This is a genomic window from Bacteroides sp. 3_1_23 (assembly GCF_000162555.1).
Lineage (GTDB): Bacteria > Bacteroidota > Bacteroidia > Bacteroidales > Bacteroidaceae > Bacteroides > Bacteroides ovatus.
This window is the reverse complement of record NZ_GG774956.1, coordinates 1-104780: the sequence shown is the minus strand read 5'-3', so window position 1 is coordinate 104780 and position 104780 is coordinate 1. Positions and strand designations below refer to the sequence as shown.

Genomic DNA, 104780 nt, shown 5'->3' with positions numbered 1-104780 from the left:
TTTTACTATTCCGAACGGGTCCAATATCTTTCAATCTCTTCCAGCGACTTCCCGGTAGTCTCCGGCACGAGTTTCCAGACAATCAGCATATACGGCACGCACATGAGGGCGAACAGGAAGAATGTTCCGGCGGGGGTAAGGTTCTGGAGCATCCAGGGGGTTAACTGTCCGATCAGGTACGTTCCGATCCACAGAGCGAATCCTGCTATCGACATGGCCAGTCCGCGAACCTTGGTGGGATACATCTCCGAGAGGAGCACGAACACCACGGCACAGATAGACACGGCACAGCAGAATACATAGAACAGGAAGAAAACGAGCAGGAAGAGGCTGGATACTCCCAGGGAATCTCCGAAGAGGAAGTACAGGCCGATGAGAATCAGAGAAACAACCATTCCCGAAACTCCGTAATAAACAAGTTTCTTGCGGCCTACCTTATCAATGATGACAAGAGCCAGAACGGTGGTCAAAGTATTGACTAGTCCTACCAGAACTTGGTAAAAAAGAGAATCGCCACCTGAAAGTCCTGCATTTTCAAAAATAGAAGGGCCGTAATAAAGCACTGCATTCACTCCCATAAATTGCCCTAAAATGGCAATACAAACACCGATAATAACAGCTTTGAAGATTCCAGGCTTCATTAATAACGACCATTCCGATCTCGTTTCAGAGGTCAGTACAGATTTCGTTTCTTTTAATTGACTTTTCGCTTCTGTAATTGAATTATATATTTTTTCTAATATATTTACAGCCTTCAATTCTTTTCCACGCACGATTAACCAGCGAGGACTTTCCGGAATAAAGAATATGATTATGAAGAATAAGATTGCTGGCAATGTTTCCATACCCAACATACCTCTCCATACTTCAGTTATAAATACTTTATTCAACCAATCCACACTCAATTGCGTACCACTCTCCGCCCATGCCAATAATTGATAGTTAACTAAATAAGCTCCTAAGAAACCGACTGTTACAGCCAACTGATACAATGACACTAGGCGTCCTCTATACTGTGCTACGGCTACTTCAGATATATAAAGAGGAGAAACAATGGAAACAACCCCTATCCCTACTCCACCTATTATCCGATAGATCACCAATTGAGTAAAATCGGCAGATAGTGCACAACCCAAAGCTGATGTAGAGAACAATACGGCTGAAATAACCATCGTAAGTTTTCTTCCTAACTTATCACTTAGGATTCCTGCAAAAAGAACACCTACAATAGAGCCTACTAAAGCACATCCTACATACCATCCCTGTTGCAACGTATCTAACTGAAATAGTTGAGTCACCTGGGCAATTGTTCCCGATATAACCGCGGTATCATATCCGAACAAAAAGCCTCCCAATGCTGCCACAACAGAAAGGAATATAAGATAACCAAAGTTGATTGTAGACTTCATAACATTTATTTTATTTCAAAATATTCTTTATATCTGTCATATAAATGACCAGCTTGCAAATAGGCTGACTGTGGACTCATAAAATGAGAAAATTCAAAAGTAATAGCCTTATCATATCCGGCACGTTTGGCAGCTTCCAGTTTCAGCCGAAGTTTATCAAACTTAATGGGTAGAAAACGAATAGGCATATCACGGTCAAAAGATTCAGCATTTGTCCAACATTGCATACCATACTTATCTGCTAATTTTTTATTGACAGAAAAGAATGCATCCAATTCATCATAATCAATATGACCATCTTGAAATGCACATGCATCTACCACATCATGAATTCCATCAAAAATTTCATCCCATTCTTTTTCGTGTTGTTGTACAGAAACGGCATCTTCTTTAGTCATTTTCGTCGTTCCCATTATTGCTTTCTTTCCATCAATCCAAGGCGATATAAAAGTCGGCAATCCATTAGATATATCCTTACATTGTTTTCCTAATGTATGGAAAGCACCAATCACACCTTTCGTTGCCCGACTTATTTCACCACTGATATACCATCCTCCGAAACTTTTATACTTGGAACCATAATTTTCCCAGACCTCATCAATCACATATTTGTTATCTTCCACCTCCCAAGTCATATCTCCTGTGTCCCAGTATTTGCCCGAATCGTATAGTCCAAAATAGAATTTCATTCCGTACTTTTCAGCCAAACGCAAAAACATATCTACCAAATCAACAGAAGGCATATAACACCCCTTCTTCAGCAGATAAGGAGAAGGAAAAGTTACAAATTTACGATAACCCGAACGGATCATTATTACCGTATCAATTCCTATATTTTTCATATGCTGAAAATCCATGTCCCATTCTTTCTCACCCCAGTTTTGATGTGGAATATCATGTGAAATCTCATCCAAAAAAGTTCCGGTGATTTTTAATCCATTGTTTTTAGGAACAATGAGTTTACTTTCCAAACCATCAGCTACCACTACTGTACTGGCACTAGCCTTTGAAGTACAAGATTCAAACAAAGTTGGTACAGCCAAAGCTGATGCACCAGCTAATGTCGCTTTTTTTAGAAAATCTCTTCGATCTAATGTTTTCATATTAGTTTAATTAAAACAGCAGTTAACACTTATATTTTCATTACCTATTGAATATACTGTCCTGTAATATCTACTTTTTTATTATTGAAAGGATCTAATATCTGATCAATCAAAATTGCCATTTCACTCCGTAGAATATTTCGGTTCATATTTAAATCTTTCAAGCCAAATTCATTCCAGATTTCTTCGACCCTACCCTTCTTCAACTCAATACTTTCTTTTTCAGCAATCCCTTCCATCATCTCTACTGCTTTCTGAATTGATATGGTATTATTACCTTCAAAAACTTGCTTATCAACAAAAGGATACACATCTCTTAGCCCTTCCAACTCATTCGCCAACAACAAAGTATCTGCTCTAAACCACGTTTGATTTGCCCAGTCGACACTTTTACCTATACCCTTCAAAATTCCTGTAGAGCCTACACGTTGCAACGATTTAAACATCGGATGATCTATTGCAACATCTAAATAAGGCAATAAATATCCTTTCGCGTCCAATATTGCATTTTGCACTTCACGAACAGACACCTCGCTAATACTCTTATTTTCTTTCACTGCAAGGGCTGCCAATGCTCCCGCTGCTTGTCCGATCTGCATAACCATCGGTTGCAAACGAGTGGTACCATTAATTATATTAGAAACAGATATTGATTTTTCAGCAACGATCAATCCTTCAACATCTTTTGGAATCAAAGTTCCTAAAGGCAAACCGTATGAAGGTACCGGATGAAAATAAAGATTAGGCAATTCTTCATATCCATGATAACGGGTATGATGATGATCCACAGGATAATTTCCTACAGCAATACAAGTACGATAAAGAGGTTGGGACTGTTTGAACGGTTCACAAACATGATTTAGATTAAAGCGCACTAATCCATGGATTCTCCTAGACTCTCTATGATAAGGAATAAAGGGTAATTTGTCAGCAGTAGGATATTCATCGTCAGCTAAGCCCAATGTATTAAAACCTAATTCATGTTGCAGAAAATAGACGAAACACATCGTATAATGTTTTGCATATTTCAGAGCTTCTTCACGTTCCTCACGGGTCATTTCGACCAAGTTTACATAATAATCATTGCCTTCTATCGGCCAATTAATCATGTATTTATTATTAGGAAGTTTTCCATAAGTTATCATCATTTCCTTAGACCATACACGATCCGGCTCTTTAGGCGTGATACAAACAGGACTGGCACAAGCACAAGCAAATTCATCCTTATTATATCCTTCAGGACAAGGAATAGTCACATCTTTGCCATAATCTTTTAAAATTGCTACATATGTAATATCCTGAACTATATTATTTTTCTCTTCCGGAGCAATATCTTCCTTTGTATCATGACGGCTTTCCATACCGATATCATACTTCACACCGCACATTTTTGCTATATCCCCTAACTCGGTACCATCAATCAATATTTTAGCACTTACTTTTTTAATCGTATGATCTTGCATCTGAATTTGAGCAATCCAAGAATCATTTTCTCTCTCCAATTTGACCAAAGTAGCATTATGCCATACTTTTAGATTTTTCTCTGCATTAACCATTTCATGGAAAATTTTATTTCCAACTGAAGGTTCAAATAACACTGAACTCACCCAACCGGTTTTTAGAGAATCAAGTCCACCATAATAATCTGCCAAATGTCCGCGAAACTCTCCAAATAGGCCTGCCGGTAAATCATAGTTTCCGTCAACAGCACTTACACCTGCAGAAGTGAGCATTCCACCCAGCCATTCTGTTTCTTCCACTATCAATGTCACAGCCCCCATTCGAGCAGACTGAATACCAGCAGTTACCCCACTGGCACCACCACCAATAATTAGCACATCAACAGAATCATCTGAATGAGAGCATGCCGTGAAACACAAAGCAAATAATAAACACAGACCTAAAAAATAGTTTCTCATACTAAATTCATTTAAGGATATAGAGTTTTATTAATAATATCACGGCACAAATATAGCTATATTTATTAAATAAACAATAGATAATAAAATATTTTATTAATAAAATCGTTATTCCTCGCATTATTAATTAATAGAAGGGGGAATTACCTCACAAATCGTCTTCTTTCATTTATTATATCCACAATCGTCCATAGCTACATTATCCTATATATAAATCCATTACATAGTATATAGGGAATATAACATTCAAGATATTCTAATTTTCAAGGCCTAAAAACCACGTGTTAATAAAAAAATTAATTATCTTTGTGTGAATTACCAAATATACATAGTTATGAACCAACAATTCTTGAAAGAAATAGAAAAAGGCTCTAAAAGTGCTCTTGTCAAAAAGAGGATTATTACACATTATATATATAATGGAAGTTCTACAATTCCCGATCTTTCAAAAGAGCTGGATTTAAGTGTACCGACTGTCACCAAATTTATCGGTGAAATGTGTGATGACGGATATATTAATGATTATGGCAAATTGGAAACTAGTGGCGGACGCCATCCCAACCTCTATGGGCTTAATCCGGAATCCGGTTACTTTTTGGGTGTAGACATCAAAAGATTCGCCGTCAATATCGGACTGATAAATTTCAAAGGCGATATGGTAGAATTGAAAATGAATATACCTTATAAGTTTGAGAACTCAATCGAAGGGATGAATGAGTTATGCAAGCATATTCTCAATTTTATAAAGAAACTCACTATTAATAAAGAGAAGATCTTAAATATTAATGTAAATGTGTCGGGGCGTGTAAATCCTGAATCAGGGTATAGCTTCAGCCAATTCAATTTTGAGGAAAGGCCGTTGGCGGATGTATTATCCGAAAAATTGGGATATAAAGTAACCATTGATAATGACACGCGTGCCATGACTTATGGCGAATATATGCAAGGCTGCGTAAAAGGAGAAAAGGATATCATTTTTGTAAATGTAAGCTGGGGAGTAGGTATCGGAATTATTATTGACGGTAAGATTTATACCGGAAAATCCGGATTCTCCGGTGAATTTGGACACATGAGTGCTTATGATAATGAAATAATCTGCCATTGCGGAAAAAAAGGTTGCTTGGAGACGGAAGCTTCCGGATCGGCACTTCATCGTATCTTATTAGAGCGTATTCAAAGTGGGGAAAGCTCCATTCTATCTACACGAATCGCCACAGAGGAAAACCCGATCACTCTTGATGAAATCATTGCCGCTGTGAATAAAGAAGACCTGCTTTGCATTGAAATTGTAGAAGAAATCGGGCAGAAACTAGGCAAACAAATTGCCGGGCTAATCAACATCTTCAACCCAGAACTGGTCATTATAGGTGGAACTTTATCTTTAACCGGTGATTATATCACCCAGCCCATAAAAACAGCCGTACGCAAGTACTCTCTAAATCTGGTTAATAAAGATTCAGCCATCATCACATCTAAGCTGAAAGACAAAGCCGGCATCGTTGGCGCTTGTATGCTCGCACGCAGCAGAATGTTTGAAAGCTAGTCTTATCTTCTACGCTGGGAGAAAAAGTTATCTATAAAGCGAACGATATAGACTACAGCTACTCCGGCGACAACTAAAACAATAATACGACTCAACATAGATTACATTTTTATATTTCACATCTATTACATACACAGGATTTTCCTTTTTAAGAACAGGAAATCCTGTAAAAATTAGAACGCTGATTATTAAATAATAATCAGCGTTCTAATTTGAGAGCCGCTAGCCAGACTTGAACTGGCGACCTACGCGTTACGAATGCGTTGCTCTACCAACTGAGCTATAGCGGCGTTTGTCTCTCGTTTACGGCGTGCAAAATTACAGCTTTATTTGAGAAAACAAAAAGAATCCGGTTATTTTTTGAGCTTAATTTTTAAATCAACTTTTGTTGACGTTATCTAAAACTTTTCTTTGCGTTCAAATTTTCCGTCCTCGGTATAGTACTTCCATGTACCCTTCGGTTTATTATTTGCATACTTTCCACGAAGTTTCAATGTCCCATCTTCATAATATTCGCGGTAACGACCATGGCGTTTCCCTTCTTTTACTTCCGCTTCACTCTTCAATGCTCCCTCCGGATAAAACTCCCGTAAAACGTTTCCTTCAAACTTTTCGATATAGAAACGTTTCAGTTCGCTCATCTGCTCTTTTTCGGTTTCAGCATCTTCGTTCATTTCCTTATCATCTTCATCGGTAGCAATAGCAACGTCAACCTCTTCCAGTTGATATGGGCTATAATCCATCACATACTGCAAAGAAGCCGACTGATCCTCTCCTATAATCTGCATAGTCCAGTAAGGAAATGAATACAAAACGTCTTTGTTTGATTGTATTTCATTCCATGTAGCAGGATTCATCATCGGTTTCAACTGGGAATAAAACTTGCGCACATCTGTATATAAGAAAATAGTAGAACTTGATTTTAAATATGACAGTGCATTTTCAAAACCCGGATTATTTTTTAATAAATTCTTCTGCTCGTAATCTTCTACAAAGGAAAGTAAAGAAGCAGCTTTATTACTAAAAACTACATAATCGTCAACATAAGTATAGTATGGCTTCTCAAATTTATCAAATAGCTTTCCAAAGAACAAGCGGAAAAAGCCTTTCATTTCGACATAATTAATCTCGAAATCCTTATAATTAGCAGTCTTAATCTTAACCGGAGTACGTCGCTTAATCTTCTTTTCAATGAATTCCATGTTCTTACGGGCATCTTTAATACTTTTAGCCCTGATAGCCAGAATCAGTTCGGGATCATGTCCTAACAAACCTGGTTCGGATTGGGTAATAGCAAACTCTCCTGACATCCAACTCAAAAAGTTTTTTTCCAAAGATATACCGAATAACCCTTCTATCTTTTTCCGGGAACTTTGATAAGAATCATACAACTGTTTATTGTGAACCGACAGTGCATTCTCCAGTTCCTTTACAAAGGTCACCGGACTATTGAAACCTATATTCGTATAAAGAGCTGTCCGCCCGGACAGAATCTCATGTGCTTTCATTTTATGTTTTCCCGAATTCAACAAAGCAGTGACATAAGGATCGGCAGAATCTTTTTTCAACGTATATCCTTTCACTTCCATCCGCTCCTTATTCGTATTTAAATAAAGTCCGGCAAAATTCATGGAATTGCTAAACAGATCAATGTACTCATTTCTTGTACCTAAATAAATAGACATAAATTGAGGTACACGCGCATAATTGACAAAGACTCTGACAAGTCCCTTACCGGAAACCAACTTCTCTGTTTCAATAAAAGACTGATCAAGCCCGATTTTAGGTTTATTACGAGAATCAATAGCCGACTCGACAAGTCCAGATGTATAAGAACCTACCAAATGATTATCGACAAAAGCAATATAGAAAATATCCCTCGTCTCGGGATCGCGCATTTCAAGGATATTAATGCTATTATGCATCCGATTAGTCACAGTAAAACCACTCATAACCAATACGGTTTCAACCTGGTCTTTCAATAAGTCCATCTTTGATGTCTTCTGCATATCCAGGATAAGTAGAAAATCCCAATTAGTGGGACGAGTCTTATGGAGCGAAATAAGCATATCCCGCTCACCAACAAGCGACAATAATACCTTATTGCTTTTAACAACGGAATCCAGCTTCTCCACACTTTTCGTCACCTCCTCAAAAGATTTCGCTTTCTTCAGGCATTGCCACGTCTTGCTTCCACTAAACTTCTCCCAATCTTCAATCGGAGCCGATGACTGAATAATAAATGCCGCATCTTCCGGAACCAGATAGATCTGCTGAATATTACGATCAGGTGAGACAAATAAATAAACTACGGAATATACAACATATACCGCCAAAGCCAATGCAGCCACAACTAAAGTTCTCTTCACTATTTTCGAGGTACTTTTTTTCTTCTCCGGGCCTGCATTTTGCTCTCCTTGCCCGCAATTTAATTCATTCATTATTGAGTTGTTATAAACTTGAATGGACAAAAATAGTAAAAAAGATGAGATTAATTAGTTAATTCATACTCATTTAGTGAATTAGTTCAATAAACAAGATTTTATAAAAAACAGTATAAAGGAGATATCCTCCCTCCTATTTTTATAAAAAACTATTCTGAATAAAGCATAAACCATTGACTCGTATCGTAAATATGTATTAACTTTACAGCATGAAAAAGAAATTCCAACTCGAAGTTCCGGGAGGAGCCGATAAAGTCTTACTTCATACCTGTTGTGCTCCTTGTTCATCAGCCATTATTGAATGTATGATGCAACATCACATCACCCCTGTTATCTATTATTGCAATCCTAACATCTATCCGCTGGAAGAGTATATGATAAGAAAAGACGAATGTACACGCTATGCCCAATCATTGGGATTGGAGATAATAGATGCTGATTACGATCATGAAAACTGGCGATGCCATATAGCAGGAATGGAGCAGGAACCCGAAAGAGGAGGACGCTGCCTACGTTGCTTTAAACTACGCTTATTGGAGACCGCCCGTTATGCACATGAACATGGCCTTTCCATAATAACCACAACGCTTGCTTCCAGTCGTTGGAAAAGTCTGGAGCAGATTAATGAAGCCGGACAATATGCCACCGCTTCATACCCGGATGTCACATACTGGGAACAGAATTGGCGGAAAGGCGGACTTAGCGAACGACGTATCGCCATCATTAAAGAGTATAACTTCTACAACCAACAATATTGCGGTTGTGAATTCAGCATGAGAAAAGAAGAATAAAACAAACCCGCCATTACTAGCTAACCAATGAATCGAAGTAAAAAAGGTAAAAACAGAAAGCTATTCAAAAAGAAATCACATTCCAATAACAGATTAGGATGTATCATCGCCATCATTGTGCTCATTCCTATTCTTTTTGGCGTCTATTTATATTGCCAACAGATTAATACCCAGAATAATAATGAACCGCAAACCGATATCTCCCTTCAAATTCCACTTGGCAAAGATCTGGAGACACCCATACCATTAGTTCCCCGGCAAGAACAAATAATCCGGCATAGCGGATATACCGTATCATATAACAAAGATTTAAAAATACCCAACTGGGTCTCTTACGAATTAACCCGGGAAGAAACCAAAGGAAAAGAAAAAAGAGGCAATCGTTTTATTGCCGACCCATTAGTGACAGGCCCGATTGCAACCAATGCTGACTACACCCGTTCAGGATACGACAAAGGACACATGGCGCCTGCTGCAGATATGAAATGGAGTCCTGAAGCCATGAAAGAATCATTCTATTTCAGCAATATGTGTCCCCAACATCCCCAGTTAAATAGAAGAGGATGGAAAAATCTGGAAGAAAAAATCCGGAATTGGGCTATAGCAGATAGTGCCATTATTATTATATGTGGACCTATTATTGAAAAACAGCCTAAAACGATTGGGAAAAATAAGGTCGTAGTACCTCAACGGTTTTTCAAAGTAGTCCTATCTCCTTTTGCCAAACCGATACGGGCTATCGGCTTCTTATTCAACAATGAGCAGGCAGTAGAACCTCTATCTTCATATGTAGTCACAGTGGATAGCATCGAGAGCCTGACTAATATGGATTTCTTCGCACCTTTACCCGATGAGATAGAAAACAAAATAGAAGCAAATGCAAATTATTCCCTCTGGCCGAACTAATTAACAACTCGCTTCACTAAGACTAACTTATCTACATACAAATTCTGATTCGTTCCACAATTGTAGAACGAATTAATAATCGCAATACAACCTAATACAATCAGCACATTCAATCTTTAAATATTAGAAAAGTCCGGAGTAATTCATCCTCTTTTCAACGATTCATTATAGAAAGGGATTACACCTATCCAAATTCTTTTTATCTTTGACGAACTTTTTAAATATACCTCAAAAGATGAAGAGAAAAAAGAGAAATATTCTACTATCAATTCTAATCGGAGCATTCCTCCTTTGTGCAATTGCCGGAGGCACCTTTTATTACTATCTGTTTGCTCCTCAATTTCATCCATCTAAAACCGTATATATTTATGTAGACCGGGATGATACAGCCGACTCTATCTATCATAAAATACAAAAAATCGGGCATGTCAATAAGTTCACCGGTTTCCAGTGGATGGCAAAATACAAAGATTTCGATCAGAATATCCATACCGGACGTTATGCCATTCGCCCCAATGACAATGTCTATCACGTATATAGTCGCTTTTCCAGAGGCTATCAGGAAGCGATCAACCTTACCATAGGAAGTGTCCGGACATTAGACCGGTTAGCACGAAGCATTGGAAAACAACTCATGATAGACTCTGCCGAAATCGCCAGCCAGTTATTCGACTCTACTTTCCAGGCTCAAATGGGATACACAACCATAACACTCCCCAGCCTTTTCATACCTGAAACCTATCAGGTATATTGGGACATGAGCGTAGACGACTTCTTTAAACGGATGAAGAATGAGCACGAACGCTTCTGGAACAAAGAACGTCTGGCACAAGCCACCGCCATCGGCATGACACCGGAAGAAGTCAGCACTCTTGCTTCCATCGTTGAAGAAGAAACCAACAACAATGAAGAAAAGCCAATGGTAGCCGGATTGTATATCAATCGTTTACATCAAGATATGCCTTTGCAGGCAGATCCTACCATCAAATTTGCACTACAGGATTTCGGTCTGCGCCGAATCACCAACGAAAATTTAAAAGTCAATTCCCCCTATAACACCTATATAAATACCGGTCTGCCTCCAGGCCCCATCCGTATCCCTTCTAAAAAGGGAATAGACAGCGTATTGAACTATACCAAACATAACTATATCTACATGTGTGCTAAAGAAGATTTTTCCGGAACTCACAACTTTGCATCCAATTATGCCGACCACATGGCAAATGCAAGAAAATACTGGAAAGCCCTGAATGAAAGAAAGATTTTCAAGTAAATTTGTGATAAAACGAACGGAAAAGCCTATCTTTGCCCGATAGATTAACAAACTGTGATCAACACTAAATAAAAGAAATATATATGAGCAAGCAACTCTTACTTGGCGATGAAGCCATTGCACAAGCTGCACTGGATGCCGGACTTTCAGGTGTTTATGCCTATCCTGGTACTCCTTCAACTGAAATTACGGAATATATTCAAATGGCCCCAATAACGACCGAACAGAATATACACAACCGTTGGTGTGCCAATGAAAAAACAGCGATGGAAGCTGCGTTGGGTATGTCATTCGTTGGTAAACGGGCATTAGTTTGTATGAAGCACGTAGGTATGAATGTAGCTGCCGACTGTTTTGTCAACTCTGCCATCACAGGCGTGAAAGGCGGATTGATCGTGATAGCAGCAGACGACCCCAGTATGCACTCTTCGCAGAACGAACAAGACAGCCGTTTCTACGGAGATTTCTCACTGATTCCCATGTACGAACCCAGCAATCAGCAGGAAGCGTATGATATGGTATACAGTGGTTTCGAATTCTCTGAAAAATTGGGCGAACCTATCTTGATGCGTATGGTAACCCGCCTTGCACACTCCCGCTCTGGAGTAGAACGCAAAGCACAAAAACCACAGAATGGCATCTCTTTCAGCGAAGATCCTCGTCAGTTCATCTTGTTACCTGGAAATGCCCGTAAACGCTACAAAGTATTACTTGCGCGCCAAGACGAGTTTATCAAAGCTTCGGAAGAATCACCTTATAATAAATATACAGATGGTCCTAACAAAAAGTTAGGAATTATCGCTTGTGGCATCGGCTACAACTATCTGATGGAAAACTATCCTGAAGGTTGCGAATATCCGGTACTTAAAATCGGCCAGTATCCATTGCCTAAAAAGCAATTACATCAATTGATTGACTCCTGTGACGAAATCCTCGTTCTGGAAGACGGACAACCATTTGTAGAAAAACAATTGAAAGGTTATCTGGGCATCGGCGTTAAAGTAAAAGGACGCTTGGACGGCACTCTGTCACAGGATGGAGAATTAAATCCGGACTCTGTAGCCCGCGCCGTAGGCAAAGAGAATAAATCGGAATTCGGCATTCCTTCTGTCGTAGAAATGCGTCCGCCTGCACTTTGCGAAGGTTGCGGACATCGCGATATGTATATCACACTAACCGAAGTTCTGAAAGAAGAATACCCATCTCATAAAGTATTCAGCGACATCGGCTGTTACACGCTAGGCGCGAATGCTCCTTTCAATGCAATCAACTCATGCGTAGACATGGGCGCCTCCATCACGATGGCGAAAGGTGCGGCTGACGGAGGTCTTTTCCCGGCTGTAGCTGTCATCGGAGACTCCACATTCACCCATTCCGGAATGACCGGACTATTAGATTGTGTGAACGAGAATGCCAGTGTAACCATCGTCATCTCCGACAATGAAACTACCGCCATGACAGGCGGACAGGACTCTGCCGGAACCGGACGTATCGAAGCGATCTGTGCAGGTATCGGAGTAGATCCGGCTCATATCCGCGTCGTTACTCCGTTGAAGAAAAACTATGAGGAGATGAAGCAAATCATTCGCGAAGAGATCGAATACCGTGGTGTATCTGTCATTATTCCACGTAGAGAGTGTATCCAGACATTAGCACGCAAAAAAAGAAGTAAGTAAGCCATGAAGAAAGACATTATATTATCAGGAGTCGGTGGACAGGGAATTCTGTCTATTGCTACAGTGATCGGCAAAGCTGCCTTGAAAGAAGGATTATATATGAAACAAGCAGAAGTGCACGGAATGAGCCAACGCGGAGGAGATGTTCAATCCAACCTCCGTATCAGCGACCAGCCGATTGCTTCAGACTTGATCCCATCAGGTAAATGCGACCTTATCATTTCATTGGAACCCATGGAAGGATTGCGCTACCTCCCTTATCTTAGCCCTAACGGTTGGTTAGTGACTAACGAAACTCCGTTTGTCAATATCCCCAATTATCCGGAAGCAGACAAAGTAATGGCAGAAATCAATAAGCTGCCTCACAAAATTGTGTTGAACGTAGACAAAGTAGCCAAAGAAGTAGGCTCCGCCCGCGTTGCCAACATAGTCTTACTGGGAGCAACCATTCCATTCCTTGACATCGACTACGAAAAAGTACAAGACAGCATCCGTGAAATCTTCCTGCGCAAGGGAGAAGCAATTGTAGAAATGAATCTTAAAGCATTGGCCGCCGGCAAGGAAATTGCAGAAAAGCTAATGTAATAACAGACATTATCATGAATACACAATATTGGGAAGAAGAACTAGAAACCATGAGCCGGGAGAAGTTGCAGGAATTACAACTTCGACGGCTTAAGAAAACAATCAATATAGCTGCAAACTCCCCATATTACAAAGAAGTTTTCAGCAAACATGGCATCACTGCAGATAGCATACAATCATTAGACGATATCCGCAAATTGCCCTTTACTACCAAAGCCGATATGCGTGCCCACTATCCTTTCGGGCTGGTAGCAGGTGATATGAGCAATGATGGTGTACGTATTCACTCTTCTAGTGGTACTACCGGAAACCCGACAGTTATTGTTCATTCACAGCACGATCTCGACTCCTGGGCCAACCTGGTAGCCCGCTGCCTGTACGCAGTAGGAATACGCAAGACCGACGTCTTCCAAAACAGCTCCGGATACGGTATGTTTACAGGAGGGTTAGGCTTCCAATACGGTGCAGAACGCCTGGGCTGTCTGACAGTCCCTGCCGCAGCCGGAAACAGTAAACGACAGATTAAATTCATCAACGACTTCAAGACTACCGCTTTACATGCTATCCCCAGCTATGCCATCCGCCTTGCCGAAGTCTTTCAGGAAGAAGGCCTTGATCCCAAAGGAACCACACTGAAAACGCTGGTTATCGGTGCTGAACCTCACACCGACGAACAACGCCGGAAAATAGAAAAGATGCTGGGCGTAAAAGCATACAACAGCTTCGGTATGACAGAAATGAACGGTCCCGGTGTTGCTTTCGAATGTCAGGAACAAAACGGAATGCACTTCTGGGAAGACTGTTATCTGGTAGAAATTATCGATCCGGAAACAGGAGAACCCGTTCAGGAAGGAGAAATCGGAGAATTAGTACTTACGACTCTCGACCGGGAGATGATGCCGTTAATCCGCTATCGCACCCGTGACTTAACCCGTATTCTTCCGGGAAAATGCCCCTGCGGCCGCACGCACATCCGTATTGATCGTATCAAGGGACGCAGTGATGATATGTTCATTATCAAGGGAGTAAATATCTTCCCGATGCAAGTAGAAAAGATACTCGTACAATTTCCCGAATTAGGCAGCAATTACCTGATTACACTGGAAACAGTCAACAACCAAGACGAGATGATCGTCGAAGTAGAATTAAGCGACCTTTCCACTGACAATTATATTGAACTGGAGAAGATCCGCAAGGATATAACCCGCCAATTAAAGGATGAAATATTGGTGACTCCCAAAGTTAAACTGGTAAAAAAAGGCTCTCTCCCGCAAAGCGAAGGAAAAGCCGTCCGAGTAAAAGACTTAAGAGACAACAAGTAACAATTCAAATTTCCATGTGCTAATATACCAACCGCTGTTCACCATGCGGAATGGAATATTAGCACATTATTTAATTAATATCATACAGCATGCAATTACTTAAAAAAAGAATTCTGCAAGACGGAAAGTGCTACGAAGGAGGTATCCTGAAAGTAGACGGTTTTATTAATCATCAAATGGACCCTGTCCTGATGAAATCAATCGGAGTTGAGTTTGTCCGCCGTTTTGCAGCCACAAACGTAAATAAGATTATGACAATCGAAGCCAGCGGCATCGCCCCTGCTATCATGACAGGCTACCTGATGGATTTACCAGTTGTATTTGCAAAGAAGAAGTCTCCTAAAACCATCCAGAATGCACTAAGCACCACTGTGCACTCATTCACTAAAGATCGTGATTATGAAGTCGTTATCAGTGCCGATTTCCTCACTCCAAATGACAATATTCTTTTCGTGGATGACTTCCTCGCGTATGGCAATGCCGCATTAGGCATTATCGACCTCATCAAGCAATCCGGAGCAAACTTGGTAGGAATGGGATTCATTATTGAAAAAGCCTTCCAAAATGGGCGTAAAAAACTTGAGGAGCAAAGCGTCAGAGTAGAAAGCCTGGCTATCATTGAAGACTTATCCAATTGCTGCATTAAAATCAAAGACGAGTAGATTAATTGGCGAGTAGATTAATTAGGATTGAAATACTGCCCTTTATCTTTCGTTCTTTTCCCATATTGCACCGCATGCTGCGGACAAACATGATAACATGCCAGGCATGAGGTGCAATCCATCCCCCAAACAGGCTTTCTGCCCATCATCATAATATTCCCTACCGGACAACTCTTCTCACAACGCTTACATCCAATACAAGCATCCGTAGTATAAAAATTCCCGGGAGACATCTGAAAGCGATTAAATAAAGGATTGATAATCCTCGTCTTAATAAAAGGAATACTCCCTTCATGACAAAGAAACAACTCCTCTCTCCTACTTATTGAAGCATTTATTTGATTGAGAGTCGGAATAGCATCTGCCAGTTTTTTCTCCTCCAATTCTTTCTTATCTACGTCAAAACCGGGAAGCAATACATAATTATTGGGCATAGTCACAGAAAAGCCTGCATGACACTTCCAGCCTTTATGACTCAAAGCCTTCTCCAGCACCTGCTGCGTAAGCCCGGTATCATCCCCACAGGAACAAACAAAAAACAAATATTGTCTTTTATACCCCTTTAAAGAGAGTTGCCGAATAAAATTAAGTACGATTTCAGGAGGAGCCCACGAATAGATAGGAAATACAAAACCGATCTTTTCACCTGCCTGCAAACTAAACTCCAATGCTTCATTCTTTAGCGCATCGGGAATAAAAACCAACTCTTCTTTTTGCTCTTTGGAAAGCTGATTTGCAATCCACTTAGAATTACCTGTACCGGAGAAATAAAATATCATAGAAAAGTATATAAAAAAAGCCGCATCGACGATGTGATGAAACTCTGATAGAACAAGATTTGAGCGCTCGCCCTCTTTGTAATCCACCGGCTTAAAGCTGTCCCGAAGGATGTGGCCCGCCATTGAAGAACGAAGCTTTCTCGGTGCATCAGATTAATTTGAAGAGTTTCCCGATCCAGTCGATACGGCTAATATTTTTGTATCACAAATGTAATAAGAATCTATGAGACTAACAAGAAAAAAAAGGAATTTGTTTACCTACTAACATTTTTTTCACTCCCTTTTATCCGCCTAACAAAAGAAAAGTGTCAGTTACTAGCTTAGTAACTGACACTTTGTAACTCGTAAACTATTGATGCTTAAGCAGCTTTAGCTTTAGCAACTACAGCTTTGAAAGCTTCCGGGTGATTCATAGCTAAATCAGCCAAAACCTTACGGTTTATTTCAATACCGGCTTTGTGCAGACCGCCCATCAATTTAGAATAAGACATTCCTTCAAGACGTGCAGCAGCGTTGATACGTTGTATCCAAAGAGCGCGGAAGTTTCTTTTCTTATTTCTACGGTCACGGAACGCGTAAGTCAAACCCTTTTCCCAAGTGTTTTTAGCTACGGTCCATACATTCTTTCTTGCACCAAAGTAACCTCTGGTCAATTTCAAAATTTTCTTTCTTCTTGCTTTTGAAGCAACATGATTTACTGATCTTGGCATAGTTTTACTTTTTTTGAATGTTAGCGCCGCTACTTCACGCAGCGAACTTCAGGCTAATGCATTCGGTTAATACTTTAATAATACTTTTACGCTTTTGATTACTTCATTGCTAAGAGTTCCTTAACCTGGCTTACATTTGTTGTATCAACAGTTGTAGAGTAGCACAGATTTCTTTTTCTCTTCTTGGATTTCTTAGTCAAAATGTGACTGTGAAAAGCGTGCTTTCTTTTGATTTTACCTGTTCCGGTAAGGGTAAACCTTTTTTTAGAACCGGAGTTAGTCTTCATCTTTGGCATCTTACTTGTTTTTAAATTATTAAATATATAATGGCAACGCACTATACCTGCGCGTTACGCATCCTTTTCTTATTCTTCGCTCGTTTCCGGCTTCTCTGCTTTTTGTGCAGGAGCAGCAGGTTTCGGTGCTCCGGCCGTTGCAGGCTTTTTAGGAGCTTCTTTCTTCTTCGGAGAAAGCTGGATAGTCATACGCTTACCTTCCAATATCGGCATCTGATCCACTTTTGCATAGTCTTCCAAATCATTCGCAAAACGAAGCAACAATACTTCACCTTGTTCCTTAAAAAGGATAGAACGACCTTTAAAGAATACATAAGCCTTCACCTTATCACCGTCTTCCAAGAATCCTTTAGCATGTTTCAACTTAAAGTTGTAATCATGGTCATCTGTCTGGGGACCAAAACGAATCTCCTTCACATTAACCTTCACCTGCTTCGCTTTCTGTTCCTTCTGACGTTTCTTTAATTGATAAAGAAATTTAGAATAATCAATAATACGACAAACAGGGGGTTGAGCATTAGGAGAAATTTCCACTAAATCCAATTCTTTTTCTTCAGCCATTTTCAGAGCCTGAAAGATTGGATATACTTTCGGTTCAATATCATCGCTTACTATGCGAACTTCCTTGGCACGAATCTGTTCATTGATTCTGTATTGCCCTTTTAGAGTGTCATTCTTCATTAAAAACGTTTACTTCCTAGTTTGATCTTTTTATTGTTATACTAAATATTTTATTTTGAAACGGCTGCAAAGTTACCATTTATTTATCATATTCTGAACTTCTTCGTTCAAAATTTTAGCAAATTCTTCAAATTTCATGGTTCCTTTGTCACCTTCGCCTTGTCTACGAACAGAAACTTCACCATTTTCAGCCTCTTTTTCACCGACAATCAGCATATAAGGAATGCGCTTCATTTCATTATCACGAATCTTGCGGCCGATCTTCTCGTTACGATCATCTACAATCGCACGGATTTCGTGTATTTTCAGATACATCTTCACCTGTTCTGCATATTCATTGAACTTCTCACTGATCGGCAGAATAACTACCTGTTCCGGTGTCAGCCACAATGGGAACTTACCGGCAGTGTGCTCAATCAATACAGCAACAAAACGTTCCATTGATCCGAACGGAGCACGGTGAATCATCACCGGACGATGCTTCTGATTATCAGAGCCCATATATTCAAGTTCAAAGCGTTCCGGCAAGTTGTAGTCAACCTGAATAGTACCCAGCTGCCAACGACGACCGATAGCGTCTTTCACCATAAAGTCAAGCTTAGGACCATAAAAAGCAGCTTCTCCATACTCAATCTTAGCAGGCAAGCCCTTCTCCGCACAAGCCTCGATAATAGCCTGTTCCGCTTTTTCCCAGTTATCATCGCTACCAATATACTTTTCACGGTTCACTTTATCACGCAAAGATATCTGTGCTTCAAAATTCTGGAAATCCATAGAACGGAACACAATAGATATAATATCCATCACACGAAGGAACTCATCTTTCACCTGCTCCGGACGACAGAAGATATGCGCATCATCCTGCGTAAAGCTACGAACACGAGTTAAACCATGTAACTCTCCACTTTGTTCATAACGACAAACCGTACCAAATTCAGCTATACGCAACGGAAGGTCTTTATAAGAACGTGGGAAGTTTTTGTAAATCTCACAGTGGTGAGGACAGTTCATTGGTTTCAAGAAATACTCTTCCCCCTCTTCCGGAGTATGGATAGGTTGGAAAGCATCCTTGCCATATTTTGCATAGTGACCCGAAGTCACATACAGCAACTTATTACCGATTGGCGGAGTAATCACCTCCTGATAATCGTAACGTGTCTGGATACGACGTAAGAACTCCTGCAGACGCAGACGCAATGCAGTACCTTTCGGCAACCACATAGGAAGTCCCTTACCTACAGTTTCGGAGAACATAAACAACTGCATCTCCTTACCAATCTTACGATGGTCACGCTTCTTCGCTTCTTCCAATAACACCAGATATTCATCCAGCATTTTCTTCTTCGGGAACGTGATACCATAAATACGAGTCAGCATCTTACGATCTTCATGACCACGCCAATAAGCACCAGCCACTGAAGTCAACTTAATAGCCTTGATCGGAGCAGTCGTCATCAAGTGAGGACCACGACAAAGGTCAGTAAATGCACCCTGGGTATAAGTCGTAATGTGTCCGTCTTCCAGTTCAGAAATCAATTCACATTTATATGTTTCGCCACGATCACCAAACATTTTCAGAGCATCCGTTTTTGCGATGCTTTTTCTGACTACGTCTTCTTTCTTTGCAGCCAGTTCCAACATTTTAGCTTCAATGGCAGGAAGGTCGCTTTCTTTAATTACCGCTTCACCCGGATCCACATCATAGTAGAATCCGTTTTCAATAGCCGGTCCGATACCAAACTGGATACCCGGATAAAGTTCCTGCAAAGCTTCCGCCAACAAGTGTGCACTTGTATGCCAGAATGCATGCTTACCTTCTTCATCATCCCATTTATAAAGAACGAAATTAGCATCTTCATTAATAGGACGTCCTAAATCATAAGTCTCGCCGTTCACGCCACATGCCAGCACTTCCTGTGCCAGACGCGAGCTGATACTTTCAGCAATCTGTAAACCGTTCACTCCTTCGTTATACTCACGAACGGAGCCATCGGGAAATGTTATCTTTATCATAATATGATGATGTTATATTTTCATAATTTGAACGCAAAAGTAACTAAATCTTTTGAGTTTTCTATTTTTTATCAAAAAAATGTTATTCCGATTGATCTGTAAAACGTTTGATAACATTATAAGCAGAAACAATCCCCAACTCACCGGCTTTACTCAAATCTGAAATGCCCAGCTTATTATTTCCTAAGAAAATGTGAGTCAGTCCACGATTGAAATAAGCATCCGCAAAATCAGGATTTAGCTCGATCGCCTTATCGTAGTCAATAATTGCGGCACGGTAATCTTTCAACATGGCAGAAACATTAGCACGATTATAATATGCGTACACAAAGTCCGGAGCCAGATTAATCACCTTATCCAAATCTTTTCTCACCACCTCATAATCTACCGCGGTAATCTCTTTACGCTTATTATCGCCAGGAACAACATCTGTTTCGACAGCTTGTTCAGCCTTCTGATATTCCAACTGTTTACAACGAATCAATGCACGCATAAAATATGCCGGGAAGAAATCACCATCCAGCAAGATCGTCTGGGTCAAATCAGAAACCGCACTCGAGAAGTCCTGCACCAGATAAAAATCAATCGCACGGGCAAAACGTTTCGAAGCATTCTTGTCATCTTCCACAATCGCCGATGTGTGTGTATCAATCAAGGCAAAATGCACCTTCACCTGTTCTTCCGTCAATGGAGCTTCCATATTTGTGATACGAAGACGTTTCGGAAGTATACCCGTACGGTTCAAGTCTTCAATATATTTGTGGAAGTTCACCGAACGTTTCACGTCACTCATCTTCTCATAATAAGTCAAAGCGAACATCGGTTCCAGCGTTATATTTACATTCTTATCCTGCACACGACCACGATAATCACTTGTATAGCGTTGTTCGGCTTCAGAATCATCCGCAATCACTATCTTACGATAGTTATTCATATTCTTATCGGATTTCTTACGGGTCTTCTCTCCGCCTTCCTCATCATTTTCCTTATCCTTGTTCTGTGCTACATCTTTGTTCGTCACACCGTTCTGCTTGTCGATCTGCGCCTTCATGACTTTAAATTCATCCTGCTCCGCACCCTTCTTATCTCCAATCTTTCTGCGAGCTTCCGAACGCTGATAGTATCCGGCCAGGAAGTTCGGATACTGATTGATAACAGTTGTGTAATCTTGTATAGCCCCGCGATAATCACCCGTTTGCGCACGCAGCAAACCACGGTTAAAGACAGCCATCATATTATCCGGCTCCATCTTGATAACAAAGTCGAAGTCTTCGATAGCCCGGTTATCATCTCCTACCTGTGCACGTAACAAACCGCGGTTATAATGACCGATAAAGTTATTCGGATCAATATCCAATGCCAGATCATAATCGCTCATGGCACCTCTTAAATTATTCTGATGAAAACGAGCCAATGCACGGTTTATATAATTTCCAGCATTCTTAGCACTCAACGGAATAGCACGGTTGAAATCCGCTTCCGCTTCCGCATACTTAGCCTGTTGTAATTTAACAATCGCTCTTGCAGCCCAAGCATCCGGATCATATTTATCCAGTTCAAGCGCCTTATTGAAGTCATTCAAGGCAGCAATCGTATCTTTCTGTTGTAAAGACACTTCCCCCCTCATCAAATAAGCACGGGTATAGCGTGGAGACACCTTCAACAAGCTTTCCAAATCCTCTTTCGCAGCATTATAATCCTTCTTCTGGATATGAGATAATGTCAGGTTATGCCATAAAGTAATATTCTCCGGATCATAATGCAATGCTTTCTTATAATCCTCAATCGCTCCATCAAATTTACTCTGACGAATCCTTGCCAAACCACGAATCTGATAAGCACCCACCACAAATGGATTGCGTTGGATAGCTGCATCACAGTCTGCTTCAGCACCCTGAAAATCCTCCAGATTCAGTTTAGCCAATGCCCTGAAGAAATAAGGTTCATACAGATAAGGCTTAGCGTTAATAACCTGGTTAAAATACTGAATAGAAAGTACATAGTCCTCAAAATAAAGAGCGTTTCGGGCAATAGTCATCACCCGATCCGTATTTATTTGAGCACACACCAGCGTTGGGAACAGTAATAAAACTGTTAAGATTCTTTTTACCATTGATATTTTATGCTTGTAAACGAAGCAAAAATAATGCTTTTCGCTTACTTAACAGGGATATAAACGTTTTTTATCTTTATTTCACCTGTTTCATCTTATATGAACTGCGCGCTTTTCCCTTCAACATCGTATTCAGCTTTCCTTTAATCATCTGCTTACGAAGCGGTGAGATATGGTCAATGAACATCTTACCATCCAAATGATCGAACTCATGTTGCATCACCCGAGCCAGATAACCTTCCACCTCTTCTTCATGCTCCACAAAATTCTCGTCCATATATTTCACGCGAATTTTATCACCCCTTTTCACTGTTTCGTGAATACCGGGAAGGCTTAAGCATCCCTCTTCCATACTCACTTCTTCACCCCCTACTTCCAGAATGTGGGGATTGATATACGCCTTATTAAAGTCTTTAAATTCAGGATATTCCTCCGAAAGCGGATCCAATGTAATCGTAACCACGCGAATAGGCAAACCAATCTGTGGAGCAGCCAATCCTACACCGTCCGCATGTACCATTGTTTCGAACATGTTCTCAATCAACTCTTTCAGATTCGGATAATCCGGTGTTATGTCCTCTGCAACCTTTCTCAATACAGGTTGACCATATACATAAATAGGTAAAATCATACTTTTATACTCTACTAAAAAATTAAGTTATTCTTATGTCCTATACTAAAAACGTTTACTCTCCAAATATGTTTGCAAAATAATAGTAGCACTTATTTCGTCCACCAATGCCTTGTTTTGGCGGTCTTTTTTCTTCAAACCTGCCTCCAGCATGGTACGGTGTGCAAGAACAGAAGTGAAACGTTCGTCCACATATTCGACCGGAAGGTCCGGATAACGCTTTTTCAGCGAACGAACAAAAGGCTCTATATTCTTCATATTCTCCGAAACCTCATTATTCATTTGCTTGGGCAATCCAATAATAATCCGCTCCACCGGTTCTTTAGCTATATATTCACCGATAAAGTTCAGAAGTTCATGCGTGGGCACCGTCGTCAATCCGTTTGCGATCAGCTGCATTGTATCGCTCACAGCTATTCCGGTACGCTTTCTTCCATAATCTATTGCTACTATTCTGCTCATGGGGTACAAAAATACAAAAAAGACGCTTCCCGTGAAAGGAAACGTCTCTTTTATTCTATTATTTCAAATGTATATTATTCTTCAACAATAGCTACACGGCTTAACTTAGCATCATCATAGAACATGTTGCCTACACCACCCTTGTAATCAACCTTCAATTGAGAAGCAGGAACACCAAATTCATTAACCATCAGGTCACGAACAGCTTCAGCTCTCTTCTTACTCAACTTCATGTTGTATTCAGCAGAACCAGTACCCTTATCAGCATATCCTGTTATAGTAAACACTTTATCAGTTGCTTTGATACCCTTAGCCATAGCTTCAATATTCATGTATTCTCTCTTGCTGATGTTACTCTTTCCGATATTGAATACAACAACCAGACGTGGAACGAATCCAGCTTCTTTCTTAACGATCACTTCAGGTTTCTTGTTACGAGCTTCAACCAAGTCACGTTTCAAAGATTCGTTTTCACCCTTCAAAGCGTTCACTCTGTCTCTCATGTCGTTCAACTGGCTTTCCGGAACCATTGGTACAGTAGGAACAGCATCCCAACCACGTTTCTTAAACTTGTAAGTAACACCTACAGTCAGACCAGCCAATCCTTCAGGACCTGAATTGCCGAATGCGCCTTTCATCAAAAGTCCACGCAATTCAACGTTAAGATCCAAAGCAGAAGACAAACGGAAACGGTTGATCAAACCGGCATTGATACCCAGTTCGTCATAACCTGCACCTTTTCCTGAATGTACAAATCCAGCTCCTGCATAAGGAATGAATGAATACAGACGATCTTCTCTATAACCACAAATCATATTGGAAAGATTCAGCATTACATCTCCATGGAAGTTCATCACATTCCACTTTTCTTTGTAGTAGCCATTAGAATACTGTCCTCCGTCTACAAGCGGACCATTAGCATTAGGAGTAGCACCTTTAGCCTGAAGCCCGTTGTAAGCTACACGTAATCCGATACCCGGAGTAAACCACTTACCTACAGCAATGTCAAGTGCCGGAGCAAGACGTTTTCCGAAGTCAGCTTTACCATCATTGTCACCAAAATACATTTGTGCGCCAACGCCACCACTAATAAACCAGTTAGCACCAAAGCGATTTGTTTCCACTCTATAACTCTTTGCTGCATTTTCTTTTTCTTGTGCAGGCAGACATACTGAGACTGCTGCCAATAAAATAAACAATAAACCCTTTTTCATCTCAATTTATTTTAGTAAATAATATATTTCAATTGTCTTACAGGCTAGATACACAACCCAAATGTTCTACACCTGACTAAGAGACAATAAACGTCATCCTTTCTTCTAAAATTAGTGCAAATATAGATATTTAATATAACACAAACAAAAAAACACGTAAATTTTCATTCATTCATAGAATTTTATAGAGCGATAAAAGTGTAATATAACTTCAGAAGGCATCTGAAGGGGTTTGTTGTGGAAGAATTAAAACAAAAAAAAATAGTCAGTGATGAAATTAGATCACTGACTATTTCTATTCTTTGTCTATATACTTTAGTTAATATACCAGTTTTACATTGTCAATCCACAGTGTATTTCCCGGAGAACCGATATAGGCTCCTCCATGACTGGACGTGAACTGAAGACACATATGAGTCGGAACATCATTTTCATCTCCCCAGGCCACTTCATGAATAGGCACGCTTTCACCCTTACTGTTCACCGTATAACTTTCAGTCGCCTGCAAACGCATCATGTGCGACTTATATTCCGGACGATTCGTGATGTCACCGTACATAATTTCATAAGTCGCATTATTTTTCCAGTCTGTAGAATGATAGTAATAAGTCACCATAGTCCCTATCCGTTTTGCATACACATTTCCATTGGCATCTTCCCAACGTTTTTGCAGAAGCAGGATAGCTGCCGGATAATCTTTTCCGGGAACATCCGTAATCTTGCTGAAACCGGTAGCGCGAATACGGTTCTCCCGGTCGGACATCTTCACTTTATAGTCAAACTGAAGAGCCACCGGCTTTTTGGTAAACGGAATACCGGTCTGCAACATTTTCTGTGGGTTTTTAGTACCCTTAATCGGCTCATGCACCGAACCGGTAAAGACAGAGCCAGCCGCCAACACCGTAATATTAACCAGTCCCAACACTTTCACACTCTCCATGCGCGTATCCAAACGGGCGCAATATCCATCTCCCCGCTTCTCCGGGAATACCGAAGTATTAGTTTTCGTAATACCGGCAACTTTCGCCATCACATTTGAAGTAGCCCAAGGCGATCCGCCCATATTCTTATAAACCTGATCTCCCTTAATTACCGTCGTCGGCCCTATCGCATATACATTCTTTGTATTCCCACCGATAATGCTCGATTCCTTTATCTGACGGTCCACCCATTGATCCATGTCCCCAAAAGGAAGCATTTCAACTTTATGTTGCGCCATCAAAGACAAGGAAGAAATAAATGCAACGAAACCTGTCATCAACAGGCGATGAACGCTTTTCTGAATCATCAATACTTTTCCTTTCTTTTTCTTCTTATAAATTATAATCCCATTGTTTCAAAGCAAAATCCCAATTCTCTTCTACCAAACGAATCGTACGGTCGTCATATTTATATTTATTCTTCTTATATCCCTTCTTTCCGCCCACATATTTTTCTATATCACTACGTGCTTCGGCAAATCCGGGGATAGAAAGAGACTGATAAATATTCTCCGTCATTCCCATCGCATCCGCTTCAAAATCTTCAAACTTCACTTCCATCAAGTTACCTTCCGGAATAAATTTCTTATCCGATTCATACTTATGATAAAGTTTTGCATAGATAGAAAGGATATTTTCCTCTAATTGTTCATTGCTGACATCCTGCAATTTCAGCGGCTGAATCGTATTGGTAAAGAAACTGCGTGTAGATTCGAATACAGTATACGGATTACGCATCAGGTAGATAAACTTAGCATTCGGGAACATTTTCACCAGCTCCTTCACCCTGCCGGTATGCGGAGGATTCTTGCTAAGGAATTGAGTACCACGGGTATTCCACAAAGAGATCTTAATCAACTTCGTGAACACCTCTTCAAACACCTTCAACTCGGCATCCGTTATATCATCAAACAAAAGATACTTATCGGCATACTCCTGCTGATATTTCGGCAGGAACCAGAAATTATAATATGTATAAGGCATCATGTTCGACAAAGCAAACTCCTCTTCCTGGGGAAGATCCACTGCCAATTCCATATTATCCGTCGGACGTTTATCCGGCATCAGCCAACTCATATTCTTTTTGAAGAAAGGCTGTCCCCACATCATCAGATGAGGAAATACAGTCTGATAAGTAGTGTTATACCCAAAATGCTTGTCACAAGAGAACACATTATGTACAAATGTAGTTCCACTCCGCCAGTGTCCCAAAATGAACACCGGATCATGCTCCAATGGCTGATTAGCCAGCAACTTCTCGTAACGCCTGTCTTGTAATGACGCCAGTGGAGAAAGCAATCGGCACACAGCCTTCGTCAATCGGTATTTACCTTTGTAGGCTGCGTCAATTTCACGCCCGGCGGTGATAGCCTTGAATGTCTTCCAGTCGGCACCTACCAATGTATTAATCGGAAGTTTATTAAATTCGAGTAATCCCACTTTATTAATTAGAAATTAAGAATTAAAAATTAAAGACGACAGAATGCTGTCATTTTCAGTTTTCAATTTATTGTTGAACAATCTATTTTATTAGTCGCACTGCAAGGCCCTGACGTTCCAGTTCCTTCACAGCTTTCTCTACCGCTTCATAATGTTCCGGAGCAATTCCCAGTTTTGCCATATCCAATACCGGAATATCCTCCGTGTCACTCATATCTTTCATTTCCACGCGGTCGATAATCATACCTACTGCCGAAGTATTATTAGTGATCGGGTCAATCAGGATAAATGAGCCACAAGATTTATTCTTCTTATAAGGATCAAAGAACAATTCCTTAGCCGTAGTCAGCACCACACGGGCAATCTGATTCAACTGCAAAGGCAACGTCTCTTTAGTCAGCTGACCATTCTCCAGAGACAGATGCTCCATCGTATTCACGTCCACCTTATACTTTATCGTATCAATACGCGTACGACTCAAATTGGTAGTCTGCTTAATAAAGAACGACTTATTTACATCCATCGGTTCTTCATCCATCCAGACCATCATAGCATCAAAGTTACGATCCACCGTTGGCAGATTGTCAGGATGCACCAACATTTCGCCGCGCGACACATCGATCTCATCCTCCAATGTCAAGGTCACAGACTGCGGTGGGAAAGCATAATCCAATTCCCCGTCATAAGTCACGATACTCTTCACCTTAGATGTTTTTCCGGAAGGAAGCGCCATCACCGTATCCCCTTTGCGAACGATACCGGATGCAACTTTACCACAGAATCCTCTGAAATCCAGATTCGGACGAAGCACATACTGAACCGGGAAACGGAAATCCGTAAAATTATGGTCATTATCAATATGAACCGTTTCAAGGAAATCGAGCAAAGAAATCCCCTTGTACCACGGAGTACGTTCAGACTTATCCACCACATTATCCCCATCCAATGCAGAAAGTGGAATACAGTTGACGTCAGGAATACCTAATGGAGCAACAAACTTCTTATAGTCAGCCACAATCTCGTTAAAACGCTCTTCCGAGAAACCCACCAGGTCCATCTTGTTGACAGCCAACACCACATGCTTGATTCCTAGCAAAGACACCAGGAAAGTATGGCGACGAGTCTGGGTAATCACTCCGGTACGAGCATCCACCAAGATAATAGCCAAGTTAGCCGTAGATCCCCCGGTAATCATATTACGGGTATACTGTTCGTGTCCCGGAGTATCCGCGATGATAAACTTACGACCATTCGTTGAGAAATAGCGATAAGCCACGTCAATCGTAATACCCTGTTCACGTTCAGCCTTCAATCCATCGAGCAATAACGCATAGTCAATATGCTCGCCCGCATTCCCCACACGTTTACTATCACGCTCCAGTGCATCCAACTGATCCTCATACAGTTTCTTACTGTCAAACAACAAGCGTCCGATCAACGTTGATTTTCCATCATCTACCGAACCCGCAGTCAACAGTCTCAACAAGTCTTTCTGTTCATCCTTGTCCAGAAAAGCTTTTATATCTAATTTATTATCTGCCATAACTAGTTACAATTAAAAGTATCCCTCACGCTTCTTTTGTTCCATACTACCCTCCTGGTCAAAGTCAATCACACGGGTAGTACGTTCACTCTTCGTCGTAGTCATCATTTCCTCCACAATCTCTTCAATCGTAGCAGCTCCACTTTCCACTGCCCCTGTCAGAGGCCAGCAGCCCAACGTACGAAAACGAACCATCTTCATTTCAATCTGGTCACGGTACTTTTCAGGCAAACGGTCATCATCCGCCATAATAATATTGCCATCCAAATTAATTACCGGACGCTCCTTAGCATAATATAACGGAACGATCGGAATATTCTCCAAGCGAATATACTGCCAAATATCCAATTCAGTCCAGTTGCTAATCGGGAATACACGAATACTTTCCCCCTTATGCACGCGGGCATTATAAATATCCCACAATTCAGGACGCTGATTCTTCGGGTCCCATTGGTGAAACTTATCCCGGAAAGAGAAAATACGTTCCTTCGCACGTGACTTCTCCTCGTCACGACGGGCACCACCAAATGCAGCATCAAACTTATACTTATCCAACGCATGAAGCAAAGCCTGCGTCTTCATCAAGTCCGTATGCACCTTGCTTCCATGCGTAAAAGGTCCTACCCCTGCATGAAAAGCCTCCATATTACTTTCAACAATCAGATTCCATCCGTACTTCTTCGCATATTCATCACGAAACTGAATCATCTCCTTGAACTTCCATTTCGAATCGATATGCATCAACGGGAATGGCACTTTACCCGGATAAAACGCTTTTTCAGCCAAGCGTACCATCACCGAGGAATCCTTTCCGATACTGTAAAGCATCACCGGATTCTCAAATTCCGCCGCCACCTCGCGGATGATATGAATAGACTCGGCTTCGAGCTCCTTCAAGTGGCTTAATTTATATTCTTCCATATTTATTTCATTTTATACACTTCACTTTTGGCAAAACAAGCTCCAACAAACGGTTCACCGACTCCTCCAAAGTCAATTTGGAAGTATCCAGTGACAAAGCCGGATGTTCGGGAACCTCGAAAGGTGCGGAAATTCCTGTAAAATTCTGAATTTCCCCTTTCCGTGCCTTCGCATACAATCCTTTCACATCACGTTTCTCACATTCCTCCAGCGGAGTACTAACGAAAACCTCCAGAAAATCATCCTTACCAATAATGTTTGCAGCCATTTCGCGAATATCATTATTAGGGCTGATAAATGCAGCAATCGTAATGATACCACTATCCAGAAACAACTTCGACACTTCCGCTATGCGACGGATATTTTCCACCCGGTCCGTTTCGGAGAATCCCAGGTTATTATTAATTCCACTACGGATATTATCCCCATCCAGGATACGGCAAAGCAATCCACGCTTATGAAGTTCACGTTCCAATGCGATGGCAATCGTGCTCTTTCCGGAACCACTCAATCCGGTAAACCAGATCATCACACTGTGTTGCCCCAAAAGCTCTTCTTTGTCCTGCCGCGTCATCATGCGGTCAAATATCGGATATATATGGTTCTTTTCTTCCATTTACAATTTTATTTAAAAGTTCCAGATCAACGGGATCAGAATAATAGAGATTAAGAAAGTGATAATATTAAGCGGCAACCCGATACGTACAAAATCCGTAAACTTATAGTTACCGATACCTTGCACAATCAAATTTGTCTGATAACCGATCGGTGTCGAGAAGCTGGCAGATGCAGCCATACAGATCACCACAAAGAAAGGCGTAGGGCTCACTCCTAATTGGGCAGAGATTGACAGTGCCAAAGGAAACGCCAAAGCCGCTGCTGCATTATTAGTTATCAATTCCGTAAACAAGTTCGTGATAATAAATACCATTGCAAGCAACACATGCGGGCCGTAATCATCACTCAACCCGATAATAAACTTCGCAACACTATCCGCCACACCAGAGTTCACCATTGCCTTACTGATAGCAAAAGCACAGGCAATCGTAATCAGAATATCCCACGAAATATATTTAGTATATTTACGGGCAGGGAACAGATTCGTCCATGCCATAATAATAGTAGTAATAGACACAAAGAAAAACATATCCAGTTTGATATCCGGAAACATCTCCTTCGTTATCGGAAGCTCACCCACCGTTGCGCCGACAATCATCAGAACCAGCAACAGCAAAGCAAACCAACGCTTCTTCTTCCCGGTAGTATCCGGCTCATTCCCATTCGTCAACAAGACAAACACAGAAGATTCCCCCCATGTCGGAATAAACGTATCATCCGCCATCACCACCAATGTATCCCCTTCGTGAAGTACCACTTCCTCCAGATTCGACACAAAACGTTGTCCGTTACGTGTTTTAATCTCTTTTACCTCCGCACCGTAATGACGCTGGAAATTAAAATCCTTCAGTTTTTTATTGATACCGGGAAAACGGGCACCCAAAACAGCCTCTACCCGATGCAACTTCTCCCCTTCTTCTACTTCTTCATCCGGCACAGCCGTATCCGGACGTGCATCCGGCAAAAGACGTTTGGAGAAAAGAAATATATAAATGATTCCGGCAATAGCTATAAAAATACCCACCTTTCCGAGCTCGAACATAGAAAAGCCTTCAAATCCGGCCTCCAATATCATACCGTGCACCACCAGATTGGTAGAAGTACCGATCAAGGTACAGATACCTCCTAAAATAGTCACATAAGAAAGAGGAATCAGAAACTTCGTAGCCGGGAGATTCACCGACTTAGCCCAATGCTTGATAATCGGGGCAAAAATAACCACAACAGGCGTATTATTCAGAAAGGCAGAAATAAATGCCACCGAAGGTAAGATACGCAACTGTGCCTTAAATACTGTCGTCTTTCCTTGCGGAAGCAACTTCTTAATCACTTGTCCCAATGTGCCCGACTGACGAATACCCTCACTCACCAGAAACAGCAGAGCAACGGTAATCATCCCTTTATTACTAAACCCTTCCAGCATCTCCTTAGGAGTCAGAATGCCGGCACACAGAAACAAAACCACTACCGAAAAAAGTATCATGCCCGGACGCATCTTATCTGCTATCAAAGCCGCTACCATTCCTAATAGGGATAATAGTACAAATACAATTTCAAATGTCATATAAACATTATTTAGTGTTCTCTTTTTGGCTCAACGATAAACCACGGATTCAATAAATCCTCCTTATTATATCGTAGAGGTTCTTCCTTTCCAGCCTGATATACTTCCATCCCTGCAGCACGGGCTATCGCATGCCCGGCAGCCGTATCCCACTCCATCGTCGGAGCGAAACGCGGATATACATCAGCCTTACCTTCAGCAACCAGACAGATTTTAATTGAACTTCCGCTCGAAATCAACTCCACACTGCCGTGTTTCTTCTTCAAATCTGCAATATATGATTCCGTTTCAGGCGACAGGTGCGAACGGGAAGCAACCACGATCAGATGATCGTGCACCTCCTTCAAAGGTATCTGTTCCGACTTCCCAATCAGTTGTTCCAATGCCACGCCGTCATCTTCCAAACTGACAATACCGGAACATTTATAAGCCCCTACACCTTCGATCCCGAAATAAAGTTCTTTTTTAACAGGCACATAAATAATACCGAATACAGGTACAGAGTTCTGCACCAAAGCGATATTTACCGTAAATTCTCCATTGCGCTTAATAAACTCCTTCGTTCCATCCAGCGGATCTACAATCCATAAAGTATCCCATCCTCGACGGATCTCATACCCTAAATGCTTCCCTTCTTCACTAAGAACAGGAAAAGGAGTATCGTTCAGAATAGCCACAATCGCTTCATGCGCTTTTCTGTCTGCTATAGTTAGCGGAGAGTTGTCAGCTTTCCTCTCTATTTCAAAGTCCGATGCCGGATCATTATAAATAGAAAGAATCTTTTCACCTGCTTTTAGAGCCGCGTCGATAGCAGCCATTACATATTTTTGTTCCATTCAATCTCTAAATTAATGCCCTATTCACATTCAGGCAAAACATCCTCCAAATTAAGAGTTGACAAAAGTAAAAACTTTCTTTGCTATAAAAGTTTCCCCACTATCATTTATAACTTCTTTTAGTAGAAAGATAAAAATATCTAAACGAAAAAGCCACTCATTTTCAATAAAAAAGCAGTAACTTCCCAGTTACCGCCTTCTTATTCGGAAAAAAACGTTCGTTCTTTCCAATATATATTACCAAAAAGAAATCAATATACACGATACAGCAACCAAGCACCCTGGAAATCCGAACGGTTCGGGTATTTAGCCTTGAATGCATCGCGAGCTTCAGCAGCAGCAGTCTTGTCAGCAAAAGAGTTCACAATCACACGATACATTGCCTTATCAGCATTAAATGCAATCGTAGAGTGATATCCCTGTCCGTCCAACCAATCTTTCAGGCCTTCAGCATTCGCTTTCACACCAAAGCTACCTGCTACAACGCTATAATCTTTCAATCCTTCGTTACCGGAAACCACTGTAACCTTTTCCTGACGAACGCCGGATGTATCTGCCACTTTAGTAGTTGTCACAGGAGCTGCAACCACCGGAGTAACCTCTACCGGAGCTTCCACCTGCGGTTCTGCCAATTCTTGCTGTTTTGCTTTTTCGTAAGCTTTCTTATAGGCACTTTCGCTGGATTTACAAGATGCAAATGCTAGCACCAAGCATACTCCCATTCCTAATACGACTAATTTTTTCATAATCCTATACTCTGTTTTAATTAATAATTCAATATTCTCGTCTATTATATTTAGTTTCGGGCAACAAAATAATAGAAATTTTATCATCCGGCAAAGAAATCCGTCAAAAAAACGTCTATTCCGGCTTCTTCTTATACGAAATAGTGCCTGTTGCCTGATAAGTAGGCATCAAAAGTACCTCCGCAATCTGAATATGTGCAGGAGCCGACGCGGCAAAATAAACCGTTTCTGCAATGTCATCTCCCGTCAACGGACGAATCCCTTTATAAAAATTATCGGCAGCTTCCTTATCTCCCCGATAACGCACCACTGTAAAGTTTGTCTCCACCATTCCCGGTTTGACATTCGTCACTCTCAATGGAGTATCCACCAGATCAATCCGGAGTCCGTCCGAAAGAGCCTTCACGGCAGCTTTCGTTGCGCAATACACACTTCCGCCCGGATAAGCGGCATCCCCCGCAATAGATCCTATATTAATAATATGTCCGCGTCCGCGTTCCACCATACCGGGCACCACCAAACGCGTCATAGCCAACAGTCCCCTTATATTCGTATCGATCATGATATCCCATTCATCCAGGCTACCCTCGAATTCCTTATCCACACCGATCACCAGTCCGGCGTTGTTCACCAACACATCAATCGCCTTCCATTCTTCGGGTAATGATTCCAAAGAGGCGGCAGCCAATTTCCGGTCGCGCACATCAAAAGGCAATATATAAACCCGGACACCATACGCCCCTTCCAGTTCAGCTTTCAGTTCTTCCAGTTTCGATACGGTACGGGCATTCAGAATCAGATTCCATCCCTCCCTCGCAAATTTACGGGCACAACCCTCACCAATTCCGCTACTGGCGCCAGTTATAAAAACAATCTTAGCTTCCATTATGTTTTGATTTACAATATTCGAAAACAAAAGTACGCCTTAACCTTCAAAGGTTAGCTACGAAAGTCAGTTAAATAAGATTAAACCATAAAAGAAAAAAAGAATTATAAAACGTAGCAAAAAATTTCAGTTTTCACGAACAACCTTTCCATAAAAATGTTATATTTGTTGTATCATAATCATTTTAAACATTATACATTATGAAAGGATTGAATGTTTTAGCAGCTTTTCTGGGTGGTGCAGCCGTAGGTGCAGCCCTTGGTATTTTATTTGCTCCTGAAAAGGGAGAAGATACCCGTCATAAAATCGCAGAGATTCTTCGTAAAAAAGGAATCAAGCTTAATCGCAGTGAAATGGAAACTCTCGTTGACGAGATCGCTGCCGAGATGAAGGGAGAAATAGCAGAATAAGTGAGTAACCAAAGACTAAAAACAGAGCGACCATGTTTGCAGACGATAAAAGTATTGAGAATTTTCAGCAGTTGTTTTTCGAGTTCAAGAAATATCTGGAGCTTCAAAAAGAATATACCAAATTAGAATTGACGGAGAAGTTAACCATACTTTTTTCCACGTTAATTATGATATTAGTACTTATTATCCTTGGCATGGTTGCCCTGTTTTATCTGCTTTTTGCTCTTGCTTATATATTGGAGCCTTTAGTGGGCGGTCTGATGTCGAGTTTCGCCATCATAGCAGGCATCAATGTTGTTCTCATCGCCCTGGTTATTATTTTCCGCAAGCAGCTCATCATTTCTCCGATGGTGAACTTCCTCGCTAATTTATTTTTAACTGATTCAAATAAATAAATTATGAATGCGCAGACCCCGCAGAAATTTACATTAGAAGAGATTGCCGAACGTAAAAAGAAGCTTTTAAATGAGATCCATGCCCAAAAAAAAGCCATGACAGCTACTACACGCGAAATATTTGCCCCACTTGCTCCGGCAACCAACAAGGCGGATGCACTCATGCGTTCGTTCAATACCGGTATGGCTGTATTTGATGGCGTAGTGATGGGAATCAAGATTATGCGGAAGATACGGGCGTATTTTAGAAATTTGAGATAAAAACCATTTAGTCAATCGCTTGATTGGATATTTTCAAATCGTCTATGATTTGTTGCAACACATCTTTTAACTTCGGCAAATCATGTTTTATCACGTCATAAACAATTTCAGCATCTAAATCAAAATAATGATGTGCGATTATATCCCTCATTCCCATTACACCTTTCCAATCCATCTCTGGATAGAAAGATAATAACTTTTTATCTGTTAATTTATCAACACCTTTCACTCCTTCACCGATGGCTATTAATAACATACAAGTACTCTCTAGTCTTTCCATTCCGGATGGAGTCAATAAATAAAAAGAAGGGGAAGTAATAGTTTCCGAGTTCGCTAATATCCTTTCCACCGTTTGGAAAATTTTCTTTAGCAATGATTCTATTATCTGACTTTTACACATAAATTCCATCTTTATTGATACACCCTCTCAATAATTCATCCATATTATTTCGCAACCGAACCAGATCAACAGGGCATTTCAATAGTTTTTCCAATTCTTCTTTAATATGAACTAAAGTAAAGATAGAAGGTCTATCAATTTCAACACAAATATCGACATCACTACCCTCATGTTGTTCACCACGAGCAACGGAGCCAAATATCCCCATGCGAGAAATACCATATTTAGCAGCATTCTTGCGCATATACTCACGAAGCAAAGATAAGTATTCTACAGTAGTCAACATAATAAATTGCTTTTATCTATATTACAAAGAAATGCATTTTCTTTCAAAAACACAATAGATAATCAATAAAAAATATTCTAATTCTTTCTATTATACAAAACTAGAAATCTGAATATTATCTTTAATCAATAAGCATGGTATTAAAAAAACAATATATCAACGATCTTCACAGACAGTTGATATATTTAGAATACATATCAGCATTTTGCCAATATGAGGGGACAGATCAGGAATATACCGCTGTATTTTTCCCAACCTGCAGAATGTAGGGGATTCATGTGTGTAGCATGAAGTTAGGGACCTACATATTTCGTTATATTATAGGCTAATAATCTTCAGAAGTTTATTTTTAGAAAGTGGCTAGTTGATCAACACAAATCAACGATCAATTTCATTTAATTGCCATTATCCTTTCAATAATGCCAATACAAACTGTGGTACTTTCCATGCCATCTTCTCTAATTTAGTCAGAGTAGGCCATAGACCGTGAGAGGAATACACTCTAATGTCCTCTCCCCACATTTTCTTACGCTTAGCACTATCAGTAGAAAGCCCTCCCATACGCATACGTACAACATACTCTTTCAAATAAGTAACAGAAAGTCCGCCCGTCATCAGATAACGCACCAGCAGTTCACTATCCGCAGCAATCTTATAACTTTCGTTATAAAGACCTAGTCTCATCATTACCTCGCGGCGAATATAACAAGTAGGATGTAATGGAAGCCAGCCATGACGTACCTTCCACAAACGATAATCACCGCCAATCCAGTTACGTACTACCTTGTCAGTATTATCGGGATTCACAAAAAGTCCGTCACCATACAGAAAATCCGCTCGAGTAGTCTTCATGTGTTCCACAATGCGGCTTATGACCCCATTATCATAAAAGAAATCATCCGAATGTAGCAATCCGATTACATCACCTGTAGCCACACGAATTCCCTTATTGATGGCTTCATACATACCATGATCAGGCTCACTGATAATAGTTGATATACGATCTTCATATTCTCTAATAATCTCTAACGAACCATCTGTACTCGCCCCATCTACAACAATAAACTCTATGTTATTATAGTCCTGCGCCAAGACACTCTCTATAGCACCACGAATCGTCGCCACACGATTAAAGCATGACGTTATTATAGATACTTTCATAAGATTCTATTTTGAACTCGCTAATTATTGTCATCTCGGAAACCACTCCTGCAGTTTCTTCTCAATCAGTTTCTGTGCGTTTCCTTTCTCTATTTGCTTAAACTCAAAAGTTTTTGCCTGTTCCATTTTTGCAGCAAGCTCCCTTTCGTCAAATACCCCTAGCACACATCCCAAAGTATCCAATTTCCTAATTAATTGAAATTGGTCATGGATATGCTCTACCTTGTCATATCTTGGTATCACAACTATTCTTTTCCTCAATTCCATCGCTTCCGATATTGCTCCCCAGCCACCTTGAAGTATTAATATATCAGCTCTAGAAATATAACCCTTCATCTGCTCCTTTGTACAAAATTTAAAAGCTTTCGCATGTTTGTAGGGATAATCTGTATACCCAGTTTGTACTATCACCTCTTCCTTAGTTATAGCTGCCCATTCATCCACGGCTTTTGCCATACGATTGAAGGCTATGTTCATTGTACCTAAACTAGCAAAAATCATAAAACACCACAACAAATTGAATTAGGAAATAATTGCCGCATCTCTTCCCATTGGACCAAAAATAGATCACTATACCGTTCTATCCATACGGGAGTTTTAGAAGCATGTGTCACATCAGCAGCCGAATTAACAAATATTACTTTTGTCCCCAATAGTTTTTTTGCGAAAAAAACCGTAGGTACAGTCACACCAGCTCCTGTAGTAATGATTACATCTGGGCGTTTCACCAGCACCCAGAATATTGCTTGCAAACAGTTCACTATCAGTGTCCATTTCTTTGCTGGTTGAAAATTCACTAAAAATACATGTTCCTTGTCTGCCATAAAAGCTTTAGTTGATGTCGTTTTTAAGGTAAGCCAATAGCAATCCCATTGCTCGGGAATAGCACCGATAGCCAATTGTAGCTCACGTAAATGCCCGCCTGCCGAACAAGCTAAACAGATTTTAGGAGATTTATGCAACATAAGAGCCACCATAATAATGATTATTCACCATAAATATTTCTTTCTTTTATAAATCTTGCAGGATTACCTGCATAAATGCCAAAATCAGTAGTATTTTTGGTAAGTACTGCGCCAGCACCAACAACCGAATATCGACAAAGATGTAATCCTGGCAGAATTATGGCTCTTGCTCCAATAAACACATCATTGTCAATAACCACATCACCTACAACCAGAGGTAATTTATTATCAGATAAATCATGGGATCCATTACATATATAAGCATACTGCGCTATGGTTACTCTCTCTTTTATAATAACAGGTCCCAAATTATATATTTCGCTTCGAGTCGCTATACAAGACCTATCTCCTACGGTTAAAAGCCATGGGGCATATATACGGGCAGTAGGCGCAATAAAAGGATGACCACTAATATGTGCCCCAAACAACTTCAATAGAAATATATGCCACCGATAAAAAGGCTTTGGCAGCCACCTTACAAAAAGCGTCCAAACCACTTCCCATATACGAATCATGATTGCTTCTTTCTTTGGCCATGGGCTAGAATACGCATCACGTTGGTTTTTATTTTTATGATAAAGCTTACTCACCACCTAATACTTTTTTAAAAATACTCATATACATATCAGACACTCTACTCACACTAAAACCTGCAGACTTTTTAATTGCTTTCGCTGACATTTCTGAATACATTTTTTCATCTGATAATAAGCGCATTAAACAATTAGCTAACAATTCATCACATCGTACATCAGTATGATCAAAGACCAATCCGTTCTCATTATCCACTATAAAGTCCTTAAAACAATCTAAATTCGAAACAATAGGAACCAATCCTAAGCCCATTGCCTCAAGAGGGGCTACACCGAATGTCTCACCTAATCCAGCTATAGAAGGATAGCAAAAAATATCACCTTTACGTATTTCTTTTGCCAACAAACTAGGTGAGAAAATAGGTTCCACCCATGTTATCCTGTATCCTCTTACCAAAGATTCTAAATAATCTACATAGTCTTCACCGCTACCTCCGTCTTCTATTTTCGTTGCACCAATTATCCGTAATCCAACAGATACCCCCACCTCATGGAGTCTTGTCACTGCTTTTACTAATATATCCAGTCCCTTTTCTTTATGTACTCTGCCAGAATAAACCACTTCCGGACTATCTGAAAGAGTTTTTACCATGTGTTCATTACAGAATATATGAGTATCAATCGGATTGGGTATGACACAAGCCCTAGATTTCATACTCGGACTCTGTTCTATTAATGCATTGTAAACTGCAGTTGACACACATGCCAAACTACTCATAGCAAAATACGCCCCCATCTGTTTCTTCGGAAATCGTGCCACATTATATAAAGCCCTACGATACTTCCATTTAAATAATAGACAAAGAATAGGGCTCCATATTGAATTAAGCACAAGCATATCACATTTAGGCATTTTACTTAATGCCTTTATTGAAAAAACAAAATCCAGAACAAAGTCTTTTACCCAAGATCCAGTTCTTTCATAGCCATGCAGAAGAAGATTATCATCCATAGAACTCTCTTTTAGTGGCTTCTTAGATATAAAGATGACTTGATGTCCCTTATTTCTCATATCTGTACCGATAGAGTACCATAATTTTTCCACTGCTCCAATAGCATATGGGGGTAGACAGCCAAAAGGCCCTGTTATTATATTTACTTTCATGTCAGCTCAATTATATTATGCAGCATCAAGCTAACTGATTATATAAAATAAGAGACAAGGGTGTCCTGTTGATATTTATTAACATCCTTTTCTTTATAAACTTTGCCGGATTCCCCCCAACCACAGTCCATGATTCAACATCTTTAATCACTACTGCACGTGCTGCACATACAGCACCTTCTCCTACAGTCACTCCTTGTCCCACAAAAGCTTCGGCACACACCCAAGCCCTATCTTCAATCACTATCGAAGCATTGGTCTGATGATAACGTGAGTCGGTAATGTCATGTCCTGAAGTGCAAAGGAAAGCCCGCTGACTGACCGTAGCATTACGCCCAATCCGAATGGGTACTGTATTGTAGCAATCTACTCCCTCGGCCAAACAGGGGTAATCATCCATTGCCAGCAACCAAGATTGGAACACTTTAGCAATAGCATACACTGCAGCCGTAGATGCAATCTTTGCCCAAAAAGCACGAAGCAGCATACGTTTCCATCCCATTGCCATAGAGCGGGGAAACGGACGGGCAAGACAAGTCCAAACCATACTCCATATCAATCTGCGAAACTTATTCCTCTTCGAATATAGAGTTTTAAATCCCATCAAATCCTTTTTCATAAAATTGATTTATACATTTCCACAAACTCCTCTGCCACCTTACGTGCCGAATACTTCTCCTCTACCAGTTTACGACCATTACGTCCCATCTTCTCCAACTCATTTTCAGTAAGCGATAAAAAGTTACGAAGTGCTTGTACGGTTGCCTCTGTACCAACTTTCGTCCACCAGCCACACCGTCGACTCTCTAACTCACTCCATGGTGTACCCATTGTTGTTACCGCAGGTGTACCACTAGCTAATGCCTCTGCCACCACAATACCAAAATTCTCGCTATGTGTAGGTAATATAAAAAGATCCGCTTGACGGAATAATTCCCATTTACGATTACCATATACACCACCTTCAAAGAAGACTAGTTTTGATATACCAAGACGTTCTGTTAATTGCTTTAACTCATCAATGTAGATAGCATCTCCTTCACCAGCAATACGTATCACATACCCCTCTACCTGTTCCCTCAATTGAGCAACTGCCTCAAGAAGAAAATTAATTCCCTTCTTCACATGTACACGACTCAAGAAAAGAATCTCCTTATTCCGCTTCCATGATGACTTCATCTCTATATTCTCTACATCAATACCGTTAGCAATGATCTTAATCCTATTGTTATAGCCCAACTTCAGTAAATTCTCCTTCTCGCTTTCTGCAGTAGCGTGCAATACATCCGCCTTCATCACTGCCGCCTTTTGATAAAACCACAGTGCCGGTAATTTACGAGTCCAATAATGACGCGCCATAATCCACGGCTCTAACATACCATGAGGTGTTAGCACCACTTTATACCCCAATGCCTGTGCCCACTTTTGTATAAAGGCACAAGCAGGCATCCAACAACAGTTTACATGCACCACGTCAGGCTGTAATTGAGTTAACAATATTCTCCACTGTCGTTTCATCCCCATGAAGTTTCTAAATTCAGGAATGAAATACACCGTACAATTATCTATTACTACAGGATTCTCACTAGCATGGCTCACTACATAGAGTTCTACCAACCGTGTCAATTCTTTAGTCAATAACTGCATATAGGCAGTTGTACCACCTGAAGAACGGTCTAGACCAGGAATATAATGTATTACTTTCATAAGCGTTTATTTATAAATTTTGGACTATATAGTTCGCCACTGCTTTACCCGAGATGTAGTTTTTGCTCCATGTAATACGCTCATTTACCGTCTCCCTTATCCAATCTTTTTTTGCAATACAAACATCAGCCACGTTGCTTAAACTCTGTGCCTCTTCTAAAGTAAATATCATACCCTGTTGCTTATCTTTTAATAGATACGAAGCTCCACAATGATTACTTGTTATCACATATAGTCCAAGTATCAACGCCTCATTCACAACAGCTCCCCACCCATCATGCTTCGAAGGCAAAATCAGTACGTCATATTGTTGCATAATATCCGAGATCCTCTCCATCGGTTGCATACCATAAAGCACTACTTCTGTATTAGCCTGCATACTCATCTCCTCAATTTGTGCTCGCTTCTCACCGTCACCTACAATACCAAGCTCTAAATCAGTCTTTTGACACAACACTTGAAACATCTCCACCACATTCTTTCTATCTGACAAACTACCCACATAGAGTACCTTAAGCTTCTCTGAAGTCGGTATAGGATATATACGTTCTCTCCACTCTGTACAATATACAAAAGGTAATACTTTCCATTTTTTACTCCAAAAGCGATAATAAGGCACAAATTCATCGCCCATCACCAATAAATAGTCAAAATACTTTACGTATCGCCAATCTTTCAATGCAAATCTTAGTTTATGCAACCATAGTGGATGATTATAGAGTAATGGTGGCTCGGTTATTACTCCTCGCTTAAAAGAATAATTGAATGAGAGTTTCATCCATGGCACAATTTCAGGAAAAGCATTGATACCAGAAAAAAAACAAAACGTTTCAATACCTTTGCATTCCTCATATAGTCTTTGCACTACTTTCATAGTAGGAGTAATCAAAAACTCTATACCTTTTGTCTCAAGCAATTTTGATGTCTTCCATCCCATCAGCTTTCGATCATCGTAATCCACACGAGGAGCTATCACCACTACCCTATCAACATCTGTAAAAACTGACAGTTCTTCGATAAAAGGTATCTGATGCGGACTAATACAATTTTGGAAAAAAAATAAGTTCATTTCAAAACAAGATTTTGCAAATAAAAAAGATCATAACAAATAAGCTATTAACACATGAACATCAACTGAATGAAGACAGAATGACATCAAATATTATAAACAGATTCAAGCCCGTCACAATCAATACAAAAGAACAATACACTATAAACAAAAGTATCCAAAGAAAACATTTTCATGATTCAAAATTTAATTTGTACTTCTTCACCATATCCGGATAACATATTATATGAGAAATTAGAAGCCAAAATACAAAACCTATATAATAACCGACAGTTAATAAATACCCCTCAAAACAAGAATGCAAACACAGAAAAAGTAAAGAAATAACAAACAATTGTAACCTTCGATCATGTCTAATATATTTAAAAACTCGAGTTACTTTCTTTAGAATGAATAACATTATTATTGCACCTAAGGCACCTAATTGAAATAATATAGACAACCATCCGCTACCACTCTCCAATCGACCTTTATGAAGTACGCCTCTATACCAAGCCGTTGCAAATCCACTTCCAATAAGAGGAGATTCATTTAATTTATCAAACCCCTCTCCAAAATGGGCAGAGCGAGAACCATATTTTTCACCTTTTCCCCCTTCAAACTTATTTTGTATTTGAGTTGAATGCTCAAGATATACAGGAATCGATATTGTTGCAAGAAATCCTATAACTAACAAATACAATATTATTTTTTTTACATTTCTTGCATTGTATACAATGTATAACACCATGGTTATCACGGATGCAAAAAGAGCAGTACGAGAGGCAGCAACAACAGTGACATAAATAGACAGTAACAAAATAGACAACACAATACATCTGAAACATTTATTTTGTAACTGAAATAGACACCACAACAAAATAACATTAGCTAATCCTGCAATAGGAGCTAACCACATAGGATGATAATAAATAGCCGAAAAAGAGAGGTCAATATGTACCCCCTCCTGTGCAAAGGCATTTATGCCTTTTAGATAGCAATACATAGCTATCATTGATACAACAGGAAAAAATAATAAAATTACAGATAAAATTTTGCGTTCAAATAAGAAGACTTTTTTAGATACATAAAATGGTGCACAAATAAGCATCATCCCAGTAAACATAAGAATGCGATAATCGATATATAAATTTGAAAATACAGAAATATAGCAGGCTAAAAGAAGTAAGATATTTAGTTTTGAATATTTAATGGTAAAGGTTCCATATCTAATTTTGTAAAATGCCACATACCCAAATGCAATGAGTAATGTATATATACCAGGAAAAATAATTGAATTTGAACAAATAAGAAAAAAAGCCATTAAGGAAGGAAAACAATATTCCTTAATATCACGATTAATTATTACCAAGCTAAGACCCAACATATAATAATAAAATTTACTAGAAATTATGCACTCCTATATGGCTATAATACCCAATGTTCTACAAACACACATTTTCACCCTTCAATAGAACTGGCTGGAATTTTAGAATATTAGCACAATATTCTTTATAATCATTATCTGAAACAGCAGAAATTCTAGCAGAAATCTCTGAAAGCGATGTCACGGTAATACCAAGATTCTTCATCTCTACCAATTTCGCCATCGCCGAATCCTTCCATACTATTAATGGTAATCCAGCTAACACATATAACGAAAATTTATGAGGTGCAATAATTTTAAGATAACTCCCCCATGTACCAGAGCAGGTTTCTGTGGAATCTCCGTCCCAAACAAGTCCCCAACTCCCTTCTAAGTGACCAATCATATCAGGCTTAAAAACTCCTTTATACTCATATTTATTCTTCATAGCATTATTTGAGGAACAAGAACCATATACTATAAGATCTAAATCTTTATTCTCAAAAACAAAATCACTAAAAAACACGCTCTTATCTATATTACCTGCGAAACAAACCTGCTTACTTAACTGACGTGCTTCTTTATCTGGGACTGCAATATAAGGGAAACAACCTAAATAATGATATTTAATGCCCGGTCTCAATCGCTGCTCAAAATAAGTTTGCATTTCAGGTGTATGCACAATTATTTCATCAAAATTTGACAAAACCTTATTCTCAAAGCCCGATAGCTCCCCTTTTTCTCTTACAGAATTAATATCATGCAACAATGTTATCAGATATTTTTTTTTCAAGAAAGGAAAAATAAAATAAAGCATTTTAGGATTTAAGCTTGGATACTGAATCAACAATGTTGCACCATTAGGTAAATTGATAGCAAGACGAATCATTTTTAGGAATAAAACAACAATAAAAAGTAGCTTATTCTTATACCCTCTCAAAATGATAGGATATTCTTCATAACCATTTTGTAAAGCAATTTTATGTATATCTTGAGGAGCCTTAACACTTGCTCCACCACCTATTAAAGATTTACTAAGTTTATCATTTGCTATAGTTTTAATAATAAGTATGTATTTCTTCATTTTTATAAACCTTGTGATCTAACTACTTCAAAAGCCCTTTTCACAATAGGAGCCATATCATAATATTTATATTCAGCCAATCGACCTCCAAAGATGATATCTTTTTCATGAGCTGCCAACGCACGATATTTATCGGCTAAATCATTATTCAGAGTATCATTTACCGGATAATAGGGCTCCATACCGGGTTTCCATTCTGCAGAATACTCTTTGCTAACTACAGTTTTCGGACAATCAAAAAGTTGCTGACCGAACATCTCAAAATGTTTATGCTCAATGATACGAGTATAGGGTACTCCTCGGTCAGTATAATTCACTACAGCATTACCTTGATAGTTAGCAGTATCATAGATCTCTGTTTCAAAAGATACGGTGCGATATTGCAAACGCCCCAAACGATAACCATAGAACTCATCTATTGCACCTGTATAAACAATCTTATCGGCAAGAGCTGTCAGTTCTTCACGGTTCTCCCCAAAATCACAATTTAGACGACACTCCACACCATCCAATAGGCCTTCAATCAGCTTATTATACCCACCAATTGGAATTCCTTGATATTTGTCATTAAAATAGTTATTATCGAATACCATACGTACCGGCAATCTACGAATGATAAAAGCAGGCAATTCTGTACAAGGTCGTCCCCATTGTTTTTCAGTATATCCCTTGATGAGTGTTTCATAAATATCTTTTCCAATAAGAAGCTGCGCCTGTTCTTCCAAATTTTCAGGTTCACGACCATTAAGAGCAACTTTTGCTTCCGTCCGCTGTTCTTCCAATTTAGCTTCAGCTTCGAGAGGGGTTGTCACGCCCCACATCTGGTAGAAGGTATTCATATTAAAGGGGAGATTATAAAGTTTGCCTTTATAATTAGCCACCGGTGAATTGGTATATCGGTTAAACTCCACTATAGAGTTGACAAAATCCCACACTTCTTTGTTTGAAGTATGAAAGATATGCGCTCCATATTGGTGAACATTTATCCCTTCTATATTTTCACAATAAAGATTGCCACCCAGCTGTGGACGCTTATCAATGACCAAACATTTCTTACCTTGTCGTTTAGCCATACAGGCAAAGGTGGATCCAAAAAGTCCGGAACCCACTATCAAATAATCATATTGTTTCATAATATGTTAGTTTTTTCTATTCTGATTTTTTCACAGATATTTTTTATCTTTCTATGAATTTATATCGCTGTTTACGTTGTAGTTCTCTGATTGCACATCTCACCCTTTCCGGCAGTTTTTTTCCTAAACGCATGAAGAAAGGCACTTTTACTTTAGGTATACATTTATATGGTGATGGAAGGCTGTTCAATTCAGCTTCACGCGCTTCAACTTTCTTAATCATTTGTTGTACAGAAATGTCTATCTCACGCATTGATTCATCCTGCTTCCACAAATCATGCAATATTTTACCATATCGATTCAGAATATCCATCTTATCAAGCCCCTCTCGTTGAGGTCCAAAAGCGAAATGAGCAATCAGAGCATCGCCATTAAAACAGTTAGCCTTACCTAATTGAGTTGGTTTGATACAACTCAAAAACTCTTCATCATCTCCTGGCACTTCACCTTTAAATTCAGCCATTTCATTACCAAACCATAAAACACAGTTGATTGAAAAACGAGCCATCCCCATAGGATGCTTACCAACATACAGCTCTTGATATTTACCGGCAATAAGATATTTCTCCATGAACCAATCGTGCAAATCTGCCGCAAACCAGCCATCAAAGCAGATAGTTCTCTCCCCACAGATACTCATATAATACTTATCCAACTTGATTTTATTATGCACCTGTAAAAGATAAGTAGACAAAGCGTTATTGATTACGAGCGGTGATACTAAAAAATACTCTGGGTTATCCACACGAAACTTCACCATCTTCTCAAACAGTTCGGGTTCAAACCATACCACATCATCATCAAGTTTCATGTAAATAGTATCTTTGTCGCAGCAATCACGATAAAATGCATTAATGCTCGCAATGCCATTAACAACTCCGTCCGGTTGCCACACCAAATTAACTTTCGGATATTTCTGCGCAAGCTTTTTAAAGAACTCAATATCCACCATATTGCGAGTATTAACCCATATATCATACCGATCCACAATATCAGCATTCAAAATGGGAGGAACCAAATATTGCATATAACGGCGGCGACCTGCAGCCGTATTCACTACAACTTTATAATTTTGATACATATCATCTGAATTTTAGGATTAAATTACGTAAGAGGCACATCATAAGTACACCTACAGGACTCGAGAACTGCATCAGTATTTTTCTCCTGCCTAGATACTTCTTGAATTCAGTCTTGAAACCAAACGTCTCGATTTCCCTCAAAAGTATGCGTATATATTGTAATCTTTGCTTTATGCCACGGCTGCTATCAACCGCATGAAGCATGTTATTATAGTATTCAAGAATTGTATATTGAGTCAGTTCATCACTTTGAGGAAGTAAGTCACTTCGCCTCTTCAATTCACGAGCTACTTCAACCACCACCTCCGGTGCAGTATATTTTCCGCCTAAATGTTCCCCCGGATGATGCACATAATTATAAGGAGCCTGCTCAATCACTCCTACAGATTTTGCTTTACCCAGACAATCAAGAGCAAAGAGGCAATCCTCAAAATAGTGAATATTTGTCAAAAATCGATGTTTCCGATTTTCAATAGAATTAAAAATTTTGTTGATAACCGAAAACATCAGATAGTTTTTCTTCATATCTAAATACAATTGCGCCAATGATTCAGTATCATCACAACGACATTGTTTCAACCTATGCCCATCGCTACTATTAAGAGGATAATCCTTATAACCAAATAAATATACGTCTGAAGGAGTTTGACGATGCAACCTTAACACCTCTTTATAGAAACCGGGATCAATAAAATCATCCGAGTCTATAAAAGTAAAGTATTCACCTTGAACATGTTCAATACCATAATTACGCGCATTGCCTACTCCTCCGTTGGGAATATGAAAAGCATGAATCCAACTATACTTCGATGCATATTCATCACATATTGCCCCCGATGCATCTTTGCTGCCATCATCCACCAACAGCAATTCTATTTCATCACTCATATCTTGGGCTATGACACTATCAATACAACGATGCAAATAAGGTTCTACGTTGTATACAGGAATAATAACTGAAAGAAACATATTTAATTAAAGTGAACGATGTTTTATCCCTTTACCGGCTAGTACAGGAATGTATTTATTGATTAGTGGTATCATTATCAAACAGCAGGAAAATACAAAAATAAACTGAACTAACTTACCGATAGCAAACGACGGTATCAATGGACGCAAAAAATAATCAGCTAATGATATAAATATACCCTGAACAGACATAATTATCAATGTATTTCTACCTATATATATCAATACATTTCCTAATTTAGGCATTCTTTTGAGAGAAAAAACCGAGAATGAAGCTACACCGACAATAGCGCTGAAACAAGCAAGAACCATCCCTATCTCAAAATAGTTCAAAATTTCCTGACTATGTTTTAACGCATCAGTTCTCACATATACATAAGTCAAAACACACCCCAACAAACCCAACAAACAATATTTCCACAAAGACATCCAATTGCTATTCATCAAAAACCTTTCAACAATAGCATATTTTCTCAATGAATTTCCTATTAGATAGAACAAAAGACACATTGGAATTTGAATAAGCCTATATGTTAAAGGGAATTCCCAAAAACGAAAGCAAGCAGCTAAGACCACGCATAGCAATATGACAAATATTTTTACCACCCCCCCCTTAAAGCGAGCCACGTTATACCCTAGAACTTCTACTATAAATAATATTGGAAGAAACCAAAGTGCGCCGGGAAGCAATGTCTTCAGTTCATAATATCTCCCTTCACAAATATATTCCGGAGAAACTACAAGACTAACCACCGTATATAGAACACAAGGAACGAGAAGTGTCCAAACCCTACTTACAGCAAACGGTAACAATTGAGGATGCTTCGCTATATTGAAGCAGTATCCCGATAGCATGAAAAAAAGAGGCATGTGAAATGCATATATCCATGGACGGATATATAGTTGATTCCCAATCATGTGACCAACTACCACAAGGATAATACCTATCCCTTTTAAAATATCAAGTGAATCTATACGCATAATAAAAATACAAATTATTTCAAAGTTCCTCTAGTTTTGCCGCCTCTCAAATGTAATCTGAAAAGTATGTTTTTGATTATTTCTTTCATATACTGCACAGCATACGCCATTGATGAGGAAGGCATCCAACGCCAACTACCGGCACAGCAATGTATTGCAACGGCTTTCTCTGTTATAAGCTCCATATTACTTGCAAACAAACTTGACGAATAAATTTTTAATCCACTCTTCAAATCCTGTTCTTCATCCTTAAATTTGAAACCATAATCAATCGCAATATTTGCAAAAATAAAAGGAGAAATAATTTTATTATTCAATGAACCATCCGGCAATATAAAATGCTTATCATGATAATAGTTCATACAATCCCTCATAAAAGGATGTCCTTTTTCCGCACCAAGAATAGCCGCCTGAATCTGAATTCCGTCTATATATTGAATATCTTTTCTTTTGTTACCTTCCGCATCAACCGACCCTTCAGCATAAATTTTCTCCACTAAGTCCGGATAACACTCTACCGCACTAAATGCCCTGTTAGCAAGACAAAAGTCTAAACTATTCCTGACAAAAACATCTGAATCCATATATATTCCCCCTTCCGTATAAAGTACATATACACGAATATAATCACAAGCAAATGCCCATTTTCGCATCTTACATGCTTCTGCTACAAAAGGGATGGAATAAATATCAAAATTGTGTGTATCCCATTTCTTTATTTTATAATCAGGAAGCTTTCTCTTCCAACTTTTAATGCAACGTTTGAGCTCTGCAGGCATCGGGTCGTTACTCAACCAACAATAATGTATTATTTTAGGTATCATATTAGAATGTTAAAAAATGGCTAGTCCTCTCAAACAGTCAATGTGTTCAATTCTCGAGTTCATCATTTTCTTTTTAATAACTTTATCTTAATATTGTTTTGTATTCTCTTACGTATGCCATCATCCAAACCCAAAAACCAAACAGCCAAAGCTACGCAAACTACGCCGCTTATTGAGAGGATAAAAAAATCCAAATATGGCGTGTGAAACAATGTATTTCTAAATATATATAACAGTAATGGTATAGGCACAGAAACAACAGTTACTATGATACAAGATTTAAATAAAACAAAAATATCTGTCCACGTATATCCCATAATTTTCACCAGTAGGAAAGGCTTTATAAAAATAGCGAGTATCAGAGATGAAAATAACATGACCCAGGACAATGAAACTGGAGAATAACCTAACTTGAACAAAACATAGATGACAGGAAAGGATAAATAGCCGACACAAATGGAACATATAGTAGTTTCCTTTATCTGACCTTTTGCTGTAAACGCACTGTAAAACGATTGGTCAAACACTCCAAAAAGCGTAGTAACAATTGCGAATTGCAGAAATACAACAGAATAATCAGGTATTTGTCCCAGCCAAAGATATAATAATTGCTTTGCAACTAAAAAGACTGGAAATGCTAATATCAACATTAAAAAATATGAATATTTTGTTGATATTAGCAATAAATGCTTACTGCCATCAAAATCATTTGCCGAAAACCTCTTAACGATCTGCGGATTTGCTGCTGTTCGGAAATTGTTAACAAATGAATTAGCTGTCATAGAAACAATATTGGCCACTGAACGTCCTGTCACTATGCCCGAATTAAAAAACATATTAAGAAGAATAGTAGTACCTTGAGCATTTAATGAAATAGAAGTGTTTTCTACCAAATTCCACGATGAAAAGCCGAGTACTTTCTTTATAATAGACTTGTCAAAAGAGAAATGGTAATGAGATTCCTCATAATGACGAATACAGTAATAACGATAAAAAAAAGTAATACCACATTGAACCACAAAAAGCAATGAAGCGCAAAGCATTAATTTATCCCAATCGGAAACCATGAGTATATATACAAGCAGTAATTTCAATATAGCTTCAATAATGCTCGTATAAGCATATATATTCATTTTCTCATGTCCAATAATCACAGCGGTATATGGCACCTGCGTAATACCGACAATAGACATTAATATAGATAAATGATATGTAAATACAGCAGCGGAAAATCGTTCCGGGGGAATGACTAATTTATTATATAAAAACCATAATCCGATAGTTTCTGCCAATAAAGCAACGACCACGCCGAATAATAGATGTACAGTCAATAAAGAGGAAAAAGTATCACTTAGCTTTCCCTTATCTCTCCTCCCCATTTCAAATGTAATAAATCGCGATGAACCGGATGCCAATGAACCATTAATAATATAACTTAATAAACCTGCTACTCCACCCACAGTTTGATAAATACCATAATCATTGACACCCAATGTTTGGAGAATAATTCGTGATGTATATAATGATACGACTATTGTACACAACATTCTAAAATATAAGAATATTGTATTCTTTGCGATTCTATCGTTTCCTGACATTAAGGTAAAATTTTGTTTTTATCTATAAACGGACAGACAGACAACAATTTTTGAGCATCAAAAGTAATAGGAGAATAACTATCTTTATATTGAAGCAAATCCGATAAATCCAAACGTGATCGTATGATTAGTGGTCTATCGATCGGCCTTTTCACAGAAGCGAAATAATCCAAATATTTAAAACTTCCATCAAAGGTTTCATCAGAGAATTTAATCCAAATATTGGGAATATGATACGCATCAGACAGAATCAGACCATGCAATGAGCTAGATATAATCATTTCACATTCTACGATCTCTTTTATCACTTGCCTCCAATCCTTATAATGTTTAATATCAATCTGTCTCGCCTTGTTTCTTTCTCTTTCAATAAATTCCTTTATAATAGAATTACCTAGATCATTTTTATGTAAAATCACCCCTATTAGATATTTTTTATTTACAAATGGAAGAGGGTAAATCTTAGGTAACAATAAAGCGGGATCTCCATATATCTCCGGGCACTCCACCCCTTGTGAGATCAAGTATTTGCGTGTAAGCGGCCCCCTAACAGCCAATACCTTACGAGGAATAGCTGGCAAAGGATTATCCGGTTCCCGCACTCCGCTCCCCCAAATGATACTATCTTTATTTGTCATCCAACCTATTATCGAACCTATAACCATAAAATTAGGCTGCTCCCGTAGATTGAAAAAATCCCAATAATTCAATATACGTTTATGACTCAATTCTTTTATAAGATAATAGTTTATGTCATCACCTATATTACTATGAAACACTTTATTACACAACAAATTCATAGACACATTAAGTACAATCTCATCTGCTCTTTTATGCAAAAGCATATAACCTGTATTTACAATAAGCCTAAATAATCTTATGATTCTACCTTTTATGCGTAATTGTTTAATTCTCATATTATATAATTCATTTGTCTTCTCCAAAATCACATTCGTCTATTCTTCTGTCCTTTCTCCCTTACCACCATGGTGTGTCTCCCCATAGCCATAACCATAGCCATAACGCTTACCATAGCCATAATATTTGCCATACTTACCGTAACCGTAATAATAGCCGTACTTTTTCTTCTGAAGATCCAAACCATTGATTACAGTACAAAGATTAGGCAACTTATTACTATCAGCCAATTCATTAATCAAGGTAAACTCTGCTTTCCGAGTATAGTCTGCCCGACATACGTAAACTGACAAATCAGCCACACGACCTACGAGCAAAGTATCAGTTACCATACCAACCGGGGCAGTATCCAAAATTATATAATCAAAGTTCTTTTTCAATACCTCAATCGCTTTATCCAAACTATCACGAGCTAATAACTCTGTTGGATTAGGTGGTACAGTTCCTCCTGGAAGAATAAACAAATTCTTACTAACATCCGAAGGCTGAACGAAATCCATCAGATTCTTGTCCGGATTCGACAGATATTGAGTAATTCCCTGCTCTTTCCTCGGAATATTAAAAATTTTATTCAAACCGGGCTTGCGAATGTCAAGCCCCACAATCACTACTTTCTTTCCTAATAAAGAAAGACTTATTGCTAGATTGGAAGAAATAAAAGATTTACCTTCACCACTAACTGTCGAAGTCACTAAAATCACTTTCTGATCATTCTCAAGCATAAACTGAAGATTAGTACGGAGATTACGGAAAGTTTCACTCATTAAAGTATTCTGATTCTCAAACACAGCAATAGAACCATTTGCTTCTTCTGTCAACGGTACATCACCTACAATAGGCAGACTTGTTAACTTCTCTACATCACCACGCCCTTCTATTTTAAATTTAGTCAAACCAATTAAAAAATAATACTAACAGGCAATCCCACTCCTACCACTAAAGCAATTAAGTAGATTATCCTAGGCTTAGGAGAAACTGGAGCACCTTCAGCTGCTGGCTCATCAATAATCTTCGCATTATTCGCAGTAGCGGCTAAAGTAATAGCATTCTCTTCACGTTTCTGCAAAAGCATCAGATAAAGCCCAGCCTTGATTTCCTGCTGACGTGCAATACTTACATACTGGCGCTCCTGTCCCGGAGCATCACTGATACGACGGGAAAAACGACTGGACTCACGATCCAGATCAGCCTTCACGATAAGCAAGCCTTGTAAAGTCCCATCAATAGCAGCTTTTACATTTGCTTTCATGGCACGAATACTTGTATCCAGATTTACAATCATCGGGTTGCTTTCCGTAGAAGTACGAAGTAAACGCTTACGTTCAATAATCAATTCATTATAACGATCTATTTGAGTAGTTAAACCATTATCGGATAAACCAATATTACTAGGTAATACTTCATACTCATTCGACGGATTATTGATATATTTATTAAGATCACGAACTAAATTAATTTGAGTTCCATTTTCTACACGTTTTCTTTCATATTCAGCATTTCCCGATACTGCTAATTGGGCATCACTACTGATATCCGTCAATCCTGCATTTCTTTTAAAAGCTTCCAGCTTATCCTCTGTAGTGCCAAGTTCCTCATCAATAATCTTAATACGTTCATTGATAAACTCTCTCGTCTTTTCGGCAACCTCATTTTTATCATTATTCGTATTCCGATTATACATTTCCATTAACTTATTAATAAAGTCCTGTCCCCGCTGTATATTCGTATTCATCAATGAAACAACTGCTACAGAAGTCGTTTTTGAGGTAGGTGCTATTTCCAATGCCCACTGATATCCTTTTGCCACCCCAAAAGGCTGACTAACTACAGCGCTGATATTTCGTACTACACTTTGCCCTACTATCTTCCCATTTGATAAAGAATCTTTCAATGTAAACCCAAATGTACCTGCATCCGTAGGTAACACTGCTGGAAGTTTATCAAAATGCTTATTATATTCATTCAAGCCTATCTTTAGATTCACATCCAGACCACCCTCTGGAGATAACTTCATATCAACCAAAGCTACATTTGGCAATTTATCCGCCTCTTGTGCCGTCAAATTCACAATTACGGGAGAGGTTTTATACAGTTCCTTTTTAGGAAACTCATCCTCATCATAGTAAGTAATATAAAGTTCCAGATTATTAACGACCTCTTTCAGTATTGTTTTTGAGCGTAGCACTTCTATCTCATTATCAATACTCTGCGTAGAAGTAATCACCCCACCTAATCCCAAGCTTTCCAAATCTGCAGTATTTCCACCACCATTCTTTTTATCATTCTTTATCATGATAGATGCAGAGACCTGATACACAGGAGTTTGAAAATGCAAATACACCCAAGCGCCAATCAAACAAGCTAAAACCGAAGCAATAAACCAAGGCCAGTGAATGATATACTTAAAGAGAATTTCCTGATAATTTACTTTCTCTTCGTCTAATTCACTCATATTATTGTTATACGAATTCTCATTCTCTTTCATTACTAATTACTTATTTAATAAAATTACCAATATATTTGCAAGTGAAACCAAGATAGAAGTAGCAGAAAACCATAATCCCGTATTGGTTCCTATATCCGAATTCTTAGCCTTAGTCTTATTAGGTGTCACATAAATTATATCATTCTGCTGTAACTGATAATAAGGAGACAGTACCGTTTCAGCCTTATTCAAGTCCATAGTAATAATTTCCTGCTTGTTATCTTGCCCTGTCCTGATCAATTTCACATTATCACGCATACCATAAATAGTCAAATCACCTGCCATAGCGAGTGCTTCCAGCAAATTAATCTTCTCATTAGAGATCACAAAACTACCAGGCTTGGCAACCTCCCCCAATACCGAAATTCGGTAATTAACAATACGCACAGTTACAATCGGCGCTTCTTTCAAATAAACCTTCAGCTTATCTATAATCAGGTTTTCTATTTCCAGTTTGGTCAATCCACTCACATGAATCTCGCCCAACACTGGAAAATTGATATTCCCTTGATTATCTACTAAATATTGTTGCAGAGCAGAGGGCGTGGTTCCTTGTCCCGCCGTCTTTTCCTCCAATCCACCTGCAGTCTTCGAACGAACCAGATTGAAAGGTGCAGCCAATTCCGGAGTAGAACAAGACACGGCAATCGTCAACAAATCCTTGGGCATAACCTTCACACCTGTCTGACGAACACTCTGTTCTGTATCATTCACAAAAGCCGTATCCTGCAAATAAGGCACTTTCTTATATGATTGGCAGGATACCAGCAAAAAAGCAAGTAACACACCCAAAGTCAATCGTTTCAGTTTTCTCATAACCACCTACTCATGTAATTTTACAACTATTGATTTAATTTTTACTCAATTTCCAATTCCTCACCTAATAAGCCTCTTTATCCCCACGGATTACATTATATACAGTCTTATACATGATATATAAGTCCAGAATGAACGTCCAATGCTCGATATACCAGATGTCACGTTGCACACGTCCTTCCATCTGCCAAAGTTCCTTCGTTTCTCCACGAAAACCTGTCACCTGTGCCCAACCTGTAATACCCGGTTTAACAAAATGACGAACCATATATTTATTTATCAAATGGGAATATTCTTCTGTGTGCTTCAACATGTGCGGACGGGGACCCACTAAAGACATATCCCCTTTCAGTACATTAATAAATTGGGGAAGTTCATCCACATTCGTCTTGCGAATCAGATTACCGATACGGGTTTTACGAGGATCACATTCCGTAGCCTGAAGCGTATCACATTGAGCATTCACCCGCATCGAACGGAACTTATAGCACCAAAATTCACGACCATCTTCACCACTTCGTTTCTGTTTGAAAAAGACAGGTCCAGGAGAACTTATCTTTATAGCCAGTCCCACAATGATGTATATAATCGGGAAAAGAGTACAAAGGAATAGTAGCGAGCAAACAATATCAAAGCTACGTTTCACAATACGATTTTCCAATAACTCAAGTGGCTCACGACGGATAGAAAGTACCGGGACATTACCTAACATTTCAAAATACATTCTCCGTTTCAGATAGTTCCGGACATTGGGAACGCTGAAAAAACGAATTAGATGATTCTCGCAATAGTTGATAATCGGCACAATTTCAGCACTACGGGCGGAAGGAAGACTGCAATAAAGTTGGTCTACCTTTCCCGCATTACGGGTCAAATAATCAACAGCTTCGCACGGCTGCCCCAAATATGCAATATTCATAGGATAGCGGTCTGATGGGAAATCTTCAAAATACCCCTGTACACGATATCCTGATGTCGGATCATCCGTCATGGAATGATAAAGTTCCTGCATATTTTCATGGCTACCCACCAGTACTACCTTTCGGACATTTTCCCCACTTTTGCGATAAAGCTCCAGAATATAGCGAAACGTCAGGCGATAAGAAATAATAACGATAATGAGAACTACATAAAATGCCCCCAGCTGACGCAGGTTAACACATTCAAAATGGAATATGTACGAAAGTCCCAGTACTATCAATACAAAAGGAATCATGTTCCGTGCCACCCGAAGCATTATTTGCTCCGGACGAACCACCGGACGATGAAGAATCACTCCAGAACGAATGTTGCAAACCAGATAACATAAAGTCATCAAAGCCATGTTCTGGAAAAGAGGCATGGAAAACTCAAAAGGAGAACGGTTTCCCCAAAGAGAACCAAACACCCACAACAGTAAGTTCAGTAAGATGATGTCCCCTGAAAGGACAAAAGATTTTAGGACTTTATTAAAACGTTGGACTTCCTGCATTACTTTATTCTTGATTTAGATTTTCATCCATATCCTCATTTTTCTCCCTATACTCAATATAAAGTTCTCCCCATTCTACCATTTTGGCTCGAAACTCTTCTTTTGTGAGATTGTCATAGTAATAGGAAAAAAGACGGGTAAAATCACTTAGACGTAAATCTCCCCAGATATCATCTTGTAATAAGTGGGTTTTCCCATGTGGATTTCTTTACGCATAGCCTCTATTGACAAGTGAGCACGTTCAAACTGCTCTGCGATGAAATGGCCCAGTACGGGATGATTAAATTTTTTCATGTTTATAATTTTATTAGTTGTTAAATACATTGTATTATATGTTAATTTTATGCATATCCGTTCAGACATGTCTGAACGATATATTTAAAAGCTATTTCTACCTTCGCCTCGCGTTTTGAAAATTCAAGACGATAATCAAAAAATATAAATGTTATGACAAACGATTTCAGAATGTCTTATTTCATGCCTCCCATTGCTCCCATCAAAAATGAACTGGGGCGGATTGTTACTCCTGCAACACTTATTCCCTCCTGCGAAGTCTCCGTAGAACAAGTTTTTCAAATGATAACCTGCAACGAGAATCTCAAAATTCTGACCGAGCAAGTACGCAATTCCGGAGATATACGGACAGCAAAGGCATCACTATTGCCTTATGTGACTCCCTGTGGTACGTTCTCGCGTCGAAACAGCAAATGTTTCGTAGCTTCTTCACATCTGGTGGTGGTAGATATCGACCATCTCGATTCCTATCAGGAGGCAGTGGAAATGCGCAGTACATTGTTTAATGACCACCTTCTGCATCCTGTACTCACGTTTATCAGTCCCAGCGGACGGGGTGTGAAAGCATTCGTACCCTACGATCATTTACCCATGGCTAACGACACAAACAGTATCATCGAAAATATGAAGCTGGCAATGATGTTCACTGTGTTGCTCTATGGTACTGAAACACCTCCTCCATTCGGAGAAAAACGCAAAGGGGTAGACTTTTCCGGTAAGGACATTGTAAGGTCTTGTTTTCTTAGTCATGATCCGGGAGCGTTGTTTAGAAACAACAAATAATTAGATATTAAAAACTATAAATTAAAATTATGGACGAAATTGAATCGTTATGCCGCCTCTGTGAGGCGGTTGAAACTGCAGGAGCGGATATTGCCCCTACGTATGCTGAATATGTACAACTGGCGTTCGCCATCGCAACGGATTGCGGAGAAGCGGGACGCGAGTTTTTCCATCGGTTGTGCCGGGTATCTGCCAAGTACGAACGGGAACATGCCGAACGGATATTCTCCAACGCACTTACCACCCGGCATGGAGATGTCCATCTGGGCACTGCATTCCATCTTGCTGAAAAGGCGGGTGTAACTCTCTGCAAAGAGGGAGTGATGAACCACCGGAAAAATGCAAAAAATGCAGGAAATGCACCGTCCAAAAATCTCACACACACGCACGTGTATAATAAGGTGGACAATGAAGAACCGGACGAATCCGAAGAGCTGCAGGACGGGAGTGACCCGAACCAGCCATTGCCCTCTTTCACCGAAGCGGACTGGCCGAAAATCCTGTTGCTCATCATGAGTTATGCCACCAGCCCCACACAACGCGATGTCATGCTGCTCGGAGCATTGACCGCCATAGGTGCCAGCATGGAGCGATATGTGAGATGTCCATACGCCGGCAAACTCCAGTCTCCTTGCCTGCAAAGTTTTATTGTAGCCCCTTCCGCCTCGGGTAAGGGAATTCTTTCGTTCATCCGGCTGCTTGTAGAGCCTATTCATGACGAGATCCGCCAAAAAGTAGCGGAAGAGGTCAAGGCCTACAAAAAAGAGAAAGCCGCCTATGATACCATGGGAAAGGAGCGCTGCAAAGTGGAAGCTCCTCAAATGCCCAAGAATAAAATGTTTCTCATCTCGGGCAATAACACCGGAACAGGTATTCTGCAAAATATCATGGATGCCAACGGCACAGGACTTATCTGCGAAACCGAAGCGGATACCATCTCCGCTGCTATCGGTTCTGAATACGGACACTGGAGCGATACGCTCCGCAAAGCATTCGACCACGACCGCCTGTCGTACAACCGGCGCACCGACCAGGAATACCGGGAAGTAAAGAAAAGCTATCTTTCCGTCCTGCTTTCCGGCACACCCGCACAAGTAAAACCACTCATTCCCTCGACAGAGAACGGTCTTTTCTCGCGCCAGCTGTTTTATTATATGCACGGCATATGGACATGGATCAACCAGTTTGAAAGTGGCGAAACCGATCTGGAAGCCATCTTCACAGGCATAGGCCTGGAATGGAAAAAGCAACTGGACCTGATGAAAGCACACGGGCTTCATACGCTCCGGCTCACTGATGAGCAAAAGCAAGAGTTCAATGCCCTCTTTGCCGATCTGTTTTTCCGCTCGGGACTTGCCAACGATAACGAAATGAGCAGTTCCATAGCCCGACTGGCTGTCAATACATGCCGTATCATGGCAGAAATAGCTATGATTCGTGCATTGGAATGCGACCAGCCTTATCAGTTCAAGGATTCTTCCTCCCCTCTGCTGACCCCTGACAAGGAGATTGCCGCCGATAATATCAAAGACGGCATTATCACCCGTTGGGATGTGACAATCACCGCTGAAGATTTCCATGCGGTGCTGGAGCTTGTAACTCCGCTCTATCGTCATGCCACACATATCTTATCTTTTCTTCCTTCCACAGAGGTCAAACATAGAGCCAATGCCGACCGGGATGCACTTTTTGAAATAATGGGCAACCAGTTCACCCGCGCACAGTTGTTGGAGCAGGCTGAAAAGATGAAAATCAAACCTAACACTGCTCTTAGCTGGCTGAACCGTCTGATAAAAAAAGGATTGCTTATCAATACAGACGATAAAGGCGTTTATACGCGCACGCATGTGTGCGTGTGTTAGGGAACCCTCGGAAAAAGTGCATTTTTTGCATTTATATAACAACAGGACGTTTCATGAATCCTAAAGCGGCGCTTTAGAGGTGGTAAAGCATAGCTTTACGATTGCTAAAGCGGTGCTTTACTTTTCCGCTCTTCTAAGGTTCTCCCAAGGCATCTACAATCACTCTCACCTCCAACGGGGTGAATGAGCGGCGCTTTGATTCGTAACCTAAGTCGTACAGGCGTTGCAGAAGTCCGGGACATAAAGAGATCCATTTCTTCATCTTTCGATATGCAGCAATGTCAGTTAGTTCCGGAGAATAAAGTTGAGCCAGTTCCATGCGACCGTAGGCGCGTATTTTGAATTCGTTCATGATGAATAAGTTTCTGATTTACAATTACAAAAATAACAAAACATATTCACATATCCTACGTTTTTCCATTGAATAACCGACCGTTACTGCGCATAATTGACAACAATCGCGTGCAACTGTAGACTATTGATTTCTGCGGGTTTCAGGGTTGTATCTTTGTATCGTCGAAAGGGAAAAGAATCCCCCGGGCACAATGTTTAACCCTTTAATTTATTGTTTTATGATTCGTTACAAAATTTATCAAAACCAACAGCAAAAAGGCCTGAATGCAGGCAAGTGGTTCGCCCGTGCGGTAAGCGACGAGACGTTTGATTTGGCTAAGCTTGCCGAACACATGTCAAAACACAATTCACCGTATTCCGGTGGTGTCATCAAAGGTGTGCTTTCCGACATGGTAGACTGCATCAAGGAACTGCTGCTCGACGGCAAATGTGTGAAAATCGACGACCTTGCCATCTTTGGTGTGGGCATCCGCAGTAAGGCAGCTGATACGCTGGAAGATTTCTCATTGGAGAAAAACATCACTGGTATGCGTCTGAAAGCCCGTGCTACCGGTAATTTGTCAACCACCAACCTGAAACTCGACAGCCAGTTGAAACAGCAGGCCGAATATCAGAAACCAACAACTGCCGGAGGAGGTTCTGATTCGGGTGATACCCCTGATCCGAAACCGGATGGTGGCGGTGAAGCGCCTGATCCGGCTGCTTAATCCTAAATCCTTTATTTTTAATCTTTAAAAAAGTAACATCATGAGTAATTCATCTTCTCCCCGCTCCGTATGGAGCTTCATCATCAAAGTGATTATCACCGTTGCCACCGCTATCGGAGGTCTGATCGGAGTACAGAGCTGTATGTAGCCTTATGCGTACCATCACTCTGATTATCATTCATTGCAGTGCCACGCCGGAAGGAAAGTCCCTTTCGGCGGAGGCTTGCCGTCAAGATCATATCCTTCACCGGAGATTCCGTGACATCGGCTATCATTTCTACATCACCCGGGATGGAGAAATCTACCAAGGCCGTCCTCTGGAAAAGGTCGGGGCACACTGCCGTGACCATAACACCCATTCGATAGGTATTTGTTACGAAGGAGGGCTGGATATGGCGGGACGTCCCAAAGACACGCGTACATTGGCACAACGGGCTTCTTTGCTCGGTCTGCTCCGCGAATTGAGGAAAATATTTCCTAAGACGTTGATTGTAGGCCATCATGATTTGAATCCGATAAAGGAGTGTCCGTGTTTTAATTGTACGGAGGAGTACCGGGAATTAGATGGTATTATCTAAGTATATTGACCAGCAAACTGGCAATAGATACCAGAATGGAAAATCCCGAAACCCACATCGTCGTACTTGTTCCGATGTCTGCGCTCTGCGCTTTGGTTTTATTAGGAGTGACATACAGGATGTCATTCTGTTGCAACTGATAGTAAGGAGATAATAACAAATCCGCGTCGTTCAGATTGAGTGTAACAAACTGTTTATGCCCATTCCTGTCTTCGCGGATTAGTTTTACATTATCACGAACACCATAAATAGTCAAATCTCCTGCCATGGCAAGGGCCTCGAGCACATTGATCTGCTCATTCACTACCGGATAAACACCGGGAGAGGCCACTTCGCCCAAAACGGAAATTTTAAAACCGGACATACGGACTACTACCGTAGGTCTTTCTTTCACGTAAGATTTCAGTCTATCCGTTATCAGGTTTTCAGCTTCACGACTTGTTAAACCGTTCAAAGGAAGTTTACCTAAAACCGGATAATTGATATTTCCCTGATCGTCCAATAGAAACGTACTGCCTTGCGCATTGAAAGGCTGCGAAACAACCGGATCGGAAGTGGAAACAAGAATGGAAACTTCATCACCCGGTATCAGTCTTGCGTCCTGAACAGGCGCAACTTGCGTATTCGCCTGTTTCAAAATCTCCGCATCCTGCAAGTAAGGTACTTTCTTATAGGACTGGCAAGCCGAGAGAAAGAAGAAAAAGAATATCAGTGCAAAAGCACCGGATAATTTCGTATTCATGTAAATGGTGGATAAATGATGACGGGATTAGTTTTTCTCGCAGACAGCCTCGACATAGCCAATAGGCATATTAACGCAAGCGCATCCCAGCATATTCAGCCGGACGGCAATCTTGCTTTTGCCATCGACATTGACCAGTTCACCAACCAGCCCGGTCAGAGGTCCTTTCACAACACGGACCTTCTCACCACGTGCCAAAGGAGAGCTGTTCATACAAATAGCTTCCTCGGAATAGTCGAGCATGAAACGGAAACGAGCCATCTGCTCATCTGGAATCACCGCCGGAGAGCTCTCACCACGCATCACCATATAACGGCTCACTGTAGAAAAACCCAGAACTTCTTTGCGTTCTTTCGGATTTACGTGCACAAACACCATCATTGGAAGAAGGACAGACTCAACTACCTTGCGCCGGTCACTCCACTGATGAATTTCTTGTTGGACAGGGACGAAATTCTCGATCCCCATTTTGTCTAAACGTTCGGCTACCTTCTTCTCGTGGTGCATACGAACCAGAGCAACATACCAGCGTTTAGAGTGTGCTACGCCTTCCCCTGTCCCATCGCTAGGCCCAGCACTAAGTGATTTTGGTTTTGTTAAAATCATGTTTTTTTTACCCCATGTTATTCCGTTACTTCTTAGGTAACGGAAATTATAGAGTACTGGACACCTACCACAAAAAGAAGAAGAAATACGTACGAACAAGGGAGTTTAGATACATTTTGCCTGATATACAGAGATATTTGAAAAGTATAGGCAGTCGAATTCATAGAACATGAAATAGGAATGTTTCATGTCCCGATACATTTTTACTGTATATTTAAATAAAAAGAGAAAAAAAAGGAATTTTGCTTGTATGTTATTAACAAATTTGTCTATATTTGCACCGAATAATTTCCGTTACCTAAGAAGTAACAGCTGCGTATTTAGACTGGTTATCAAAGACTTAATATACTTTTCAAAGAATTCCCCTATAATTCCTGACGTAAGAATAATTCAGTCGATTTACTTTGGTACGCTCATTCAATTCAAAGCCTTTCAAGTAAATTTGTGTTGTCTTAATAGATTTATGCCCCAATGATTCGCTAATCATTTCGATAGGTACTCCCCTGTATTTAGCGGTAGTTGCCCAGGAATGACGAAATGTATAAGAAGTCACGGATGAATGGATACGTAATTTTTTAGCTAAACTCTTCAAATCATTATTAAAACGACGCAGTGTGGATTGATATTCTCTATATGCCGCTTCCCCATCCCGTTTATTTTTTCCACTTAATATATAAAAAAGATAATCCGGATGCTCGGGGAGAACAGCAGAATGCGTATTACGAAGTCGGGAAACAATACATGAAGCCGATTCTAAGATTTCTATACTCATTGGGGTTCCAGTCTTGATACGGTTGTACTTCAATATATTCCCCTCCAAATTCGACTTTTCCAGATGAGCAAGATCGGCGAAAGGCATTCCGCAAAATAAAAATAACAAATTAGCGATGGCTTGCGTCCGGCGAAGTTTTTCGGACTGCGGATCTTTATAAAGCAGCGTGTGTAATTCGTTTATAGGAATTGCTTTTTTCTGACGAGTATCTACTCCGGTAAAGACATCACGAAACAAGCGATGAATATAAGGAGCCTGATGAGTATCTACTCCCTTATTGTATATGCAACGTAACATTCGCATATAGGTGGAAATCGTGTTCAACTTCAAGCGGCAGGACATCAGATAACTGCTATACCGCTTCAAGTTCTCACGAGTAATCAAACTGAATGACACACACTCTGTTCCACAAAATATGGTGAAAGAGCGAAGTGCATTCTCATAAACATGTGCTGTGGCATAACGCCCTTCCTGACGCAAACAATTTATATAATTATTTGCACATACGGTAAATCCGTCTTTTCTCATAATTTACTTTCTATATTAATTGATTAAAATAAGTTTGATATTACGAGAAATAGAACGAATTTACAACAAAGAAGGTGATTTACGGTCGTTTTCTTATAAAGTTTTTAGTAACCTATACGATTTAATACTAAATTTGGCTATTTATCAGAAAGTGATAGTGCAAGAACTTCCCCATTGGATACTGGTTTTGTTTTCCGTATTCCACAAACATTCACGAGCCGTTAACAAGCATTGATCCACATCCATGGTAACTACAATAAAGGAAAGTAGACGTTCGTCAGAAGAAGAATATTCACCTTTCATAGGGGAGTCCACCCGGAAAACAGGTAAATCAATTGTTCCATTTACCCCATTCCAGGTATAAAATTCATTGTAATTCTTATCTCCATGAAAGTAAGCCTTAATCATAGAATGAGAATGGATAAACTGCTCCAGCTTTTCCCAATTCTTTGTGGCTTTCTTTTTGACATCAGTCACCAGACAGGTATCTGCTAACAAATTCTGAAACTTATCTACTGAATTGATCGTATGCTTACCGTTCGGATTCGTAAAATGCTTGGTATCGGCAATGGGAGGATCGTGGGTAAATAAAATAGCAGGAGTAATCGTATCGGTTCCTATTTCCAGATCGAACCATCGACGCATATATGCATCAGGCCACATTCCCATAAAGACAAACCGTACCCCATCCTTTACAAAAGAATAATGCACCTTATCCGTTTGATAATTAAAAGTATCCGCCGTACGTTCCACCGCAGGGCGCATCATCCGGTTGAAAATACCGGCAGCACTGGATGCATCTTTTTCAGGAGATAAAACCTTGGGATAACCTATCGCATTAGAAATGTCGTGATTACCCGGTACCAGATACAAAGGAGCACTTATCGATGAATCCCAATCACTGCAAAATTGACTCCATGATGTAGCAGCAGATTGAACTCCTTCTTCCATCCGATTGGCAATATCACCCGTACAAACAACAAAATCAGGAGAACCGAATTTTATTCCTGCGCCCACCCCACTATCTTCTGGCAGCCGAGTTTCAGAAAGCAATTTGAAGGTTGCCAACATAGCACGACTTACCTCATCACTTCCCACTTCTTTTCCCCGAAATTCACGTTCAAGACCATAATGTACGTCTGAACAATATATAAAACGAAGAATTCTTCCTTCGTCTGCTCCGGCAGCGGTGCAGCTAAAAAGAAGAAATCCCGTAAATAATAAAAGGATTAGCTTTCTCATTCCTTAAAATTATAATCTTACCATTCTATTTTTGTACTTAGTCCGGCAGTGGTGCTATTACTCTCACCTTGAGTAGCTTTCATCATATACCATTCAGCACCGTTATCCTTACGGGCATACGCCATTCCCTCTGTTTCTCCATTGTATTTAGGTGTTTCTCCCCAAACCTCTTCACCGGCATCCGTTAGATTCTTAAATACGTCTATGGCAGTTTCTTCCGGTGAAAGAAGCTCAATCTTCACAGATTTTTTAGCAGAGAGTCCACTTGTAAAGCCTGTAGAATAATCCGCTTGATCCGAAAGAAGCACTAAAAAACCATGAGACTGTATTTTAGTTCCTTCGGGAGCTATATAAACAATATCCCCATCATCTTTTTTAATCTTTACTCCGGTTATATCCAGTTCATGACCTGTACTATTATACAACTCAATATATTTGGGTTTATTACCATTCAACTCATTCAGCACCAATCCAGTATAATCAATACCGGAAGGTCCTTCAGGTTCCGTAACTTTATTAGCCGTTCCTTTAGTAGCTTTCAATACAACAGTCCATTCTCCCGTACCGTCAGGAATACGTGAATAACTTCCTCCCACTTCATGTTTACCTCCATCACCAAATTCCGCATCCTTATCAAATTTGTCTATATCTTTACCAGAGGGCATTTGCAAAGTGATAGAAACAGATTTAGTATTTGATATTCCTTGAGTAAAATCAACGCCTTTGACTTTCAGCAAATATGCTTTACCGGCAATGGTTGCACCTTCCCCAAACGTATAAATAACCTCCGAAACACCTTCCTCATCAGTTTTCACCAGCTTAACGCCATTGAGATTAATTGTTGTATTGGAAGTATTATAAATCTCAATCCAATCTTCTTCACTTGCATTCCCATCGTTTCCACAAATTTCATTCAATACCAATCCTGAATAATCAATATCAGTAGGAATTTCCGGTTCCGAGTCATCTTTACACCCAACCAAAGCCAAAGCACAAAGTGTGCTCATCAGCAAAAACTTTTTCATAATCATCTTTTTTAAATTTATATCGTTATTCGCGTTTAAAAAGAAATCATTGTACGCAACTGAAATACATTAAAATCGATTCCTGAAGGCATTACTTCACTTAAAGGTTTACCTCCTTTGGTAATTTGTCCTTTAGAGTCGGCATATTTATCATTATTCATATAAATGTAATTCAGTCCAATCACCACATTACGTACAGGATACCAGTTCAACGAAGCAGAATAGCTAGTTGCCTTACCTCCTGTTATATACGCAGCCGGATCATGGAAATCATTCATATTTATATTACTGATACGAGCCGCAACTTCCAAATTCCCCCCTTTACGACGCATTTTCATTGGACCAAATTCCGCCTCATCCGGGGAGTATTGACGGTTTTCTCCCAATATCATATAAGATGCCGTAGCATACCAACCATTAAATACTGCATTTTTCAAATCAGTCTTTTGATTATTAGCACCATAGGTATAGCGGGATATGTTGTTATAAATATACTCTCCATAAGTCAGCAACTTACGATAACGGAATCCCAGTTCGAAGCCTGTAGTATAATAATGATTGACATTCGAAATCTCGGCTTGCACAAATCGGCGACGGTCTACCCTGCTCTCCGGGAAAGTCCGGAAAAGAACCGTTTTATCCTCCAGCCCTGAACCGGAAGGTGCCTGATAGTTAAAGTATCCGCCGACATGAATCGTCATATCTTCATTGTAAATAGGCGACACTGCTACACGGGTAGCCAGAGCATAACCGTCATTCCCTCTATTACGCTCTTTCTGAATGATATCCACTTCCCTACCAAATACTCCAGCGGAAGCCCACCAATGTTTTCCCCAACCAGTTCCGGCAAGTCCCAGACGGCGCCCGTCAGCAAAAGCTTCCACTGCCATCGGACGTTCCGAAGCCATCAGATATTTAGAACTTGTTGTGCGTTCCATACTCATCGGAACTTTAAAATTTCCCGCCTTTACAAAGAAATGATTATTAAATTTATAGCCCAGATACATATCTTTTATTTCCACTTCATTGTAAGCGAAATCCAGATCCAGTTCTGCAAACCATTTTTTGTATAAAGTGGCTTTCACACCGAAACGTGCACGACGAATACTCACCCCGTTACTAAAACGGAATTGGTTGTCATCGTCCTCCAGATCCTTGTTCGTTTTGGATGTCAGATCATCCACATTCGATGTGGGCGAATAAACCGCTGCATCCAAATAAATTCGATTATCAAACCATAAATGAAAGTTTTCATTTTTAGAAGCAAAGTGAAGTTTTCCACTCTCAAAATAAGCCTTTACAGGTATCTTACCCGATTCATCTTCCCAACCGGAAGTCGTGTTTTGTCCCCATACTGAAGTAAATGCCAACAGACCGGCAACCAGAATCATGTTTCTTTTTCTCATATCGTATCTCTATCGTTTTGCAGGCGCAAAGTAAACGACATGGAAATACAAATGAATGACAGAGTTATTACATTTCTACAACAACAAAGGCCGCTCCCGAATAACAGGAACGGCCTTACCATTTTCATTTCAATGTGATGTCAGCCTCTTTTCAAAAAGATGACATTCTGCTTATTTATACTCTGCCCAGCTCTTGATAGCTATATCATCCACACTCATCGTACAGAAGGCATTGATAAATGCACTAGCCAGACGGGCATTTGTAATCAACGGTATATTCAAGTCAATGGCAGCACGACGGATTTTATACCCATTACTTAATTCTCCGGCTGTCAGATTCTTCGGGATATTGACTACCATGTCGATCTCCTTGCGATGAAGCATCTCCAATGCTTGCGGATGTCCCTCCTCACTCGGCCAATAGACATGAGTACTTTCAATTCCATTCTCTGCAAGCGTTTTGTGTGTACCACCCGTTGCAAAGAGTTTGTATCCCTTATTCACCAACATACGGGCCGCATCCATCATATCGGCTTTCTGTTTCATTGTTCCCGTAGACAGCAGGATATTCTTCTTTGGAATACGATAGCCCACGGAAAGCATCGCTTTGAGTACGGCACAGGAAGTATCCATTCCGATACAACCCACTTCACCGGTAGAAGCCATATCTACTCCCAACACCGGATCAGCCTTCTGCAAGCGGTTGAAAGAGAATTGGGAAGCCTTGATTCCCACATAATCCAGTTCGAAGAGATTTTTTTCCGGTTTCTCTACAGGCAGACCGAGCATTACTTTCGTTGCCAGCTCGATAAAGTTGATCTTCAACACTTTGCTGACAAACGGGAAAGAACGACTGGCACGCAGATTACATTCAATCACCTTGATATCGTTGTCTTTCGCCAGATACTGAATATTAAACGGACCGGAGATATTCAAAGCCTTAGCAATCTCACGGCTGATACGCTTAATACGGCGAACAGTTTCTACATACAGCTTTTGCGGCGGGAACTGAATCGTTGCATCGCCGGAATGTACTCCCGCAAATTCGATATGCTCACTTATAGCGTATGCTACAATTTCTCCATTCTGCGCCACCGCATCCATTTCCACTTCCTTGGCGTGTTCGATAAACTGGCTTACTACCACCGGATGTTTCTTCGATACATTAGCTGCCAGTTTCAAGAAACGTTCCAATTCTTCCTGGTTGGAACAAACATTCATCGCAGCTCCCGAAAGCACATAAGACGGACGAACAAGTACGGGGAAACCTACCTCTTCAACGAACTCCTGAATGTCATCCATAGAAGTTAATTCACGCCAACGGGGCTGATCCACACCGATACGGTCAAGCATGGCAGAGAATTTCTCACGATCTTCGGCATTATCAATACTCTTGGCACTCGTGCCTAGAATATTGATCTTCTGTGCATCCAGACGCAAAGCAAGGTTATTTGGAATCTGGCCGCCGGTAGATACAATTACCCCATGCGGATTCTCCAGTTCCAGAATATCCATCACACGTTCAAAAGTCAATTCATCAAAGTACAAACGGTCGCACATATCATAGTCCGTAGATACGGTTTCAGGATTATAGTTAATCATGACACTGCGCCATCCCTCTTTGCGAATGGTATTCAAAGCCTGTACGCCACACCAGTCGAATTCTACGGAAGAACCGATACGATAAGCACCGGAACCCAATACGACGATGGATTTATGGTCGCCCAGATAACGCACATCATTTGCTACACCGCTATAAGTAAGATACAGATAATTGGTTTGTGCCGGGTATTCGGCTGCCAACGTATCGATCTGTTTCACTACCGGAAGAATGCCTGCCTCTTTACGGTGTTTGCGGATATAAAGAATCCCATCTTCCATATCCCCTTCGTAACCGATGGCACGGGCAATCTGGAAATCAGAGAAACCTTGAACCTTAGCTTTACGAAGCAATTCGTTCGGCAGATCGGCAATCTGTTTGTGATTGTTTCCCCAACTATGCAGTTCTTCGGAAGTCTTCATGATATTCATCAACTTTTGCAAGAACCATTTATCAATCTTAGTCAGTTCGTGCACCTGATCGATGGTGTAGCCGGTGCGAAACGCTTTCGAGATCACGAAAATACGTTTATCGGTCGGTTCGCGCAAGGCTTTGTCGATGTCGGAAATAACCAGTTCTTTGTTCTCCACAAAACCATGCATTCCCTGTCCGATCATACGAAGACCTTTCTGGATAGCTTCTTCAAAAGTGCGTCCGATAGCCATCACTTCACCCACAGATTTCATAGAAGAACCCAACTCTCTATCTACACCGTGGAATTTACCTAAATCCCAACGAGGAATCTTACATACGACATAATCCAGTGCCGGTTCAAAGAAAGCGGAAGTAGTCTTGGTTACAGAATTCTTCAGGTCGAAGAGTCCATAACCCAATCCCAATTTGGCAGCAACGAAAGCCAGCGGATAACCGGTTGCCTTAGATGCTAAAGCCGATGAACGGGAAAGGCGGGCATTTACTTCGATCACCCGGTAATCTTCGGATTCGGGATCGAAGGCATATTGTACGTTACATTCACCCACGATACCGATATGGCGGATGATACGTATTGCCAATTCCCGAAGTTTATGATACTCTTTATTGGTAAGCGTCTGTGAAGGAGCAATAACGATAGACTCACCGGTATGAATACCCAGCGGATCGAAGTTTTCCATATTACAAACGGTGATACAGTTATCGAAGCGGTCACGTACCACTTCATATTCCACTTCTTTCCAACCGCGTAGTGATTTCTCCACCAATACCTGTGGGGAGAAAGAGAATGCTTTTTCTACCAGCACATCCAGCTGTTGTTCATTATCACAGAAACCGGACCCCAAGCCTCCTAACGCATAAGCAGCACGAACAATCACCGGATAGCCCAGTTCTTTTGCTGCGCGACGTGCATCTTCCGCATTTTCTACGGCTTCACTCTTGATGGTTTTTACATTGATCTCATTCAATTTCTGAACAAAAAGTTCACGGTCCTCGGTATCCATAATGGCCTGTACCGGAGTACCCAGCACTTTTACATTATATTTTTCAAGAATACCTTCTTTATACAATGCTACTCCACAGTTCAGAGCCGTCTGACCACCGAACGCCAGCATAATACCTTCCGGTTTTTCTTTCTGGATCACTTTCTCTACGAAGTACGGAGTCACCGGAAGAAAGTAAATTTGATCTGCCACTCCTTCGGAAGTCTGCACCGTAGCAATATTCGGATTGATAAGAATGGTTTCAATACCCTCTTCTTTCAAGGCTTTAAGTGCCTGTGAACCGGAATAGTCAAATTCACCAGCCTCACCGATTTTCAGGGCACCTGAACCTAATAGCAATACTTTCTTTATATTTTCTTTCATTGTTACAATAGTTTTACAAATTCGTCGAACAGGAATTCCGTATCCGTAGGTCCACTCGCAGCTTCCGGGTGGAATTGCGCAGAGAACCAGGGATTCTTTTTATGTTTGATTCCCTCGTTGGACCCATCGTTCATATTGATAAACAACGGTTCCCACTCTGCACTCAACGTATTATTGTCTACGGCATAACCATGATTTTGTGAAGTAATGAAACAACGTTCCGTACCTATCATACGCACCGGCTGATTGTGGCTACGATGTCCGTATTTCAATTTATAAATCTTGGCTCCGCCCGCTTTTGAAAGCAACTGGTTACCCATACAGATGCCGAAGATAGGCAGTTTCTCATTTACCATCGCCTTACGTATATTCTGTACCGCAGCATCACAAGTATCCGGGTCACCCGGTCCGTTGGAGATAAACAACCCGTCAAATTCGAGTCCGCTATAATCATAATCCCAAGGTACACGGATCACTTCTACATTACGTTTCAGCAGACAACGAATAATATTTGTCTTTACACCGCAATCTACCAGGATAACCTTCTTAAATTGAGAATTGAAAGTTGAGAATTGAGAATTAAGCTGCGCATAGGAACTATTTACGGAGAAAGTTTGTGAAGTTCCGGCAGGAAGATAGCAAATAATCTCTTTGCAAGATACACGATCTACATAATTGACGCCTGCGTATACTGCTTCAGGCACATTATCCGGTTCATCATCGAAAACGATTTTTCCCATCATTACTCCATGTTCACGAAGAACCTTAGTCAGCTCGCGCGTATCAATGCCTGTGATACCGGGAATCTGCTCGCGTTTCAACCAGTCACCGAGACTTTCCACCGCATTCCAGTGGCTGTATTCATAAGAATAGTCACTTACGATAATCGCTTCCGCATGGATTTTCTCACTTTCCATGAAAGTGGCAAGTCCATTCGGTTCGATGGTAAAAGGAGGAACACCGTAGTTGCCTACCAGAGGATAGGTAAGCGTCATCAACTGTCCGGCGTATGAAGGGTCAGTAAGGCTCTCCGGGTATCCGGTCATGGCAGTATTAAAAACTACTTCGCCTGCCACCGGCTTCTCGTAGCCAAACGACTTACCGGAAAACCGGCTCCCGTCGTCAAGGATTAATGTCACATTTCTCATTCTTATTATTGAATCGTTGTATGGTTGTTAGAATTGATACATTTGTTCTATATAGTCGATGAACGCCCGGTTCACCATTTTCACACCTCCCGGTGTAGGGTAGTTACCGCTAAAATACCAGTCGCCTTTATGATGCGGACAAGCCTCGTGCAATCCCTCCAACGGTTGATAGACAATTTCCACTTTCGCCTTTGTTCCCTTGGGAGTCAGCAGTTCCACCATCTTGGCAGAGATTTCCTCATCGGTGAACGGAGCATAGATATTCTTCACATAGTTTATCATCTGCTCTTTCGGCAGTCCCACCTGATCTTTCGATTTACGGTAGGCAGCCGCAATCACATCTTTCATATCCCGCTCCTTTAAAAGTTCGACAGCAGCTCGGAAAGCGATAAACTCACTCATCTTTGCCATATCGATACCGTAATAGTCAGGATAACGCACTTGCGGAGAAGAAGATACTATCACAATCTTCTTCGGACCGAGACGGTCGAGAATACCGATAATACTTTGTTTCAACGTAGTACCACGCACAATGCTGTCGTCAATAATCACCAGATTATCAACACCGGGTACCAGACTTCCGTATGTAATGTCATACACATGGGCTGCCAGATCATTACGACTGTTTCCTTCGGCAATAAACGTACGGAGTTTGATATCCTTGATCGCCACCTTTTCGCTACGGATACGGCGGGAAAGAATGACTTCCAGTTCCTCCATATCCGGATGATGCCCTAATGCAGCAATTTGCTGCACTTTCTCCTCATTCAAGTAATCGTCCAGTCCCTGTAACATTCCGTAGAAAGCCACCTCCGCAGTATTGGGAATAAAAGAAAAAACCGTATGATCGATGTCATTATTGATAGCTTTCAATATTCTCGGAACCAACTTTTCACCCAACCGTTTCCTTTCCTTATAAATATCGACATCACTCCCACGGGAGAAATAGATACGTTCGAAAGAACAGGCATGATTTTCGCGCGGCTTGTTAATTTGCGAAGTACGGATTTTACCTTCTTTGCTGATTAACAATGCTTGCCCCGGTTGCAATTCTTTGATTTCCTCAAACGGAACATTCAAAGCAGTCTGGATCACCGGACGTTCGGAAGCAAGAACAGCTATCTCATCATCCTGATACCAGAATGCAGGCCGGATTCCCCACGGGTCGCGGATGGCGAAGGACTCGCCGCTTCCGGTCAATCCGCAAATCACGTATCCCCCATCCCATTCGCGGCTGGAAGTACGCAACACGTTTGACAAATCAATATATTCTTCTATATAATGAGTGATTCCCATGCCCGTAAGCCCCTCGGCTTCGGCAAGATTGAATACACGCTCCACTTCACGATCAAGACGGTGTCCCACCTGCTCCAACATGATATATGTATCGGCATATTTACGCGGATGCTGACCAATGGCAGTGATACGGGCAAATATCTCGTCCACATTTGTCATATTGAAATTTCCGCAGAGGGCCAGATTCTTGGCACGCCAGTTATTTCTTCTTAAAAATGGATGCACATAAGAGATTCCGGATTTTCCCGTAGTGGAATAACGAAGATGTCCCATATATACTTCACCGGCAAAAGGCAAAGTTCGTTTGGCATACGCTGCATCGTGCAACTGTTCGGGAGTGAGATCCTTAAAATTGTTTTGAACGTTTTCAAAGATTTCCGTAATGGCTCCGGAACCTAAAGCGCGTTCACGAAACATATATTCTTCACCCGGATTTGCTTCCAGTTTCACACATGCCAGTCCCGCACCTTCCTGTCCACGATTATGCTGCTTCTCCATCAACAGGTAGAGTTTATTAAGACCATACATCCATGTCCCGTACTTTTTCTCGTAATACTCTAACGGTTTGAGCAAGCGTATCATGGCAACGCCACATTCATGTTTCAATTGTTCCATCTCTCTATATACTAGTTACTACTTAAAGTTACTCTACTGTTACCGACTTCGCCAGATTTCTCGGCTGATCCACATCCATCCCTTTGCATACCGCAATGTGGTAAGCAAGAAGTTGCAGAGGTACCGTAGTAATTAACGGATCGAGACATTCGATTGTTTCAGGAAGTTCGATACTACAGTCAGCGATTTTGCTGATAACGGTATCTCCTTTCGTCACAAATGCAATCACTTTTCCTTTCCGTGCCTTAATCTCCTGAATATTACTTAATACTTTCTCATACAACCCATTCTGGGTAGCAATCACCACTACCGGCATTTCCGCATCGATCAGGGCAATCGGTCCATGCTTCATCTCCGCAGCCGGATAACCTTCGGCGTGAATATACGATATTTCTTTCAATTTCAATGCACCTTCCAGAGCAACGGGATAACTATATCCGCGTCCCAGGTAAATAAAATTATGCGCATAAGTGAAAGTTTTCGATAACTCCGCCAAAGTATCATTCAATTCCAACACCTCTTTCATTTTTTCCGGAATATGATTTAACTCCTGTACGATTGAAAGAAAATACTGTTCGTCAATGGTTCCTTTCGCTTTGGCAAGTGTCAATGCCAACATCGCCAATACAGTAACCTGTCCGGTAAATGCTTTGGTAGAAGCCACCCCGATTTCTGGACCCACATGAATATATGAACCGGTATGAGTGGCACGGGGAATAGAAGAGCCGATCGCATTGCAAATGCCATATATAAATGCCCCGCGGCTTTTCGCCAATTCCACAGCAGCCAATGTATCTGCCGTCTCGCCACTCTGGGAGATTGCTATCACCACATCCTGCCCGTCAATCACCGGATCACGGTAGCGGAATTCGGAAGCATACTCCACTTCCACCGGTATGCGGCAAAAACTCTCAATCAGATGCTTACCGATCAGTCCGGCATGCCAGGAAGTTCCGCAAGCAACAATAATAAACCGTTTGGCATTCAGCAGCTTTTCCCGGTGATCTATCACAGCAGAAAGCACCACATTATCAGCTTCCACATTGATACGTCCGCGCATGCAATCACGAATACAATCGGGCTGTTCGAAAATCTCTTTCAACATAAAGTGCGGATATCCCCCTTTTTCCAACTGACCGAGGTTGAGTTCCACCTTCTTTATTTCAGGTATCATTTCGACATTGTTCAAGTTGACTACCTTCAACTCCTTCCCCAGATTCAAAACAGCTATTTCCCCGTCTTCCAGATAAACCACTTTATCAGTATATTCTACAATCGGAGTAGCATCTGAAGCAAGAAAGAACTCATTCTCTCCAATCCCCACTACCAATGGACTGCTCTTACGGGCAGCAATAATCTCATCGGGATGCTCCTTATCAAGAATCGCAATCGCATAAGCACCAATTACCTCCCCTAACGCCAACTGAACAGCCGTCAACAGACTGACCTGATTAGTGACTTTCATGTATTCTATTAATTGAACGAGGACTTCGGTATCTGTACTACTTTTAAAAATATAGCCTTTGGCTTGAAGTTTTTCTTTGAGAACGGCGTAGTTTTCAATAATACCGTTATGAATGAGAGCGAGCTTTTCGGAAGAAGAGTAATGAGGGTGGGCGTTAGCAGAACAAGGTTCCCCGTGAGTAGCCCAACGGGTATGGGCAATTCCGATTGTACCGGAAATATCTTTCTGTGTGACGAAATTTTCAAGATCAGAGACTTTTCCTTTCGTCTTATACACATTTAACTGTTGGTCATCACTAATGATTGCTACCCCCGCGCTGTCATATCCACGATACTCCAGTCGCTTCAGCCCTTTGATAAGGATAGGGTAGGCTTTTCGTTTACCAATATAGCCTACTATTCCACACATATTATGATATTTTTATTTCGCCTGCAAATATACACATTACAAATAACATAAAGACAACAAAAAGCATATTTATTTGACAGAAACGCATAAAAAAGTTGCAAACACATCAAAAAGTTAAATAATATATTATTTTTAGCTCAAAAAGAAACAAATTACAATCAGCTTCAAATAAGGATAAATAAGCTAACAAATTAAAAGCAAATTTCCTGTTTTTAATAACAAATTAAAAGAATAAAGATTCCTATTCTCATTTCGCGTCACACAAAAGCTAAATTTCACTATCATTTTGAAATTAAAATATTAACTTTGCCAAACAATTTGATACATCAAACAGGTATTATCATACAATAAAGCTAGTAAGAATGAAGAAACAAGAACTTTTTAACAACGTAACAGAAGGATTCCCTTACCAACGACAGCCCCAACAGATGGGCTTGTACGATGCGGCATACGAACACGATGCCTGCGGTGTCGGTATGCTGGTTAACATTCATGGAGAAAAGTCACACGACATTGTTGAGTCGGCTTTAAAGGTATTAGAAAACATGCGCCATCGCGGTGCCGAGGGTGCGGATAACAAGACCGGTGACGGTGCAGGTATCATGCTTCAAATTCCGCATGAGTTTATTTTATTACAAGGTATTCCTGTCCCCGAAAAAGGACGGTACGGCACAGGGTTATTGTTTTTACCGAAAAACGAAAAAGACCAGGCAGCTATTCTAAGTATTATTATTGAAGAAATTGAAAAAGAAGGACTCACATTGATGCATTTGCGCAATGTGCCCACCTGCCCCGAAATCCTGGGAGAATCGGCTCTGGCAAACGAACCGGACATCAAACAAGTGTTCATCACCGGATTTACGGAAACGGAAACTGCCGACCGGAAGTTATATCTGATCCGGAAAAGAATCGAAAATAAAGTCAGATTGTCATCTATTCCGGCAAAAGACGATTTTTATGTTGTGTCACTCTCTACCAAAAGTATTATATATAAAGGTATGCTTTCATCATTACAGCTGCGCAACTATTATCCGGACCTGACAAATAGCTATTTTACCAGCGGACTGGCATTGGTGCACTCTCGTTTCAGTACCAATACATTCCCTACATGGGGATTGGCACAGCCGTTCCGTCTGCTGGCACACAACGGTGAAATCAATACTATCCGTGGTAACCGAGGATGGATGGAAGCCCGTGAAAGTGTACTCTCCACTCCCACTTTAGGTGATATAAAAGAAATCCGCCCGATTATACAACCGGGTATGAGCGACAGTGCTTCTCTGGACAATGTACTGGAGTTCCTGGTGATGTCAGGATTGAGCCTGCCACATGCCATGGCTATGCTCGTGCCGGAATCTTTCAACGAGAAGAACCCGATCAGTGAGGATCTGAAATCATTCTACGAATACCACTCCATCCTGATGGAACCGTGGGACGGACCGGCCGCACTACTATTCAGCGACGGACGATTTGCCGGAGGTATGCTCGACCGCAATGGCCTGCGCCCTGCCCGTTATCTGATTACTAAAAACGATATGATGGTAGTGGCTTCGGAAGTCGGTGTTATGGATTTCGAACCGGGAGACATCAAAGAAAAAGGTCGCTTACAGCCCGGCAAAATCCTGCTGGTGGATACGGAAAAAGGCGAGATCTACTATGACGGCGAACTGAAAAAACAGTTGGCTGAAGCCAAGCCTTACCGCACCTGGCTATCTACCAACCGAATCGAACTGGATGAACTGAAAAGCGGGCGCAAAGTTCCTCATCACGTAGCAAACTACGACCGGATGCTTCGTACTTTCGGCTACTCCAAAGAGGACATCGAAAGGCTGATTATGCCGATGGCAAGCACCGGAGCAGAACCGATCAATTCAATGGGTAACGATACGCCACTCGCCGTACTTTCAGATAAACCACAGTTGCTTTACAACTATTTCCGTCAGCAATTTGCACAGGTAACCAATCCGCCCATTGATCCCCTTCGTGAAGAACTGGTGATGTCATTGACGGAATACATTGGAGCAGTCGGTATGAATATTCTGACGCCCAGTGAAAGTCATTGCAAAATGGTACGCCTGAATCATCCGATTTTAAGCAATACCCAACTGGATATTCTTTGTAATATCCGGTATAAAGGCTTCAAAACAGTCAAACTACCCATGTTGTTTGAGGTTACAAAAGGGAAAGCCGGACTGCAGGAAGCACTGACCCATCTTTGTAAAATGGCGGAAGAATCCGTGACGGAAGGTGTAAACTACATTGTCCTGACCGACCGTGAGGTGGATATTACCCATGCTGCCATTCCATCATTGCTGGCAGTAAGCGCTGTTCATCACCACCTGATTTCAGTTGGTAAACGGGTGCAAACAGCATTGATCGTAGAAAGTGGTGAAATACGTGAAGTGATGCACGCCGCGTTATTGTTGGGTTTCGGAGCAAGTGCCCTGAATCCTTACATGGCATTCGCTGTCCTCGACCGACTGGTAAAAGACAAAGATATTCAGTTAGATTATACCACTGCTGAAAAGAACTATATCAAATCCATCTGTAAAGGCTTGTTTAAAATCATGAGTAAGATGGGTATCTCTACGATCCGCTCCTATCGTGGTGCTAAGATTTTCGAAGCTGTCGGTTTGAGTGAAGAATTGAGCAAGGCTTATTTTGGAGGACTCGGTTCACCGATCGAAGGTATCCGTCTGGAAGAAATAGCCAGAGATGCCATTGCTTTCCATAAAGAAGGATTTGAAAGTATTAAAAATGAAGAGTTATTAAAAAATAACGGTTTGTATGCTTTCCGTAAAGATGGAGAAAAGCACGCATGGAATCCGGAAACAATCAGCACTCTGCAATTGGCTACACGACTGGGGAGTTATAAAAAATTTAAAGAGTACACCCATCTGGTAGACGAAAAAGAGAAGCCTATTTTCCTTCGTGACTTTCTGGGATTCCGTCGTAATCCGATTTCAATCGATCAGGTAGAACCGGTGGAAAACATTCTGCATCGTTTCGTCACGGGGGCTATGTCTTTTGGTTCTATCAGCAAAGAGGCTCATGAGGCAATGGCTATTGCCATGAATAAAATTCACGGACGCAGTAATACCGGTGAAGGTGGCGAAGACGCTGCCCGTTTCCAACCGCTGCCCGATGGCAGTTCTTTACGAAGTGCAATCAAGCAGGTAGCTTCCGGTCGTTTCGGTGTAACGGCAGAATATCTGGTTAATGCGGACGAAATTCAAATCAAGATAGCACAGGGAGCCAAACCGGGTGAAGGCGGACAACTACCGGGATTTAAAGTGAACGATGTGATTGCGAAAACACGTCATTCCATTCCGGGAATTTCGCTGATTTCTCCTCCGCCTCATCATGATATTTATTCGATTGAGGATTTGGCACAATTAATCTTCGATTTGAAAAATGTAAATCCACAGGCCAAAATCAGTGTGAAACTGGTAGCAGAAAGCGGCGTCGGTACGATTGCTGCGGGTGTGGCAAAAGCAAAGGCGGACCTAATTGTCATCTCTGGTGCTGAAGGGGGAACAGGTGCTTCTCCGGCTTCTTCTATCCGCTATGCGGGTATCTCACCGGAATTGGGATTGAGCGAGACACAGCAAACATTGGTTTTGAACGGACTTCGTGGCCAAGTAGTTCTGCAAGCCGACGGACAACTGAAAACCGGACGTGACATCATCTTAATGGCACTAATGGGTGCCGAAGAATATGGCTTCGCCACCTCGGCATTGATTGTATTAGGGTGTGTAATGATGCGCAAATGCCATCAGAATACTTGTCCGGTGGGAGTTGCCACACAGAATGAAGAGTTACGTAAACGCTTTCATGGACGCAGTGAATATTTAGTAAACTTTTTCACATTCCTGGCACAGGAAGTCCGCGAGCATTTGGCTGAAATGGGATTCACCCGGATGGATGACATCATCGGGCGTACAGACTTAATCGAGCGCAAGTCCGATGCCAATGACCCAAATCCGAAACATGCTTTAATCGACTTCACCAAATTGCTGGCACGTGTTGACAACAGTGCGGCTATCCGTCATGTCATCGACCAAGATCATGGAATTTCTGCTGTAAAGGATGTAACCATCATCGATGCCGCACAAGAAGCTATCGAACATGAGAAAGAGATTTCTTTAGAATATACGATTGCCAATACAGACCGTGCAATAGGTGCTATGCTTTCCGGAGTAATCGCCAAGAAATATGGTGCCAAAGGATTGCCGGAACATACGCTGAATGTAAAATTCAAAGGTTCGGCAGGTCAATCTTTCGGAGCTTTTCTCGTACCGGGAGTTAACTTTAAACTGGAAGGTGAAGCGAATGATTACCTGGGTAAAGGATTGAGCGGCGGGCGTATCTCCATATTGCCTCCTATCCGCAGCAATTTCGAAGCCGAAAAAAATACAATCGCCGGTAATACCTTGCTTTATGGCGCAACAAGCGGTGAAGTATATATCAACGGCCGTGTAGGAGAACGTTTCGCTGTTCGTAACTCCGGCGCAGTTGCCGTCGTAGAAGGCGTGGGTGACCATTGTTGCGAATACATGACCGGAGGTCGTGTGGTAGTCCTCGGACAAACCGGACGTAACTTTGCAGCCGGTATGAGTGGCGGTGTAGCTTATGTATGGAACAAAGACGGCAACTTCGATTATTTCTGTAACATGGAAATGGTGGAACTGTCACTCATCGAAGAAGCCAGCTACCGGAAAGAGTTGCATGAACTAATCCGCCAGCATTACCTCTACACAGGCTCGAAACTGGCACGCATCCTGCTCGACAACTGGAATCATTACGTAGATCAATTCATCCAAGTAGTGCCCATCGAATACAAAAAAGTACTGCAGGAAGAACAAATGAGAAAGTTACAACAAAAAATTGCAGATATGCAAAGAGACTATTAGATTTACAATTTGACTATTTACAATTTACTATTTGAATGTATAGTATAGTCTGTAAATAGTCAAATAGCAAATGATAAGATAGTCTAGAAATAGTAAATAGTAAATCGTCAAATAGTAAATAACAAGATGGGAGATCCTAAAGCATTTCTAAATATACCTCGACAAGAGGCGGGATACCGCCCTGCAAACGAGCGAATCGCTGACTATAGTCAGGTAGAACAGACTTTGAATACAAACAGCCGTAAATTGCAGGCGTCACGCTGTATGGATTGCGGTGTACCTTTCTGTCATTGGGCATGCCCGATAGGAAATAAACAACCGGAATGGCAGGATGCATTATACAGGGGAAAATGGAAGGAGGCATACGAAGTATTGTCGTCTACTTGCGATTTTCCTGAATTTACAGGACGTATTTGTCCTGCTCTTTGCGAGAAATCGTGTGTGTTGAAACTTTCCTGCGATCAGCCGGTGACTATTCGCGAGAATGAAGCAGCTATCGTAGAAGCGGCTTTTCGTGAAGGATATATACAAGTAAAGACGCCGGAAAGAAACGGAAAGAAAGTGGCGGTGATTGGTGCAGGTCCTGCTGGATTGGTGGTGGCTAATCAGCTGAATTTAAAAGGATATAGCGTTACTTTATTCGATAAGGATGAAGCGCCCGGAGGATTATTACGATTCGGTATTCCTAATTTCAAACTGGATAAAAATGTAATTGACCGACGGATGAAGATATTGGCTGCAGAAGGAATACAGTTTGAGATGGGAGTAGAAATAGACGTTAATCATTTACCGGAAGGATTCGATGCTTACTGCATCTGTACCGGAACCCCCACTGCACGTGACTTGAGTATTCCGGGACGTGAACTGAAAGGGATTCATTTCGCACTCGAAATGCTGGCACAACAGAATAGGATTCTGGCAGGACAGACTTTCCCGAAAGACAAGTTGGTAAATGCCAAAGGCAAAAAGGTTCTCGTGATAGGTGGCGGAGACACTGGTTCCGACTGCATCGGAACCAGTGTGAGACAGGGAGCCGTCAGTGTCACTCAAATCGAAATCATGCCGAAACCTCCTGTCGGCTACAATCCGGCTACTCCTTGGCCACAATGGCCGGCAGTCTTCAAAACGACTTCCAGCCATGAAGAAGGTTGTACACGCCGCTGGTGCCTGGCTTCCAATCAGTTCCTCGGAAAGAATGGAAAAGTGACAGGTGTAGAAGTGGAAGAAGTGAAATGGATTCCGGCAGCAGATGGCGGACGTCCCACGATGAAACCAACAGGGAAGAAGGAAGTCATCGAAGCTGATATGGTATTATTGGCGATGGGATTCCTGAAACCGGAACAACCCAAATTTGCAAAGAATGTATTTCTTGCCGGTGATGCCGAGACTGGTGCCAGCTTAGTAGTACGCGCCATGGCAGGAGGACGAAAGGCTGCTGCGGAAATAGATGCTTATCTAATACAATAAGGTTTGCAACAGTGTACAACAAGAAGCTCGATTGCTATTATCGGTTCGTTCCATATCTATAGAACTAAAGAATAACAGATATGGAACTAAAGGAAAACAGTTGTGGAACTAAACGATAACAATTATGGAACGAATTAAGAATAACTAGTCAGCTTCTTAGAAATAGCGAATAAACAATCAACAGATTACATTACCCCCTCTAAAAATTAAAGTTATGTGTGGAATAGCAGGTATACTCAACATCAAAGTTCAAACGAAAGAGCTAAGAGATAAAGCACTGAAAATGGCCCAGAAGATCCGTCATCGCGGACCGGACTGGAGTGGAATCTATGTAGGCGGAAGTGCCATCCTGGCACACGAACGTCTTTCCATTGTCGACCCGCAAAGTGGCGGACAGCCGTTATACTCTCCCGATCGTAAACAAGTGCTCGCCGTCAACGGTGAGATTTACAATCACCGTGATATTCGCGCTAAATATGCGGGAAAATATAACTTTCAGACCGGAAGTGACTGTGAGGTAATTCTTGCCCTTTACAAAGATAAAGGCATCCATTTTCTGGAAGATATTAGCGGTATCTTTGCTTTCGTTCTTTATGATGAGGAAAAGGATGAATTTCTAATTGCCCGTGATCCGATAGGGGTTATTCCTTTATATATAGGAAAAGATAAAGAGGGAAAAATCTACTTTGGCAGCGAGTTGAAAGCCCTTGAAGGATTTTGCGACAAATATGAAATATTTCTCCCCGGACATTACTTCTATAGTAAAGAGGGAAAAATGAAACGTTGGTATTCGCGCGACTGGACAGAATATGAAACCGTAAAAGAGAATGATGCACAAACCGTTGATGTGAAAATAGCATTAGAAGAGGCTGTACACCGCCAGTTAATGAGTGACGTACCGTACGGAGTGCTTCTTTCGGGAGGGTTGGATAGTTCTGTCATCTCCGCCATTGCCAAAAAATATGCGGCAAAACGTATAGAAACAGACGGAGCGAGTGATGCGTGGTGGCCTCAACTCCACTCCTTCGCCATCGGACTAAAAGGTGCTCCCGATTTGATTAAAGCACGTGAAGTGGCTGAATATATCGGTACTGTCCATCACGAAATAAACTATACTGTTCAGGAAGGTTTGGATGCCCTGCGTGATGTCATTTATTTCATCGAGACATACGATGTAACCACGGTACGCGCTTCCACTCCCATGTACCTACTGGCACGTGTCATCAAATCGATGGGTATCAAAATGGTGTTGAGCGGTGAAGGCGCCGATGAAGTTTTCGGTGGTTATCTGTATTTCCACAAGGCTCCCACTCCACAGGCATTCCACGAAGAAACAGTACGTAAACTTTCAAAGTTGCACATGTACGATTGCCTCCGCGCCAATAAAAGTTTGTCAGCATGGGGAGTAGAAGGACGTGTTCCTTTCCTTGATAAAGAATTCCTCGACGTAGCCATGAACCTGAATCCGAAAGCTAAAATGTGCCCCGGAAAGGAAATTGAGAAACGGATTGTTCGCGAAGCCTTTGCCGAGATGTTACCGGAAAGTGTGGCGTGGAGACAAAAAGAGCAGTTCAGTGACGGTGTAGGATATTCATGGATTGACACATTGAGGGAAATCACAGCTGCTGCTGTGAGCGATCAGCAAATGGAACATGCTGCCGAACGCTTCCCTATCAACACGCCACAAAATAAAGAAGAATACTATTATCGCAGTATCTTTGAAGAGCATTTCCCCAGTGAAAGTGCAGCACGCACCGTACCCAGTGTTCCCAGTGTGGCCTGCTCCACAGCAGAAGCGCTGGCGTGGGATATTGCTTTCAGGAATCTGAATGAGCCTAGCGGACGTGCGGTGAGAGGAATACACGAAGAGGCCTATACTTAACTGATAAGAATAACAGAATCTGCTCTTTCTGTTATTCTTTTGTAACATTTCTATTTTAAAATCTCAAGGATTAACGCAGATTAGCATATTATTGTCTGATTTGCGTTTTCTTTTTTATAATTTTGAGGCCAAACCAAATTAAATCTATCAAACTTTTAAAAGACCAAACAAATGAATTTAAAAAAAATGATGATGGCTTCTGCCCTTCTAATGGTTGCTTGCTGTATGCAGGCACAGACAAAAGTGATAGCCCACCGTGGATTCTGGAAAACTCCGGGATCATCACAAAACAGTATTTCATCACTTCTAAAAGCAGATTCCATCGGTTGTTACGGTTCAGAATTTGACGTATGGATCGCTAAGGATAACAAGTTGGTGGTCAACCATGATCCTGTATACAAGATGAGACCGATGGAGTATTCCAAAGGTGACGCACTGACCGGACTTAAATTATCCAACGGAGAAAACTTACCCAGCCTGGAACAATATCTGGAAGCCGGGAAAAACTGTAATACCCGACTGATTCTCGAACTGAAAGCACATAGTAACAAGAAACGTGAAACCAAAGCCGTACAGGGAATCCTTGCCATGGTGAAGAAAATGGGACTGGAAAACCGCATGGAATATATCACGTTCTCCCTGCATGCCATGAAAGAGTTTATCCGCCTGGCTCCTGCCGGTACTCCGGTATTTTACCTTAACGGGGAACTGTCTCCCAAAGAATTAAAGGAACTCGGTGCTGCCGGTCTTGATTATCACATGGGAGTGATTAAGAAACACCCCGAATGGATCAAAGAAGCTCATGAACTCGGCTTGAAAGTAAATGTGTGGACTGTGGACGAAGTGGAAGATATGAAATCGCTGATCGAACAGAAAGTAGATTTCATTACCACCAACGAACCAGTCATCTTACAAGAAGAACTGAAAAAACATCAATAAGATAAAATCATTACAAAGTAAACTATTTAATATCCGTCTTTAAAGAAACAGCTCGTTCCTTTAAAAGAAACAGGATGTTTCTCGGTGTCGAACGGGTGGTTCCTTTAAAAGGAACCACCCGTTTCTTTTAAAGGAAAAATGAGCTTTTATAACAAACTAAATACCAGCATATTAAGAACACTCATTTTTTCATCTGAAAAAGAAAAGGTCATTTTCATATATGCCAATAAAAGATTACAAACGATTTACTGGAAATCATCTAATACCTCTTTCAGCTCTCCTACCGTAAGCTCTCCTACCTGTCTCCATAATTCATGTCCCTTATGCAATAAAAGAAAGGCGGGCACTGTTTCTGCATTATGCGCATCGGCTATTGTTCTATTTTCTTCAGCATTCACTCTTATCAATTCTACAGTTCTCTTTTCGTAAGTCCGAAGCACAGGACCTATCCACTCATAATGAGGTGACCAGTCGGCATAAAATACTACCAACACCAAATGGTTGGTCTTAACTGCTGTTTCTAATTGTTTCTCTATATTCATATCTCTACGTTTTTATATTAATGATAGTGCTAAAACAATGAACACAGAAAAAGGTTCTTCAGCATATCCGGTGAGCAATATGATAGATAAATAGGGGTTTTCACTTTCATATCGTCAAAAGGAAAAGGATATATTTCTTGTTTTTATAGCTGATTTCACCGATTATCAAGGCTAAATATTTTTCATATATTATGGAAGAATATGCAAAACAATTCATCCAAATAACAGTTTATTAATATATAAACAGGTATAATTTCAAATTATAACTAAATGTGGCCGTATATAAAGCGATTATAAGTTTGAAGAAAATAAATAGATATTAGATATACTTTTTAGTAAAATATAAAGCAAAAAGTCATATCTTTGCATCGTAATAAAACAAAAGGTTACAACAATCAACAAATATAAATCAAAATGACAACAAAGATTAAGTTCACAAAAATGCATGGAGCGGGAAATGACTACATATATGTAGACACAAGCCAATATCCGATAGCCGACCCTGCAAAGAAGGCAATCGAATGGAGCAAGTTTCATACAGGAATCGGAAGTGATGGACTTATATTGATTGGTGTCTCTGATAAAGCGGATTTCAGCATGCGCATTTTCAATGCGGACGGTTCGGAAGCTATGATGTGCGGTAACGGAAGCCGTTGTGTAGGCAAATATGTATATGAATACGGCTTGACTGACAAAACAGAAATTACGCTGGATACACGATCAGGAATAAAAATCCTGAAACTGCATGTAGAGGGAAAAACAGTTAGTGCAGTCACCGTAGACATGGGTAGCCCGTTGGAAACAGAAGAGATTCAGTGGGGAGGAAAGTATCCTTTCCGGTCGACCAAAGTATCAATGGGTAATCCGCATCTCGTCACATTTGTTGAGGACATCACCCAGATTAATTTACCGGAAATCGGTCCTGAACTGGAGAATCATCCTCTTTTTCCCGACAGAACCAATGTGGAGTTTGCACAGATTGTCAGCAAAGACACCATACGGATGAGGGTGTGGGAAAGAGGATCGGGAATCACTCAAGCTTGCGGGACAGGTGCTTGCGCCACAGCAGTAGCCGCCTTCATCAACGGACTTACAGGAAGAAAAAGCGATGTAATCATGGATGGAGGGACAGTCACCATTGAATGGGATGAAATCTCCGGACATATATTAATGACCGGACCGGCAACCAAAGTTTTCGATGGGGAGATTGAGGATAAGTAATAAGTATCAGGTATTGAGTATTAGATTTTGCAGAACTTAAAACAATAACAAGATGGCATTAGTAAACGAACATTTTTTGAAGTTACCGGGAAGCTATTTATTCTCGGACATAGCGAAAAAGGTAAATACCTTCAAGATAACACATCCTAAACAGGATATTATCCGGTTGGGTATCGGTGATGTCACCCAACCGCTTCCGAAAGCGTGTATCGAAGCCATGCACAAAGCGGTAGAAGAGCTGGCCAGCAAGGATACATTCCGCGGATATGGTCCTGAACAGGGATATGATTTTCTGATTGAAGCAATTATAAAAAATGACTTTATTCCACGTGGGATTCATTTCTCGGCATCCGAGATATTTGTCAGTGACGGTGCCAAAAGCGATACCGGAAATATAGGCGATATTCTTCGCCATGACAATAGCGTAGGTGTTACAGATCCCATCTATCCGGTTTATATAGACAGCAATGTCATGTGCGGACGCGCCGGAGTGTTGGAAGAAGAAACGGGTAAATGGAGTAATGCTACTTATATGCCTTGCACAAGTGAGAATAACTTTATTCCGGAAATTCCAGACAAACGGATAGACATTGTTTATCTCTGCTATCCGAACAACCCGACAGGAACAACCTTAACCAAACCGGAACTGAAGAAATGGGTGGACTATGCATTGGCAAACGATACATTGATTCTGTTCGATGCCGCTTATGAAGCATATATCCAGGACGAAAATGTCCCCCACTCTATCTATGAGATTAAGGGAGCTAAAAAGTGTGCGATCGAATTCCGTAGTTTTTCAAAAACGGCAGGATTTACCGGAGTACGCTGCGGATATACCGTGGTTCCGAAAGAACTCACCGCCGCCACTCTGGAAGGCGACCGCATACCGCTCAACAGATTGTGGAACCGCCGCCAGTGCACCAAGTTCAACGGTACTTCTTACATTACCCAACGGGCAGCAGAAGCCGTTTACAGTGCAGAAGGCAAAGCACAGATTAAAGAAACAATCGACTATTATATGACCAACGCCCAAATTATGAAAGAGGGATTGGAAGCCGCAGGACTGAAAGTGTATGGAGGAGTCAACGCTCCCTACTTATGGGTGAAAACTCCGAACGGGCTTTCGTCATGGAGATTCTTCGAACAGATGTTGTATGAAGCCAATGTGGTCGGTACCCCCGGTGTAGGCTTCGGACCAAGCGGTGAAGGATATATCCGCCTGACTGCCTTTGGCGAACGCAACGACTGTATCGAAGCGATGAGAAGAATAAAAAACTGGCTATAAGAATTTTGAATAACTTCTCCTAGTCTATTCATAACCAGTGATTTTTCAATTTACTTGATAGTATTTCGCGCGCTACTATATACATGGACCGTACATCCACATTTTTCTAACTATTAAAGGTAAAAAGACGATGAAAACGACGATTAACAAAAAAATGAGGGTAATAACAGTAGCATTATTACTGTCAGGGCTTGTCCCGTCTACAATGATGGCACAAGATAAGGTAGAAGCTTCCGTTGGAGCAGATCTGGTAAGTGGTTACATCTGGCGCGGCCAGGATTTAGGCGGAGTGAGCGTTCAACCCTCACTGGAAATCTCTTACAAAGGTTTCTCACTCGGAGCATGGGGATCGGTAGGATTCGAATCGACGGACACAAAAGAGTTCGATTTAACTCTTGGTTATTCGATAGGCGGTTTTAGCGTTTCAGTGACGGATTATTGGTTTAATACCCAAGTAGAAACTGGCATAGACGATGATGGAGAAACGATCTTTGCAACTAACAAGTATTTTAAATACGGAGCTCATTCAACGGCTCATGTATTTGAAGCACAAGTCGGATATGACTTCGGACCACTGGCAGTCAACTGGTATACAAATTTTGCAGGTGCCGACGGCGTGAAAGAAAATGGCAAAAGGGCTTATTCTTCTTACCTCGCACTTAGCGCACCATTCAAATTGGGAGGTCTCGACTGGACAGTAGATTTAGGTATGGTTCCTTGGGAGACAACTTTCTACAATGGCTATACAAGTGGGTTCTGCGTATCAGACGTAAGTCTCGGAGCTTCCAAGGATATCAAAATCACAGATTCCTTCTCCGTTCCGGCATTTGCCAAGGTATCTGTCAATCCACGGACAGAAGGAGCCTACTTCGCATTCGGATTAAGTTTTTAAGAGAGAGAATATAGAATATCAAAGAGCGTATAGGGATCAGGTAGTTAGAGTTTAGATTTTATCGGTTTGTTGTATGGTAACCTACTATGGCTGCCACACCCTATACCTCTTTCTTTTACAGGTCAACACTAATATTTAAGGTATATGAAAAAGATTGAAGCTATTATCCGTAAAACCAAATTCGAGGACGTAAAAGACGCCCTACTCGAAGCGGACATCGAATGGTTCTCTTATTACGATGTAAGAGGTATTGGAAAAGCACGGCAAGGACGTATCTACCGTGGCGTAGTATATGACACCAGCACCATTGAACGAATTTTGATCTCTATTGTCGTACGCGACAAAAATACCGAGAAAACAGTGCAGGCTATCATCAAAGCTGCACAGACCGGAGAAATCGGTGACGGACGTATTTTCGTCATTCCTATCGAAGACGCTATCCGGATACGCACTGCCGAACGTGGTGACATAGCCCTCTACAATGCAGAACAAGAACGTTAATCGGCAGCGGCAAGGTGCCGCTCCCAGGTTTCCTTGCGGATTATAACGTTTATAAAGAGGTTTACAACATCACTAATAAATAATAGGTATAAAATAAGATAATTATTATGGATACAAAATATAAAAGCCATAGCTTCGTAAAGTTGTGGATAGCCACTACTATATTCATTTTGTGCTGTTTTACTACTGATATGTCGGCACAAAACGCAGCCGCTGCCGATACAGTTGCAGCAGTTACAGAAACAATTACCGAAGTCGTTGCAGCTCCTGCCGAAGAAGCATCAGCAGCTCCCGATACGGTTGGTGAATTAGCTCTTGGATTAAATACTGTATGGATGTTGCTTGCAGCAATGCTCGTATTCTTCATGCAGCCGGGATTTGCATTAGTAGAAGCAGGTTTTACCAGAGTGAAAAATACTGCCAACATTCTGATGAAGAACTTTGTAGACTTCATGTTCGGCTCTTTACTATACTGGTTTATCGGTTTCGGATTGATGTTCGGCGCAGGCGGATTCATCGGAATGCCTCACTTCTGCGACCTTTCTTTCATTAATAATGGTTTGCCAACCGAAGGATTCCTCATATTCCAAACCGTATTCTGTGCGACAGCAGCTACAATTGTATCAGGAGCCATGGCAGAACGAACAAAATTCTCCATGTATATCGTCTACACCATCTTTATCAGTGTACTGATTTATCCGATATCCGGTCACTGGACATGGGGCGGAGGCTGGCTGATGAACGGTGAAGAAGGTTCTTTCATGATGAGTCACTTCGGCACTACATTCCATGACTTTGCCGGTTCTACAGTCGTTCACTCTGTAGGTGGATGGATTGCTTTGGTAGGTGCTGCCATTCTTGGTCCCCGTATCGGTAAATATGGTAAAGACGGCAAATCAAAAGCTATCCCAGGCCATAGCCTGACTATTGCTGCACTGGGGGTATTCATTCTTTGGTTCGGATGGTTCGGATTCAACCCCGGTTCTCAATTGGCAGCAGCAACCGAAGCCGACGCAATCGCTATTTCCCACGTATTCCTGACAACGAACCTGGCTGCTTGTGCCGGTGGTTTCTTTGCTCTGTTGGTGAGCTGGATGAAATATGGAAAACCATCCCTGTCATTGACACTGAATGGTATCTTGGCAGGTCTGGTAGGTATCACAGCAGGATGTGACACAGTATCTCCCGCAGGAGCAGCCTTAATAGGTGCGATATGTGGTGTCGTAATGATATTCTCCGTTGACTTCATTGACAAGTTTCTAAAAATAGACGATCCGGTAGGTGCATCTTCTGTACATGGTGTGTGTGGTTTTTTAGGAACAATTCTCACAGGTTTGTTCTCTACCAGTGAAGGTTTATTCTATGGATACGGTTTCGGATTCCTCGGTGCACAACTATTCGGAGCATTGGTAGTAAGTGCATGGGCAGCAGGCATGGGATTCATCATTTTCAAAACGCTTGATAAGATTCACGGACTTCGCGTTCCGGCACGTGTCGAAGAAGAAGGTCTTGACATTTACGAACACGGTGAATCTGCTTACAACTAAGTTACTTATAATTAAAAGTAAGTCTACTCATCAGTAAGTGAATTAGGCTATATAGATTAAAAAGATTTATCCCGGGCGGGCCTGACCGCCTTCCCGGGAACCACACAGAGAAAATTATTTGCTCTAACATATTTAACAACAAATCAAATTAGGTATTATGTCAAAACTTAGATTCAGAGTAGTAGAGACAGCTTTCAAGAAAAAGGCTGTTGAGGTAGCAACACCTGCCGAACGTCCTTCGGAATACTTCGGCAAGTATGTATTCAACAAGGAAAAGATGTTCAAATACCTTCCCAGTAAGGTATACAATGCACTGATTGATGCAATTGACAATGGTGCTCCGCTAGATCGCAGCATTGCCGACGAGGTAGCTGCCGGCATGAAAAAATGGGCTATCGAAATGGGTGTCACTCATTACACGCACTGGTTTGCACCGCTGACCGAGGGTACGGCAGAAAAGCACGATGCCTTCGTTGAACATGACGGCAAAGGTGGTATGATGGAAGAATTTACAGGTAAACTGCTCGTACAGCAGGAGCCGGATGCTTCTTCTTTCCCGAATGGCGGTATCCGTAATACATTCGAAGCTCGCGGATACAGCGCATGGGACCCCTCGTCACCTGCTTTCATCGTGGATGATACACTTTGCATCCCGACTGTATTTATCGCATATACCGGTGAAGCTCTTGACTATAAAGCTCCCTTACTGAAGGCATTGCGTGCTGTAGATAAAGCAGCCGTAGCCGTATGTCAGTATTTTAATCCGGAAGTGAAAAAAGTAGTTGCTTACTTAGGATGGGAACAGGAATACTTCCTGGTAGACGAAGGATTGTATGCCGCACGTCCGGACTTACTAATGACCGGTCGTACTTTGATGGGACATGACAGTGCCAAAAACCAACAGTTGGAGGATCACTACTTCGGTGCTATCCCCACCCGCGTAGCCGCTTTCATGAAGGACCTTGAAATTGAAGCGTTAAAATTAGGTATTCCTGTTAAGACTCGTCACAACGAGGTTGCCCCGAACCAGTTCGAGTTGGCTCCTATCTTTGAAGAGTGTAACCTTGCTAATGACCATAACTTACTGATTATGTCATTAATGCGTAAGGTAAGCCGCCGTCATGGTTTCCGTGTACTGCTTCATGAAAAGCCGTTCAAAGGTGTCAATGGTTCGGGTAAACACAACAACTGGTCTTTGGGCACTGATACAGGTATCTTATTGATGGGACCGGGCAAGACTCCGGAAGACAATCTGCGTTTTGTTACATTCGTTGTCAATACATTGATGGCAGTTTATCATCATAACGGACTACTGAAAGCTTCTATCTCCAGTGCTACCAATGCCCACCGTCTGGGAGCGAATGAGGCACCTCCTGCAATTATCTCCTCTTTCCTTGGAAAACAGTTGTCGCAGGTATTGGATCATATCGAAAACAGTACGAAAGATGATTTAATCAGCCTTAGCGGTAAACAGGGAATGAAGTTGGATATTCCGCAGATTCCTGAATTACTGATCGATAATACAGACCGTAACCGTACTTCTCCATTTGCTTTCACAGGCAACCGCTTTGAGTTCCGTGCCGTAGGTTCCGAAGCAAACTGTGCTTCTGCCATGATTGCATTGAACTCGGCCGTAGCAAATCAATTGGTGAAGTTTAAAAAGGACGTGGATGCGTTGATTGAAAAGGGAGAACCCAAAGTTTCCGCCATTCTTGAAATCATCCGCGGATATATCAAAGAATGTAAAGCCATTCATTTCGACGGTAACGGTTACAGTGACGAATGGAAGAAAGAAGCTGCCCGTCGTGGACTGGATTGCGAAACCAGTGTTCCTGTTATCTTCGACAATTACCTGAAACCGGAAACAATTGCCATGTTCGAAGCTACCGGTGTAATGACCAAGAAAGAACTGGAAGCCCGTAACGAGGTGAAATGGGAAACTTATACGAAGAAGATTCAGATTGAGGCACGTGTATTGGGTGACTTGGCAATGAATCATATCATTCCGGTTGCCACTCAATACCAGACGGACTTAATTAATAATGTCTATAAGATGCAATCTCTTTTCCCAGCAGAAAAGGCAGCGAAATTGTCTGCTAAGAACCTGGAGCTTATTGAAGAGATTGCCGACCGTACAGCTTTCATCAAGGAGCATGTAGATGCAATGATTGAGGCTCGTAAGGTTGCAAACAAGATAGAAAGCGAACGGGAAAAAGCCATTGCCTACCACGACACGATTGTCCCGGCACTAGAAGAAATCCGTTATCACATCGACAAGTTGGAACTGATTGTTGACAATCAGATGTGGACGCTTCCAAAATACAGGGAACTGTTATTTGTGAGATAGAAAAAAATACGGTGAACGATAAACAGTAAACGGTGAACAAACTGCATTATCATTGCAGAAAATTCACCGTTAGCCGTTCACTGTTATTGAAATTATCTATTTCTTTTGTTGGTTGTTTTAAGTTTGCGGGGAGGGGTGCTGTGAAGCAGTCCTCTTCTTTTTTTATTCGATAATCTTTGCGTCTTCAATATCATCATCGTCATGCATAACCGGAGCCTTCGGGCGGCGACGGGCAAACTTGAACCAGTTTATCAATTCGGAAAGAGAATAAACCAAACTGCTGATACCAATAATTATAAATGCAGTATTACGCGCTCCTGTCGGATTGAACAAAGCGATAATACCCGCAATAAGAATCAGCGAAGGAATCAGATAAAAAGCTCCCGGAACGGGCATCCACCGACGAGCCATCGACAAAGAAGCAATCTGTTGCACTCCTCCCATAATCAGGATAAATCCCAATAAAAACATCAGGACATCTGCAAAGAATTCAGGCATCACAATCAACCAAAGTCCGAATAATAAGCTACCGATTCCTTCTATCGGAAAACGGGGAGCTGCTTCACCTTCCGGTCTTTTCCGGCCGAAATAGCCAAAAAGGCTGATAACACCGGGAATCAAGAAGGCAACACCTACCGTAATGACAATATAACTGGCAGCCGCATTGGGCCAAATCACGAGTACCAATCCAATCACAAGTGCGAAGAGAATGCGAATAAGGGAATAATTCATTGTTTTCATAAATTCTATATTTTTTAACCGAGTCTGTTCCAATACTTTTGCGAATATAAGTGTTTCTACTGATATATAAAAATAACAAATAAACATTGTAATAAGTTCGTAATAATATCGTTATGACGATTACATCTCACATTGATATTTTTGCAGAAATTTTAAACAGTTCCTTTTTCACAATGAAACAAAGCGAAATAAAAAAGAAATACCCTTATGTAGAGCGTGACATCAGTTGGATGTACTTCAACCAACGTATTCTGCTAGAAGCCGCCCGTCCAGAAGTGCCACTGCTGGAACGACTCACTTTTCTTGGCATCTATTCAAATAATCTGGATGAATTCTTCCGTGTCCGTGTAGCGACTCTGAACCGGATCGTAGAATATGCCGATAAAAACATACAAGCAGAACAAGAAACCGCCGCCTGCACTCTGAAACAAATAGGAAAGCTGCACAATCGTTACTACAAGCAGTTTGAGGAGATATTCGCTTCCATTATGGAGGAATTGAAGAAAGAGAATATCTACGTCATCAAAGATGCGGAAATGACGGACGAACAGAAAGCATTCGTCACTTCTTTCTATCGCAACAAACTGAATGGTTCTACCAATCCGCTTTTCCTCAATGGAACCCGCCCGCTGGACGATCAGACAGATGAGGATATTTACCTTGCCATCCGTCTGCTGCGCAAAGATGAAACGGGAAAGATAAAGGAGAAAGACTATGCAGTGATTGAACTGCCGACCGGAGACTTCGGCCGTTTTATTCAATTACCTGATTCGGATGGAAAAACATATCTCATGTTTCTTGATGACGTGATCCGCTATTGTTTGCCGATGATTTTTGTTGGCATGAAGTACACAGATTATGAGGCGTACACTTTCAAATTCACTAAAGACGCCGAAATGGAAATTGACAGTGATCTGCGGACAGGGGTACTTCAGAAGATTTCCAAAGGTGTGAAAAGCCGGAAGAAAGGGGAACCGATCCGTTTCGTCTATGACGAACAAATTCCTAAAGACTTGCTGAAAAAGTTGACCGGCCGCCTGAACGTGGATAAGAATGACACGCGTGTAGCCGGAGGACGCTATCACAATTTCAAGGATTTGATGAAATTTCCGGTTTGCGGTCATCATGAACTGAAATATCCTGTTTGGGAACCTATCTTCAAGCCTGAACTGAATGGCATGGAAAGTCTGCTCACTTTGATTCGTCGGAAAGATCGTTCCTTACATTATCCTTATCATAGTTTCGATACTTTCATCCGTGTGTTGCGAGAAGCCGCTATCAGTAAAGAAGTAAAAAGTATCAAGATGACGCTTTATCGTTTGGCTAAAGACTCCAAAGTGATAAAGGCTTTAATCAGTGCAGCCAAAAACGGGAAAAAAGTCACAGTAGTTATCGAACTGTTGGCACGTTTTGATGAAGCGTCTAATATCAACTGGAGCAAGAAAATGCAGGATGCGGGGATTCATGTTATTTTCGGAGTAGAGGGTTTGAAAATTCATTCTAAATTGCTGCATATCGGCACTCGGCACGGAGATATCGCCTGCATCAGTACAGGAAATTTCCATGAAGGAAATGCACGTATGTATACTGACTATACCATTATGACTGCTCACCGTCCCATTGTCCGGGAAGTCAATGCCGTATTCGATTTTATCGAAAAGCCTTATACTCCTGTTGATTTCAAAGAATTGCTCGTTTCTCCCAATGATATGCGTAAACGATTCATTGCGCTTATCAACAAAGAGATAAAAAATAAGGAACAGGGAAAAGAGGCTTATATCCTTGCTAAAGTAAATCATATTACTGACCGTGCACTTGTTGAAAAGCTATACGAAGCCTCAACAGCGGGTGTTCAAGTGGAACTGGTAGTACGCGGTAACTGTTCTTTAGTGACAGGCGTTCCGGGTATCAGCGAGAATATACACATCAATGGTATTATCGACCGTTATCTCGAACATTCGCGCATTTTCATCTTCGCCAATGGTGGAGAAGAAAAATACTACATTGGTTCTGCCGACTGGATGCCTCGCAACCTGGATAATCGTATTGAGGTGGCGGCACCGGTCTATGATAAAGAAATCCAGGCAGATTTAAAACGAATTGTCTGCTACGGATTCCGGGATACGGCAAAAGGAAGAATTGTGGATGGTACAGGCGAGAACCGGGAAAAAGAACGGGAAGAGAACAGTGTCCCATTCCGCTCACAAGAAAAATTATATAACGAATACAAGAATACATTATGATAAGTATGAAGAAAGTTAATTATGCGGCAATAGATATAGGCTCTAATGCGGTGCGGCTGCTGATAAAATGTGTAAACGAGGAGAATGCGCCCGAATTAATGAGTAAGGTACAGCTCATCCGTATTCCGTTACGGTTGGGAGAAGACGCCTTTACTGTGGGGGTTATCTCTACAGAAAAAGAGAAGAAACTGATTCGGCTGATGAAAGCCTACAAACAATTAATGAAGATATATGATGTGGTAGACTATCGTGCGTGTGCCACCTCTGCCATGCGTGATGCACGTAATGGCAAGGATATCGTTCAGCAGATCGTCAAAAAAACGGGTATCCGTGTAGAAATCATCGACGGGCAGGAAGAGGCGCATATTGTTTACGACAATCATATCGAACAGTTATTTGCTTCAGGACAAAATTACTTGTATGTAGATGTAGGAGGTGGTAGTACGGAAATTAATCTCATCAGCAACGGTGAACTGAAAAATTCCCGTTCATATAATATAGGTACGGTACGTATGCTTAGCGGTATGGTAAAGGAAGAAGAAAAGGAAGCTTTGCGCACTGACCTGATAGGGCTTGCCACAGAATATACCCCTATCAGCATCATCGGTTCGGGAGGAAATATTAATAAGTTATTTCGTTTAGCGGACAAGAAAGACAAAAAAGCGTCTCTCCTACCCATCGAATCACTGCAAGATATATATGAAACATTAAAAGCCCTCTCTACCGAACAACGTATTAAGCAATATAAGTTGAAACCGGACCGGGCCGATGTTATTGTTCCTGCTGCAGAGATATTTCTCGAGATAGCTACTCATGTAAAAGCTACCGGAATTATTGTACCTACCATCGGACTGTCCGACGGTATTATAGACAGCTTGTACACGCAAAACATGAACAGGCCTGATTCTCCGCAATCTCGATGAATGAATATATAAAAAACTCCTGATACTAAGTCTGGATATACTAGTATCGGGAGTTTTTGTCTCATCTTGCTATAATGTATAGATTCATCTTTAAAAGAGTTAGGTATTCGGATTTTGTTCTTTATATTTGTGCAACTATATATTTGAAACAATATGGATATAAAACTTAGAATTGAGCAATCTTCGGATTATCATGAAACCGAAAACATTACACGGGAAGCATTCTGGAATCATTATTCTCCGGGATGTGACGAACATTACCTCCTTCATATTATGCGTAACCATCCTAAGTTTGTGCCGGAGCTCGATATTGTTGCAGAACATAATAACAAGATTGTCGGTAATGTTGTCTGCCTCAAATCATTTATCATGGCAGATGACGGTAACCAATATGAGGTTTTGAGCCTGGGGCCCATTTCTGTCCTCCCCGAATACCAACAGCAAGGTATCGGAGGAAGAATGATTGCACTTACCAAAAAATTAGCTTCCGAAATGGGATTTCGTGCTATTTTACTTTGTGGTGACCCGGATTATTATCTCCGACAAGGATTCATTCCTGCCGAAACATTAGGGATTCGCACTGAAGACAATATGTATGCTACTGCTCTTCATGTTTGTGAATTATATGATAATGCTTTAGCCAATGTAAAAGGCCGTTATATAGAAGATAAAATATATCAGATTGATAAATCTGCTGCTAATGAGTTCGACAAGCGATTTCCTCCAAAAGAAATTGTAGTTGGTACTCCGTCACAAAAACGGTTTAATCAGATAGTAGTGATGCAGAAAAAAGCGAATTAAGGTTGAATAACCTAAATCGCCTGATTTGTACATCTCTGGAGCTCGGTCCTGCTATGATATTAAGCAACTATCATTCAATATAGTTACCATTCTTCGTATCTTTGCAGTTACAAAACATTCAACATGAGAAATTTGAATTTACAAAAAGATACTACTGACACTTTGTAATTCTTAATCTATCAGGGATCGCTTCTTTCCTCCCTTTGGCTGAAGTAAAATTTTTCTGCCACTGTAGAGGGCTTTATTCAATTCACTATTCTACAATTAAGCATGATATATATACATTTTAATACGCGCACAGCATTTCTACAATCAAACGGGCATCACATGTACTAATAAAGTTCCCTTTTACTTTTTTCTTTTTACCATTATCAAAGCCCCAAATAGAAAAATCAATGGAAAGAAAGTAGGAAATTCTAACAACATTTACGATATAGCGACACTATCCCAATGGTTTGTTTACTTCATCCATAGCTTTTGATGACATTATCCGCATCTTTTACTTACTTTATCCTTATGTTTTTTACAAATATAGCGGCGCTTTTGATGTAAATATGCGGTGCTTTACGCAATAAAGGCATTGTTTTTCAATAAATCATGGGGATTTTCCTGCTAATAGAGAAGAATGATAGAACATGAGAGATAGCAAAACCCTTGATTACACGAACAATCGTCAGAATAATCAGAGATTCTAAAACTTTATGTATTTACTTTGTCATCGAATGGGTAATTACATAAAAAAGGGGAGCATTAAGGCAGCACTTACTTCCCTACAATCTCCCCATAATCAATGCACACAAGTTCTTTTCGAATAAAACTGTTTGCAATATTTCTCTTTAATAGTTTTAGTACTGAATCACTTTATCACTACTAACTGTCTTATACCAATCAGTAGTTGAGCTCTGATCGTGTGCCCAATCTGCAAATTTAGAATATGCGTTCGTTATCACTGTTGTTTCTGTTGGATAAGCAAATTTATCAGGAACACACAAAGCCCATGTATTATTAACTGCCTTGATTACCTCAAGCACCTCATTATCCGCCAATTGTCCATTCGCCGTAGCCGAATTAAAATGAGTCAAATGGATTTCTGTTCTCTTTTGACCTATCCCCTGATAAGCAATGAAGAAGTCTAAACCATCTGTCACACTAGGGACGGATATTTCATTTTTAAGTTTGACGTTCACTTCAAGAGTATATATATCTGTAAGAGGAGTACTAGCATTCCCAGTATTCAACATGGGGCGTTGTGCTCCTGTATATCCATATACATAATGTGCGTCTCCAAATAAAGGAATCACAAGTTCATTGCCATTGGCTTCATAAGATGCATTTTCAAATATACCAGAATTTAATGAGCCGGTACGTTGAGCAGCGCCTGCACCAAAACTTATCTCTTCCACATTATTTTTGTCTATTCCTCGTATTCTCAAACCAGCACCTAATTGTTTCACGGCACCAACTGCCCGAAGGTCAATTTTATATTTTAGTTCTTTCACATCATTACCGGCTGCAGGCAAAGTTACATTCAACACAATATCATTGAAATCGTAATCTCCTGCTTTCGGATAGTTATCTTCGAAAGCATAAGAATAAACTGCATATCGAATTTCTACATCATCCGGTTTTTCATCAGAGTTATACCCTTCTTTAACACAGTCACCGTCAGCAGGAAGTATAAATTCTGCTTTGCCCGGATTACAATAGGTAGCACCTTGCTGTAATCCCTTATTTACTAGCCATGCAAAAGGAGACCAGTTATAATGTGCTTCGCCTTTATATGTTTGATCTGTTATTTCACAAATGATATTATTACTTACTTTAGAAGCAGATTGAGCCAGACCGGAAGTATTATCTATTTCGTGAATTCTTAATAAGGCAGTTCCTTGTGTCGGACCGGAAACTGTTCTGAATAAATTAGCTTTGCCCGTACAAGTCAACATGGATTGTGCTTCCATCACGATATTATTATCATTTCCATTACCCGTCAATTCTTTGCAAATAGCTTCGGAAGTATTTCCCATAACAAGCGTACCAAATTGTAATTTTCCAGCTTTCAGATAACAACCGTTTTTAATATTAGTATTATTGTTGCCATCTATATTTTCGACTTCAATGGTTCCATGATTTATCAATGTCGTACCATTTGTAGAAGCATTATAAGAATTCAGTTTAAGTGTTCCATAATTCACAAAATCAACTCCGTTTCCACTTCCATCAATTTTCAAAAAGTCACAATCAATCGTACCCGCATTATAGTTTGTACGCCCAGCCGAACTATTTGTTATCTGAATACCTCTGTCACCAACAATACTTCCTCCCTGCATCACAGTTATATAAGAAGCCCGCGTTAATATCAGACTCCCATTTTTAGCAATCTCTATCTTTCCACCATTCTCAACGATAATTTCTGTAATATCAGAAAATTGATTACTATTCTCTATAACCCATGTGCTTCCTTGAGGAACGATTACTTTCACAGCACTTATTTTTCCATCTCTATTTCCAGTTGCACTAAATCCAGCTTTAAAAGTTCCTTCCTGAATCTTAAACCAACGCTCACTTTCTGTAAAAACAGGAAATTGACCATAACTTCCACCCCAGCCAGACTTTGCAGAAAGATCCCAATTAGCCTGAATGACAGTAGAAATTGCCTTTTTAGCACTAATAAAATCGGCTGTATAAGGAGCTTCCATGACTGGTATACTAGTCATCACAGCTCGTGATATAGAACGTGTTGGCGTACCTTTGTCTCCAAAGTGCGCTGTCACTGTACCATTTTCAATCGCTGTCGGTTGGACCAGATAACGTTTGTGTTCATCTATACGCGCAACAAACACTTTATCAAGAGATGTTGCGCAATCCATCACCACATCCAAAGTCATACTTTGAGTGACAGTTCCTTCCGCTAAGAGTTTTGCTGTACTTTCCGGGCTTAATGGATCGGCATCAAATATCTGTATCTTATAATCTACTCCTTGATCCCCATTGATTGACACATGTGCCGTTACACTTCGTGACATTGTCCAATCACCATCAGAGTCGATGTTTTTTACAGGAAAAGTTTCTTCGTAAATTTGTTTCAGTTGATCTGCATTAAACAGATTTTTCTCATTATCAACGCAACTAATAAAACTGATAGAAGATACTAACAACGAAAATGTGAAGATTTTTACAATGCTTTGTTTCATAATCTTTAAATACTTAAGTTTGCTTTATTTGCACAAAAAATAAAAATCATTACGAATCAACAATCAGCAATGAATGTACAAAGATAGTTGTATTTACAAATAAGAAACGGATAAAGTTGTATTTTTCGACCTACGGTTAACATCTTTTAAAAGATAAGGCTTTAATTACTCCCAATAAAAAACGACCTATTACATTATTGAATATTAAAAGCTTAGAAGTACAAATATGCAATATGCAATCAAAAAAAAGAGTTGCAGATTCTATGCAACTCTCAATTAAACGACAAAGATCCAGTGTTACAAAGCACTACAACTACAAAATACCGAGCTCTTTCATCTCCTTATTAAAAGGATAAAAATTAAAAACTAAAAGGGGAAAATCAATGGTAATACAAAAATCATCACGATTCCCATAATAATCTGCAACGGCAATCCCACTTTTACATAATCCATAAAGGTATATTGACCGGCAGGCATCACCAAGGCATTAGGCGGTGTAGAGAACGGAGAAGCAAAACACATACTTGCACCTACCGTCACAGCAAACAAGAAAGGAACCGGACTGACTCCAATCTGTATGGCACTTTGCAAAGCAATCGGAGCAAGCAAAACAGCGGTAGCCGTATTACTAATAAACATCGTCATCAACGAAGTTGTAAAATAAATACCTGCCATCAATGCAACCGGTCCGTATGATCCCAAGCCGTTCACCAATGTGTTGGAAATATATTCCGAAGCTCCCGTTTTCTCCAATGCCAGAGACATAGGAAGCATGGCTGCAATCAATACAATGCTTTCCCAGTTAATCGTTTTATAAGCCGCTTCTACATTGCGGAAACATCCCGTGAGCACCATCAATATACCCGCTATCATAACAGCTGTAACCGGAGCAACCGGAATGAAGTCAAAAACCATCATTGCCACCATTAACACCATAATAGCAGCTGCCACCGGAGCTTTATAGTCTAACGTAACTTTAGCCGCTTCCGCCAAAGGTTGTCCCAAAACAACCCAATCAGAATCCTCTTTGCTAAGACGGGCTATATTATTCCATGTTCCTTGCACCAAAAGCACGTCACCACTATGAATACGCTCATTCCCCAAATCTTGCAATAAGTATTCCTTTTTACGACGAATCCCCAATACGTTCACATTAAATTTATCACGGAAGCCAGCTTCTTTAATGGTCTGGTTTATCAAATTAGAGGATGGCATCAATACTATTTCAGCAATACCGATATCATAAAAATCCAGCGAATTAGTCGTACTTTTTGTTTCTTCCGTTGCATGGTCACCTAAAATCTCTAGCAGGAAATCTTCTGCAAAAAGCTGTACCTTATCAAATTCTCCTGTCACATACAAAATATCCTCGGCTTGCAACATCGTGTCCGGTGCAGCAAACTTCTGGGTAATCGTTTTCAGAAAACGATGTTGCGATGCATCACCACGACGCACTTCCATGATATTCAAACCATATTTGCGACGAATATCCAAGTCAATAATCGTCTTGCCCAAAAGCCGGGAATCTTTTATTACCTGCAAACGAAACAGATTGCTGGAAAGCCCATATTCATTTACCAACTGTTTCAGTGACTTACCCGAACGTTTATTATCATCTTTCTGGCCTTTTTTAGAAAGAAACCATTTGCTAAGTGGTATCAATACCAGCGTACCGACAATCACACAGACAATGCCGACAGGCAGGAAAGAGAAGAAGGAAAGCGGTTCAAGTCCGGCAGAAGTCAACGTATTTTGTATCACAAGGTTCGGCGGAGTACCGATTAAAGTCATCATACCTCCCATACTACTTGCAAAAGCCAACGGCATCAACAGCCTGCTCGGATTCATACCGGCACTCATTGCCAGACTGACAACAATAGGAAGCATCAGTGCCACCGTTCCTGTGTTACTGACAAACGCACCAATGGCCGAAGTCACCAACATCACCAACAGAAATAACCGGATCTCACTGGTTCCCGCAAGTTTAAGAATACGGGAACTAATCATCTTTGCCAATCCCGTTTGAAAGATAGCCCCTCCCACTACAAACAATCCGATCATCATAATGACTACCGAATTAGAAAAACCGGAAAGTGCTTCATCAGGAGTTAATATCTGAAAAATAAGTAAGGCTATCAGTGCACACAGTGCCACAATATCCGAACGAACCTTGCCGTTCACGAAAAAGACAGCCGAAAGAACGAGAATAATAATGGTTATTAGCATACGTAATTAAATGATTGTTTTATTTTGACTCTATCAAAACTTATTTAGGTGAACAAAAATAGAAAATACTCCAGCGTTATTAAAACAAACTAGAAATGATTTTAGTTCATGAGACATCATTTAATATTTTAATACATTTTCTTTCTGAAAAAAGACTCGAAATCAAGCAAAATATGATACCATACAAGAACTACAAGACACCATACCTCCACTATTTCTTCATCGCATATAATTACAGTCTCACAATATAATGTTGAAAGACAATATATTTATGCATTATTTTTTGAAAGTTAAAGAACAATTCATATCTTTACGGTTCTTCGTCAAATTTGGTGGTACTTCTTCTATTGTGAATAAATAATCTTCGCTCTCAGTAGTTTAATTCCTGCCCTATTGTACATCTGTCTTTTTACCGCTTTAATTTTATTCACTGTCCCCTCCAGTAATCCGTTACTGAAGGGGATATCAATAGCTGCCTGTACTGCCTCCCAGTCTTTTTCAATACCATATGCAAAGTTCGTCAGTGCCATATTCCGTGTTGCCTTCGCTTTTTCAATCCACTTTCTAATATCCTTATCATAAGTGTTCCCATTAATCATATCTCTGAAATTCTGACACACGCTTAAAAAGTTCTTTAATCTGCGGTGAGGACTTATACAGTTCCGCTAGTTTAGGATTATCCGATTCTCCCTTTAGAATGTATTTGCGTATCTGATTCTGTGAAACTCTCTGTATTTTACTTCTGTTTTCAATGCTCTCATTATG

Annotated in this window: 89 protein-coding genes, 1 tRNA gene and 1 pseudogene; 29 read left to right on the top strand and 62 right to left on the bottom strand. The window is 40.8% G+C overall.

Annotated features, from left to right (window positions below; translation table 11 throughout):
- Positions 1-5: 5 nt before the first annotated feature.
- Genes HMPREF9010_RS01500 through HMPREF9010_RS01510 form a run of 3 tightly spaced genes read right to left on the bottom strand, consistent with a single transcriptional unit; the run spans position 6 to position 4431 of the window.
- Positions 6-1409 (bottom strand): sugar porter family MFS transporter, encoded by a 1404-nt coding sequence (locus HMPREF9010_RS01500; protein WP_008651667.1) that lies wholly within the window; start codon positions 1407-1409, stop codon positions 6-8.
- Positions 1410-1414: 5 nt separating this feature from the next.
- On the bottom strand, positions 1415-2512 hold the full coding sequence (locus HMPREF9010_RS01505; RefSeq protein ID WP_008651666.1) for a DUF4434 domain-containing protein: 1098 nt from the start codon (positions 2510-2512) through the stop codon (positions 1415-1417).
- Positions 2513-2556: 44 nt separating this feature from the next.
- Positions 2557-4431: an FAD-dependent oxidoreductase gene (locus HMPREF9010_RS01510; RefSeq protein WP_008651664.1), complete on the bottom strand. Its 1875-nt coding sequence runs from the start codon at positions 4429-4431 to the stop codon at positions 2557-2559.
- 334 nt (positions 4432-4765) lie between these two features.
- On the opposite strand from HMPREF9010_RS01510, the gene HMPREF9010_RS01515 reads away from it, so the two are divergent.
- Complete coding sequence (locus HMPREF9010_RS01515) at positions 4766-5974, top strand: ROK family transcriptional regulator (protein ID WP_004307234.1); 1209 nt, start codon at positions 4766-4768, stop codon at positions 5972-5974.
- Between the two features lie 217 nt (positions 5975-6191).
- Here the strand turns inward: HMPREF9010_RS01515 and HMPREF9010_RS01520 are convergent.
- Both HMPREF9010_RS01520 and HMPREF9010_RS01525 read right to left on the bottom strand, forming a co-directional pair.
- Positions 6192-6264: transfer RNA gene (locus tag HMPREF9010_RS01520), tRNA-Thr, on the bottom strand.
- Between the two features lie 108 nt (positions 6265-6372).
- Positions 6373-8415, bottom strand: a complete 2043-nt coding sequence (locus HMPREF9010_RS01525; RefSeq protein WP_008651662.1) for a toxin-antitoxin system YwqK family antitoxin — start codon at positions 8413-8415, stop codon at positions 6373-6375.
- Positions 8416-8627: 212 nt separating this feature from the next.
- On the opposite strand from HMPREF9010_RS01525, the gene HMPREF9010_RS01530 reads away from it, so the two are divergent.
- The 7 genes from HMPREF9010_RS01530 (at position 8628) to xpt (ending at position 15633) form a co-directional block, all read left to right on the top strand.
- Positions 8628-9209 (top strand): epoxyqueuosine reductase QueH, encoded by a 582-nt coding sequence (locus HMPREF9010_RS01530; RefSeq protein ID WP_004307237.1) that lies wholly within the window; start codon positions 8628-8630, stop codon positions 9207-9209.
- 27 nt (positions 9210-9236) lie between these two features.
- Positions 9237-10115: a DNA/RNA non-specific endonuclease gene (locus HMPREF9010_RS01535; protein WP_004326832.1), complete on the top strand. Its 879-nt coding sequence runs from the start codon at positions 9237-9239 to the stop codon at positions 10113-10115.
- 235 nt (positions 10116-10350) lie between these two features.
- Positions 10351-11388, top strand: a complete 1038-nt coding sequence (gene mltG, locus HMPREF9010_RS01540) for an endolytic transglycosylase MltG (RefSeq protein ID WP_004319095.1) — start codon at positions 10351-10353, stop codon at positions 11386-11388.
- Positions 11389-11471: 83 nt separating this feature from the next.
- Positions 11472-13064, top strand: coding sequence for a thiamine pyrophosphate-dependent enzyme (locus tag HMPREF9010_RS01545; protein ID WP_004319097.1), 1593 nt, complete (start codon positions 11472-11474; stop codon positions 13062-13064).
- A gap of 3 nt (positions 13065-13067) precedes the next feature.
- Positions 13068-13649, top strand: a complete 582-nt coding sequence (locus HMPREF9010_RS01550) for an indolepyruvate oxidoreductase subunit beta (protein WP_004297544.1) — start codon at positions 13068-13070, stop codon at positions 13647-13649.
- A gap of 14 nt (positions 13650-13663) precedes the next feature.
- Entirely contained in the window at positions 13664-14971 is a 1308-nt protein-coding gene (locus HMPREF9010_RS01555) for a phenylacetate--CoA ligase (RefSeq protein WP_004297543.1), read from the top strand.
- A gap of 89 nt (positions 14972-15060) precedes the next feature.
- Positions 15061-15633 carry a xanthine phosphoribosyltransferase gene (gene xpt / locus HMPREF9010_RS01560; RefSeq protein WP_008651654.1) on the top strand — a complete coding sequence of 191 codons (573 nt, stop codon included), beginning with the start codon at positions 15061-15063 and terminating at the stop codon, positions 15631-15633.
- A gap of 17 nt (positions 15634-15650) precedes the next feature.
- Here xpt and HMPREF9010_RS01565 read toward each other — a convergent pair whose 3' ends face one another.
- The 18 genes from HMPREF9010_RS01565 to HMPREF9010_RS01650 form a co-directional block, all read right to left on the bottom strand.
- On the bottom strand, positions 15651-16412 hold the full coding sequence (locus HMPREF9010_RS01565; protein WP_032843327.1) for an EFR1 family ferrodoxin: 762 nt from the start codon (positions 16410-16412) through the stop codon (positions 15651-15653).
- 359 nt (positions 16413-16771) lie between these two features.
- Positions 16772-17122: a 50S ribosomal protein L20 gene (gene rplT, locus HMPREF9010_RS01570; RefSeq protein ID WP_004297540.1), complete on the bottom strand. Its 351-nt coding sequence runs from the start codon at positions 17120-17122 to the stop codon at positions 16772-16774.
- Between the two features lie 98 nt (positions 17123-17220).
- The gene (gene rpmI / locus HMPREF9010_RS01575; protein WP_004297539.1) at positions 17221-17418 is read right to left on the bottom strand and encodes a 50S ribosomal protein L35; all 198 of its coding nucleotides are present in this window, start codon (positions 17416-17418) and stop codon (positions 17221-17223) included.
- A 69-nt stretch (positions 17419-17487) separates the two neighbouring features.
- Positions 17488-18099 (bottom strand): translation initiation factor IF-3, encoded by a 612-nt coding sequence (gene infC / locus HMPREF9010_RS01580; RefSeq protein ID WP_004307244.1) that lies wholly within the window; start codon positions 18097-18099, stop codon positions 17488-17490.
- A 72-nt stretch (positions 18100-18171) separates the two neighbouring features.
- Positions 18172-20112, bottom strand: a complete 1941-nt coding sequence (gene thrS / locus HMPREF9010_RS01585; RefSeq protein WP_004297531.1) for a threonine--tRNA ligase — start codon at positions 20110-20112, stop codon at positions 18172-18174.
- 82 nt (positions 20113-20194) lie between these two features.
- The gene (locus HMPREF9010_RS01590) at positions 20195-22225 is read right to left on the bottom strand and encodes a tetratricopeptide repeat protein (RefSeq protein ID WP_004319106.1); all 2031 of its coding nucleotides are present in this window, start codon (positions 22223-22225) and stop codon (positions 20195-20197) included.
- Positions 22226-22301: 76 nt separating this feature from the next.
- Complete coding sequence (gene def, locus HMPREF9010_RS01595; protein WP_004297529.1) at positions 22302-22856, bottom strand: peptide deformylase; 555 nt, start codon at positions 22854-22856, stop codon at positions 22302-22304.
- 45 nt (positions 22857-22901) lie between these two features.
- The gene (ruvX, locus tag HMPREF9010_RS01600; RefSeq protein ID WP_004307247.1) at positions 22902-23318 is read right to left on the bottom strand and encodes a Holliday junction resolvase RuvX; all 417 of its coding nucleotides are present in this window, start codon (positions 23316-23318) and stop codon (positions 22902-22904) included.
- Between the two features lie 74 nt (positions 23319-23392).
- Positions 23393-24532 (bottom strand): OmpA family protein, encoded by a 1140-nt coding sequence (locus HMPREF9010_RS01605; protein ID WP_004311450.1) that lies wholly within the window; start codon positions 24530-24532, stop codon positions 23393-23395.
- A gap of 319 nt (positions 24533-24851) precedes the next feature.
- Positions 24852-25820 (bottom strand): PCMD domain-containing protein, encoded by a 969-nt coding sequence (locus HMPREF9010_RS01610; RefSeq protein WP_004307249.1) that lies wholly within the window; start codon positions 25818-25820, stop codon positions 24852-24854.
- A gap of 25 nt (positions 25821-25845) precedes the next feature.
- A complete protein-coding gene (locus HMPREF9010_RS01615) occupies positions 25846-26952 on the bottom strand; it encodes a sulfotransferase family protein (RefSeq protein WP_004307250.1) in 1107 nt (368 codons plus the stop codon).
- 82 nt (positions 26953-27034) lie between these two features.
- Complete coding sequence (gene cysN / locus HMPREF9010_RS01620) at positions 27035-28495, bottom strand: sulfate adenylyltransferase subunit CysN (protein WP_004307251.1); 1461 nt, start codon at positions 28493-28495, stop codon at positions 27035-27037.
- A gap of 12 nt (positions 28496-28507) precedes the next feature.
- Positions 28508-29416, bottom strand: coding sequence for a sulfate adenylyltransferase subunit CysD (gene cysD, locus HMPREF9010_RS01625; protein WP_004297523.1), 909 nt, complete (start codon positions 29414-29416; stop codon positions 28508-28510).
- 7 nt (positions 29417-29423) lie between these two features.
- Positions 29424-30032, bottom strand: a complete 609-nt coding sequence (gene cysC / locus HMPREF9010_RS01630; RefSeq protein ID WP_004297522.1) for an adenylyl-sulfate kinase — start codon at positions 30030-30032, stop codon at positions 29424-29426.
- A gap of 12 nt (positions 30033-30044) precedes the next feature.
- Positions 30045-31598, bottom strand: coding sequence for an SLC13 family permease (locus HMPREF9010_RS01635; RefSeq protein WP_008644081.1), 1554 nt, complete (start codon positions 31596-31598; stop codon positions 30045-30047).
- A gap of 11 nt (positions 31599-31609) precedes the next feature.
- Positions 31610-32434 (bottom strand): 3'(2'),5'-bisphosphate nucleotidase CysQ, encoded by an 825-nt coding sequence (cysQ, locus tag HMPREF9010_RS01640; protein WP_008651639.1) that lies wholly within the window; start codon positions 32432-32434, stop codon positions 31610-31612.
- A gap of 251 nt (positions 32435-32685) precedes the next feature.
- The gene (locus tag HMPREF9010_RS01645) at positions 32686-33180 is read right to left on the bottom strand and encodes an SPOR domain-containing protein (RefSeq protein WP_004311445.1); all 495 of its coding nucleotides are present in this window, start codon (positions 33178-33180) and stop codon (positions 32686-32688) included.
- Positions 33181-33295: 115 nt separating this feature from the next.
- Positions 33296-34066 (bottom strand): SDR family oxidoreductase, encoded by a 771-nt coding sequence (locus tag HMPREF9010_RS01650; protein WP_004307255.1) that lies wholly within the window; start codon positions 34064-34066, stop codon positions 33296-33298.
- Positions 34067-34266: 200 nt separating this feature from the next.
- On the opposite strand from HMPREF9010_RS01650, the gene HMPREF9010_RS01655 reads away from it, so the two are divergent.
- From HMPREF9010_RS01655 to HMPREF9010_RS01665, 3 genes are read left to right on the top strand one after another with little or no spacing between them, the layout of a single operon-like run.
- Positions 34267-34476 (top strand): YtxH domain-containing protein, encoded by a 210-nt coding sequence (locus HMPREF9010_RS01655; RefSeq protein ID WP_004297513.1) that lies wholly within the window; start codon positions 34267-34269, stop codon positions 34474-34476.
- Positions 34477-34508: 32 nt separating this feature from the next.
- Entirely contained in the window at positions 34509-34871 is a 363-nt protein-coding gene (locus HMPREF9010_RS01660) for a phage holin family protein (protein ID WP_004297511.1), read from the top strand.
- A gap of 3 nt (positions 34872-34874) precedes the next feature.
- On the top strand, positions 34875-35132 hold the full coding sequence (locus HMPREF9010_RS01665; protein WP_004297510.1) for a hypothetical protein: 258 nt from the start codon (positions 34875-34877) through the stop codon (positions 35130-35132).
- Between the two features lie 7 nt (positions 35133-35139).
- Here the strand turns inward: HMPREF9010_RS01665 and HMPREF9010_RS01670 are convergent, their stop codons facing one another.
- From HMPREF9010_RS01670 to HMPREF9010_RS26415, 23 genes and pseudogenes are all read right to left on the bottom strand, one after another.
- Positions 35140-35532 carry a DUF86 domain-containing protein gene (locus tag HMPREF9010_RS01670; RefSeq protein ID WP_008644079.1) on the bottom strand — a complete coding sequence of 131 codons (393 nt, stop codon included), beginning with the start codon at positions 35530-35532 and terminating at the stop codon, positions 35140-35142.
- Positions 35525-35818 carry a nucleotidyltransferase family protein gene (locus HMPREF9010_RS01675; protein ID WP_004311443.1) on the bottom strand — a complete coding sequence of 98 codons (294 nt, stop codon included), beginning with the start codon at positions 35816-35818 and terminating at the stop codon, positions 35525-35527. The genes HMPREF9010_RS01670 and HMPREF9010_RS01675 overlap by 8 nt, the downstream gene beginning before the upstream one ends.
- A gap of 405 nt (positions 35819-36223) precedes the next feature.
- A complete protein-coding gene (locus HMPREF9010_RS01680) occupies positions 36224-36979 on the bottom strand; it encodes a glycosyltransferase family 2 protein (protein ID WP_008651635.1) in 756 nt (251 codons plus the stop codon).
- A gap of 30 nt (positions 36980-37009) precedes the next feature.
- On the bottom strand, positions 37010-37435 hold the full coding sequence (locus tag HMPREF9010_RS01685; protein ID WP_229096967.1) for a glycosyltransferase: 426 nt from the start codon (positions 37433-37435) through the stop codon (positions 37010-37012).
- 41 nt (positions 37436-37476) lie between these two features.
- Positions 37477-37956, bottom strand: a complete 480-nt coding sequence (locus HMPREF9010_RS01690) for a hypothetical protein (protein WP_004313228.1) — start codon at positions 37954-37956, stop codon at positions 37477-37479.
- 8 nt (positions 37957-37964) lie between these two features.
- Positions 37965-38534 (bottom strand): DapH/DapD/GlmU-related protein, encoded by a 570-nt coding sequence (locus HMPREF9010_RS01695; protein ID WP_008997745.1) that lies wholly within the window; start codon positions 38532-38534, stop codon positions 37965-37967.
- Positions 38527-39642 (bottom strand): glycosyltransferase family 4 protein, encoded by a 1116-nt coding sequence (locus HMPREF9010_RS01700; protein WP_004313226.1) that lies wholly within the window; start codon positions 39640-39642, stop codon positions 38527-38529. Before HMPREF9010_RS01700 ends, HMPREF9010_RS01695 begins: the two co-directional genes overlap by 8 nt.
- Before the next feature lie 25 nt (positions 39643-39667).
- On the bottom strand, positions 39668-40246 hold the full coding sequence (locus HMPREF9010_RS01705) for a putative colanic acid biosynthesis acetyltransferase (RefSeq protein ID WP_008651628.1): 579 nt from the start codon (positions 40244-40246) through the stop codon (positions 39668-39670).
- Positions 40247-40257: 11 nt separating this feature from the next.
- A complete protein-coding gene (locus HMPREF9010_RS01710) occupies positions 40258-41349 on the bottom strand; it encodes a glycosyltransferase (protein WP_008651626.1) in 1092 nt (363 codons plus the stop codon).
- 10 nt (positions 41350-41359) lie between these two features.
- A complete protein-coding gene (locus HMPREF9010_RS01715; RefSeq protein ID WP_004313223.1) occupies positions 41360-42418 on the bottom strand; it encodes a glycosyltransferase family 4 protein in 1059 nt (352 codons plus the stop codon).
- A gap of 172 nt (positions 42419-42590) precedes the next feature.
- On the bottom strand, positions 42591-43784 hold the full coding sequence (locus HMPREF9010_RS01720) for an O-antigen ligase family protein (protein WP_004313222.1): 1194 nt from the start codon (positions 43782-43784) through the stop codon (positions 42591-42593).
- Positions 43785-43842: 58 nt separating this feature from the next.
- Positions 43843-44847 carry a hypothetical protein gene (locus tag HMPREF9010_RS01725; protein ID WP_008018133.1) on the bottom strand — a complete coding sequence of 335 codons (1005 nt, stop codon included), beginning with the start codon at positions 44845-44847 and terminating at the stop codon, positions 43843-43845.
- A gap of 2 nt (positions 44848-44849) precedes the next feature.
- Positions 44850-45980 (bottom strand): UDP-galactopyranose mutase, encoded by a 1131-nt coding sequence (glf, locus tag HMPREF9010_RS01730; protein WP_008651624.1) that lies wholly within the window; start codon positions 45978-45980, stop codon positions 44850-44852.
- 43 nt (positions 45981-46023) lie between these two features.
- Positions 46024-47061, bottom strand: coding sequence for a hypothetical protein (locus HMPREF9010_RS01735; protein WP_004313219.1), 1038 nt, complete (start codon positions 47059-47061; stop codon positions 46024-46026).
- A 1-nt stretch (position 47062) separates the two neighbouring features.
- Positions 47063-48031: a glycosyltransferase family 2 protein gene (locus HMPREF9010_RS01740; RefSeq protein WP_004313218.1), complete on the bottom strand. Its 969-nt coding sequence runs from the start codon at positions 48029-48031 to the stop codon at positions 47063-47065.
- 6 nt (positions 48032-48037) lie between these two features.
- The gene (locus tag HMPREF9010_RS25775; protein ID WP_008651621.1) at positions 48038-49012 is read right to left on the bottom strand and encodes an acyltransferase family protein; all 975 of its coding nucleotides are present in this window, start codon (positions 49010-49012) and stop codon (positions 48038-48040) included.
- Between the two features lie 14 nt (positions 49013-49026).
- Positions 49027-49836 carry a glycosyltransferase family 32 protein gene (locus HMPREF9010_RS01745; RefSeq protein WP_032849305.1) on the bottom strand — a complete coding sequence of 270 codons (810 nt, stop codon included), beginning with the start codon at positions 49834-49836 and terminating at the stop codon, positions 49027-49029.
- A 62-nt stretch (positions 49837-49898) separates the two neighbouring features.
- The gene (locus tag HMPREF9010_RS01750) at positions 49899-51434 is read right to left on the bottom strand and encodes an MATE family efflux transporter (protein ID WP_004313215.1); all 1536 of its coding nucleotides are present in this window, start codon (positions 51432-51434) and stop codon (positions 49899-49901) included.
- Complete coding sequence (locus HMPREF9010_RS01755) at positions 51434-52351, bottom strand: polysaccharide pyruvyl transferase family protein (protein ID WP_229096971.1); 918 nt, start codon at positions 52349-52351, stop codon at positions 51434-51436. The genes HMPREF9010_RS01750 and HMPREF9010_RS01755 overlap by 1 nt, the downstream gene beginning before the upstream one ends.
- Positions 52352-52390: 39 nt before the next feature.
- A pseudogene (locus tag HMPREF9010_RS01760) lies at positions 52391-54837 on the bottom strand (GumC family protein).
- 6 nt (positions 54838-54843) lie between these two features.
- Positions 54844-55653, bottom strand: a complete 810-nt coding sequence (locus HMPREF9010_RS01765; RefSeq protein WP_008651614.1) for a polysaccharide biosynthesis/export family protein — start codon at positions 55651-55653, stop codon at positions 54844-54846.
- A 64-nt stretch (positions 55654-55717) separates the two neighbouring features.
- The gene (locus HMPREF9010_RS01770) at positions 55718-57124 is read right to left on the bottom strand and encodes an undecaprenyl-phosphate glucose phosphotransferase (protein ID WP_004307284.1); all 1407 of its coding nucleotides are present in this window, start codon (positions 57122-57124) and stop codon (positions 55718-55720) included.
- Positions 57125-57271: 147 nt separating this feature from the next.
- On the bottom strand, positions 57272-57418 hold the full coding sequence (locus HMPREF9010_RS26415; RefSeq protein WP_165863272.1) for a hypothetical protein: 147 nt from the start codon (positions 57416-57418) through the stop codon (positions 57272-57274).
- Positions 57419-57571: 153 nt separating this feature from the next.
- On the opposite strand from HMPREF9010_RS26415, the gene HMPREF9010_RS01775 reads away from it, so the two are divergent.
- Entirely contained in the window at positions 57572-58201 is a 630-nt protein-coding gene (locus HMPREF9010_RS01775; protein ID WP_004307286.1) for a BT4734/BF3469 family protein, read from the top strand.
- Positions 58202-58230: 29 nt separating this feature from the next.
- Positions 58231-60063 carry a DUF3987 domain-containing protein gene (locus tag HMPREF9010_RS01780; protein WP_004307287.1) on the top strand — a complete coding sequence of 611 codons (1833 nt, stop codon included), beginning with the start codon at positions 58231-58233 and terminating at the stop codon, positions 60061-60063.
- Between the two features lie 133 nt (positions 60064-60196).
- Here the strand turns inward: HMPREF9010_RS01780 and HMPREF9010_RS01785 are convergent, their stop codons facing one another.
- Positions 60197-60415 (bottom strand): DUF4248 domain-containing protein, encoded by a 219-nt coding sequence (locus HMPREF9010_RS01785; RefSeq protein ID WP_004297475.1) that lies wholly within the window; start codon positions 60413-60415, stop codon positions 60197-60199.
- Positions 60416-60635: 220 nt separating this feature from the next.
- Here HMPREF9010_RS01785 and HMPREF9010_RS01790 point away from each other — a divergent pair, with 220 nt between their 5' ends.
- From HMPREF9010_RS01790 to HMPREF9010_RS01795, 3 genes are read left to right on the top strand one after another with little or no spacing between them, the layout of a single operon-like run.
- Positions 60636-61124: a DNA-binding protein gene (locus tag HMPREF9010_RS01790; RefSeq protein ID WP_004307288.1), complete on the top strand. Its 489-nt coding sequence runs from the start codon at positions 60636-60638 to the stop codon at positions 61122-61124.
- A 40-nt stretch (positions 61125-61164) separates the two neighbouring features.
- Complete coding sequence (locus HMPREF9010_RS26240; RefSeq protein ID WP_004297473.1) at positions 61165-61272, top strand: smalltalk protein; 108 nt, start codon at positions 61165-61167, stop codon at positions 61270-61272.
- Between the two features lie 4 nt (positions 61273-61276).
- Entirely contained in the window at positions 61277-61702 is a 426-nt protein-coding gene (locus HMPREF9010_RS01795; RefSeq protein WP_004307289.1) for an N-acetylmuramoyl-L-alanine amidase, read from the top strand.
- Here HMPREF9010_RS01795 and HMPREF9010_RS01800 read toward each other — a convergent pair.
- The 10 genes from HMPREF9010_RS01800 to glmS form a co-directional block, all read right to left on the bottom strand.
- A complete protein-coding gene (locus tag HMPREF9010_RS01800; RefSeq protein WP_004307290.1) occupies positions 61695-62444 on the bottom strand; it encodes a polysaccharide biosynthesis/export family protein in 750 nt (249 codons plus the stop codon). The two genes, HMPREF9010_RS01795 and HMPREF9010_RS01800, sit on opposite strands and share 8 nt — an antisense overlap.
- 27 nt (positions 62445-62471) lie before the next feature.
- Entirely contained in the window at positions 62472-63050 is a 579-nt protein-coding gene (locus tag HMPREF9010_RS01805; RefSeq protein ID WP_004307291.1) for a UpxY family transcription antiterminator, read from the bottom strand.
- A gap of 352 nt (positions 63051-63402) precedes the next feature.
- A complete protein-coding gene (locus HMPREF9010_RS0124870; protein WP_004317894.1) occupies positions 63403-64350 on the bottom strand; it encodes a tyrosine-type recombinase/integrase in 948 nt (315 codons plus the stop codon).
- A gap of 144 nt (positions 64351-64494) precedes the next feature.
- On the bottom strand, positions 64495-65592 hold the full coding sequence (locus HMPREF9010_RS01810; protein ID WP_008651608.1) for a metallophosphoesterase family protein: 1098 nt from the start codon (positions 65590-65592) through the stop codon (positions 64495-64497).
- 17 nt (positions 65593-65609) lie between these two features.
- Complete coding sequence (locus tag HMPREF9010_RS01815; protein WP_032852973.1) at positions 65610-66617, bottom strand: lamin tail domain-containing protein; 1008 nt, start codon at positions 66615-66617, stop codon at positions 65610-65612.
- 35 nt (positions 66618-66652) lie between these two features.
- Positions 66653-68023: an OprO/OprP family phosphate-selective porin gene (locus HMPREF9010_RS01820; RefSeq protein ID WP_008651603.1), complete on the bottom strand. Its 1371-nt coding sequence runs from the start codon at positions 68021-68023 to the stop codon at positions 66653-66655.
- A 171-nt stretch (positions 68024-68194) separates the two neighbouring features.
- Positions 68195-71422, bottom strand: coding sequence for a carbamoyl-phosphate synthase (glutamine-hydrolyzing) large subunit (gene carB / locus HMPREF9010_RS01825; RefSeq protein ID WP_008651602.1), 3228 nt, complete (start codon positions 71420-71422; stop codon positions 68195-68197).
- Between the two features lie 2 nt (positions 71423-71424).
- Positions 71425-72570 (bottom strand): glutamine-hydrolyzing carbamoyl-phosphate synthase small subunit, encoded by a 1146-nt coding sequence (carA, locus tag HMPREF9010_RS01830; RefSeq protein ID WP_004309298.1) that lies wholly within the window; start codon positions 72568-72570, stop codon positions 71425-71427.
- 27 nt (positions 72571-72597) lie between these two features.
- A complete protein-coding gene (locus HMPREF9010_RS01835) occupies positions 72598-74481 on the bottom strand; it encodes an amidophosphoribosyltransferase (protein WP_008651599.1) in 1884 nt (627 codons plus the stop codon).
- A 28-nt stretch (positions 74482-74509) separates the two neighbouring features.
- The gene (gene glmS / locus HMPREF9010_RS01840; RefSeq protein WP_008651597.1) at positions 74510-76354 is read right to left on the bottom strand and encodes a glutamine--fructose-6-phosphate transaminase (isomerizing); all 1845 of its coding nucleotides are present in this window, start codon (positions 76352-76354) and stop codon (positions 74510-74512) included.
- Positions 76355-76716: 362 nt separating this feature from the next.
- On the opposite strand from glmS, the gene gltB reads away from it, so the two are divergent.
- From gltB to HMPREF9010_RS01860, 4 genes are all read left to right on the top strand, one after another.
- The gene (gene gltB, locus HMPREF9010_RS01845; RefSeq protein WP_008651596.1) at positions 76717-81267 is read left to right on the top strand and encodes a glutamate synthase large subunit; all 4551 of its coding nucleotides are present in this window, start codon (positions 76717-76719) and stop codon (positions 81265-81267) included.
- 126 nt (positions 81268-81393) lie between these two features.
- Positions 81394-82734 (top strand): glutamate synthase subunit beta, encoded by a 1341-nt coding sequence (locus tag HMPREF9010_RS01850; RefSeq protein WP_008651594.1) that lies wholly within the window; start codon positions 81394-81396, stop codon positions 82732-82734.
- A gap of 214 nt (positions 82735-82948) precedes the next feature.
- On the top strand, positions 82949-84616 hold the full coding sequence (gene asnB / locus HMPREF9010_RS01855) for an asparagine synthase B (protein ID WP_008651593.1): 1668 nt from the start codon (positions 82949-82951) through the stop codon (positions 84614-84616).
- A gap of 171 nt (positions 84617-84787) precedes the next feature.
- The gene (locus tag HMPREF9010_RS01860) at positions 84788-85555 is read left to right on the top strand and encodes a glycerophosphodiester phosphodiesterase family protein (protein ID WP_004300081.1); all 768 of its coding nucleotides are present in this window, start codon (positions 84788-84790) and stop codon (positions 85553-85555) included.
- A 245-nt stretch (positions 85556-85800) separates the two neighbouring features.
- Here HMPREF9010_RS01860 and HMPREF9010_RS01865 read toward each other — a convergent pair whose 3' ends face one another.
- The gene (locus HMPREF9010_RS01865) at positions 85801-86097 is read right to left on the bottom strand and encodes a thioredoxin family protein (protein ID WP_008651589.1); all 297 of its coding nucleotides are present in this window, start codon (positions 86095-86097) and stop codon (positions 85801-85803) included.
- Between the two features lie 414 nt (positions 86098-86511).
- Between HMPREF9010_RS01865 and dapF the strand changes: the two genes are divergently transcribed.
- The 6 genes from dapF to HMPREF9010_RS01895 all read left to right on the top strand — a co-directional run bounded on the left by dapF (position 86512) and on the right by HMPREF9010_RS01895 (position 93890).
- Positions 86512-87318 (top strand): diaminopimelate epimerase, encoded by an 807-nt coding sequence (dapF, locus tag HMPREF9010_RS01870; protein ID WP_008651586.1) that lies wholly within the window; start codon positions 86512-86514, stop codon positions 87316-87318.
- A 52-nt stretch (positions 87319-87370) separates the two neighbouring features.
- Positions 87371-88603: an LL-diaminopimelate aminotransferase gene (locus tag HMPREF9010_RS01875; RefSeq protein WP_008651584.1), complete on the top strand. Its 1233-nt coding sequence runs from the start codon at positions 87371-87373 to the stop codon at positions 88601-88603.
- A gap of 130 nt (positions 88604-88733) precedes the next feature.
- A complete protein-coding gene (locus tag HMPREF9010_RS01880; protein WP_004303700.1) occupies positions 88734-89495 on the top strand; it encodes a hypothetical protein in 762 nt (253 codons plus the stop codon).
- 144 nt (positions 89496-89639) lie between these two features.
- Complete coding sequence (locus HMPREF9010_RS01885) at positions 89640-89996, top strand: P-II family nitrogen regulator (protein WP_004303701.1); 357 nt, start codon at positions 89640-89642, stop codon at positions 89994-89996.
- A 107-nt stretch (positions 89997-90103) separates the two neighbouring features.
- On the top strand, positions 90104-91543 hold the full coding sequence (locus HMPREF9010_RS01890) for an ammonium transporter (protein WP_004311834.1): 1440 nt from the start codon (positions 90104-90106) through the stop codon (positions 91541-91543).
- Between the two features lie 157 nt (positions 91544-91700).
- Entirely contained in the window at positions 91701-93890 is a 2190-nt protein-coding gene (locus tag HMPREF9010_RS01895; RefSeq protein ID WP_004303703.1) for a glutamine synthetase III, read from the top strand.
- A 162-nt stretch (positions 93891-94052) separates the two neighbouring features.
- On the opposite strand, the gene HMPREF9010_RS01900 is transcribed toward HMPREF9010_RS01895, so the two are convergent.
- Positions 94053-94631 carry an HdeD family acid-resistance protein gene (locus HMPREF9010_RS01900; protein WP_004303713.1) on the bottom strand — a complete coding sequence of 193 codons (579 nt, stop codon included), beginning with the start codon at positions 94629-94631 and terminating at the stop codon, positions 94053-94055.
- A 173-nt stretch (positions 94632-94804) separates the two neighbouring features.
- On the opposite strand from HMPREF9010_RS01900, the gene HMPREF9010_RS01905 reads away from it, so the two are divergent.
- From HMPREF9010_RS01905 to HMPREF9010_RS01915, 3 genes are all read left to right on the top strand, one after another.
- Positions 94805-96874 (top strand): RNA degradosome polyphosphate kinase, encoded by a 2070-nt coding sequence (locus HMPREF9010_RS01905; RefSeq protein WP_032846627.1) that lies wholly within the window; start codon positions 94805-94807, stop codon positions 96872-96874.
- Positions 96871-97797, top strand: coding sequence for an exopolyphosphatase (locus HMPREF9010_RS01910; RefSeq protein ID WP_004317877.1), 927 nt, complete (start codon positions 96871-96873; stop codon positions 97795-97797). The genes HMPREF9010_RS01905 and HMPREF9010_RS01910 overlap by 4 nt, the downstream gene beginning before the upstream one ends.
- Before the next feature lie 153 nt (positions 97798-97950).
- A complete protein-coding gene (locus HMPREF9010_RS01915) occupies positions 97951-98598 on the top strand; it encodes a GNAT family N-acetyltransferase (RefSeq protein ID WP_004303716.1) in 648 nt (215 codons plus the stop codon).
- 845 nt (positions 98599-99443) lie between these two features.
- Here HMPREF9010_RS01915 and HMPREF9010_RS01920 read toward each other — a convergent pair.
- From HMPREF9010_RS01920 to HMPREF9010_RS26670, 3 genes are all read right to left on the bottom strand, one after another.
- Positions 99444-101789 (bottom strand): LruC domain-containing protein, encoded by a 2346-nt coding sequence (locus HMPREF9010_RS01920; protein WP_008651577.1) that lies wholly within the window; start codon positions 101787-101789, stop codon positions 99444-99446.
- 366 nt (positions 101790-102155) lie between these two features.
- Positions 102156-104015 (bottom strand): SLC13 family permease, encoded by a 1860-nt coding sequence (locus HMPREF9010_RS01925; protein ID WP_008651575.1) that lies wholly within the window; start codon positions 104013-104015, stop codon positions 102156-102158.
- A gap of 344 nt (positions 104016-104359) precedes the next feature.
- Complete coding sequence (locus HMPREF9010_RS26670; RefSeq protein ID WP_032536597.1) at positions 104360-104614, bottom strand: transposase; 255 nt, start codon at positions 104612-104614, stop codon at positions 104360-104362.
- Positions 104615-104780 lie beyond the last annotated feature (166 nt).

Bases quoted from the DNA above. Each gene is read 5' to 3' on its own strand.
- HMPREF9010_RS01890 (WP_004311834.1), top strand. From the start codon at position 90,104: ATGGATACAAAATATAAAAGCCATAGCTTCGTAAAGTTGTGGATAGCC.
- HMPREF9010_RS01610 (WP_004307249.1), bottom strand. From the start codon at position 25,820: ATGATTCAGAAAAGCGTTCATCGCCTGTTGATGACAGGTTTCGTTGCA.
- HMPREF9010_RS01705 (WP_008651628.1), bottom strand. From the start codon at position 40,246: ATGGGATTTAAAACTCTATATTCGAAGAGGAATAAGTTTCGCAGATTG.
- HMPREF9010_RS01725 (WP_008018133.1), bottom strand. From the start codon at position 44,847: ATGAAGAAATACATACTTATTATTAAAACTATAGCAAATGATAAACTT.
- HMPREF9010_RS01665 (WP_004297510.1), top strand. From the start codon at position 34,875: ATGAATGCGCAGACCCCGCAGAAATTTACATTAGAAGAGATTGCCGAA.
- cysN (WP_004307251.1), bottom strand. From the start codon at position 28,495: ATGGCAGATAATAAATTAGATATAAAAGCTTTTCTGGACAAGGATGAA.
- HMPREF9010_RS01565 (WP_032843327.1), bottom strand. From the start codon at position 16,412: ATGATATTTTATTTCTCCGGTACAGGTAATTCTAAGTGGATTGCAAAT.
- ruvX (WP_004307247.1), bottom strand. From the start codon at position 23,318: ATGAGCAGAATAGTAGCAATAGATTATGGAAGAAAGCGTACCGGAATA.
- HMPREF9010_RS01710 (WP_008651626.1), bottom strand. From the start codon at position 41,349: ATGAAAGTAATACATTATATTCCTGGTCTAGACCGTTCTTCAGGTGGT.
- HMPREF9010_RS01800 (WP_004307290.1), bottom strand. From the start codon at position 62,444: ATGAATACGAAATTATCCGGTGCTTTTGCACTGATATTCTTTTTCTTC.
- HMPREF9010_RS01810 (WP_008651608.1), bottom strand. From the start codon at position 65,592: ATGAGAAAGCTAATCCTTTTATTATTTACGGGATTTCTTCTTTTTAGC.
- carB (WP_008651602.1), bottom strand. From the start codon at position 71,422: ATGAAAGAAAATATAAAGAAAGTATTGCTATTAGGTTCAGGTGCCCTG.
- HMPREF9010_RS01660 (WP_004297511.1), top strand. From the start codon at position 34,509: ATGTTTGCAGACGATAAAAGTATTGAGAATTTTCAGCAGTTGTTTTTC.
- HMPREF9010_RS01770 (WP_004307284.1), bottom strand. From the start codon at position 57,124: ATGCAGGAAGTCCAACGTTTTAATAAAGTCCTAAAATCTTTTGTCCTT.
- HMPREF9010_RS0124870 (WP_004317894.1), bottom strand. From the start codon at position 64,350: ATGAGAAAAGACGGATTTACCGTATGTGCAAATAATTATATAAATTGT.
- HMPREF9010_RS01740 (WP_004313218.1), bottom strand. From the start codon at position 48,031: ATGTTTCTTTCAGTTATTATTCCTGTATACAACGTAGAACCTTATTTG.
- HMPREF9010_RS01680 (WP_008651635.1), bottom strand. From the start codon at position 36,979: ATGAAAGTATCTATAATAACGTCATGCTTTAATCGTGTGGCGACGATT.
- HMPREF9010_RS01765 (WP_008651614.1), bottom strand. From the start codon at position 55,653: ATGAGAAAACTGAAACGATTGACTTTGGGTGTGTTACTTGCTTTTTTG.
- HMPREF9010_RS01535 (WP_004326832.1), top strand. From the start codon at position 9,237: ATGAATCGAAGTAAAAAAGGTAAAAACAGAAAGCTATTCAAAAAGAAA.
- HMPREF9010_RS01910 (WP_004317877.1), top strand. From the start codon at position 96,871: ATGATAAGTATGAAGAAAGTTAATTATGCGGCAATAGATATAGGCTCT.
- HMPREF9010_RS01670 (WP_008644079.1), bottom strand. From the start codon at position 35,532: ATGTGTAAAAGTCAGATAATAGAATCATTGCTAAAGAAAATTTTCCAA.
- HMPREF9010_RS01735 (WP_004313219.1), bottom strand. From the start codon at position 47,061: ATGTATCAAAATTATAAAGTTGTAGTGAATACGGCTGCAGGTCGCCGC.
- HMPREF9010_RS01900 (WP_004303713.1), bottom strand. From the start codon at position 94,631: ATGAAAACAATGAATTATTCCCTTATTCGCATTCTCTTCGCACTTGTG.
- HMPREF9010_RS01915 (WP_004303716.1), top strand. From the start codon at position 97,951: ATGGATATAAAACTTAGAATTGAGCAATCTTCGGATTATCATGAAACC.
- HMPREF9010_RS01500 (WP_008651667.1), bottom strand. From the start codon at position 1,409: ATGAAGTCTACAATCAACTTTGGTTATCTTATATTCCTTTCTGTTGTG.
- HMPREF9010_RS01650 (WP_004307255.1), bottom strand. From the start codon at position 34,066: ATGGAAGCTAAGATTGTTTTTATAACTGGCGCCAGTAGCGGAATTGGT.
- HMPREF9010_RS01720 (WP_004313222.1), bottom strand. From the start codon at position 43,784: ATGTTGGGTCTTAGCTTGGTAATAATTAATCGTGATATTAAGGAATAT.
- HMPREF9010_RS01905 (WP_032846627.1), top strand. From the start codon at position 94,805: ATGAAACAAAGCGAAATAAAAAAGAAATACCCTTATGTAGAGCGTGAC.
- HMPREF9010_RS01815 (WP_032852973.1), bottom strand. From the start codon at position 66,617: ATGAAAAAGTTTTTGCTGATGAGCACACTTTGTGCTTTGGCTTTGGTT.
- HMPREF9010_RS01895 (WP_004303703.1), top strand. From the start codon at position 91,701: ATGTCAAAACTTAGATTCAGAGTAGTAGAGACAGCTTTCAAGAAAAAG.
- HMPREF9010_RS01785 (WP_004297475.1), bottom strand. From the start codon at position 60,415: ATGAACGAATTCAAAATACGCGCCTACGGTCGCATGGAACTGGCTCAA.
- HMPREF9010_RS01860 (WP_004300081.1), top strand. From the start codon at position 84,788: ATGAATTTAAAAAAAATGATGATGGCTTCTGCCCTTCTAATGGTTGCT.
- HMPREF9010_RS26670 (WP_032536597.1), bottom strand. From the start codon at position 104,614: ATGATTAATGGGAACACTTATGATAAGGATATTAGAAAGTGGATTGAA.
- HMPREF9010_RS01655 (WP_004297513.1), top strand. From the start codon at position 34,267: ATGAAAGGATTGAATGTTTTAGCAGCTTTTCTGGGTGGTGCAGCCGTA.
- HMPREF9010_RS01685 (WP_229096967.1), bottom strand. From the start codon at position 37,435: ATGGCAAAAGCCGTGGATGAATGGGCAGCTATAACTAAGGAAGAGGTG.
- HMPREF9010_RS01510 (WP_008651664.1), bottom strand. From the start codon at position 4,431: ATGAGAAACTATTTTTTAGGTCTGTGTTTATTATTTGCTTTGTGTTTC.
- HMPREF9010_RS01920 (WP_008651577.1), bottom strand. From the start codon at position 101,789: ATGAAACAAAGCATTGTAAAAATCTTCACATTTTCGTTGTTAGTATCT.
- rplT (WP_004297540.1), bottom strand. From the start codon at position 17,122: ATGCCAAGATCAGTAAATCATGTTGCTTCAAAAGCAAGAAGAAAGAAA.
- HMPREF9010_RS01635 (WP_008644081.1), bottom strand. From the start codon at position 31,598: ATGACATTTGAAATTGTATTTGTACTATTATCCCTATTAGGAATGGTA.
- HMPREF9010_RS01605 (WP_004311450.1), bottom strand. From the start codon at position 24,532: ATGAAAAAGGGTTTATTGTTTATTTTATTGGCAGCAGTCTCAGTATGT.
- def (WP_004297529.1), bottom strand. From the start codon at position 22,856: ATGATTTTACCTATTTATGTATATGGTCAACCTGTATTGAGAAAGGTT.
- HMPREF9010_RS01790 (WP_004307288.1), top strand. From the start codon at position 60,636: ATGATTCGTTACAAAATTTATCAAAACCAACAGCAAAAAGGCCTGAAT.
- HMPREF9010_RS01880 (WP_004303700.1), top strand. From the start codon at position 88,734: ATGAAAACGACGATTAACAAAAAAATGAGGGTAATAACAGTAGCATTA.
- HMPREF9010_RS01645 (WP_004311445.1), bottom strand. From the start codon at position 33,180: ATGAAAAAATTAGTCGTATTAGGAATGGGAGTATGCTTGGTGCTAGCA.
- HMPREF9010_RS01835 (WP_008651599.1), bottom strand. From the start codon at position 74,481: ATGGAACAATTGAAACATGAATGTGGCGTTGCCATGATACGCTTGCTC.
- HMPREF9010_RS01875 (WP_008651584.1), top strand. From the start codon at position 87,371: ATGGCATTAGTAAACGAACATTTTTTGAAGTTACCGGGAAGCTATTTA.
- dapF (WP_008651586.1), top strand. From the start codon at position 86,512: ATGACAACAAAGATTAAGTTCACAAAAATGCATGGAGCGGGAAATGAC.
- HMPREF9010_RS01690 (WP_004313228.1), bottom strand. From the start codon at position 37,956: ATGGTGGCTCTTATGTTGCATAAATCTCCTAAAATCTGTTTAGCTTGT.
- HMPREF9010_RS01865 (WP_008651589.1), bottom strand. From the start codon at position 86,097: ATGAATATAGAGAAACAATTAGAAACAGCAGTTAAGACCAACCATTTG.
- HMPREF9010_RS01550 (WP_004297544.1), top strand. From the start codon at position 13,068: ATGAAGAAAGACATTATATTATCAGGAGTCGGTGGACAGGGAATTCTG.
- asnB (WP_008651593.1), top strand. From the start codon at position 82,949: ATGTGTGGAATAGCAGGTATACTCAACATCAAAGTTCAAACGAAAGAG.
- HMPREF9010_RS26415 (WP_165863272.1), bottom strand. From the start codon at position 57,418: ATGAAAAAATTTAATCATCCCGTACTGGGCCATTTCATCGCAGAGCAG.
- carA (WP_004309298.1), bottom strand. From the start codon at position 72,570: ATGAGAAATGTGACATTAATCCTTGACGACGGGAGCCGGTTTTCCGGT.
- HMPREF9010_RS01590 (WP_004319106.1), bottom strand. From the start codon at position 22,225: ATGGTAAAAAGAATCTTAACAGTTTTATTACTGTTCCCAACGCTGGTG.
- HMPREF9010_RS01850 (WP_008651594.1), top strand. From the start codon at position 81,394: ATGGGAGATCCTAAAGCATTTCTAAATATACCTCGACAAGAGGCGGGA.
- cysC (WP_004297522.1), bottom strand. From the start codon at position 30,032: ATGGAAGAAAAGAACCATATATATCCGATATTTGACCGCATGATGACG.
- HMPREF9010_RS01530 (WP_004307237.1), top strand. From the start codon at position 8,628: ATGAAAAAGAAATTCCAACTCGAAGTTCCGGGAGGAGCCGATAAAGTC.
- xpt (WP_008651654.1), top strand. From the start codon at position 15,061: ATGCAATTACTTAAAAAAAGAATTCTGCAAGACGGAAAGTGCTACGAA.
- HMPREF9010_RS01925 (WP_008651575.1), bottom strand. From the start codon at position 104,015: ATGCTAATAACCATTATTATTCTCGTTCTTTCGGCTGTCTTTTTCGTG.
- HMPREF9010_RS01715 (WP_004313223.1), bottom strand. From the start codon at position 42,418: ATGAACTTATTTTTTTTCCAAAATTGTATTAGTCCGCATCAGATACCT.
- HMPREF9010_RS01885 (WP_004303701.1), top strand. From the start codon at position 89,640: ATGAAAAAGATTGAAGCTATTATCCGTAAAACCAAATTCGAGGACGTA.
- mltG (WP_004319095.1), top strand. From the start codon at position 10,351: ATGAAGAGAAAAAAGAGAAATATTCTACTATCAATTCTAATCGGAGCA.
- HMPREF9010_RS01820 (WP_008651603.1), bottom strand. From the start codon at position 68,023: ATGAGAAAAAGAAACATGATTCTGGTTGCCGGTCTGTTGGCATTTACT.
- HMPREF9010_RS01750 (WP_004313215.1), bottom strand. From the start codon at position 51,434: ATGTCAGGAAACGATAGAATCGCAAAGAATACAATATTCTTATATTTT.
- HMPREF9010_RS01555 (WP_004297543.1), top strand. From the start codon at position 13,664: ATGAATACACAATATTGGGAAGAAGAACTAGAAACCATGAGCCGGGAG.
- HMPREF9010_RS01545 (WP_004319097.1), top strand. From the start codon at position 11,472: ATGAGCAAGCAACTCTTACTTGGCGATGAAGCCATTGCACAAGCTGCA.
- HMPREF9010_RS26240 (WP_004297473.1), top strand. From the start codon at position 61,165: ATGAGTAATTCATCTTCTCCCCGCTCCGTATGGAGCTTCATCATCAAA.
- HMPREF9010_RS01700 (WP_004313226.1), bottom strand. From the start codon at position 39,642: ATGAAAGTAAATATAATAACAGGGCCTTTTGGCTGTCTACCCCCATAT.
- cysQ (WP_008651639.1), bottom strand. From the start codon at position 32,434: ATGGAACAAAAATATGTAATGGCTGCTATCGACGCGGCTCTAAAAGCA.
- HMPREF9010_RS01745 (WP_032849305.1), bottom strand. From the start codon at position 49,836: ATGATACCTAAAATAATACATTATTGTTGGTTGAGTAACGACCCGATG.
- glf (WP_008651624.1), bottom strand. From the start codon at position 45,980: ATGAAACAATATGATTATTTGATAGTGGGTTCCGGACTTTTTGGATCC.
- HMPREF9010_RS01805 (WP_004307291.1), bottom strand. From the start codon at position 63,050: ATGATTTTAACAAAACCAAAATCACTTAGTGCTGGGCCTAGCGATGGG.
- HMPREF9010_RS01775 (WP_004307286.1), top strand. From the start codon at position 57,572: ATGACAAACGATTTCAGAATGTCTTATTTCATGCCTCCCATTGCTCCC.
- glmS (WP_008651597.1), bottom strand. From the start codon at position 76,354: ATGTGTGGAATAGTAGGCTATATTGGTAAACGAAAAGCCTACCCTATC.
- HMPREF9010_RS01505 (WP_008651666.1), bottom strand. From the start codon at position 2,512: ATGAAAACATTAGATCGAAGAGATTTTCTAAAAAAAGCGACATTAGCT.
- HMPREF9010_RS01795 (WP_004307289.1), top strand. From the start codon at position 61,277: ATGCGTACCATCACTCTGATTATCATTCATTGCAGTGCCACGCCGGAA.
- gltB (WP_008651596.1), top strand. From the start codon at position 76,717: ATGAAGAAACAAGAACTTTTTAACAACGTAACAGAAGGATTCCCTTAC.
- rpmI (WP_004297539.1), bottom strand. From the start codon at position 17,418: ATGCCAAAGATGAAGACTAACTCCGGTTCTAAAAAAAGGTTTACCCTT.
- thrS (WP_004297531.1), bottom strand. From the start codon at position 20,112: ATGATAAAGATAACATTTCCCGATGGCTCCGTTCGTGAGTATAACGAA.
- HMPREF9010_RS01515 (WP_004307234.1), top strand. From the start codon at position 4,766: ATGAACCAACAATTCTTGAAAGAAATAGAAAAAGGCTCTAAAAGTGCT.
- HMPREF9010_RS01525 (WP_008651662.1), bottom strand. From the start codon at position 8,415: ATGAATGAATTAAATTGCGGGCAAGGAGAGCAAAATGCAGGCCCGGAG.
- HMPREF9010_RS01780 (WP_004307287.1), top strand. From the start codon at position 58,231: ATGGACGAAATTGAATCGTTATGCCGCCTCTGTGAGGCGGTTGAAACT.
- cysD (WP_004297523.1), bottom strand. From the start codon at position 29,416: ATGGAAGAATATAAATTAAGCCACTTGAAGGAGCTCGAAGCCGAGTCT.
- HMPREF9010_RS01755 (WP_229096971.1), bottom strand. From the start codon at position 52,351: ATGAGAATTAAACAATTACGCATAAAAGGTAGAATCATAAGATTATTT.
- infC (WP_004307244.1), bottom strand. From the start codon at position 18,099: ATGAAGAATGACACTCTAAAAGGGCAATACAGAATCAATGAACAGATT.
- HMPREF9010_RS25775 (WP_008651621.1), bottom strand. From the start codon at position 49,012: ATGCGTATAGATTCACTTGATATTTTAAAAGGGATAGGTATTATCCTT.
- HMPREF9010_RS01675 (WP_004311443.1), bottom strand. From the start codon at position 35,818: ATGTTGACTACTGTAGAATACTTATCTTTGCTTCGTGAGTATATGCGC.